The organism is Bifidobacterium tsurumiense (assembly GCF_000741765.1).
Taxonomy (GTDB): Bacteria; Actinomycetota; Actinomycetes; order Actinomycetales; family Bifidobacteriaceae; genus Bifidobacterium; species Bifidobacterium tsurumiense.
Genome location: NZ_JGZU01000003.1, coordinates 57672 through 173014, shown reverse-complemented (window position 1 = coordinate 173014; position 115343 = coordinate 57672). Strand labels below are relative to the sequence as shown.

Annotated in this window: 83 protein-coding genes, 2 tRNA genes, 3 pseudogenes and 1 CRISPR repeat array (2 of these 89 cut by a window edge); of the genes and pseudogenes, 60 read left to right on the top strand and 28 right to left on the bottom strand. The window is 52.7% G+C overall.

Annotated features, from left to right (window positions below; genetic code table 11):
• From BITS_RS01545 to BITS_RS01515, 7 genes are all read left to right on the top strand, one after another.
• Positions 1-210 carry the 3' end of a gluconokinase gene (locus tag BITS_RS01545; protein WP_081693607.1) on the top strand. 366 nt of this gene lie to the left of the window's left edge, so 210 of the gene's 576 nt are visible here — the last part of the coding sequence; its start codon lies beyond the left edge, outside the window; its stop codon occupies positions 208-210.
• Positions 211-354: 144 nt separating this feature from the next.
• Complete coding sequence (gene gnd / locus BITS_RS01540) at positions 355-1233, top strand: phosphogluconate dehydrogenase (NAD(+)-dependent, decarboxylating) (protein WP_026642884.1); 879 nt, start codon at positions 355-357, stop codon at positions 1231-1233.
• A gap of 165 nt (positions 1234-1398) precedes the next feature.
• Entirely contained in the window at positions 1399-2304 is a 906-nt protein-coding gene (gene dapA, locus BITS_RS01535; protein ID WP_034534450.1) for a 4-hydroxy-tetrahydrodipicolinate synthase, read from the top strand.
• A 57-nt stretch (positions 2305-2361) separates the two neighbouring features.
• Positions 2362-4263, top strand: coding sequence for a ribonuclease J (locus BITS_RS01530; RefSeq protein WP_026642887.1), 1902 nt, complete (start codon positions 2362-2364; stop codon positions 4261-4263).
• Positions 4264-4462: 199 nt separating this feature from the next.
• Positions 4463-7069, top strand: a complete 2607-nt coding sequence (gene pepN, locus BITS_RS01525) for an aminopeptidase N (RefSeq protein ID WP_026642888.1) — start codon at positions 4463-4465, stop codon at positions 7067-7069.
• Between the two features lie 336 nt (positions 7070-7405).
• Positions 7406-8791 (top strand): phosphoglucosamine mutase, encoded by a 1386-nt coding sequence (gene glmM, locus BITS_RS01520; protein WP_238556516.1) that lies wholly within the window; start codon positions 7406-7408, stop codon positions 8789-8791.
• A 184-nt stretch (positions 8792-8975) separates the two neighbouring features.
• Positions 8976-9626, top strand: a complete 651-nt coding sequence (locus BITS_RS01515; RefSeq protein ID WP_026642890.1) for a peptide deformylase — start codon at positions 8976-8978, stop codon at positions 9624-9626.
• A 15-nt stretch (positions 9627-9641) separates the two neighbouring features.
• On the opposite strand, the gene BITS_RS01510 is transcribed toward BITS_RS01515, so the two are convergent.
• A complete protein-coding gene (locus BITS_RS01510; RefSeq protein ID WP_238556515.1) occupies positions 9642-11171 on the bottom strand; it encodes a hypothetical protein in 1530 nt (509 codons plus the stop codon).
• Between the two features lie 60 nt (positions 11172-11231).
• Between BITS_RS01510 and BITS_RS01505 the strand changes: the two genes are divergently transcribed.
• On the top strand, positions 11232-12236 hold the full coding sequence (locus BITS_RS01505) for a CPBP family intramembrane glutamic endopeptidase (RefSeq protein WP_160249593.1): 1005 nt from the start codon (positions 11232-11234) through the stop codon (positions 12234-12236).
• Between the two features lie 257 nt (positions 12237-12493).
• Here the strand turns inward: BITS_RS01505 and BITS_RS01495 are convergent, their stop codons facing one another.
• Positions 12494-13540, bottom strand: coding sequence for a Gfo/Idh/MocA family protein (locus BITS_RS01495; RefSeq protein ID WP_026642894.1), 1047 nt, complete (start codon positions 13538-13540; stop codon positions 12494-12496).
• 200 nt (positions 13541-13740) lie between these two features.
• On the opposite strand from BITS_RS01495, the gene BITS_RS01490 reads away from it, so the two are divergent.
• Positions 13741-14271 (top strand): very short patch repair endonuclease, encoded by a 531-nt coding sequence (locus BITS_RS01490; protein WP_044259243.1) that lies wholly within the window; start codon positions 13741-13743, stop codon positions 14269-14271.
• Positions 14272-14564: 293 nt separating this feature from the next.
• Positions 14565-15506, top strand: a complete 942-nt coding sequence (locus BITS_RS01485; protein WP_026642895.1) for an AEC family transporter — start codon at positions 14565-14567, stop codon at positions 15504-15506.
• A gap of 632 nt (positions 15507-16138) precedes the next feature.
• On the opposite strand, the gene BITS_RS01475 is transcribed toward BITS_RS01485, so the two are convergent.
• The 3 genes from BITS_RS01475 to BITS_RS01465 form a co-directional block, all read right to left on the bottom strand.
• Positions 16139-16339 (bottom strand): type II toxin-antitoxin system antitoxin, encoded by a 201-nt coding sequence (locus BITS_RS01475; protein ID WP_026642897.1) that lies wholly within the window; start codon positions 16337-16339, stop codon positions 16139-16141.
• A gap of 262 nt (positions 16340-16601) precedes the next feature.
• Complete coding sequence (locus BITS_RS01470) at positions 16602-17630, bottom strand: SPFH domain-containing protein (protein ID WP_026642898.1); 1029 nt, start codon at positions 17628-17630, stop codon at positions 16602-16604.
• A gap of 483 nt (positions 17631-18113) precedes the next feature.
• Positions 18114-18186 (bottom strand) — tRNA-Arg (locus BITS_RS01465).
• Between the two features lie 181 nt (positions 18187-18367).
• Between BITS_RS01465 and BITS_RS01460 the strand changes: the two genes are divergently transcribed.
• Positions 18368-19417, top strand: a complete 1050-nt coding sequence (locus BITS_RS01460; protein ID WP_081693608.1) for an endonuclease/exonuclease/phosphatase family protein — start codon at positions 18368-18370, stop codon at positions 19415-19417.
• A 101-nt stretch (positions 19418-19518) separates the two neighbouring features.
• Here the strand turns inward: BITS_RS01460 and BITS_RS01455 are convergent, their stop codons facing one another.
• Complete coding sequence (locus tag BITS_RS01455) at positions 19519-19821, bottom strand: exodeoxyribonuclease VII small subunit (protein ID WP_026642900.1); 303 nt, start codon at positions 19819-19821, stop codon at positions 19519-19521.
• 120 nt (positions 19822-19941) lie between these two features.
• Complete coding sequence (xseA, locus tag BITS_RS01450; protein WP_044259242.1) at positions 19942-21225, bottom strand: exodeoxyribonuclease VII large subunit; 1284 nt, start codon at positions 21223-21225, stop codon at positions 19942-19944.
• Between the two features lie 456 nt (positions 21226-21681).
• Between xseA and nrdD the strand changes: the two genes are divergently transcribed.
• From nrdD to BITS_RS01390, 11 genes are all read left to right on the top strand, one after another.
• On the top strand, positions 21682-24072 hold the full coding sequence (gene nrdD, locus BITS_RS01445; RefSeq protein WP_026642901.1) for an anaerobic ribonucleoside-triphosphate reductase: 2391 nt from the start codon (positions 21682-21684) through the stop codon (positions 24070-24072).
• Between the two features lie 133 nt (positions 24073-24205).
• Entirely contained in the window at positions 24206-24904 is a 699-nt protein-coding gene (gene nrdG / locus BITS_RS01440) for an anaerobic ribonucleoside-triphosphate reductase activating protein (RefSeq protein ID WP_081693609.1), read from the top strand.
• Between the two features lie 424 nt (positions 24905-25328).
• Positions 25329-30164, top strand: a complete 4836-nt coding sequence (locus tag BITS_RS01430) for an acyl-CoA dehydratase activase-related protein (protein WP_044259215.1) — start codon at positions 25329-25331, stop codon at positions 30162-30164.
• A gap of 348 nt (positions 30165-30512) precedes the next feature.
• Positions 30513-31529 (top strand): aldo/keto reductase, encoded by a 1017-nt coding sequence (locus BITS_RS01425; protein WP_193345809.1) that lies wholly within the window; start codon positions 30513-30515, stop codon positions 31527-31529.
• Positions 31530-31669: 140 nt separating this feature from the next.
• On the top strand, positions 31670-32941 hold the full coding sequence (locus tag BITS_RS01420) for a glutamate-cysteine ligase family protein (protein WP_044259214.1): 1272 nt from the start codon (positions 31670-31672) through the stop codon (positions 32939-32941).
• Positions 32942-32998: 57 nt separating this feature from the next.
• A complete protein-coding gene (locus BITS_RS01415) occupies positions 32999-33634 on the top strand; it encodes a TetR/AcrR family transcriptional regulator (RefSeq protein ID WP_026642907.1) in 636 nt (211 codons plus the stop codon).
• 386 nt (positions 33635-34020) lie between these two features.
• On the top strand, positions 34021-35349 hold the full coding sequence (locus tag BITS_RS01410) for an MFS transporter (RefSeq protein WP_026642908.1): 1329 nt from the start codon (positions 34021-34023) through the stop codon (positions 35347-35349).
• A 49-nt stretch (positions 35350-35398) separates the two neighbouring features.
• The gene (locus BITS_RS01405) at positions 35399-36745 is read left to right on the top strand and encodes a glycoside hydrolase family 30 protein (RefSeq protein ID WP_026642909.1); all 1347 of its coding nucleotides are present in this window, start codon (positions 35399-35401) and stop codon (positions 36743-36745) included.
• A gap of 83 nt (positions 36746-36828) precedes the next feature.
• Entirely contained in the window at positions 36829-38967 is a 2139-nt protein-coding gene (locus BITS_RS01400; protein ID WP_044259212.1) for a beta-galactosidase, read from the top strand.
• Between the two features lie 95 nt (positions 38968-39062).
• A complete protein-coding gene (locus BITS_RS01395) occupies positions 39063-39698 on the top strand; it encodes a TetR/AcrR family transcriptional regulator (RefSeq protein ID WP_026642911.1) in 636 nt (211 codons plus the stop codon).
• A gap of 130 nt (positions 39699-39828) precedes the next feature.
• A complete protein-coding gene (locus BITS_RS01390) occupies positions 39829-42165 on the top strand; it encodes a glycoside hydrolase family 3 N-terminal domain-containing protein (RefSeq protein WP_026642912.1) in 2337 nt (778 codons plus the stop codon).
• Positions 42166-42394: 229 nt separating this feature from the next.
• Here BITS_RS01390 and BITS_RS01385 read toward each other — a convergent pair whose 3' ends face one another.
• Entirely contained in the window at positions 42395-43012 is a 618-nt protein-coding gene (locus BITS_RS01385; protein ID WP_044259211.1) for a TetR/AcrR family transcriptional regulator, read from the bottom strand.
• A gap of 250 nt (positions 43013-43262) precedes the next feature.
• Between BITS_RS01385 and BITS_RS01380 the strand changes: the two genes are divergently transcribed.
• The 6 genes and pseudogenes from BITS_RS01380 (at position 43263) to BITS_RS01355 (ending at position 54656) form a co-directional block, all read left to right on the top strand.
• Positions 43263-45530 (top strand): exo-alpha-(1->6)-L-arabinopyranosidase, encoded by a 2268-nt coding sequence (locus tag BITS_RS01380; protein WP_026642914.1) that lies wholly within the window; start codon positions 43263-43265, stop codon positions 45528-45530.
• 345 nt (positions 45531-45875) lie between these two features.
• Positions 45876-46385 (top strand): MarR family winged helix-turn-helix transcriptional regulator, encoded by a 510-nt coding sequence (locus BITS_RS01375; protein ID WP_034534516.1) that lies wholly within the window; start codon positions 45876-45878, stop codon positions 46383-46385.
• A complete protein-coding gene (locus BITS_RS01370) occupies positions 46385-48259 on the top strand; it encodes an ABC transporter ATP-binding protein (protein ID WP_044259209.1) in 1875 nt (624 codons plus the stop codon). Before BITS_RS01375 ends, BITS_RS01370 begins: the two co-directional genes overlap by 1 nt.
• Positions 48252-50269 (top strand): annotated as a pseudogene (locus BITS_RS01365) (ABC transporter ATP-binding protein). Before BITS_RS01370 ends, BITS_RS01365 begins: the two are co-directional and overlap by 8 nt.
• Positions 50270-50667: 398 nt before the next feature.
• The gene (gene ileS, locus BITS_RS01360; RefSeq protein ID WP_238556513.1) at positions 50668-53976 is read left to right on the top strand and encodes an isoleucine--tRNA ligase; all 3309 of its coding nucleotides are present in this window, start codon (positions 50668-50670) and stop codon (positions 53974-53976) included.
• A 458-nt stretch (positions 53977-54434) separates the two neighbouring features.
• Positions 54435-54656, top strand: a complete 222-nt coding sequence (locus tag BITS_RS01355) for a hypothetical protein (RefSeq protein ID WP_026642916.1) — start codon at positions 54435-54437, stop codon at positions 54654-54656.
• Here BITS_RS01355 and BITS_RS09660 read toward each other — a convergent pair.
• From BITS_RS09660 to BITS_RS09280, 7 genes and pseudogenes are all read right to left on the bottom strand, one after another.
• Positions 54555-54863, bottom strand: coding sequence for an Ig-like domain-containing protein (locus BITS_RS09660; RefSeq protein WP_407712208.1), 309 nt, complete (start codon positions 54861-54863; stop codon positions 54555-54557). The two genes, BITS_RS01355 and BITS_RS09660, sit on opposite strands and share 102 nt — an antisense overlap.
• The gene (locus BITS_RS09630) at positions 54863-55039 is read right to left on the bottom strand and encodes a beta galactosidase jelly roll domain-containing protein (protein ID WP_338010648.1); all 177 of its coding nucleotides are present in this window, start codon (positions 55037-55039) and stop codon (positions 54863-54865) included. The genes BITS_RS09660 and BITS_RS09630 overlap by 1 nt, the downstream gene beginning before the upstream one ends.
• 15 nt (positions 55040-55054) lie before the next feature.
• A complete protein-coding gene (locus tag BITS_RS09335; RefSeq protein ID WP_162141996.1) occupies positions 55055-56680 on the bottom strand; it encodes a beta galactosidase jelly roll domain-containing protein in 1626 nt (541 codons plus the stop codon).
• A gap of 72 nt (positions 56681-56752) precedes the next feature.
• Positions 56753-56923 (bottom strand): hypothetical protein, encoded by a 171-nt coding sequence (locus BITS_RS08850; protein ID WP_154568625.1) that lies wholly within the window; start codon positions 56921-56923, stop codon positions 56753-56755.
• Positions 56895-57371: a hypothetical protein gene (locus BITS_RS09405; RefSeq protein ID WP_238556512.1), complete on the bottom strand. Its 477-nt coding sequence runs from the start codon at positions 57369-57371 to the stop codon at positions 56895-56897. Before BITS_RS09405 ends, BITS_RS08850 begins: the two co-directional genes overlap by 29 nt.
• Before the next feature lie 323 nt (positions 57372-57694).
• Positions 57695-58051, bottom strand: a pseudogene (locus tag BITS_RS09655) (beta-galactosidase); the annotation flags it as partial.
• A gap of 147 nt (positions 58052-58198) precedes the next feature.
• Complete coding sequence (locus BITS_RS09280) at positions 58199-58897, bottom strand: beta-galactosidase (RefSeq protein ID WP_081693611.1); 699 nt, start codon at positions 58895-58897, stop codon at positions 58199-58201.
• Positions 58898-59402: 505 nt separating this feature from the next.
• Between BITS_RS09280 and BITS_RS01340 the strand changes: the two genes are divergently transcribed.
• The 5 genes from BITS_RS01340 (at position 59403) to BITS_RS01320 (ending at position 68001) form a co-directional block, all read left to right on the top strand.
• A complete protein-coding gene (locus BITS_RS01340; RefSeq protein ID WP_052366666.1) occupies positions 59403-62816 on the top strand; it encodes an HNH endonuclease in 3414 nt (1137 codons plus the stop codon).
• 11 nt (positions 62817-62827) lie between these two features.
• Positions 62828-63730, top strand: a complete 903-nt coding sequence (cas1, locus tag BITS_RS01335; protein WP_026642919.1) for a type II CRISPR-associated endonuclease Cas1 — start codon at positions 62828-62830, stop codon at positions 63728-63730.
• Between the two features lie 2 nt (positions 63731-63732).
• A complete protein-coding gene (cas2, locus tag BITS_RS01330; protein ID WP_026642920.1) occupies positions 63733-64065 on the top strand; it encodes a CRISPR-associated endonuclease Cas2 in 333 nt (110 codons plus the stop codon).
• Positions 64066-64115: 50 nt separating this feature from the next.
• Positions 64116-64919: a CRISPR direct-repeat array (repeat unit 36 nt; unit sequence CAATCTTATCAAGAGGGTAGAAAGCTAATTCACAGC).
• Between the two features lie 264 nt (positions 64920-65183).
• Positions 65184-65693, top strand: coding sequence for a hypothetical protein (locus BITS_RS01325; protein ID WP_152571148.1), 510 nt, complete (start codon positions 65184-65186; stop codon positions 65691-65693).
• Between the two features lie 271 nt (positions 65694-65964).
• Complete coding sequence (locus BITS_RS01320; protein WP_026642922.1) at positions 65965-68001, top strand: GTP-binding protein; 2037 nt, start codon at positions 65965-65967, stop codon at positions 67999-68001.
• On the opposite strand, the gene BITS_RS01315 is transcribed toward BITS_RS01320, so the two are convergent.
• From BITS_RS01315 to BITS_RS01305, 3 genes are all read right to left on the bottom strand, one after another.
• Positions 67998-69350, bottom strand: a complete 1353-nt coding sequence (locus BITS_RS01315; RefSeq protein ID WP_044259208.1) for an MFS transporter — start codon at positions 69348-69350, stop codon at positions 67998-68000. The genes BITS_RS01320 and BITS_RS01315 overlap by 4 nt on opposite strands.
• A gap of 319 nt (positions 69351-69669) precedes the next feature.
• Positions 69670-70674, bottom strand: coding sequence for an aldo/keto reductase (locus BITS_RS01310; RefSeq protein ID WP_026642923.1), 1005 nt, complete (start codon positions 70672-70674; stop codon positions 69670-69672).
• Positions 70675-70820: 146 nt separating this feature from the next.
• The gene (locus BITS_RS01305; RefSeq protein ID WP_026642925.1) at positions 70821-72191 is read right to left on the bottom strand and encodes an FAD-dependent oxidoreductase; all 1371 of its coding nucleotides are present in this window, start codon (positions 72189-72191) and stop codon (positions 70821-70823) included.
• 383 nt (positions 72192-72574) lie between these two features.
• Between BITS_RS01305 and BITS_RS01300 the strand changes: the two genes are divergently transcribed.
• Complete coding sequence (locus tag BITS_RS01300; RefSeq protein WP_229774901.1) at positions 72575-73483, top strand: SPFH domain-containing protein; 909 nt, start codon at positions 72575-72577, stop codon at positions 73481-73483.
• A 183-nt stretch (positions 73484-73666) separates the two neighbouring features.
• On the opposite strand, the gene murI is transcribed toward BITS_RS01300, so the two are convergent.
• Positions 73667-74446: a glutamate racemase gene (gene murI, locus BITS_RS01295; protein WP_026642927.1), complete on the bottom strand. Its 780-nt coding sequence runs from the start codon at positions 74444-74446 to the stop codon at positions 73667-73669.
• A 357-nt stretch (positions 74447-74803) separates the two neighbouring features.
• On the opposite strand from murI, the gene dapF reads away from it, so the two are divergent.
• Positions 74804-75703: a diaminopimelate epimerase gene (dapF, locus tag BITS_RS01290; protein WP_026642928.1), complete on the top strand. Its 900-nt coding sequence runs from the start codon at positions 74804-74806 to the stop codon at positions 75701-75703.
• A gap of 132 nt (positions 75704-75835) precedes the next feature.
• On the opposite strand, the gene BITS_RS01285 is transcribed toward dapF, so the two are convergent.
• Positions 75836-76546: a vitamin K epoxide reductase family protein gene (locus tag BITS_RS01285; RefSeq protein WP_081693612.1), complete on the bottom strand. Its 711-nt coding sequence runs from the start codon at positions 76544-76546 to the stop codon at positions 75836-75838.
• A 147-nt stretch (positions 76547-76693) separates the two neighbouring features.
• On the opposite strand from BITS_RS01285, the gene BITS_RS01280 reads away from it, so the two are divergent.
• Positions 76694-77599 (top strand): PHP domain-containing protein, encoded by a 906-nt coding sequence (locus tag BITS_RS01280; RefSeq protein WP_026642930.1) that lies wholly within the window; start codon positions 76694-76696, stop codon positions 77597-77599.
• Positions 77600-77787: 188 nt separating this feature from the next.
• Here the strand turns inward: BITS_RS01280 and BITS_RS01275 are convergent, their stop codons facing one another.
• Together BITS_RS01275 and BITS_RS01270 are read right to left on the bottom strand one after the other, a co-directional pair.
• Positions 77788-78012, bottom strand: coding sequence for a DUF3107 domain-containing protein (locus BITS_RS01275; RefSeq protein ID WP_026642931.1), 225 nt, complete (start codon positions 78010-78012; stop codon positions 77788-77790).
• 129 nt (positions 78013-78141) lie between these two features.
• Positions 78142-79686 carry a phosphotransferase gene (locus BITS_RS01270; protein ID WP_238556524.1) on the bottom strand — a complete coding sequence of 515 codons (1545 nt, stop codon included), beginning with the start codon at positions 79684-79686 and terminating at the stop codon, positions 78142-78144.
• 155 nt (positions 79687-79841) lie between these two features.
• Here BITS_RS01270 and BITS_RS01265 point away from each other — a divergent pair, with 155 nt between their 5' ends.
• Positions 79842-81341, top strand: coding sequence for an ATP-dependent helicase (locus BITS_RS01265; RefSeq protein ID WP_152571158.1), 1500 nt, complete (start codon positions 79842-79844; stop codon positions 81339-81341).
• A 440-nt stretch (positions 81342-81781) separates the two neighbouring features.
• On the opposite strand, the gene BITS_RS01260 is transcribed toward BITS_RS01265, so the two are convergent.
• Positions 81782-83416, bottom strand: coding sequence for a zinc-dependent metalloprotease (locus tag BITS_RS01260; protein ID WP_026642933.1), 1635 nt, complete (start codon positions 83414-83416; stop codon positions 81782-81784).
• 162 nt (positions 83417-83578) lie between these two features.
• Here BITS_RS01260 and BITS_RS01255 point away from each other — a divergent pair, with 162 nt between their 5' ends.
• Positions 83579-84538 carry a YlbL family protein gene (locus tag BITS_RS01255; RefSeq protein WP_238556511.1) on the top strand — a complete coding sequence of 320 codons (960 nt, stop codon included), beginning with the start codon at positions 83579-83581 and terminating at the stop codon, positions 84536-84538.
• 96 nt (positions 84539-84634) lie between these two features.
• Positions 84635-85060: a DUF3052 domain-containing protein gene (locus BITS_RS01250; protein ID WP_154568622.1), complete on the top strand. Its 426-nt coding sequence runs from the start codon at positions 84635-84637 to the stop codon at positions 85058-85060.
• A gap of 432 nt (positions 85061-85492) precedes the next feature.
• Here the strand turns inward: BITS_RS01250 and BITS_RS01245 are convergent.
• Positions 85493-85566, bottom strand: a tRNA-Val gene (locus tag BITS_RS01245).
• 165 nt (positions 85567-85731) lie between these two features.
• Here BITS_RS01245 and BITS_RS01240 point away from each other — a divergent pair.
• The 5 genes from BITS_RS01240 (at position 85732) to BITS_RS01220 (ending at position 91208) form a co-directional block, all read left to right on the top strand.
• Positions 85732-87069, top strand: coding sequence for a DivIVA domain-containing protein (locus BITS_RS01240; protein WP_026642936.1), 1338 nt, complete (start codon positions 85732-85734; stop codon positions 87067-87069).
• Positions 87066-88253 carry a 1-deoxy-D-xylulose-5-phosphate reductoisomerase gene (gene dxr / locus BITS_RS01235; protein ID WP_026642937.1) on the top strand — a complete coding sequence of 396 codons (1188 nt, stop codon included), beginning with the start codon at positions 87066-87068 and terminating at the stop codon, positions 88251-88253. Before BITS_RS01240 ends, dxr begins: the two co-directional genes overlap by 4 nt.
• Positions 88254-88385: 132 nt before the next feature.
• The gene (ispG, locus tag BITS_RS01230) at positions 88386-89639 is read left to right on the top strand and encodes a flavodoxin-dependent (E)-4-hydroxy-3-methylbut-2-enyl-diphosphate synthase (protein ID WP_044259206.1); all 1254 of its coding nucleotides are present in this window, start codon (positions 88386-88388) and stop codon (positions 89637-89639) included.
• A 52-nt stretch (positions 89640-89691) separates the two neighbouring features.
• Positions 89692-90414 (top strand): DNA repair protein RecO, encoded by a 723-nt coding sequence (gene recO, locus BITS_RS01225; RefSeq protein ID WP_026642939.1) that lies wholly within the window; start codon positions 89692-89694, stop codon positions 90412-90414.
• 2 nt (positions 90415-90416) lie between these two features.
• A complete protein-coding gene (locus tag BITS_RS01220) occupies positions 90417-91208 on the top strand; it encodes an isoprenyl transferase (RefSeq protein ID WP_026642940.1) in 792 nt (263 codons plus the stop codon).
• A gap of 91 nt (positions 91209-91299) precedes the next feature.
• Here BITS_RS01220 and BITS_RS01215 read toward each other — a convergent pair whose 3' ends face one another.
• The 4 genes from BITS_RS01215 to BITS_RS01200 all read right to left on the bottom strand — a co-directional run bounded on the left by BITS_RS01215 (position 91300) and on the right by BITS_RS01200 (position 96324).
• Positions 91300-92889 carry a glycoside hydrolase family 32 protein gene (locus BITS_RS01215; RefSeq protein WP_081693613.1) on the bottom strand — a complete coding sequence of 530 codons (1590 nt, stop codon included), beginning with the start codon at positions 92887-92889 and terminating at the stop codon, positions 91300-91302.
• Positions 92890-93281: 392 nt separating this feature from the next.
• Positions 93282-94571, bottom strand: coding sequence for an oligosaccharide MFS transporter (locus BITS_RS01210; protein WP_044259204.1), 1290 nt, complete (start codon positions 94569-94571; stop codon positions 93282-93284).
• A 297-nt stretch (positions 94572-94868) separates the two neighbouring features.
• Positions 94869-95918: a LacI family DNA-binding transcriptional regulator gene (locus BITS_RS01205; RefSeq protein ID WP_026642943.1), complete on the bottom strand. Its 1050-nt coding sequence runs from the start codon at positions 95916-95918 to the stop codon at positions 94869-94871.
• Positions 95919-95937: 19 nt separating this feature from the next.
• Positions 95938-96324: a thiamine-binding protein gene (locus BITS_RS01200; protein WP_044259203.1), complete on the bottom strand. Its 387-nt coding sequence runs from the start codon at positions 96322-96324 to the stop codon at positions 95938-95940.
• Between the two features lie 253 nt (positions 96325-96577).
• Between BITS_RS01200 and BITS_RS01195 the strand changes: the two genes are divergently transcribed.
• The 16 genes and pseudogenes from BITS_RS01195 to BITS_RS01115 form a co-directional block, all read left to right on the top strand.
• A complete protein-coding gene (locus BITS_RS01195) occupies positions 96578-98053 on the top strand; it encodes a glycine--tRNA ligase (RefSeq protein WP_026642946.1) in 1476 nt (491 codons plus the stop codon).
• A gap of 212 nt (positions 98054-98265) precedes the next feature.
• Positions 98266-99522 (top strand): tRNA dihydrouridine synthase DusB, encoded by a 1257-nt coding sequence (gene dusB, locus BITS_RS01190; RefSeq protein ID WP_081693614.1) that lies wholly within the window; start codon positions 98266-98268, stop codon positions 99520-99522.
• A gap of 247 nt (positions 99523-99769) precedes the next feature.
• Positions 99770-101005, top strand: coding sequence for a cell division protein FtsZ (ftsZ, locus tag BITS_RS01180; protein WP_026642949.1), 1236 nt, complete (start codon positions 99770-99772; stop codon positions 101003-101005).
• 26 nt (positions 101006-101031) lie between these two features.
• Positions 101032-101502 (top strand): cell division protein SepF, encoded by a 471-nt coding sequence (locus BITS_RS01175; protein ID WP_026642950.1) that lies wholly within the window; start codon positions 101032-101034, stop codon positions 101500-101502.
• An 81-nt stretch (positions 101503-101583) separates the two neighbouring features.
• On the top strand, positions 101584-101865 hold the full coding sequence (locus tag BITS_RS01170; RefSeq protein ID WP_026642951.1) for a YggT family protein: 282 nt from the start codon (positions 101584-101586) through the stop codon (positions 101863-101865).
• Between the two features lie 96 nt (positions 101866-101961).
• Positions 101962-103302, top strand: coding sequence for a DivIVA domain-containing protein (locus BITS_RS01165; RefSeq protein ID WP_026642952.1), 1341 nt, complete (start codon positions 101962-101964; stop codon positions 103300-103302).
• Positions 103303-103308: 6 nt separating this feature from the next.
• Positions 103309-103833: pseudogene (gene lspA / locus BITS_RS01160) on the top strand (signal peptidase II); the annotation flags it as partial.
• 149 nt (positions 103834-103982) lie between these two features.
• Positions 103983-104900 (top strand): RluA family pseudouridine synthase, encoded by a 918-nt coding sequence (locus BITS_RS01155; protein ID WP_026642953.1) that lies wholly within the window; start codon positions 103983-103985, stop codon positions 104898-104900.
• Between the two features lie 151 nt (positions 104901-105051).
• Positions 105052-108612 carry a DNA polymerase III subunit alpha gene (gene dnaE / locus BITS_RS01150; RefSeq protein ID WP_026642954.1) on the top strand — a complete coding sequence of 1187 codons (3561 nt, stop codon included), beginning with the start codon at positions 105052-105054 and terminating at the stop codon, positions 108610-108612.
• A gap of 163 nt (positions 108613-108775) precedes the next feature.
• Complete coding sequence (gene hisD / locus BITS_RS01145) at positions 108776-110173, top strand: histidinol dehydrogenase (protein ID WP_026642955.1); 1398 nt, start codon at positions 108776-108778, stop codon at positions 110171-110173.
• Positions 110170-111345: a histidinol-phosphate transaminase gene (locus tag BITS_RS01140; RefSeq protein ID WP_026642956.1), complete on the top strand. Its 1176-nt coding sequence runs from the start codon at positions 110170-110172 to the stop codon at positions 111343-111345. Before hisD ends, BITS_RS01140 begins: the two co-directional genes overlap by 4 nt.
• A gap of 42 nt (positions 111346-111387) precedes the next feature.
• On the top strand, positions 111388-111987 hold the full coding sequence (gene hisB / locus BITS_RS01135; RefSeq protein WP_026642957.1) for an imidazoleglycerol-phosphate dehydratase HisB: 600 nt from the start codon (positions 111388-111390) through the stop codon (positions 111985-111987).
• Positions 111988-112668: a hypothetical protein gene (locus BITS_RS01130; protein ID WP_034534458.1), complete on the top strand. Its 681-nt coding sequence runs from the start codon at positions 111988-111990 to the stop codon at positions 112666-112668. It begins immediately after the preceding gene.
• Positions 112669-112725: 57 nt separating this feature from the next.
• The gene (hisH, locus tag BITS_RS01125; RefSeq protein ID WP_026642959.1) at positions 112726-113379 is read left to right on the top strand and encodes an imidazole glycerol phosphate synthase subunit HisH; all 654 of its coding nucleotides are present in this window, start codon (positions 112726-112728) and stop codon (positions 113377-113379) included.
• A gap of 110 nt (positions 113380-113489) precedes the next feature.
• Positions 113490-114221 carry a bifunctional 1-(5-phosphoribosyl)-5-((5-phosphoribosylamino)methylideneamino)imidazole-4-carboxamide isomerase/phosphoribosylanthranilate isomerase PriA gene (gene priA, locus BITS_RS01120; RefSeq protein WP_026642960.1) on the top strand — a complete coding sequence of 244 codons (732 nt, stop codon included), beginning with the start codon at positions 113490-113492 and terminating at the stop codon, positions 114219-114221.
• Between the two features lie 365 nt (positions 114222-114586).
• Positions 114587-115343: the 5' portion of a glutamine synthetase family protein gene (locus BITS_RS01115; RefSeq protein ID WP_026642961.1), read on the top strand. It continues 581 nt past the right edge of the window; the window shows 757 of its 1338 coding nt (coding positions 1-757); the start codon lies at positions 114587-114589; its stop codon lies beyond the right edge, outside the window.

Here is a 115343-nt window from a genome sequence, read left to right as displayed (position 1 = left end):
GTATATATGGACGGCGATTACGACACCGTGCAGAAGCGTTTGTCAGCACGTCAAGGCCATTTCATGAAAGCGGATATGTTGGATTCACAGTTCGCAATTCTGGAACCGCCGTCTGAAGACGAAGTGCATTTGGACGTGGATCTCAATGAAGGCGGCACGCCTGAACAAGAGGCCGATGCCATAATCGCGGCACTTGGTTTGCACGACTGAAGTGTCAATTCAAAGCATGATTGAGGCAAATGGCAAGACTGCACAGATGCATGTTGCTGGCAAGCCTGAGCCGTGCTGATTCGATGAAGTAAAAACTGCACTGCATACAAAACATTGCAAAGATAGGAATTCGGAGGAACGAAAATGCAATTGGGCATGATCGGATTGGGAAAAATGGGCGCCAATATGGTGGCTCGACTGCGTGAAGGCGGCCACACGGTAATAGGTTTTGATCTTTCGCCACAGTCGGGTCGCGATGTGGAATCCTTGGAGGCGTTGATTGAAGCTCTTGAAGCCCCACGTGTTATTTGGTTGATGGTTCCGGCAGGAAAACCGACTGACGATACCGTCGAACGCCTTGCGCAGTTGTTGGACGAGGGCGATCTTGTTGTCGATGGTGGCAATACGAAATTCACCGATGATCAGCGCCATGCCAAGTTGCTTGCGGAACATCAGATCGGTTTTATGGATGTCGGCACTTCCGGTGGCGTATGGGGTCGTGAAAATGGCTATGCCTTGATGGTTGGAGGGACGCAACAGGATTATGAGCGACTGCTCCCGGCGCTCCAGACCTTGAAGCCGCAGGGGGATAGCGGGCTCGTGCACGCAGGTCCTGTCGGCGCCGGCCATTTCACCAAAATGGTGCATAACGGCATCGAATATGGCATGATGCAGGCTTTGGGCGAAGGGTATTCCATGTTGGAATCCTCCGAATTAGTGGACAACCCCCATGATGTTTTCGATTCATGGAGAGAGGGCAGTGTCATCCGCTCATGGCTGCTTGATCTTTTGGTGCGTGCTTTGGAAGATGACGAGGGTCTGTGCCATATCGCCGGCAATGCCCAGGAATCCGGCGAGGCTAAGTGGATGGTGGAAACAGCATTGCATATGGGCATCCCGCTTCCAGTGACAGCTGCTTCTCTATTTGCTCGTCAATCTTCGCAGATAGGCGATCCGAACACGATGAAGGTTGTGGCGGCATTGCGCAATCAGTTCGGCGGTCATGCCGTCACGCATGAATAGTTACAACAGCATTGGATGACTTACTCTTGCCCAGAGGCTCGCATTCTTCAAATCTTGCGAATGCGAGCCTCTTGTCATGCACATTTGCGCTTGAGCTCAGGATGGCAGGGCTGAAATGTGGAATAGCGCAATTCCGCGTCCCACCCCGCAAGTACGGTTATTGCTATGAGTGACAATGCTATGCATCTTCTTGATCCTGCACCTTTTGGGCGAATTTTGCCTGCAATGATCACACCGATGCATGCAGACGGTTCTGTCGATTATGACAGTGCGCAACGCATCGCCAAGCAGTTGGTGAGCGATGGAGCCGACGGCATTGTGGTCAATGGAACCACCGGAGAATCACCAGTAACCCATATGGATGAAAAGGTCGAACTGGTGCGCGCAGTCAAGGACGTGGTGGACGTTCCCGTTATCTCCGGCGCGGGTTCCAATGACACAGCGCATACCGTGCGCATGGTCGAGCAGACCCAAGAGGCGGGAGCCGATGCGGTGCTCGTGGTGGCACCCTATTATTCGCGGCCATCGCAGGAGGGTGTGTTCCGTCACTATCAGGCAGTGAATTCCTCAGCGGACAAGCCGATTATTATCTATGATGTTCCCGGACGCACAGGTCTGCATATTCAGCTTGAGACCTATCGCCGCATGGCAGAACTGGAACATGTGACTGCAGTGAAGGATGCCACCGGTGATATCGCGGGCGCTGTGCGTAAGCGTATGGAAACCGGATTGACTTGGTATTCAGGAGATGACGGCCTATTCTTGCCATTCCTTTCCGTAGGTGCGGCAGGTATAATCTCAGTCATCGCGCACGTCGCAGCCGGCCCTATGCAACATCTGGCGCAGTCATTTGACGCTGGTGATATTCATTCCGCACAGCGTGAAGCAGTTCGTCTGGCTCCGCTTGTGGAAGCGATGAACGGCAACGGTTTCCAGGCTGTTATGGCCAAGGCGTCATTGCATGTGCGCGGTTTGTTGGACGACACCACCATGAGGCTTCCCAATGTGGGCCCCGGGACGGATGAATTCGATCGCGTTCGCCAGGGCATGGCAGATTCCGGTCTACTCTAAACGAATTCCTCGCCCGTGCATAGGTACGGGCACTTAGTAATAGAAACCCAACCAAGAATGGCAACTGAACAAGAACATAAAACAACTCGCAAGCGCGGTAGCCGCGCCACTTCAACGCGCAATCGCGAATCCACTGCAAGAAGAGGATCCGCGCGCTCCGAGGCGGAAGCTTCAAAATCCCCGTCAAACAAGTCGACGGCGAAGCGTCGTTCTCGTTCGCAGAAGCAAGACAATGTCGCCACTCAGGTCAATGGCTTGATTGCGCCTCCTAAATACCGCAAGGGATCGATGCGTATCGTTCCTTTGGGTGGTTTGGGCGAAATCGGACGCAATATGAATGTGATCGAATACAACGGACACATTCTGCTCATTGACTGCGGTGTGCTGTTCCCTGAAGAGGAGCAGCCGGGCGTCGATTTGATTCTGCCTGATTTCCACTACATCAAGGACCGTCTTGACAAGGTTGAGGCATTGGTGCTCACCCACGGTCATGAGGACCATATCGGCGGCGTTCCGTATCTGCTGAAGCTGCGTCCTGACATCCCATTGATCGGGTCCAAGCTCACCTTGGCATTTGTTGATGCCAAGTGCAAGGAACACCATATCAATCCGACCAAGGTCGAGGTCCGTGGTCGCGAAAAGCTCAAGGCTGGTCCGTTCAATCTTGAGTTCATCAATGTCACTCACTCGATTCCGGATGCCTTGGCAGTGTGTGTGAAGACACCAGCTGGCACCATCATCGATACCGGCGATATCAAGCTTGACCAGCTCCCACTGGATCACCGCATCACCGATTTGGTCGAGTTCGGCAAATTGGGAGAGCAGGGCATCGATCTGTTGATGGCTGATTCCACCAATGCCGAGGTTCCTGGCTTCGTAAAGCCTGAAACCACCATCGGTCCGGCTTTGGATCGTGCTTTTGCCGAAGCCAATCGCAAGATCATCGTGGCCAGCTTCTCAAGCCATGTGCATCGCGTGCAGCAGGTGGTTGACGCAGCACATAAATATGGCAGAAAAGTCGTATTCGTCGGTCGTTCCATGGTGCGCAATATGTCCATTGCCGCCGATATGGGATATTTGCATATTCCTGAGGGCACCGTGGTGGATTTGAAGCAGTCCCACGATATTCAGGATGACAAGATCGTCTACATGTGCACGGGTTCTCAGGGTGAGCCCATGGCTGCTTTGGGACGAATCGCCGATGGCAACCATCGCGATATCAGCATCAACGAATTCGATACCGTGATTTTGGCCAGTTCGTTGATCCCCGGAAATGAGCACGGCGTGTACAAGATCATCAACAAGTTGGTGCAGTTGGGTGCCCGCGTTATCAACAAAGACAATGCGGCGATCCATGTTTCCGGACACTGCAACGAAGGCGAATTGCTCTACTTGTACAACATCGTCAAGCCGAAGTGCGCCATGCCAATCCACGGTGAGAACCGCCATTTGGTGGCCAATGGCCTGATTGCAGTCAAGACCGGAGTCGAGCCGGGCAATGTGGTGCTTGCCGAGGATGGCGATGTCGTGGATCTCTACCACGGCAAGGCGGCCGTTGTCGGTTCCGTACCCTGCGGCTATGTGTATGTCGATGGCGATTCGGTTGGCGAGTTGACAGAAGACGAGCTGGAAAAGCGTCGTATTCTCGGCACCGAGGGCTTCGTATCCAGCTTCGTCGTGGTGGATACCGACCATGCCGATGTGATCTCCGGACCGAAGATCTATCTCAATGCAGTGGCTGAGGACGAAAGCGAATTTGAAAAGGTTCGCCACCAAATCGTCGAGCAGTTGCAGGATGCCATGATGCAAGGCACCCGAGATACCTACAAGTTGCAGCAGCTGATGCGCCGCACTTTGGGTAGCTGGGTGGCTCGACAGCTGCATCGCAAGCCCATGATCGTTCCCGTTGTGGCGGATATCGCAACAGACAGCGATGCTGCCTCTGCACACTTGGACTAGGCTCGAACGCATTCGGTCTATTCGGTGCGCGAAAGCGAAAGAATAACCTGAGGTAAGCTGGATCTCAAGGATTGCAGCGATATGAAGAGCGGCGTGGCCGGCAATTGCCGATCACGCCGCTCATATTGACACAAGGGTGTCAACGTCGGAGAAATACCAAGACGGATGACGCCCAAAACAAGAAGAACAAAGGAGTCTCATGCCAGGAGCAAATCTCACTCGGTTTGAAGCGCAGGAACGTGCCGGTGTGGTGAGTGGACCCATCCACTACACGGTGGCACTTGACCTCACCACGGGTGGAAAGACCTTCCTTTCCGATACCACCATCACTTTTTCTGCTGAAGAAGGCTCGAAGAGCTTCCTTGACTTGATAGCCGATGAAGTCAGTGAAGTGACGCTGAATGGCGAGAAGCTTGATCCGGCCGAAGTATTCGCAGATAGCCGTATCGAGCTGAACAATCTTGCATCCACCAATGAAGTGAGAGTCAAGGCGGTATGCCGTTATTCCAATACCGGTGAGGGTTTGCATCGCAGCGTTGATCCATCGGATGGCAATGTGTATATGTACACCCAATTCGAAGTTCCTGATGCGCGCCGCGTATACGCAGTATTCGATCAGCCTGACTTAAAGGCCGTATTCGATTTCTCCGTAATCGCACCGCAGAGCTGGATCGTCACTTCCAATATGCCCGTGGATTCCGAGGAAGCACTCGACCGACAGACTGCCGAAGGCGCTCTGGAAAGAGGAGCCGTTGAATCCTCCAAGCGTTGGGTCTTCGAATCGACGCCTGTTATGAGCTCGTATCTCACTGCTATCTGCGCAGGACCGTATGCCGAGTGGACGAGCGAATACGCCAATGAGGATGGTCGCACCATCCCTATGGCAATGTATTGCCGTCAATCCTTGAAGGACGCGTTTGACAAGGATGTGGAATACCTCTTCGATATCACGAAGAAGGGATTCGCGTTCTATGCCGCCACGTGGGGTGTGCCATATCCCTATGCCAAGTATGACCAGATCTATGTTCCGGAATACAATGCCGGCGCCATGGAAAACATTGGCATGGTGACCTTCCGTGATTCCTATGTCTTTGATTCCAAGGTGACCGACGCGATGGCGGAACGCCGTGTGGTCACTGTGCTTCACGAGTTGGCGCACATGTGGTTCGGCGATTACGTCACCATGAAGTGGTGGAACGATCTGTGGCTGAACGAGTCCTTCGCCGAATTCACTTCAACTCTGGCGACCGCCGAAGCCACCGATTGGCATGATGCCTGGGCGACCTTCTCTGCAGGGGAGAAGAGCTGGGCGCTGAACCAGGATCAGCTGTCAACCACGCACCCCATTGTGGCGCCTATCAACGATCTGAACGATACGTATGTGAACTTCGATGGCATCACCTACGCCAAGGGTGCTTCGGTGCTCAAGCAATTGGTTGCGTATGTGGGCCGCGAGCGCTTCTTCGAAGGCATTCACCAATATCTTGAGAAGCATGCATACGGCAATGCCACATTGGCCGATCTTCTGGTTGAGCTCGAAGCCACCTCCGGACGCGATCTGAAGACATGGAGCGCCAAGTGGCTGGAACAGGCCGGCATCAACACCATCGCTGCCGAAGTTGAAGAGAATGAAGACGGCACCATCGCTGCATTGACACTCAAGCAGAGTGCGCCGGCAGACCATGCGGTGTTGCGTCCTCACCGTCTTGCCATCGGATTCTATGATCTTGATGAGAGCCGCGGCCAAATCGTGCGCACCGATCGATTTGAATTGGATGTGGAAGGCGAGACCACCACGGTCGAACAAGTGGTTGGCAAGCGTCGTCCTGCATTCATCCTGGTCAATGATGACGATCTGACATACACCAAGCTGCGTTTCGACAGCAACTCGCTGGAATTCGCAGCTGAGAATCTGTATCGCTTCTCCGACGCACTGGCTCGCTCGGTGGTGTGGCTGTCCTTCTGGGATATGACCCGCGATGGAGAATTCCCGGCAGAGCGTTTCATTGAGCTGAGCCTGAAGGCTTTGTCCACTGAGCATGAGTCCACCACATTCCGCTATGCATTGAATCAAATTCGCACCACGGCATGGCATTATGTTGCTGCCGATCGTGTGGATGCCGTGGTTCGTCATGTGGCAGAGCAGTTGTGGGAATTGGCAAATGCCGCAGCCCCCGGTTCGGACGAACAGTTCCAGCTCGTCAGCGCATACCTTGGCTATGGCGAAGAAGGCGATGAGCAGTTTGCCGCCAATGCCCAAGGACTGCTTGATGGAAGCGTCAAGCTCGATGGATTGGATATCGACAACAATCTGCGCTGGACGGTTATCAAGGCGTTGGCAAGCGTCAATGCCATGGACGAGCAGTCGATCGACGAGGAGCTGGCTCGTCGTGACACCACGCAAAACCGTGAGTTTGCACTGGGCGCTCGCGCTTCACGCGCCACGGTCGAAGCCAAGGAGTGGGCATTTGATCAGGCCATTCACAATGATGAATTGACCAATATGCAGATGGAGGCAGTGTCCCTGGGATTCGCTTCGACTCCACGTAGCGATTTGGCAGCTCCGTTCGCGGCGCGCTATTACGATGCGGTGGATTGGATTTGGGAGCACAAGACCTTCCATATGGCAGAATCCTTGCTCGAAGGCCTGTACCCTGTGCATGCCGATGCAGCGACCTTGGTCGAACTCGGCCAGCAGTGGTTGAACAGCCATGAGCAGGCGGATAATGCATTGCGCCGTATCGTTGCCGGCAATGTCGAAACATCGCAGCGTATGGTTATGGTCCGCAAGGCCAATACCAAGTAATTTGCGCAAGGCACAGCATATGATCGGGTGATCACCGATTCGTATGGTGGCTTGTGTGTGGGCCGCACTCCAATGGGTGCGGCCCACACACGTTTGTGAGTCAATTCATTGCGGCAGGATTCGCTGATCAGTCTCATGAGACTTCATGTGTACATCAATCATGCAGGAATGCTGACGTCTTTGCCTGTCGTTGAACATTGCGCAATCCTATGCATTGAGGATTCTCAGATGTGAAATGCGATGAAAACGGGCATGAATACTGGGCAGTAGTGACGGGCGGGTGCCCCACGGGTACGATGGGTGGCAGATCTGTTGACAGAACAAGGATGGAATAGCATGCCGAGAATGTTCGGAACTGATGGTGTTCGTGGATTGGCCAACCGTGATTTGACGGCTCGCCTGGCTCTTGATTTGGGCGATGCAGCAGTGCGCGTTTTAGGAGATTCTGGCACACAAGATGATCGTCCTGAGGGACGTCGGCGTGCTCTGGTCGGCCGTGATACGCGTGTCTCCGGTGATTTTCTGTCATCTGCCCTGTCTGCGGGAATGAGTGCCGGAGGGTTTGATGTCATCGATGCGGGCATTATTCCGACACCGGGTGTTGCCTATCTGACTTCTGTGTTGAATGTGGAAATGGGCGCGGTGATTTCCGCTTCGCATAATCCCATGCCCGATAATGGCATCAAATTCTTTGCACGCGGAGGTTTCAAGCTTCCTGATACCAAAGAAGATGAAATCGAAGCGGTTCTAGGGCAGGATTGGGAACGTCCCACAGGCGCCGGGGTCGGTCGTGTCAGCCATGACACGGTGACAGCAACGAATTTGTATATTGACCACTTGGTATCCACAATCGCTCCTGTGGGTGCTGACAAGGTGCAGCCGAAGCCGTTGTCCGGCTTGAAGGTTGTTGCTGATTGCGCCAATGGTGCCACTTCGGTGGTCGCTCCTGAGGCTTTGCGTCGAGCAGGTGCTGAAGTCGTGGTCATCAACGCTTCTCCGGATGGCTACAACATCAATAAGAACGCTGGATCCACCCATCCTGAACAGTTGCAGGCAATGGTGAGGGCGACGGATGCGGCTCTGGGCGTGGCATTCGACGGCGATGCCGATCGTTGCCTCGCCGTGGACGAAGACGGCAATATGGTCAACGGCGACCAGATCATGGGCATACTCGCCCGTGCCAAGAAGCAAGCGGGAAAGCTCAACCACGATACCTTGGTGGTGACGGTTATGAGCAATCTTGGTCTCAAGCTCGCTTTGAAGGATATGGCATTGCCACGGTTCAGACCAATGTCGGTGATCGCTATGTGCTTGAAGAAATGCTGCGAGGCGACTACTCATTGGGTGGCGAGCAGTCAGGCCATGTCATCAACCGTGAGTTTGCGACAAGCAGGAGACGGCACATTGACGGCTCTGACCCTGTGCAATGAGATCGTGCGCTCGGGCAAGAGCCTGAAGGAATTGGCCGCTGATTTCCCGCAACTTCCACAGCAGTTGGTGAATGTTTCCAATGTGGACAAGAATGCGGTTTCCAGCAATGCCAAGGTGCAGGCCGCCGTTGAGCGTGAAACCGCTCTGCTTGGCGATACTGGCCGCGTATTGCTGCGTCCTAGCGGCACTGAACCATTGGTCCGAGTCATGGCTGAGGCGGAAACGCAGCAGCAGGCCAATGAAGTGTGCGAGCGTCTGGCCGCTGTGGTTTTGGAAGAGTTGGCCCTATAAGACAGGTTGGCCCACCAAGGCGCTGGTTCTTTCAAGATGCTAGCTTTTCAAGACGCTAGCTCTTTCAAGGTGCTGGCTCTCTAAGACATAAAGTATTGTTCGGCAGTATTGATGTATTCGGCTTTGATGGGTTGGCATGCCTAGGCCCGCCCATCACAGCCGAAAACCGGTGAAAGGAATTGCGATGTTCAACCTCAATGGCAAAGTCGATATTGCGTTGAATCGAGACGTGGAAATGCTCCTCAAATCCGGCGAAGACGGTGTTTTGCCGATTGTACAGGCCGGTGAGCCAGTTTTGCGCGTCAAATGCGAAGCGTATCGCGGTCAACTGCGTAAGCAGACCCTGCATAAGTTGATCGAGTCTATGCGCACGACGATGCTCGAGGCACCGGGCGTGGGATTGGCGGCTCCCCAAATCGGATTAGGCTTGGCCATAGCCGTGGTTGAGGATCATGTTCGCGATGATGATGGCGACCCCAGGGAGATTGCAGAATTCCCGTTCCATACCATTATCAATCCTGTATACGAGCCGGTGGGAACACAGACACGCAGTTTTTTTGAAGGCTGCCTGAGCTTCGACGGATATCAGGCGGTACGCAAGCGTTGGCTGGATATTACCGCACGCTGGCAGGATGAGAACGGCACCAAGCATGAAGAGAGACTTCACGGTTGGCCGGCACGTATTTTCCAGCATGAAACCGATCATTTGAGCGGTGAATTGTATATCGACCAGGCTGAGATTCGCTCACTGAGCACCAATGAAAATCTCGAAGATTTTTGGTGCGATGATCCGGTGCCAAGCCTTGCTGCGAAGGAATTGGGATTCGAACTCTGATTCGAATCAGGAATATCACTGCAGCACAGGGGAGAGGTCTTCGCGGGCATCTGGGAAGTTCTCGCAATATCGCACAGCGGCATCATGCAGTTCTTCGCTGATCATCAAGTGTTCGTATGGCATATTGCGGGCATACCGTCCCTCGCCATCGGCGTATTCCAGCACGATGGCTCGCAACTGTTCCTGCCAATGGGTGCCACTGAGACTCTTCAATCGGGAAGCTGCCACAATATCCTCGGGATCATAGGCTTCAACGACCCGTTCACGATACATGGCCATAAGAGCATCATGATCACCCATAGAGAGCAATGCCAATTCCCTGAGACTGTCCCATTCATACGGCACGAGTTCCTGTGGGAACATCATGGTGGTTTGATTGGGGTGCTCTGCTTCGATGAGGTCGATGAACGACAGCAGATCTTCCCATTTGGTCGCTTCTATGCAACGGACCGCATATGCGTCGGCCAGAGGTTCGATATCGCGATGGTCGAAGAGCAGTTTATCCGCTTCGGCCATGTCGCCGCTTATGCGTAGCAGATCATGGCGCAGGAAGAGCACCGCTTGTTCGAATTGGCGATGGGCCAACTGGGCCATATCACGTTCGCTCATCAAAGCGCTGATATTGTCATCGGTCATGGATGCGAATGCGTCGAGCACGCCCATGTCGATGAGGTCCTCATCGCTCAGCTCTGTGTTTATTTCCTGATGTGACGCTTGTGGTTCCGGTGCCATTCCAGCCGACTGTGTCGTAGTGGTATCGGATTCCTTGCGGGCAAGTTCATCCATAACAGCAATGGCGCTATTGAGAGCGTCATAAGCCAGCACCCTGCTGTCATCCCATCTGGCGAACGAAAGGCCGGAAGCTAGTAGTTCCACCATTTGAATGGGATTGAGCTGGAAATCCTCATTACAAGCCACTTGGGTTATGGTTCGTAAGGCATGTTCCGCAGTTGCGGGATCGGCATGACGGGCGACGGCATCCATATACATGCGAACATCGTCGATGAGATCCTTGATGAAATCAAAGCCCTCATTGTCTCGGTCTGCGACGCTTCCGAGAAAATGAGCAGTGAGAGACAAGGCCTTGGCGAGATTTTGTGTCGAATCATCCCAACGTGTGCTGCTCAGGGCGTTGCCCACCACGGCCTCGACGCCAGAAAGAGCACGCGAATCCAAATGGAATGTGGGCATGTCGTTACGCGGGATTTCCGTGGCTCCGTCCATACTCTGCGCAGTGGGAATCGTCGACGCCAAGGATTGCACATACCATTGCATGGGAAGGGTCATCACCGTTTCCGCTTCGGATGGCATGGCGACCGGCGCGTCATTGCGCACCTCATCAGCATGCACCGAGGCCTCGGCGAGAGTGTGGGACCAGAGCAGTGTCGGGCCGTTGAATTCCTCGCTGTGTAGCCAGCTTTCGTTGGCGAAAGTCAATAAATCACTCAAATCCTGCCAAGGATCAAGGCCATCCGAAGACATGCTCTGCGCATGTGTGTCGAAGGACTCATCGTCGTGTTGAGCACGTTGCCCGGCAAAATCCACGCTGTACCTTCCTTAATCGTGACGCTTGCACGCAGTCGTATTCACTATGGCATTGTATCCATGAAACAGCGCAGCTCTTTGCTTTGGGTTGAATACGCTCAGACGGCTGTGCACAAAGCACTCAGCTGTGTGCAAGGCGTTCTGCTGTGCACAAAGCGCTCAACGGTCTTTGCCGCACTGCTATCCGACGCCCCAAGGCGTTCACCGGCGAACTTCTTTTTTACAGTGGATATGAGCGAGAATCATATGAGAGAGACTGATGACTCGCGATTATCCCTTCGTAGTGGTGCCATCGACGGCATAGGAGGAAGAGTGATGAAACGGTTATATCAGCGCAGTGAATTGACATTCGCCATCGTATGCATCGTCGTATATGTGGTTGTGCAATCTGCGGCTCTTTCATTGGATGAGCTCATTGGTGTTCCCTATTTGGCAAGTGCAGTAGCCTGTGCCATCCAAGCGGGATTGCTGTGGTGCTTTGTGCACAAGAATGGTCTGAGCGAGCGTTACGGGCTTCAGGCTCCCCGTGTTTCGGCACGACAATTCCTCTATTATGTGCCGCTCGTGATTCTGATGACCAGGAATTTTTGGAATGGCGTGACCATATCTTTGCCTTGGGCTGGGATGGTGTGCACGATGGTCGGAATGCTCTTCGTGGGATTCGTCGAAGAGCTGATATTCCGAGGGTTCCTTTTCAAGGCAATGGCACGCAGCAATGTGAATCCCGCGATTATCGTCTCCAGCCTGACCTTTGGCTTAGGTCATATCGTGAATATGTTCAACGGCAATGGGGCTGGACTGGTTGAAAACCTCTCCCAGATAGTCGGCGCAATCGCCATAGGATTCCTCTTCGTGATGATGTTCTATCGGGGAGGGAGCTTGTGGCCATGCATTATCGCTCATGCCGTGATCAATGCCACCAGCGTTTTCTCTGCCGAGAGTCAAGCCTTCAGTATTGGCGGCATCATGGCAAGTGTGGTCATGATCGGCATTGCGCTCGCATATGCCATTGTGCTCATGCATACTCTGCCGAAGGCGGAGGCTGAAGATTCATCGCATGAGTGATGGTGAATGCAAACGGATTATTGCATCGATGAACCGATCCGAGGCAGGCGCCATAAGTGATTCATTTCGCGAATGATGCGAGGAGTCACCGCGGGCGAGCGATGCATATTGATGGTTCATCGCATAGGCGAATCGAGGATATGAGATAGGCAAAGCGGTATGCGCAACCCGATGTGTTGGATTGCGCATACCGCTCATATTCAGAAGTGATCGACAGTAGTGGCCTATTTCGCCGCTATGCTGTCGATCGCATGATTTTAGGCTTCGAAGGGATATTGCAGACCCCATTCGGCACGCAGGGAATCCATAAGTTCCATAATGCGGAGAGTGTCGGAATGCGGCATCTCGGAGCATTCTTGCTTGCCGTCCAAGATGGCATTCGCAGCAGAGGCGACTTCGTATTCATATCCAGTGATCTGCTGGGGGATGTCGACATGGCGCTTGATCTGATGGTCATTGCCATAGATGTCAATCGACTCAATATTGTTGATGTTTTGGCATTTGATATATCCTTCAGTGCCCCAGACAACGCCGTCGCGGTCGGATGTATTGAGCATAGAAGAAGTTGATACGGCCATTACACCATCACCGTAATACAATGTGGTTGAGTTCTGAGCATCCACTCCGGTCTCATAAGGCTGCATCGAGGTGACGATGCGGTCCGGACGACGACCCTGCAGCACCATATCGATGAAGTTCAGAGGGTATACACCGACATCGAGCAAAGCGCCGCCAGCCAAGGCCGGATCGGTAAGGCGCTCTTTGCGGGTAATCGGGTAGCACAGATTCGCTGATACCGAGTGAACTTCGCCGATCTCTCCGGAAGCCACGATGTCATCGAGCATTGTGCGTGAAGGCATGTATCGGGTCCAAATGGCTTCGGTGCACAGCAATCCAGACGATTGGGCAACATCAAGCAGTTGTCGTGCCTGTTCGGCATTCGCCGTGAACGACTTTTCAACAAGGACGTTCTTGCCTGCTTTCAGGCATGCGATCGATTGTTCTGCATGGAAGCTGTGCGGCGTGGCGATGTATACCAGATCGACTTGTGGGTCGGCAAGCAGTTCTTCGTATGATCCATAGGCAACCGGAAAATCGTATTGCTTGGCAAATTCGGTGGCGCGGTCAAGATCGCGTGCCGCCACAGCATATGGTGCGACAAGCGCGGAATATTTGGGATCCTTTGCCATTCCAACCAAGGTTTTCGACATGGCATGAGCGATTCCGCCTGCGCCGAGAATGGCGACATTCACCTTCAAACCCTGGGACTCGGCTTCGCTGCGTTTTCCATTGAGACGACTCATATGTTCCTCCTTGAACGGGCTTTACATGCAATGCCCGAACGCATCTTGTCTGTCCCAACCATGCTATCGCTGTGTGACGATGTGCTTGTCGCAAGGCTGATCGTTGGGAATATGACGTATGATGAACGTCTGTTCGTTGGAAAGGGGAGGGCATGTCCCGCAATGTGGTTGATGGCAAGCCGTTGTTGCCTGAACATGGCATGGGCGCCACAGCAAACGGGGATGGGACGGCTCGTAGATCCAAGGCAGAGAAGGACGGCACTGCGGATTCGCGGTATCGGCGCGGCACGCGAAGCTATATCATGTCGAAAATACGCGGCAAGGACACTTCAATCGAGGTCATGGTTCGGCGATATCTCTTTGCCCGGGGCTTGCGTTTCCGCAAGAACGACAGGCGATATCCGGGGCATCCCGATATCGTGCTGCCGCGCTGGCGAACCGTGGTATTCGTCAACGGATGTTTTTGGCATATGCACGAGGGATGCAAGGGATGCACCATCCCCAAATCCAATGTGGAGTTCTGGACGGCGAAACTGAACAGGAATAAGGACAGGGATGCACGTCAGCATGCAGAGCTGGAAGCCATGGGATGGCATGTCATCGTGGTTTGGGAGTGCGAGTTGCGCAAAGCCGAACGTGAAGCACGATTGGACCGATTGTATTCGCAAATCGTGGGGGAGTGGGCTGAGAATTCCGAAGATGGATCTCCTACTCTAGAGCAGTATCCCTAATTGGTGTACGAACAGTGTCTGGCCATTAGGAAGAAAATATTGACAAAGCAACAAAGTCGTTGATATTTGCCGAGTTCGCCCTCTGAATCTCAAAGCTTAAATGTTCTTAATATCACATATACAGTCAGCGATAATTGGGTTCTCGCCTCGATTTCTTTTATAACATATACGTGTTCTTCATCTCTTGGTGATGAAGCAAAGCCGGCCGTGCCGTTTGGACTGGGGTTAGAACGCATGGCTGAACGGGGCGAATAATAATTCGAATACACATTTGGTTTGGGTAGGAGGTTCTAATGATTTTCCTCACTTCACTCGAAAATATCCTTCCAATCATTCTGATTATTGCGTTGGGATATTTTCTCCAAGTGCGGGGCTGGTTTTCTGACCAGTTCAGCGGCAATATTTCCAAATTGATTATGAATGTGGGCCTGCCGGCATCAATTTTTGTTTCGGTACTCAAGTATCTCAACAGAAGCATGTTGGTTGGCCTTTCCAGTGGCCTGCTCTATGTCTTCGGGGCATTTGTCATAAGCTACGTCTTTGCATTCATTATGATCGCCATTTTGAGAGTGCCTGCAGGCAGGCGCGGCGTCTTCGTCAATATGGTGGTCAATGCCAATACTATTTTCATCGGTCTGCCATTGAATATTGCGTTATTCGGCAATGAAGCGCTGCCGTACTTCCTGATCTACTACATCGCCAACACAGTGTCTACGTGGACGGTCGGTGTCTATTTGATCACCGCGGATTCCAAAGAAGGCAAGAAGGCCGGCGCGAAATTCGATTGGAAGAAGCTGCTTCCGCCGCCTCTCGTTGGATTCCTGATTGCTTTGATGTTCCTGTTTCTTGATATTCCAGTGCCGACATTTGCCATCAATACATTGACCTATATCGGTAACATCGTGACGCCTATGTCGCTGCTGTATATCGGTATTGTGCTGGCCCGTGCAGGGTTCAAGAGCATTCGTGTGGACAAGGATACGATTGGCGCATTGGCTGGACGATATATTGTGGCGCCATTGGTTATGCTTGCCATTTTGAGCATCGCTGGCGGCAATTTGCCTGCGAACGAGTTCAAGACCTTCATTGTCCAGTCGGCGGCACCCGCCTTGGCAGTGCTTCCTATTCTTGCCGATCAAGGCGATGGAGATCGCGAATATGCCACCAACCTGGTCACCATCAGTACGGTGCTATTCGTTGTGGTGATTCCTGTGGTGCTCACTTTGCTGGGCTGAGTGCTGAGGTATCGCGTGTCGAGTATTTGATAGCCGTGTGCCGGAGTGACGAAAAGAGTCGCTCCGGCACATGTTGTTTATCCACGGTTAAGTGGTAAGGACGCGACCGGCAATGATGAGTCGGCGCTGAATTACATTATGTTCTACGCTGCCGCGTTATTCCGCGCCGGGTTATGAGCTATGAATGCATCATTCGGTTGCCTGAGGTCTTGTAACGAAAGAGCACTGCGCAAAGATCGTAGGCAAAGTCCGTTATGCGAAGTTGTTGGGCAAAATCCGTGCTGCAAAGGTTGTTAGGCAAATATCGTCATGGCCAAGGTGCTGATCACCATAAGCGCCAAGCCACACGAAGAGGCGCAGTGTGAGCTTTTCCCTGAATGCCACATGGGAAAAAGCGATCGAGACCAGGATGCTGAGCTTGTCAACGGGGGACCACGACATTGACATTGCCTTGTGAAAGCGCCTTGAAATAGCAGATCCATGAAGTGCCTGTTGCAAGGCCGGAGAGCACAAGGAACAGCAACGATTGCGGTTGAAAGGCTAGGGACAATTCGTGTGGTCAGTGTGTGGGATCGATGGGTGTGGGTTCGATGCGTGGGTAGGTGACAGCAAGACCCGATCTGCAATCTGGCTCACTCTTGTGAAGGTGTGCGGCGAGCATTGGTTTTGCCGGGTTTGGCATTTTTGGGCAGGCGGCCGGCACGTCGCAATGCGTCTTGGATAATGTATTCCATCTGGCCGTTGACGCTGCGCAGCTCGTCGTTGGCCCATCGTTCAACCGCCGCCCATATTTCAGGATTGACCCTGAGCGGGTATTGTTTTTTCCCTGCCACGGGGACCTCCTTTACGGTGTGATAAGTGTAGTCGATGTCCGCATATCGCGTGTGGATGCTCTGAGGATGTGCAAATCCATTGACGCAGGGTGACTTTCATCGCATTCAAGGGATATTGCTGCGTTACCGTAGCAGCAATTCAGCTGAGCTGGCACGCATGAATCGAAATGCCTTGGGGTATTCGTGTTGTCGTGTGAAAGAGGACACGAATACCCCAAGTGCTGCGTAACCGATGAGTGCCGACCTCGTTGGATACGTCGGATCAGTTGTACAGAGTGCCGGTGTTGATAACAGGCTGGGCATCATTATCGCCGCACAACACCACCATGAGATTGGAAACCATGGCGGCTTTGCGCTCTTCGTCCAGTGTTATGGTGCCTTCTCGGTCAAGTTCGGTTATGGCCTCATTGACCATTGACACTGCACCCTGAACGATTTTGGTGCGAGCTGCGATAATGGCTTCGGCCTGCTGGCGCCGCAACATTACTTGGGCGATTTCAGGGGCATAGGCCAAGTGTGTCAGTCTGGCGTCATCCACAGTGACTCCGGCCTGTGCCAGACGTTCAGAAAGTTCTGTTTTCAGAGCTTGAGAGACTTCGGTGATATTTGAACGCAGCGTGATTTGGCCTTGTGCCTTGTCGTCAGTGTCTTCGTAGTGGTCATAGGCGTATTGGCTGGCGACGTGGCGCAGTGCGGTTTCTGACTGCATCGCGACGAATTCTTCATAGTGATCGACATCGAAGGCGGCTCGAGCGGTATCGCTGACATGCCATACGATGACATTTGCGATCTGAATCGGATTGCCGTTTTTGTCATTCACTTTGAGTTTGGGGCCGGTGAGGGTGCGAGCCCTAAGTGAAATCTTGGATTTGATGGGCTTTTCGGCCGTTTTGGATTTGCCGTCTTCGTCGTCGTCATTCAATGCTGCGGATGACGTGGAAAGCGTTTTTGAGAAAAATGGATTGGCCCAATAAAAACCGGTTCCACGAATCGTGCCTTTGTATTCTCCGAAGAGCACCAGCAATTTCGCCTCATTGGGCTGCAGTGTGAAGAATCCGATGGCAACAATCCACATGACGATGAACAGCAGGATGGAGATGGTCATCAATGCAAAAGCGAGCGGATCCTCGGAGATGTTCGCCATAATAATCGATGCGACGAATAGTGCTATGGACGCGACGAATCCAAGGAGATCCCAGAACAATACGGGCCAGCCGGAGCCAGCCTTTCCCTGGCGTTCAGCGGTGGGGGAGGTGTCGGTTGCGGGGGTGGTGGTGTTGGCGCTCATCATTAAGGTCCTTTCCTTCGATGCCATTCGGCATCATCTTTGATGATATTAGAATGATATGAAAATGATATCACTTTTGCAACTCGATGCCTCACGCTAGTGGCTCAGTTGCTTCATACATGGTTCAGCCGCATGAAGCAAGACATAGAGGGAATGCCGCAATATAAGGGAATTTTGAAATGCAAAAGGTGCGTTCAAAGTAAACAAGCTCCCACAAAGGCGAGGCTTTCCTCGGGCAATACATGCCAAGGGGACCGCTCTCATCGCCTCGCTCCCGGAAAGAAGGAAAATGACACGGAAATATCGTAATCATATTTGCTTGGGATTTTTGAATGATCGTATTCATTATGAATATGACAAAGATTGTATTGCAGAGCTTCGTTTTTGGTGATGTCGATCCGATGACAAATTGGATTGGCGATTGTGCATGGCCGGATGACGTGAAACCCCGCAGGATGATGCACGGGTCTGTTGTGCAAGAAATCGTGCCCGGAACGCGATTCGAACGCGCGACACCCGCTTTAGGAGAGCGGTGCTCTATCCACTGAGCTACCCGGGCAACATGTTGCATTGTACAGCAAGGGCAGACGGCCTTTCAATCTTCGGTGTCGATATTGGGTTCTGCCGCGATGCCTGACTTAAGCGCAACTCGTGATGATATGGCATATGGTTCTTCAGGATGATGGCGTCTTGCAGATTGCTGCTGTACCGTCTGTGCATGAACGAAAGGAATCGACCGAATGGCACGAACTGCACCCAAGCCTGTATCTGCACCGGCACCTCTGCGCTTTCCTCGCTTCATTTTGGGAGTGCTGGCGGCGTTGCTCTCACTTGTCGCCGTGGCAGGCTGCATTGCGCGCATATTGCCGGAACAACTCCAAGCCTTGCCATATGTGCCCAATATCGTGGCATTGACACCATGGTTTGCCGTTATCGCAGCGATTTCCTTGCTGTGTGCGCTCGGGTCGCGGCGATGGGGAGTGGCGTTGCTTGCGCTCGCTTGCATAGGCGTTCAGGTGTGGTGGCAGCAGCCGTTCTTCAATGCTTCCAATCGACTCTCCCAGGCGGCCATTGCTGCGGTTTCCTCTGCCAACCCCAATACCGATGATGCGTATCTGCGAGTGATGACGCTGAATGTGTACAAAGGCAACGCCGATGCGCAGCAAATCGTCGAGGCTGTGCGCGATGAGCGGATAGAGGTTTTGGCCTTGCAAGAGACCACTGACTCTTTCGTGCAATCCTTGGAGGATGCCGGCATCCATTCCTATCTGCCGTATTCACAGGTCTCATCCTCGGATGGTGTGTATGGCAATGGTTTGTGGTCGGCGACTGCTCTGGGTTCGCCTTCGGACGACGATGTGGATTCAAGTGCATCATTCATGCCGGGAGGCACGGTGACATTGAATGGAGGAAACAGCAAATTACGCTTTGTCTCTGTGCATACCACATCACCTGTTCAGGGTTATTGGTCACAATGGCGCAAATCCTTGGATGAATTGGCCCAACTTCGTTCAAATACGCAGTATCGATATGTGTTCATGGGCGATTTCAACGCCACCATGGATCACACGCCGTTTAGGAACTTCTTGGGGAACAGATTCTCGGATGCGGCCTATCAGGCTGGTACAGGATTCACCTTCACATGGCCTGCGAATCATTCCGGTATTCCAGCATTCACAGCCATTGATCATGTGGTGATGGATACAGGCATCGTTGCCGGGCAAGTGAGCACCAGAAGCATATCCGGATCTGACCACAAGGCATTGCTTGCAACATTGGAAGTGCAATAGCTCGCTTATGCCATATGCCATAAGGAGTGGGGGTTCTGGATGACCGGCATCCAGAACCCCCACTCCTTATTCAGTGCGAACTTGCAAAGAGATGAACGCTATCAGTCCAGATTGGCCTGCGTGCCAGCCGTGTCTGCAGTGGCTTCCTGCTCGGCTTGTGCCGCGTCCAATTTGGCGCGAACCTCGTTCAGAAGAGTCTGTGCACGCTTGGCTAAAGCCTCCCCCAACTCCCACTGGCGCATGGACTGATCAAGGTTCAAGCCGCCTGCTTCCAAGGCTTGCACGGCTTGAATGAGCTTGTCTCGTGCCTCCTCATATGGCATTGTGGCGATGGCCTCGCGCTCACTGTCGCTCAGAGTTGAAGCGGTGGTTGCTGGGGTGGTTGAGGATTGTTCCTTGCTCATTATTGACTCCTTCTTGTGTTGATGGTTTGACTGTGTGCTGAATGAATTGCTTGTGCGGAAGGAGGGAGGCAGTTGGTTGATTGCCTCCAGCTGCCGTCAATGCCTTGGTTGCGGTATTGCTCAGGCTTGGGAAGTAGTATCCACGGTTTGTCCATCCGCATCCGCTGTGGCGACAACGCTGCCCTTTCTGAGTGTCAAGGTGAGTTTGTCTCCGGCATGCACGGTTGCGGCATCATCCAACACATGCCCATCTGCAGACTGGATGACGGCATAACCTCGATTCAATGTGGATTGTGGGCTGAGCGCAGTCAATGTGGCCAACCGCTTTTCAACGGTGAACGAGGCATCGTCAACGATTCTCGTCAATCCCTGACGAATACGCCGCACGCTATCTTCCAGGAACCTTTCATGCGGCTCGAGCATGGTGTGCGGTTTGGTCAGGCTCGGCCTGCTGGCATATCCCTCGACCAATCGCAGTTCATTATTGATATTGGCGGAAATGCGCATGCGCATTTGCTGTTGGGCGCCGACGATTAACTGCCATTGCTCGCGAACGTCAGGTACGACTTTCTTGGCGGCGTCAGTAGGAGTGGATGCGCGCAAATCGGCGGCCAGATCGATAAGCGTCCAATCATCTTCATGGCCGATGGCCGAAATAATCGGAGTCTGGCAGACCGCTGTCGCACGGATCACCCCTTCGTCTGAAAAGCCGATAAGATCTTCGAAGCTGCCGCCGCCTCTTGCGACGATAATCACGTCGACAGAAGGATCGGCATCCAGTTGTCGGATAGCTTTGATGACATCAGGAGGGCATTGAGGTCCCTGCACATGGGCGTGGACCACGTTGAACCGTACCGCAGGCCAACGCAGATTGACATTGGTGATGACATCGCCTTCTGCTCGTGCCTGCGGGGCGCAGACCAGCCCGATGCATGAAGGGAATTCGGGTATCGGCACCTTACGATCTGCGTCAAAAAGACCCTCGCCTTTAAGCTTCTTGCGAAGCTCGTCGATCTGTGCTTTCAGATCTCCGGCACCCACGCGCCGAATGTCGTCGGCGACAAAGCTCAGTCGCGTGGCCTTGATCCAGATATCCGGTCGACCATGAACGACCACTCGATCGCCCTGGCGGAAATCGCGTGCCATGGCGACTAAGTTGCGAAAACCCATGACATTGATCGAGACGTCTTCGAAATTATCGCGCAGTGTGATGTATACCGAAGATTCGCGTCGCATATTAATCTCGACGATCTGCCCTTCGATCCATGCGCCGGGCCATTTGGTCACGGCGTCATGGAATTTCTGGCTGAGCACACTGACTGGCCAAGGGGATCGGGCGGTGGTGTCGCGAGCCAATCGAGGGAGGCGATCCGGCGTCGGTGCTTGCTTGGCATCCATCCCCATGCCTAGCGATGAAGTCGCGTCATAACCGGTAAAACTCATGCATTCAGATTCTCTCATTCAAGGGACATTCCGCCGGGGCACTCGCAGTGCATGCTCTGTGCCGAACGTCCTGCGTTGCCGGTGTGTTCGGTGATGTGCGTGGGGAAATTCACTGATTGGCAAGATCTTCGAGTTCACTCTTCTGCCACGGCGCGTATGGTTGTTGCGGCCTTGCCGGAGCCGATCCAATCCGAAGGTCCGCGACTTGTTCCGGCGACACGCGGATGGGTGGAATTCCCTAGGAATTCACAATTCGTGGGAGTGGCGGCTTCAAGCCAATCGACCACTATATCTGGGTGATTGGCAGTGTTGATGTACTAGATGTCGTGTTTGGAATGGGGTACAGTATGACAAGGCCCACAAATTACATGAATGTGATTTGGGCGAAGCATGTCGGGATTAGGAAAGGATGAAACGATGGAGACGCAAATGTTGCATACGCTTACTGCCACACAAACAAAGGAAACGGTGTTGGTGGAAAAGCGCGACGGTCGCATCGTGGAATTCGATTCCATCAATATCATCAGTGCTGTGAAATCGGCTTTCAAGGATCTGGGCAAAGAAGTCGGTCCTGAAGAGGAAAGCATGATCCGCGAATTGGCCGACCAAATAGAGGGCGAAATCAAGGAACGATACAACGGTCCGGCCAAAATCGAGGATATCCAGAATTTGGTGGAACATGGTTTGATTGAGAACCACTTGTATGAAGTGGCGCGAACCTATACCAATTATCGCTTGAACAAGGATATCGACCGGGCGAAGGCCACCGATATCAACGAAGCGGTGAGCCGTTTGGTCAATCATGACGAGTCGCTGGTGCGTGAGAATGCAAACAAGGACTCCAATGTCTATGCCACCCAGCGTGATTTGCTGGCGGGTGCGGTGTCCAAGGCATCGGCGTTCTCGATGCTTCCTGACGTGGTGTCGAACGCACATATGAAGGGCGATATTCATTTCCATGACGCTGATTATTCGCCGTTTACCGCAATGACCAACTGTTCTTTGCCTGATTTCGGCGATATGTTGGCCCATGGCTTCGCATTGGGCAATGCCATGATGGATTCACCAAAGTCCATCGGTACCGCAGCTACGCAGATCACGCAGATTATCAAGGATATTGCGGGCGCCCAATACGGCGGTCAGACCGTCAACCGTGCCGATGAAATGTTGGAACCATATGCACGACGCGACTATGACAAGAATCTGAAAATGGCTCGTGCCATGATTCCTGATTCCACGCCGATCGAAGTGATTCGTAATATGGTGGACGGCATGAAGGCCCAGGAGCCCGATAGCCTGCACTTTGAGAACCGTGCTCCATTGCCAGCGGATACTCCTTTCAATGAAGATGCTTCGCCAATCGAGCAGCTGCGCGAGATCTATGCCAAGATCATGACTCGCAAGGCAATTTATGACGCCATGCAGACCATGGAATATCAGATCAATTCCAACCGTGTGTCCAACGGTCAGACTCCTTTCGTCACTGTGGGCTTCGGTCTGGGAACCTCATGGTTCGCCCGTGAGATTCAGCGTGCAATCTTGCTCAACCGTATCCGCGGTCTGGGCAAGGACCGCCACACTGCGATCTTCCCCAAGTTGGTCTTCACGGTGAAGCATGGTGTGAATGCTGACAAGAATGACCCGAATTATGATCTGAAGCAGCTTGCTTTGGAATGCTCCACCAAGCGCATGTATCCGGATGTGGTGTTCTACGAGAACATCATCAAGATCACCGGTTCATTCAAGGCCCCTATGGGTTGCCGTTCCTTCCTGCAAGGTTGGAAGGATCCCGAAACCGGTGAAAACGTCGAAGACGGCCGTATGAATTTGGGTGTGGTGACGGTCAATATTCCGCGTATCGCGCTCGAATCCCATGGAGATCGCGATCGTTTCTGGAAGACCTTTGAAGAGCGCATGGAAGTGGCTCACCAGGCCCTGCAATTCCGCATCATGCGTTGCAAGCAGGCTTCTCCTGTGAATGCCCCAACGCTCTTCCGTCACGGTGCATTCGGACGTTTGGGCGCCAATGACAATGTGGATCAGCTCTTCCGCAATGAGCGTGCAACCGTTTCTTTGGGATATATCGGCCTCTACGAGGCGACCGCTGTGTTCTATGGCAAAGACTGGATGCGCGATCATGGCTGGGATGAGGAAGGCAAGGAGTTTGCGCTTTCTCTGGTACGCCGCATGAATGAGCTGTGCAAGCAGTGGAGTGCCGCCGAAGGCTACCATTACTCGGTGTATTCCACTCCCGCCGAGTCACTGACCGACCGCTTCAACCGTATGGATCGTGAGAAGTTCGGCAAGATCGAAGGCGTAACGGATCACGACTTCTACACGAACTCCTTCCACTATCCGGTCTGGCTGCAGCCGACTCCTATGGAGAAGCTCGATTATGAGAAGGACTTCCCGTATCTTGCATCGGGTGGTTTCATCAACTATTGCGAGTTCCCTTGCTTGCAAGACAATCCGAAGGCATTGGAAGCGGTCTGGGATTACGCCTACAACATCGGCATCGGCTATTTGGGTACGAATACTCCAATCGACCACTGCTTCGTATGCGGTTTCCAGGGTGATTTTGAGCCGACCGAAGAAGGCTTCAAGTGCCCGGAGTGCGGCAATAACGATCCAGACAAGTGCAATGTCACCAAGCGCACATGCGGTTACTTGGGCAATCCGGTTCAGCGTCCTATGGTTCATGGACGTCATGAGGAGATCGCACATCGTGTAAAGCATATGGCCGGAGAAACTGGCCATGTCACGCTTAAGGATGGCACTGATCGCGAATGGTTCCAAGACACTAAGTGATGTGAAGTTACTGGGGTGCATCGTTGGTGACTCGCTGCGATGCACCCCATTTGTATGCAGTGACGCAGGCTCTGCGAGGAGTGTTGCGCCGCATACGGCGTTTGTATTGGAATGTGTGAATGAGGGATATGTCATGGCTGAGATGAAATTGCATGATTTCGCTGCGAATGAGACCGATCGCGGACCTTTTATTCCGACGAAGCTTGCCAATAATCCACGTGCAGGGCAGTGGACCAGCGAGCGGTTAAGTCAGGATATGGTGGCCGATTACAAACGATTCCTCATGACCGATGGCGAAGGGATCCGCTGTTCGCTGTACGTTTCCGGATGTCCATTCCATTGCAAGGATTGCTTCAACTCTTCCATATGGGATTTCAAGGCAGGGCATGAATACACCCAGGCATTGGAAGATCATATTATTGAGGATCTGGCGCAGCCATTCGTTCAGGGAATAACCTATTTGGGCGGAGAACCGCTTTTGAATACCCGTGTCCTGCTCAGGCTGTCAAAGCGCATTCGCAGTGAATTCGGCCATGACAAGGATATCTGGTGCTGGACCGGATACACATGGGAAGAACTTATGCGCCCCGGCGAAAGCCAGGACAAAATGGAGTTGCTGAGCTATGTCGATATTCTGGTTGACGGCCGATATATCGCAACTCTTCATGATTCGCTATTGCAATTCCGCGGTTCCCGAAATCAGCGGATCCTGGATGTGCCGCAATCATTGGCACAAGGGGCTCCTGTGCAGTGGAGCAAACTGCATGATCAGGAACGCTTCATCCCCGAGATCTACGGTCAGGAAAGAGCCGAGGGCGAAGGAAAAGCCTGAGATTCGTCGGTTTCGGTTGATTTGGCGCATTCACCTTGGGTTGCATTGCGCTTAAAGAATTGCGCTTAAAGAATTGCGCCTAAATAATTGCGCCCGAAGGATTGTGCTCGAAGGCTTATATCCGAATAACTGCGGGTGATGTTCTTTTGCTGTTTACTGCGCGTATGCCTGGTATGTGTAATGCCATTTTTCGTGAGACGGCCTAGCTTCGTGGATATGGCATCGATGCCCGCATTGACAACAATTGCGGTGATAGACAACACGCGAGCGCAATGCCTACACGAAATTCACGTTTCCCTTGTCGTTCTTGGGTTTTGGATGCTCGTAAGCTTCTATATGCATATTCATATGCTGACGTGTCGTCGGGTTACCATATTCCGAGAAACGTTGGAAAGCAACGGTTTACCGTATGGCAATTCAATGAATGAGGGTGGGAATGCACACGAAATCTGATTCAGCAACTCTGCGTGTCGGGCTCGATATTGGTTCGACCACCGTAAAGGCCGTGGTGTTGGAAGACGGAGACAGTCTGGAACAAGTATTGTTTGCAGATTACCGTCGTCACCACGCCAATGTGCGCGCAACAGTGGCTGAACTGCTTCAGGATGTGCAGTCCGAATTGCGCAAGCAGGGCAGAGAGGATCAGCAGCTGGCGCTCACCATAACCGGATCGGGCGGTCTGGGACTGGCGGATAGCCTGCATGTGCCTTTTGTGCAGGAGGTCATTGCAGAAACAAGAGCCATTGATCAGGAATATCCTCAAGCCGATGTGATTATCGAACTCGGTGGCGAAGACGCCAAAATAACCTATCTGAAACCAACTCCTGAGCAGCGCATGAACGGCTCCTGTGCAGGAGGAACCGGCGCTTTTATCGATCAGATGGCCACTCTGCTCGATACTGATGCCTCGGGTTTGGATGCTTATGCCAAGCAATACACGACGCTCTATCCCATTGCCTCGCGTTGCGGAGTATTTGCCAAATCTGATTTGCAGCCACTGATCAATGACGGTGCCGAGAAGCCTGATCTGGCCGCTTCTATTTTTACCGCTGTCGCAACGCAAACCATTGCAGGTTTGGCATCGGGCAGACCCATCCATGGCACGGTTATTTTCCTTGGAGGCCCGCTGTTCTTCCTTTCGCAGTTGCGCGAGGCCTTCCACCGCGCTCTGGAAGGCAAAGTCGATGAGTTTGTGGTGCCTAAGAGCGCCCATTTGTATGTGGCCTTCGGTGCGGCATTGATGGCAGGGGAGCCTGAAAGCCTCGACACGCCTCTTCGTGCAGAATCATGCCAGGCGCTTATCGACGAAGTGAAATCGCTGCAGAATGTGATTGGCAATACGCCTACTATGCCCACTTTATTTGCCTCAGACGAGAAGCGTCATGCATTCGAGGCAAGGCATAACAAGTCACACGTCCAGATAGGGAATCTCGATGGCGCCAGCGGCCCGCATTTCCTCGGGATCGATGCCGGTTCGACGACCATCAAAGCAACACTGGTCAATGATGACCGCGATATTTTGTGGTCCTCATATGCCACGAATGACGGCAACCCTTTGACTGCTGCTGTGGATATCGTCAAACGTGTTCAGTCGAGCCTTCCTCAAGGTGCATATATTGCGCGCAGTTGCGCCACAGGCTATGGCGAAGGGCTGATTTCGACGGGTTTGCATCTTGATGAGGGAGTGGTGGAAACCATGGCCCATTATCGCGGTGCGGAACTGGTCAGTCCAGGAGTCACCGCGGTTATCGACATAGGCGGTCAGGATATGAAATATCTGGCCATAACCGATGGCGTTATCGATTCGATAGCCGTCAATGAGGCCTGTTCGGCGGGCTGCGGTTCATTCCTGCAGACCTTCGCCCGTTCCATGGGACTGAGCATTGAGGAATTCACGCAGGCCGCTCTGCGCTCTGAGCATCCGGTGGATTTGGGCTCCCGTTGCACGGTATTTATGAATTCATCGGTGAAGCAGGCCCAAAAAGAGGGTGCCTCAATCGAAGATATCGCCGCTGGATTGTGCTATTCGGTGGTGCGTAATGCCCTGTACAAGGTAATCAAGCTTCGTGATGCCGGAGAGCTGGGAGACACCGTCGTGGTTCAAGGCGGCACATTCTTGAATGATGCGGTGCTGCGTGCATTCGAATTGCTTACCGGCAGGGAAGTCACACGTCCTAATATCGCCGGATTGATGGGCGCATATGGCGCAGCGCTGACCGCCCGCATGCATTATGTGGATGAGTTCGAACAAGGCGATTTCGCTGCTACTGATGGTCACGATGCCAACGATCCTGCACAGCACACTCAGTCGAGCATTCTGAGCGGTGAGGAACTGGATGAACTGTCCATGACCACTGAGCGTGATGTGTGCAAGCTATGCCAAAACCATTGCAAACTAACCATTACCACATTCCATGATGGTTCGCGATATGTCAGCGGGAATCGATGCGAGCGCGGCGGCGATGCCACCAAGCAGCGTTCTGACAGACCCAATCTCTACGACTACAAATACAAGCGTTGCTTCGCATACCGCCGACTTACCGACAAGAAGGCCACGCGAAGGGAGATCGGCATTCCGCGCGTGCTCAACATGTATGAGAATTACCCCTTCTGGTTCACCCTGCTGACGTCTCTGGGATTCAAAGTGGTCATCTCCGGCAGATCCAATCATGAGCTGTTTGAGAAAGGCATAGAGTCCATAGCCTCGGAGAATATCTGCTATCCTGCGAAGCTTGTGCACGGGCATATCACATGGCTTTTGGACAAGGGCATCAAGACGATTTTCTATCCTTGCGTATCCTATGAGGAACAGTTCGTGGATGATGCGGATAACCATTACAACTGCCCGATCGTCGCCAATTACCCTGTGGTTATCGAAGCGAATATGCCGCAGTTGAGGCAGCCTGGCATTCGATTTATGAAGCCGTATTTCAATATGGCCGATCATGAACTGATGGTGGATCGCATAGTGGAGGAATTCGCGTGGGCCAATGTCAGTCGTGAAGAGGCACAAGTCGCAGTCAAGGCGGCATACGCGGAAAGTGTGGTATTCCGCGATGATGTCCGCAAAGAAGGCGTGCGTGCCTTGGCTTATATGAAGGAACACCATTGCCGTGGAATTGTGCTGGCAGGACGGCCGTATCATATCGATCCCGAGGTCAATCACGGCATTCCTGAAACCATTTGCTCTCTGGGCATGGTGGTGCTTTCTGAGGATTCAATAAGCAATCTGAATCCTGAAGATACCTTGCAGATCAGTGAATATCTCGACAGGGATGAACTCAATCCGCGTGCCAAAGATAAGGCGGGCTTCCGGCATGTCGAAGACCGCAAGGTGACGAAGATGCCGCTGCGCGTCACCAATCAGTGGGCGTATCATTCACGATTGTATGCGGCGGCGCAATTTGTCGCTTCGTATCCAGGCTTGGAACTGGTTCAGCTCAATTCCTTCGGCTGCGGTTTGGACGCCATCACCACAGATCAGGTCAGTGAGATCCTTGCGGACAAGGCAGATGTCTACACGCTGCTGAAAATCGACGAGGTCAGCAATCTGGGAGCTGCAAAGATCAGGTTGCGCTCCTTGAAGGCTGCTGTTGAGGAACGTGAAGCCAATCAGAGACGTATTGCACATGTTCAGCACGAAGCTAGCGTCAATGGTCAATCCGAAAACGACGCGGCTTTGAAAGCGGCTCGGCAGCAGGTCGAACAGGCACGTCAGGCGTTGGCCAAAGCTGAAGAGCGCCTCAAAGTTGCGGAACAGACGCAGGACACGGGTCTTGATCATGACGTGCCAACATCCCATTTCCGGGCAACGGGCAAACCTGCGCCGACTCCGGGGCGTCAAGCCATGCTTGATGCGGTATTGCAATCCAGCAAACATCTCAACGGCAAAGGCAAGACTGTGCATCCAACGAAACGAGAGGGGCAGTCTCACCAATCGCAGACTTCCCCTGCGCATGCGGCCACGCTCTCGCGATATGCGCATAAGGTTGCCTTCACCAAGCGGATGCGCAAGGATTACACCATTGTCGCCCCGCAGATGAGCCCTATTCATATGTCACTTATCGAATCGGTCATTCGTTCCGGCGGATACAAATTCGACATTTTGAAACAAGCCGACCGTGATGATGTGGAAATAGGCCTGAAATATGTGAATAACGATGCGTGTTATCCGGCGATTATGGTGGTAGGTCAATTGGTTGACGCCATCGTCCAAGGCAAATATGACCCCGATCACGTGGCATTGGCCATCACGCAAACCGGTGGCATGTGCAGGGCGACCAACTACTTCGGCCTGATTCGCAAGGCCCTTATCGATGCCGGCTACCCGCAAGTGCCTGTATTGGCGCTCACTACGCAGGGAATTGCGGATAATCCCGGTTTTTCAGTGACTCCGGCGCTGCTGCATAGGGCTGTGAAGGCCTTGGTCATCGGCGATCTGCTGCTCAAATGCCTCAGACGCGTAAGGCCGTACGAACAAGAGGCGGGCAGTGCTGACGCATTGTATGGCATGTGGGATGCCATAGTGCGAGAGACTTTGGAACATCACGGGTTCTCGGATACTGCGGCACGCAATATTGGCAAGCGATATTTGCCATATGGGGTTCTGGTCAAGGAGATAGTGCGTAGCTTCGACGCCTTGCCCTTGCGTGATATCCCACGCAAGCCGCGGGTTGGTGTGGTCGGCGAGATCCTGGTGAAATACCATCCCGATGCCAATAACCATTTGGTTGATGTCATCGAATCACAGGATTGCGAGGCCGTGGTGCCAGGAATCATGGAGTTCATGACCACCAGGCCATACACAGCTGATTGGAATGAACACAATCTGGGCATGAAGGGTAATCCCGTGGTCTATGCCATCATGAGGTGGGGCGTCGATCGATATCTCAGCCCGGTCCGCAAGGCCATAGCTGCATCCCACGGCAAATTCAGTCAGGATCTGCCGATGCCCGAATTGGTGGAAAAGGCGGCAGAAGTAACCTCTGTCGGCGTTCAGGCAGGGGAAGGATGGCTGCTCACTGCCGAAATCGTGGAGCTCATTGAGTCGGGTTGTCCTAATATCGTGTGCGCACAGCCCTTCGCATGTCTGCCCAACCACGTGACGGGGCGAGGCATGTTCGGCAAGATACGGCGCTTGCATCCTCAGGCCAATATCGTAAGCATCGATTACGATCCGGGCGCATCCGAGGCCAATCAGCTCAATCGCATCAAGCTGATGATCGCCGCGGCAAAAAAGGCGGCTACGCCAGTCTTCTGAGCAATAAACGCAATAGCTCCCGTCACGTTGCCGCCCAAACCATGAATATCGCCAGCCGTCCTTTCGGTTGGCGATATTTGGCCCATAACCCTGATATTTGGTTGTCGTGTTTTTTCAATGATTATTGGTTTTGCTTGCGCTGATGTGCTCTATGCATGCGCTTTAATTGAGCTCAGATTCCTAAGCTTCCAATTCTCGCTCGTATGCGGCCTGAGCCGAGGGATCATTTCGTATAGATATCTTCTCTTGACTTCAAGTGGGCTTGAAGTTTTAGGATGAAGAAGACACTGCGTAGTGCAATGTGACTTCTTGTCATCGAAGTGGCATCATATATGAAGGATGGTCATCATGAAGTACACGACATTAGGCAATACCGATATCAAGGTTTCGCAGGTGTGCCTTGGGGGTATGAGTTTTGGTAAGGCCGGTGGAGACTGGCATCAATGGACGCTGGATCCCGAGGGAACTAGGGAAGTGATAGCCCGCGCATTAGAGCGGGGAATCAATTTCATCGACACGGCGAATGTCTATGCGCATGGGACCAGTGAGGAATACATTGGTCAGACCCTACGCAAACTGGGCGTTCGACGCGAAGACGTGGTGCTAGCCAGTAAGGTCTTCTTCAACGAAGGCGGCAGTTCCGCCCCGGCGATTAAGCGCGAGATAGAGGGGAGCCTCAAACGCTTGGGCACGGATTATCTCGATTTGTATATTCTTCATCGTTTCGATTACAACACCCCTATCGAAGAAACCTTGCAAGCGCTTGACGAGCTGGTGAAAGAAGGCAAGGTGCGTGCTTTAGGTGCAAGTGCCATGTATGCCTATCAGTTCCACAATATGATTCATGCCGCTCAGGAGCATGGCTGGGCTGGTTTCTCCACGATGCAATGCCACTATAATCTGCTGTACCGTGAGGATGAGCGAGAGATGCTGCCTGTTTGCAGGCAATATGGCATTTTGCCGACCCCATACTCGCCGTTGGCTTCCGGGCATCTTGCACGTCCGACGTGGGAGAGTGAATCCGTGCGTGGCAAAACGGATTCGGTGGTACGCGGCAAATACGATTCCGCACGTGACAATGACATGCAGATCGTGCAGCGTGTTGACGAATTGGCGAAGCGTCGCGGTGTTTCTATGGCTCAGATCGCACTTGCTTGGCATTGGGTGCACGGTGCATCGGCGCCGATCGTTGGCTGCTCAAAGCCGCAACGTGTGGATGAAGCAGCCGATGCAGTGGATATTTCATTGAGTGAAGAGGAAATAGCGTTTCTTGAGGAGCCATATGTGGCCCATGACCTTGTCGGAGTTCTTGCGCGTCCAGGGGAGAAGGCTCTGGCAGGCACTACGGTACCGAAGAACAGGTAGGTCGCGGGGGAATACCGGGCAGAACCTATTGTGTGAGGCGTGTTGAGGAAGGCGGCCATCCGAGCCTTGGCAAAGCGTTATCGATTATTCGTATACCTCATGGCTCGTGTGGCTGCAGAGCCTCGATTACCATACCGACTATGAATACTGCACAGATCAGTTATGCTCATATGAACGCGACGGTGAATCCCAAGCATGTTGACAGCTTGCTGAGGTTCTTTGAACAGGGATGCACCGATGCAAGCCATGAGGGCTACGGCGTGGAAATCGAGCATCTGCCGGTGAGCAACGCTGATGATGCTGCGGTGGGATATTACGGGGATGCGGGTATTGAAGTCCTCCTGCATAGGCTCCGCCCGTTCTATGATAAATCTGAAGAATATTGGGATAACGGCCGATTGGTCGGTTTGGGGCGTGAAGGTGTCTCGGTTTCTTTGGAGCCCGGTGCGCAGTTGGAATGCTCATTGGGCGTGATTCACCGTATCGATGAGCTGCGCAGTTTGTATCGCGCATTCCGTTCCGAAGTTGATCCGATTGCCGACGAACTGGGCTTTCGTTTGGTGAATTACGGTTATCAGCCGCAATCAAGTTGGCGAGATGTGCGAGTGAATCCGAAGAGTCGTTATGATGCCATGACCGATTATTTGGGTCGTGTGGGTCAGTACGGTCTGTGCATGATGCGGTGTTCGGCCGCGACTCAGATAAGCATCGATTATTGTGATGAACGTGACGCCTTGGCAAAGCTGCGAATCGGCACGGCAATAGGGCCGATTACGGCATGGTTCTTCAGGAACAGTCCATATTTTGAAGGACGTGACAATCCGTATCCATTGCTTCGTCAACGGATGTGGGATGCTATCGACCCGCAAAGAACCGGCATAATCCCCGGTTTGTATGATGAACGCTTCGGCTGGGAGGATTATGCAGTGGATGTGCTATCCACACCGATGATGTTCGCCGATCTGACACATACGCCGGAGGCTGCCGACCTGCCTGTGGCTCAGCAGCATCGCGCCGCATTCAGGGACAATGCCGCAGAAGTCTATCCTGATCGCGAATTCAATGCATATGAGATCAACCATGTGCTGTCCACGCATTTCAATGACGTTCGCCTCAAGAATTTCGTCGAGCTGCGACATTGGGATTCCTTGCCTCTGCCAGGGGTGGGACGATTGATGGAAATGGTCTCTTCACTGTTCTATCGCGATGAGCAATTCTCGAGACTCACCTCGTATTTTGATGGCGTGAACGAGTTGGATGTGCTTGCGGCCAAGGCTGATTTGCAGGCCCATGGCCAAGACAGCAAGCCATATGGACAGCCTTTGGAATTCTGGAAGGAGTTCCTTGGGTTGGAAGGCTTGCTTTCCGATGTGCCGGGGGATGATGCCCATCCTGAGGTTTTCCAGGCTTAAGACGATCGCAGTCGATGTGACACGCCGTGGTCGGTTTCGACGGTTTACACTAGCGATATGGCTCAAGGGACAAAGAAGCGTATCCGCAAGGATCCTGAAGAACGCAAGCGCGAAATCGTAGAGGTCACCGCTCGTCTGGTGACTGAGCGTGGGGGATTCAACGGATTGTCCCTGAAGGATATTGCACAGGAAGTGGGGATTTCTCAACCGGGATTGCTGCATTATGTGGGCAATCGCGAAGGCTTGCTTTCCCTCTTGGTCACCGATATTTACGATACTTCAGGCACACCTGCTGATTTTATGGCATCGGGTCTGCCCGGCAGCGATCCGGATGGGCCGTTCTTCCCCGCATACCTGCGTTTTTTGGTGCGCCATAATGCTCAACGCCGGTCTTTGGTTCGGTTGTATATGGTTTTGGAAACCGAGGCGTTTAATCCGGAGCATCCGCTCTATGATTATTTCCTGCATCGCCCGGACTCGGTATGGGAGAAATACAGCGAAATCCCATGGAGAATTCCTCCGCATATGGGGTCTTGGGATGCGAATATGAGGCCGATTGTGCGTCGAAGCCTGGAAGCCATGGATGGCATTCAGCTCAGATGGCTGCGTGAGCCACCCATCGATCTGGTGGATGAGTGGGTGACATTCGAGCGAATGATTTTCCCCTCGCCTCTGTGGGATTTATATCGCTGACACAATGTCTTGGCATGAACGCTCGTAGCAGGGATACTATGGCGCTGTTTTGGTATGGGGAGATGCCGCATTTTGATACTTAATAAATATTCAATATATTTGCGAATTATTGCGATATATTTCATATATGGAACCATGGTCGGCGAATATGGAGACTTGCGTTTACGAGGTCTTTGACTGCCATAGTCTATTAGGATTATCAATCAACTAGCTTGTTTTGCAGCCTTTGTTGCTATTATTCCATCTTGTATTCATATTGCGGGATTGACATCCATGGCAAAGAAGCATATGCTCATTTTATATCTAATAATTATTAGATAAATTGGATAAGCAACGATGCATCGTCAAAGATGACCATTGAATATCAATATTGGAAAGGCCTCGTCATGGAAGATAGGATGCCCATGGATATGGGATTGCGGTGGGCTCTTCATCGCAATGCGGTTATGGCTGCAGAAGCAGATCCAACGCTTTCTCCGGAAACCGGCAAACCGATGCCGTCCCAGACCAGAATCCGTTTTGGAATCGGTTTCCTGGTGTTCGGCATACTGTGGATGTCGGGATTGGGCATGGTCTCTGCAGTCCTACTCCCGGAACATTACAAAAGCGTCGAGGGCGTATCTCCGGACGTTTTGGTGGGTGTGGTGAATGCATTCACGGCTTTCGCATCCCTTATCGCCAACCTCCTGTTCGGCAACTTCTCCGACCGTTCCCGTTCGCGGAGGGGAAGGCGAACGCCGTTTATCCTTGCGGGAGCGGTTCTGGGTGGTGTGACGCTATTTCTCACCGGCATGACGTTTAACCCTGTTCTGCTTACTGTGGTGTATTGCCTGTGCATGTTCGGATTGAACTGCATGCTGGCGCCCATGGTCGCCATGATTTCCGACAGAATTCCCTCAGGAATGCGCGGCACCATGTCGGCGTTCTTCGGAGCAGGACAGACGGTTGGCGCACCTATAGGCACATTGTTGGGTGCATACTTCATCACCAATCGTGCGCCGGGATTCGCGCTCGCGGGCGTATTGATGTTCCTTGGCGGCATCGTTGCCGTGATCATATTGCCCAAAGAAGGGCCGGCTGACTATCTGCCCACGGATAAGGAAACCTTCCTTGATGTGCTCAAAAGCTTTACTCCGCCGCGTTTTTCCGTCGCTCATGATTTTTACAAGGCGTTTGCAGGGCGTTTGTGCATGCTGCTGAGCTATCAGATGATATCCATCTATCAATTGTTCATTCTGGAAAACTACGTGGGACTCAGCGTAACCGATGCAGGCGTCGCCATTGCCACAATGTCTGTAATCACCATGGTGGTCTCATTGTTGGGCTCGCTTCTGGCAGGTCCGATTTCTGATCTTATTGGTCGCAGGAAGATCCCAGTGGTGGTGGCGTCGGTGCTGTTTGCAATTGGTATCGTCTTGCCGTGGGTTCTGCATTCGACCTTGGGCATGTATCTGTTCGCGGGCATCGGCGGTCTGGGGTATGGGGTGTATTCCTCGGTCGATCAGGCGCTCAATGTGGATGTGCTGCCCAATAAGGAAGAAGCCGGCAAGGATCTGGGAGTGCTGAATCTGGCCACAACAATTGGCCAGATGCTGGGTCCTGTGGTCATGTCGACCTTGGTGGTCAGCGTGGGGTATTCCGTCGCGTTCCCCGTGGCCATCGTATTCGCACTGCTTGGCTGCATTTTCATAATGTCTATCAAGTCTGTGGATTAATGATTTCCGCCGCAATATCGCATCGATCTTCTCAAGAAAGGACGTCGTCATGTCAATATGGATCGCATCCACGCCCGAACATCGCCTAGTGGAAACGACTCTGGAACGGCTCTCTGCCTCAAGCGCTCAGGGGCTGCAACTCAACGGTGAAGAATTCCAGAAGCTACGCGGCTTCGGGGGATGCTTCAATGAGCTCGGATACCAAGCGCTTACCAAATACGTCAGTGCCGAAGACCGAGAAACCGTGTTCCGCGAGCTGTTCAGTCCGGAAGAATTGAATTTCACCTTCAATCGCACGCCTGTGGGAGCCAATGATTTCGCGGAACAGTGGTATAGCTACGACGAAGAGGATGGCGATTACGATCTCAAGCATTTCAGTGTGGAGCACGATGATTCCACATTGGTGCCGTATATTCGCAAGGCGCAGCAATATCAGCCCGATCTGCAACTCTTTGCAAGTCCTTGGAGTCCGCCCACTTGGATGAAGTTCCCCAAGGTATACAATTTCGGTCGCATCGTGATGACGCCTGAAAACCTGACCGCATATGCCCATTATTTCGTCAAATACATCAAGACGTATGCGGAGCGAGGCATTCACATCAATCAGCTCCATGTGCAGAATGAGGTTTTCGCTGACCAGAAATTCCCCAGCTGTCTGTGGTCGAGCGAGGATATGAGAGTGTTCGTGCGTGATTATCTGGGGCCGATTTTCGCACAGGAAGGCATTGATACCGCCATTTTCCTAGGTACGCTGAATGGTCCTGAGGATATGTCCTGGACAGGTGGCGGCTATGGCATGAAATTGGATAATTACAGTCGCTATGTCGACAATATCCTCTTTGATGATGAAGCCAGGAAATACATCGCAGGGGTGGGCTACCAGTGGGCAGGGCAGCATGCCATCGCGCGCACGCACCAGTCATGGCCCGAGCTTGAGCTGCTCATGACCGAGTCGGAATGCGGCATGGGCGATAATTCCTGGGAATATGCGGAATACATTTTCCACCTCATCAATCATTATCTGCGCAATGGCGCGACAGCATATACCTATTGGAATATGGTGCTGACCGAGATCGTGAGCACCTGGGGATGGCAGCAAAATTCGCTCTACAGCGTGGATAGCAAGACGGGCGAGATCACACGCAATCCGGAGTGGTATGTTATGCGGCACTTCTCGAAGTATGTGCGCCCTGGCGCAGTGGTGCTGGGCGCAACAGGTCACTTCAATGCCATGGGCATCGCCTTGCGCAATCCCGATGGCTCAGTGGTCATTGTGGTGCAGAATGCCTTGGAACGTGAATTGCCATTCGATTTTGCCGATCCGCGCAACCCGTCCTTGGCGGTATCGGTGAAGCTGGCACCACGGTCCTTCAATACATTCGTACTCGAGAAATAGCCAAAGAAGAACTGATACTCGAATTGGCGCGGGAACGGCACAGTCGCCAATCGAGTTGATCAAGCGGAATCTAAGGAGATCCCATGGCCAAAACAGCAGTAGATCGCATATTGTTCGGTGCTGCATACTATGACGAATACATTCCGCGCGATATCGATCGCATTGATACTGATATGCAGATGATGCGCGATGCGGGAATCAATGTGATCCGTATCGCCGAATCCACCTGGAGCACATGTGAACCGCAGCCGGGGGAGTTTGATTTCACCCATATTGACAGGGCCCTGGATGCGGCACGGCGATATGGCATTCAGGTAATCGTTGGAACGCCGACCTATGCCGTTCCGGCGTGGCTGGTGCGAATGCATCCTGATGTTCTGGCCCAAACCCCCGCCGGCCAAGGCAAATACGGTCCTCGCCAGATTATGGATATCGTCAACCCCGCATATCGATATTACGGAGAGCGGGTGATACGCGCACTGATCTCTCATGTCGCCTATCATCCCTCGGTTATCGGGTATCAAATCGACAATGAAACCAAGTATTACGATTCGGTCAGTCCTGATATGCAGATGCTGTTCGTCAAGCATCTGCGCAAGCGCTTCCATGATGACCTGGATGCCATGAATGCCGCATTCGGCTTGGATTATTGGTCGAATCGCATTGATGCGTGGGAGGACTTCCCGGATGTTTCCAACTCCATCAACGCTTCGCTCAGTGGCGCATTTGACGCTTTCCGTAGGTCCCAGGTCGCCAAATTCCTCCAATGGCAGGGCGATATCGTGCGCGAGGTTGCGCGAGATGACCAGTTCATAACGCATAACTTCGATTACGACTGGCGTGGATATTCCTTCGGCATTCAACCTGCGGTAGATCATTTCAAAGCCGCCGAAGCCGTGGATATCGCCGGCGTGGATATCTATCATCCCTCAGAAGACGGCTTGACTGGCAAGGAAATTGCCTTCGGCGGTGATGTCTCGCGCAGTGTCAAGGGAGGACGCAATTACATCGTCCTGGAAACCGAAGCGCAGGGGCAGCATGGATGGCTGCCGTACCCCGGGCAATTGAGGCTGCAGGCCTACAGCCATCTGGCGTCAGGTGCCGATGGTGTGATGTATTGGCATTGGCATTCCATTCATAACTCCTTCGAAACCTATTGGCGTGGACTGCTGAGCCATGATTTGGAACCCAATCCCACATATCGCGAAGCAGGCGTATTCGGTCGCGAAATTGCGCAGGATCCATTGGCTTCGCAGCTGATTCATATGCGCAAACATAATGCGGTGGCGATTATGGTGTCCAATGAATCGTTGAATGCTATGCAGCGCTTCTATCCGTATGGTGCGGGCAGTGGGAGTCGGCTCGGCTCCGGGGAGGAACAGACTGGATATAACGAAGTGGTGCGGCGAGTGTATGACGCATTATTCGATTTGAATGTTGAGTGCGATTTCATTCCGACGGATGCCTCGAACGACACGCTTTCGCGCTATGGCATGGTTATTACTCCGGCATTGTATTGCGCTTCGCAAAACACGATAGACGCTCTGCGAGATTACGTTCGTCAAGGAGGGCATTTGGTCTCGACCATGCGATCTTTTGTCTCGAACGAGGATGTCACTGTTTGGCATGACAAGGCGCCGCATGACCTGCATGATGTGTTCGGCATGAGTTACAACCAGTTCACTCGTCCGCAATCGGTTGCTGTGGAATTCAACGGCCCATTGGATGATTTGGACGGAGCCGAGGCGCGAGACATCATCGAGTTGCTCAAACCGGACACTGACTGCGAAGTGTTGGCGCGCTACCGACACTATGCGTGGGGCGCTTACGCCGCGATAACCAGACATTCCTTCGGTGATGGAGATGCTGAATGGATCGCTACCGATCTTCAAGAGGATGTGCTGCGCAATGTAATGCGTGAAGCTGTGGAACATGCGGGAGTTGCGGGAGTCGGCTTGGCGCTCGCGGGGGTATTGAGCGTGCGGCAAGGCGAAAATGCTCAAGGTCGCACGCTGACCTACATGTTGAATTATTCGGATGCTGAGGTTTCGGCGCCAAGTCCTGTCTCCGGCACGGTGGTAGTTGCGCCGCGCATCATCTCATTCGATGGCACAGTGGATGAGGAGGCCACCCGAAACCAGGCTCTTCAGCAAGGCCATCAGGTCTCTCAAGGTGAGGATCTGGTCGTGCCTGCATGGAATCTGGTCGTAGTCATGAGTTGAATCGAGGATTACTGTTCGATATGTCTGATTGTCCTTGCGCCCAGCTGTGATGACCGTGTCGTTATGGCTGGGCAAGAGGCATTACACTCATGAATATGGCAATCAAGTCGACGGCGAAACGTGTTCGCAAATCTCCGGAGGAACGGCGTGCGGAAGTCCTCGATGCAGCGGTGCGGCTGATCAGTGAGCGAGGATTCAACGGAATATCGATTCAGGATGTCGCGGATCGTGTCGGAATCTCCAAGCAGGGAGTGCTCCGATATGTGGGCAACAAAGACAATCTGCTGTCCATGGTGTATCGGGAATATTACAACCGCATGGGAAGCCCTGAGGATTTCATGGCATCCGGACTGCCCGGTAGTGCCCGGGATCGGCTGTTGTTCCCCGCATATCTGCGATATCTTGTCCAATACAATGCCCAACGACGCATGCTTGTGCAGATGTTTACGATGTTGCAAACGGAGTCGTTCAATCCCAGTCACCCATTGCATGACGAATTCGCGCAACGCTATGAGGGGATATGGCAGGGCTACAGTCTTCTGCCCTGGCTTATTCCGGAGCCATTGCGTCCATGGCAGGCGCATATGAAACCGGTGGTTCGACGTGCCATGGAAGTCATGGATGGTGTGCAGTTGCAATGGTTGAGCAATACGGAAGTGGATTTGGTCGAGGAGTGGATGAGCCTTGAACCCATGCTGTTCCCCTCTCCGCAGTGGGATGGTTATCGTTGAGTGTGGCATGGGTGAGTGAGCCATAAGACACGCTGCGGAACCTCGGTAAATCAAGCAATTGACAAGCATAAAGCTTATTGTTACTATTTATAACTACCAACTGGTAACTAACTTCAATGTGGAGGTTCTGATGACAGGCGAAACCCAATTGTCATATATGAACCCTGATCTTCCAACACAAGAGCGCATAGCCGATTTGCTCGGGCGTATGACGCTGGAGGAGAAGGTCGGGCAGATGCTGCAGCTTGACGCCCGTGGCGGCGAGTTGGAAGAACTCATCGTCAACAAACATGTCGGTTCGATTCTGCATACTTCGCCGAAAGACCTTCCTCGCGCAGTGGATATGGTGAATACTCAGACACGTCTGCATATCCCTTTGGTCATAGGCGATGACTGCATCCATGGATATTCTTTCTGGCCCGGGGCGACCATATTTCCTGAGCAGTTGGGAATGGCCGTGAGTTGGGATCCTGAAAAAGTCGAGGCTTTGGGTCGCGTTACCGCAAAGGAAGTGTCTGCCACTGGCGTACATTGGACATTCTCTCCGGTTCTGTGCATAGGACGCGATACTCGTTGGGGTCGTGTGGGGGAGACCTTCGGCGAGGATCCGATGCTCATCGGTGAGCTTGCCTCCGCAATGGTGAGGGGATACCAAGGCGGCGCCAAAGCAGGTGAGGAACTTCCTAAGGATGCCATTTTGGCTTGTGCCAAGCATTTTGCGGGGTATTCCGAGACTCAGGGAGGCCGTGATGCTTCTGAAGCAGATCTGTCTCATCGCAAGCTGGAATCTTGGTTCCTGCCTCCTTTTGAGCGCGTGGCCAAAGAGGGGTGCGCAACTTTCATGCTTGGATATGAGGCGATCGACGGCGTTCCGGTAACTTTCAACTCCTGGTTGCTGTCTGACAAGCTGCGTGGCGAGTGGGATTATCGTGGCACGCTGATAACCGATTGGGATAATGTCGGACGTGCCGTGTGGGAGCAGCATATCAAACCGGATTATGTGCATGCTGCAGCTGATGCCGTGAAAGCCGGCAACGATTTGGTCATGACCACGCCGCAATTCTATGAGGGTGCAATCGAGGCGGTGCATCGTGGACTGCTTGATGAAGGGTTGATCGATGCCGCCGTGGAACGTATTTTGGCACTGAAATTCCGTTTGGGTCTCTTCGAAGATCCACGGCTTCCCGATGCGCAACGCATACAACAAGAAATAGGAACAGCTGAACACCAGGAAGTGAATCTCCAGGTGGCAAGGGAATCAGTGACATTGTTGAAGAATGATGGCGCCTTGCCGTTCCAACGCAAGGATGCAAAGCGCATTGCAGTGGTCGGCCCATTGGCTGACGATGCGCAAGGTCAGCTGGGTGACTGGGCGGGCAACTCAGGTCAGGTGAATTGGATGCCGGATGGTCATCCTCGTCATATGATCACGACGGTGCTCGACGCTTTCAGGTCCTTGGTGGATGAAAGCACTGAAGTGGTGTATTCGCGCGGCGCCAATATCGTCGATTTGGTTCCCGATCCGGAAGGGGAGACCTTCCCCGACGGGCAGCCTCGTCCCAAGATCGGCGTGTCAGCGCAGGTCGACCAGAAGCTCATTGACAAGGCCGTGGATAATGCGAAGCGAAGCGATCTGGTGGTTGCGGTTGTAGGCGATGTGGTGCAAACCATCGGTGAGACCTGTTCCACGGCTACTTTGGAACTTCTGGGTGGCCAGAATGCACTGCTTGAGGCACTTGCTCATGTCGCAGAAACAACGGGGAGGCCGTTGGTCGTGGTGTTGATGAGTTCCAAGCCCATGGTGTTGCCCGCATGTGTTATCGGTGCCAATGGAGTGATAGTCGATGAATCGAAAGCCAATGGCACGAGCGCTCTGCTGTGGGCTCCCAGCCCTGGCATGAAGGGCGGTCAGGCCATAGCCGAAATCATCCTCGGTATAACAAACCCAAGTGGCCGACTGCCCATAACCTTCCCGCGTCATGCAGGACAACTGCCGGTGTATTACAACCAGATTCGCGGACAGCATGGCAATCGTTACGCTGATCTGACTCAGGATCCGGCATTTGCCTTCGGTGAGGGACTGAGCTATTCGAAATTCTCCTATTCTGAGCCTCTCATAACCAATGAGGGAACGGGAGAGCAGGGCAATTTCCGAGAAGGCGATGTGGTCCATGCGGAAATCACCCTGAGCAATGAGAGTGATATCGCAGGAACGGAAGTGGTGCAGCTCTATATCGGGGATATGGTCACGTCCTACAGTTGGACCGACCGTGAACTCAAAGCCTTCAAGCGCGTAAGCCTTGAGCCTGGTGAGAGCAAGACCGTGGAATTCGATATTCCGGTCGCGCAATGCACGATTGTGAACGCCCGGGCGGAACGCATTGTCGAACCGGGAGAATTCGAATTGCTGATCGGCCATTCGAGTCGACGTGATGACCTGCATCGCACAACCTTCATGGTGGTGTGATCTACAGAATCACCATTCATTGCCGTTCGTCTGTGAAATATGGTGTGTACAGGCGAACGGCAATGGTGTTTTCGGCGGTGTGAAGAGGTTTTCGTGAGATCCTGCCGGCGTATGAAATGCCATTATTCCCTTGCGATTGCCTGTGCGATGTCATGCGGCGGTTGTGTATGGCATCGTGCCGCACTGTGGAAGAGGGCAGTGCCCAACAGGCGGCAATATTGTCGATTGATTACCGGTAGTGCTCCCAAACCGGCAGTGGGAATAATGTATTTTCGCAATCGGCCCACATGGCATTGAGGTCTTGGCCGGGGGAGCGCAGCCAACGCAATTGGATGCCGTCCATGGCACTCCATGCCGTAATGATGGTCGTTTTCAGATCGATTCCATCGGGGACAAGCCATGCAATATTCATCATGGCATCAACGCCTTCGCGCTCGCGGTTACGGAAGTATTCATGCGCTGGGTGCTCTGGAGAGAGTGCTTCGGCGCTCAAAGTTGAGAACATGTGCACGAGTTGAGGGCGTTGGGCGTTCACTGCGACTATGGCTCTCATAACCGAGGGGATGCGCAAGGGGCCGGCTTTGGATTGATCAGAGACGATACGGTCGGTTTCCATATCATACATTTCGGTGAGCACCATATTCAGCAGGCCTTCTTTGCTGCCGATGTAATGGAGCAGACCGGGTTTGGTCAAGCCAACTTGGTTGGCGATGCGTTGCAAGGATGTGCCGTAATAGCCCAGATTGCCGAAGCATTCCACGGCGGACCGCATGATCTGCGCCTTGCGATCCAATTCCCCGTGGGGATCATCTTGAAAAGTGCCGGCGTATGCTCTGCCCGTTGCCATCCGTGTCCGTCCTTGCTGGAATCAGTAGAGAATGCCTCTACCATACCTGTTTCCTGACATATCGCCTGCGGAAGCGAATTGCGCTTCGTCGCGAGTGGTGTGTCGAATACATTCATGATACACTGTACCTACCGACCGGTAGGTACAGATTTGGATAGGCCGTTATGGGCATATTGCAACGGGTTCCAGCCGATCAACCGCACAGCGTGCGCTCAACGCCGAGATTGATACCGCAACGAGGAGTTAGCTTATGAGTGAGCAGACATCATCTTCCACATATCCAAGTGTCAACGATCTGAGCTTGGAAGAGAAGGCTTCTTTGACATCCGGTGGTGATGCATGGCATTTGCAGCCCATTGAGGAGCGAGGCATTCCGGGATATATGATTACCGATGGTCCTCATGGCCTACGCAAAACCGCAGGCGACACAGGCGCCATTGATCTGGAGCATACCGTGCCGGCGACATGCTTCCCTCCTGCGGCTGGGATGTCAAGCACATGGAATCCCGAACTCGTCGAAGAGGTCGGTCAGGCCATGGCCGAAGAGTGCATTCAGGAAAAGGTTGCGGTGATTCTGGGGCCTGGAGTCAATATCAAACGCAATCCTTTGGGCGGGCGCTGCTTCGAGTATTGGTCAGAGGATCCGTATTTGGCTGGTCACGAAGCCGTGGGCATTGTCAAAGGCGTGCAGTCCAAGGGTGTCGGCACTTCGCTCAAGCATTTTGCCGTCAATAACCAGGAAACGGATCGTCTGCGCATCGATGCTCGCGTTTCTCAACGCGCTTTGCGTGAGATTTACCTGCCCGCTTTCGAGCATATTGTCAAAACCGCACAGCCATGGACGGTTATGTGCGCATACAATCGCATCAATGGAGTGTATGCAGCACAGAACCGCTGGCTGCTCACTGATGTGCTGCGCAAGGAGTGGGGATTCAAGGGCATCGTCATGAGTGACTGGGGTGCCGATCATGATCGAGTGGCCTCGTTGAATGCCGGTCTGAATCTGGAAATGCCTCCAAGCTTCACCGATGATCAGATTGTGTCTGCGGCCCGAGATGGTCGAATCAGTCCAAAGCAGCTTGATGACATGGCTCAGGGCATGATCGGTCTGGTGAATAAGACGCGTCAGGCTATGAGCGTTGAGGACTATCGCTTTGATGCGCAGGTTCATGACGATATCGCGCGCCGTGCCGCGGCCGAGTCCATGGTGCTTTTGAAGAATGATGAACATATATTGCCATTGTCCAAGAATGCCCGTGTGGCGGTAATCGGTGAGTTTGCGCGTACGCCGCGTTATCAGGGTGGTGGTTCCTCGCATATCACGCCTACGCAGTTGACGAGTCTGCTCGATGCTCTGCAGCAGCGTGGCATCGAATATGATTTTGCTCCGGGATTCACTTTGGAAGATGGTGAGCAGGAGCAGTCGCTTGTCGATGAAGCGGTGAATATTGCATCGAAAGCAGATGCGGTAGTGATGTGCCTTGGTCTGCCTGAATATGCGGAATCCGAAGGATTCGACCGCACGTCATTGGATATTCCTGCAAAGCAACTGGAATTGTTGTCCAAGGTGCGGGAATCCAATGCCAATGTGGTCGTATTGCTTTCCAATGGTTCCGTTGTTTCGCTTACGCCATGGCAAGATCAGGCCAAGGCCGTTGTGGAAACCTGGTTGCTGGGACAGTCCGGTGGCGGTGCGATCGCCGATATGCTCTTTGGTGATGTCAATCCTTCTGGAAAGCTCTCCCAAACCATCCCGCTGAACATCCTCGACGATCCGAGCATGCTCAATTGGCCTGGCGAAGAGGGTCATGTCGATTATGGCGAGGGAGTGTTCGTAGGCTATCGGTACTACGACACCTATGCCAAGGAAGTTGCATATCCCTTCGGATTTGGGTTGAGCTACTCCGATTTCTCCATTGACAATGTGTCTGTGGAGCGCACAGGAGCCAATACGGCATGTGTGCGTGCGACGGTGACCAATGTCTCTCAGACTGCCGGAGCTCAGACGGTGCAAATATATGTGGCTCCGGGCCGATCAGAAGTGGCTCGCCCTGTGCATGAGCTCAAGGGCTTCGCCAAGGTGTTCCTGGAAGCCGGGGAATCCAAGGAAATCAGCATCGATTTGGATGAGCGGGCCTTCGCATATTGGTCCGAACGTTTCAATGATTGGCATATCGAAGCCGGAACGTATGGCATCGAGGTGGCGACCTCGAGTCGCGATATCGTCGAACGCTTGGATATTGAGCTGGAAGGTGACGGCAAGAGCCTTCCTTTGAATGAGTGGTCCAATATGTCCGAGTGGCGCAAGGATCCGGTTGGCGGTCCCATCGTCAAGCGCATGTTCGAAGAAGGCCGGGACGGCCGCATCCCCGCTCTGCCGGAGAACAATCTAGGCGCTGAGCTGTTCCTGGACGCCATGCCCATCAATTCCATGTCGGTTTTGCTGGGCAAGGATGGCAAGGTGTTGACCCAATTCCTATTGGATGAATATGCAAAGGAAACCGACGGTCTTCACTGAATACGATTCTGGATGTGCAAGATGGCAACGATGCATGAGATAGGTGAAACAGGTTTGTCGTCGATCTAAAGCATCGCGAAAAGCAAGTCAAGGTCAAGATGCTCCCTGCAGGACGGACTGAATATCTGTCTATCCTGCGGGGAGCATTTGTGTTGTCTCTCAATTCATGCATGCCAGATTCCTTGATATTTGGCAGTTCCAACCGATGGTGACTGCACATTGCCTGAGTTGATATGTTCAATATATGAAGCATATACAACAGTTGTATATGCTATGCATTATGATGAAACCGATCGCTTAAATAACAGGTATATTCCTGATGTATCAATCGAGGTTGTAATCAATATGGATGCTCCACCATTGAGTATTGAGTTGCAGAATCTTGTTAAGGCCATTAAACGATATCTGTCGTTGACCATGCCGGAAAAGGCGCATAATGCCACCAATGGCAATGCTCGCATCATCATGTTCCTTGCGCGTGATCGTGATCGGGAGATCTTTCAAATGGATATCGAGGAACATTTCGGCATAACAAGATCCACGGCATCCCGAGTGCTTTCGCTTATGGAGAAGAAAGGGCTGATAGAACGCATAAGCGTTCCGCAGGACGCTAGGCTCAAACGCATCGTTTTGACTGATGATGCCAATGCAATCGTCGAGGACCTCAGGGGTAACGCGCACCGTATGGAAGAGCTGCTACTCGAGGGAATCACCGAGGGGGAACTGCGCCAAACCAAAGACACCATACGTCAGATGCGTGCAAATATCGATGAGGCATTGCTTGAAGTGCTTGAAGACGATACCAAGCAGGAACGCGAACGGCGCTCCGAACAAGAGGATAAGGAGGAACGATAATGGCAGAAGTTGCAACCCAGACAGAAGAGCTGGCACAGATGAGCCAGCAACAACGACCCAAACACGTGATTCATACACTGCTGAACAGCCTGCGAGAATATCGAAAAGCCACATTGCTGACACCGGCTTTTGTGGTGGTTGAAGGCATTCTGGAGATTTTGATTCCGACGATTATGGCGGCTTTGATTGATCAAGGCATCAGTGGCGGATCGATGCCGATGGTATGGCGCTTCGGTCTGATATTGGTGTGTATGTCGGCGGTTTCTTTGCTCTGTGGATTTATGGCGGGACGATTCTCCGCAATCGCTTCTGCGGGATTCGCCAAGAATCTGCGCCATGATTTGTTCCAGCAAGTGCAGAATTTCAGCTTTACCAATATTGACAAGTTTTCTACAGGTTCAATAATCACCAGGCTGACCACTGATGTCACCAATTTGCAGAATTCATATCAGATGATTCTGCGATTGGGAGTCAGAGCCCCGATTATGGTGATTATTTCCTGGCTGTTCGCCTACCGTATTTCACCGTCGATCTCCATGGTCTTCCTCGGTGCGATCCCTGTGCTCGGAGTGGGCTTGATCGGTCTGGTCGTTTTGGTGCATCCGGTATTCGAACGAGTATTCCACACCTATGATCGCCTGAACTCCGTGGTTGATGAGAATCTTCAGGGAATGCGCGTGGTGAAGTCCTATAACCGCGAATCCTATGAGGTCTCCAAATTCTCCAAGATTTCCGAGCGCATCTTCAAGGATTTCGTCAAGGCGGAAAAGATTCTGAGCTTCAATATGCCACTGCTGCAGTTCTGCATGTATGTAAGCATGATTTTGATCGCTTGGCTCGGCGCCCAGCAGATCGTCGCTTCGGGCAACAACGGGGCTCTGGGATTGACCACAGGCGATCTGACCGCTTTGGTGACCTATGCCATGCAGATTCTGATGTCGATGATGATGCTTTCCGTAGTCTTCGTCATGTTCATCATTTCGCAGGCTTCTGCGGAGCGTATCGTCAGCGTATTGCAAGAGCAGAGCACGGTGACCACTCCTGACAACCCCATCATGGAGGTGAAGGACGGCAGCATCGACTTCGACCATGTGACCTTCAAATACGCCAAGCAGGCGCAAAAACCGGTTTTGAACGACATCAACCTGCATATCAAGTCCGGACAGACCTTGGGTATTGTGGGCGGCACTGGTTCCTCCAAGTCCAGCTTGGTGCAGTTGATTGCAAGATTGTATGACGTCACCGATGGCTCGCTGAAAGTGGGCGGTCACGATGTGCGTGACTATGATCTGACGGTGCTGCGAGACAATGTGGCCATGGTTTTGCAAAAGAATGTGCTCTTCAGCGGAACCATTGCGGAGAACCTTCGCTGGGGCAATCCGAATGCCACTGATGAAGAGATTCGTCATGCCTGCCGACTTGCTCAGGCGGATGGATTCATTCAGGAGTTCCCTGACAAATACGACACATATATCGAACAGGGAGGAACCAATGTTTCTGGCGGTCAGCGTCAGCGACTGTGCATTGCCAGGGCATTGCTCAAGAATCCAAAGATTTTGATTTTGGATGATTCCACAAGCGCTGTTGATACCAAAACCGATCAGTCCATTCGTGAGGCATTCCATCACGAAATTCCCCATACCACCAAGATCATTATCGCTCAGCGCGTGGCTTCTGTGCAGGAATCCGATGTGATCGTTGTGATGAACGATGGTCAGATCATGGATATGGGTACGCATGACGAATTGCTGCGCAGTTGCGAGGAATATCGGTCCATCTACGAATCCCAGGTGCGTAATTCGGCATCTCCGGAACAGATTGAGGGCACACAGTCAAATCAAGGAACGGAAGAAAAGGGGGAAGTCAATGAGTGAGTCACGCGAACGAGACAATAGCAAGCGCGGCATGGACAAGGCGGCTCCAGGCACAACCAGGCGTATTTTCGGCTACATTTTCCAATACAAGTGGCGCGTGGCCATTATTGTGCTGTGCATAGTGATTGGTGCAATAGCCCAGGCTGGCGCAGCTCTGTTCCTCCAATCCCTGATCGACACGTATATCCTGCCCTTGGTTGGATCCAGCCAGCCTGACTGGTGGCCGTTGATTCAGGCGCTTACCCTTATGGGAATCCTTTATGCCCTGGGTACCTTCAGCACCTGGCTGTGGGGCTGGCTCGTCGTCACTGTCGAACAAGGCACGTTGAAAGCCATCCGTGACGAAATGTTCGCTCATCAGCAGCATCTGCCGATTGTGTATTTCGATACGCATGAGCATGGCGACACCATGAGCCGGTACACGAACGATACCGATACTTTGCGTCAGGCGATCTCGCAGTCTTTCCCTCAGATGTTCTCTTCGGCCATAAGCGCCTTGGCCGCCATGATTGCCATGTTGTGGCTTTCCATTCCTTTTGCCCTGTTCACTTTGGTATTCACCGCGTTGCTTATCGTGATTGTGCGAGTGTTGGTGACCAGAAGCGGCATGTATTTCATCAAGCAGCAGGTTTCGCTGGGTGATGTGAATGCCTTCGTCGAGGAATCGGTGAACGGTCAGAAGGTCATCAAGGTGTTCAACCATGAAAACGCCACGGCAGAGACCTTCGACAAAAAGAACGAGGAGCTTTTTGAAGCCTCGGCTCTGGCGAATACCTATGGCAACAACATCATGCCTGTTGTGGGCAATATGGGATATATGCTCTACGTGCTGCTCGCAATCGTTGGCGGCGTCGTCAGTCTTGCCGGCATCGGCAACTTCGGATTGTCGGGCGCGGGAACGATGACACTGGGCACCCTGATTTCACTGTTGACCCTGAGTCGTGCATTCATCAACCCAATCGGTCAGGTCTCCATGCAATTCAATATGGTGATGATGGCTTTGGCCGGTGCTTCGCGCATCTTCTCCTTGATGGATGAGCCGTTGGAAAAGGATGGCGGCAGCGTCGAGTTGGTAAATATCGAAGTCGGTGATGATGGCCGCACGATGACCGAGGTTGACCATGAAACCGGACACTGGGCTTGGAAGCGTGCCGCGGATGACGATGGCACGCGCTCGCTGGCCGCAGCGGCCAAGCTGGAAGGGCAGGCTCGTGAGGTCGCTCTGAAGGCCAAGAGCAAAGTGCGGTGACCTCAGCTGATGGCCGCTACACCATGCTGCGCGGCGATGTGCGATTCACCAACGTCACCTTCGGATACAATCCTGACAAGCCTGTGCTGCACGATATCACTTGGTTCGCCAAGCCCGGCCAGAAGATTGCTTTGGTGGGTGCCACCGGTGCAGGAAAAACCACGGTGACCAACCTGATCAACCGTTTCTACGATATTCAGGAAGGGCAGATTCTTTACGACGGCATTGACGTGAAGAATATCCGCAAGGCTGATCTGCGCAGTTCCTTGGGAATAGTGCTGCAAGACGTGAACCTCTTCACGGGAACGGTTATGGATAATATCCGTTACGGTCGTTTGGACGCCACTGATGAGGAGTGCATCGAAGCTGCTAAGCTCACGAATGCGGACGGATTCATTCGCATGCTTCCTGATGGTTACCAGACCGTGCTGAAAGGCGACGGATCCGGTTTGTCCCAAGGCCAGCGTCAGTTGATCTCCATTGCTCGCGCAGCCGTTGCCGATCCTCCGGCGATGATTCTGGACGAAGCGACCAGCTCAATCGATACTCGTACCGAAGAAGTGGTGCAAGCGGGTATGGATGCTCTGATGGAAGGGCGCACGGTTTTCGTCATCGCGCATCGTCTGTCCACTGTTCGCAATTCCGATGTGATTATGGTTCTGGACCACGGCCGCATTATCGAGCGTGGATCGCATGATGAGCTCATCGCATTGGGCGGCGAATATTACCAGCTCTACACGGGTGCGGTTGAGTTGGAATAGCCTGAGGTGTTTTGTCCGTCAATAGTGGTGAGTTTCCACTGATTTCAACGGGTCCGGCAGTTTGTTGCCGGGCCCGTTGTGCGTTGGTCGTGATTTGACTGTTGCATGGTCTGTTGAATGATCTGTGCAGTCACCAGTGTTCACCGTGGACGAAGCGCTTGCCTGTCCACGACGAAGTGTTATTATGGCCGCACATCAAGCAGTGATCCGTTATCAGCGGGGAGCTTTCGGAAGAAAGGGCAAGTGCCTGAGTAGAACCGACGGGATCGGCCCGTCACAGCCGGACACAAGAGGTCGTAGTTTCGTTGGAATCTGCGGCAATCGAGGTGGTACCGCGGTGGTATGGCAATCATCGTCCTCGTGCAGGTAAGTAATCACGCCGAGCGAGGAGCATAGCTGTGGCATATCCCAAGGTAACCACTGGGTCGGGCGTCACCCCGAGCCCGAATTTCCCCCAGCTTGAGGAATCCATCCTCTCGTACTGGGATGCAGATGATTCTTTCCAAAAGTCCATCGATCAACGTCCTTCGGGCGACAAAAGCAACAATGAATTCGTATTCTTCGATGGCCCTCCTTTTGCCAATGGTCTGCCTCATTACGGCCATCTGCTCACCGGCTATGCCAAGGATGTGATCCCTCGCTTCCAGACCATGAAAGGCCGCAAGGTTCATCGTGTATTTGGCTGGGATACGCATGGCCTGCCTGCTGAGTTGGAAGCACAGAAAGAACTCGGTATCGAGTCAGTGGACCAGATCGAGGCCATGGGCATCGAAAAGTTCAACGATGCTTGCCGTGTCAGTGTGCTCAAATACACGAATGAATGGCGAGACTATGTGCATCGCCAGGCGCGTTGGGTGGATTTCGATCACGGTTACAAGACGCTGGATATCCCCTTCATGGAATCCGTTATGTGGGCATTCAAGCAGCTCTACGATAAGGGCCTGGCCTATCAGGGATATCGTGTGCTGCCTTACTGCCCGAATGACCGCACTCCTTTGAGCGCACACGAACTTCGCATGGATGCCGATGTCTATCAGGATCGTCAGGATACCTCGGTTTCGGTGGCCGTGAAGCTGCGCGACGAAGAAGATGCCTATGCGGTCTTCTGGACGACAACGCCGTGGACAGTGCCTTCCAATTTCGCAATCGTGGTCGGTGCGGATATCGATTATGTCGAAATCCGTCCATCAGAAGGCAAGTTTGCTGGGAAGAAGTTCTACTTCGCCAAGGCATTGGTGTCCTCATATGCCAAGGAATTGGGCGAGAACTACGAAGTCGTTCGTGAGCTCAAGGGCAAGGAAATGGCCGGCTGGCATTATTGGCCGGTCTTCCCGTATTTTGCAAGCGAAACCGCGCAAAGCGAAGGCAATGTGCCCGGACCGAATGCGTATCAGATCTTCACCGCGGATTATGTCGATACCACCGAAGGTTCCGGTTTGGTGCATCAGGCTCCCTACGGTGAAGACGATATGAATACGCTGAATGCGCATGACATCAAGAGCATTGATGTCTTGGACGAGAGCTGCAAGTTCACCGCGGCATGCCCTGATTACGAAGGTACGTATGTCTTCGACGCCAATCTGCCCATTTTGCGTAATCTGCGTGCAGGAGACGGTCCTTTGGCCCAGATCGAAGAGGGGCGCCGCGCGCTGCTCTTCCAAGAGAAGAGCTATGTGCACAGCTATCCGCACTGCTGGCGTTGCGGAACCCCGCTGATCTACAAGCCGGTTTCCAGCTGGTTCGTTTCGGTGACCAAGATCAAGAAGCGCATGCTAGAGCTGAACCAAGAGATCAACTGGATCCCCGGCAATGTCAAGGATGGCCAGTTCGGCAAGTGGCTTTCCAACGCTCGCGATTGGTCCATAAGCCGTAACCGTTTCTGGGGTTCTCCTATCCCGGTGTGGGTGAGCGATGATCCAAAGTATCCGCGCGTGGATGTGTATGGTTCTCTGGATCAGCTCAAGGAGGACTTCGGCGATTATCCGCGCGATGACAAGGGCGAAATCAATATGCACCGCCCTTATATCGATCAGTTGACCCGCGTCAACCCTGATGATCCGACCGGCAAATCCCATATGCACCGTATCTCCGACGTGCTTGACTGCTGGTTCGAGTCGGGGTCGATGTCCTTTGCGCAGTTCCATTACCCATTCGAGAACCGTGAGTATTTCGAGCAGCATTTCCCCGCGGATTATGTCGTGGAATACATCGGTCAGACTCGTGGATGGTTCTACCTGCTGCATGTGATGTCGACAGCGCTTTTCGATCGTCCCGCATTCAAGAATGTGATCTGCCACGGCATCGTGCTCGGATCAGACGGTCAGAAGATGAGCAAGCATCTGCGTAATTATCCGGATGTGAACGGCGTTTTCAATAAGTATGGTTCCGATGCAATGCGCTGGTTCCTCATGAGCTCGCCGATTCTGCGCGGCGGCAATCTCATCGTCACTGATGAAGGCATCAGGGATACTGTGCGACAAGTCATGTTGCCGGTGTGGAGCTCATATTACTTCTTCACGTTGTATACCAACGCAGTGGGAAAGGGCAAAGGATATGAAGCCCGTGCATTGCGTGAGGATGAGATCGCAGGATTGCATCGCATGGACCAGTATTTGCTGGCACGCACCCGTCGCCTTGTCGAACAGGTGCAGCAATCCCTGGATCAATTCCTGATCGCCGATGCCTGCGCTGCAGTGAGCGAGTTCATCGACGTGCTCACCAATTGGTACATCCGCAACACCCGAGATCGTTTCTGGAATGAGGACGAGACGGCGTTCAACACGTTGTACACCGTTTTGGAGGTCTTCATGCGCGTACTGGCTCCTTTGGCTCCAATGGAAGCCGAAGAGGTGTGGCGTGGTTTGACCGGAGGTGAATCTGTCCACCTTGCCGACTGGCCATTCCTGACAGATGAGAAGACCGGCGAGGCGACTGAACTTGGCAAGGTCTTGGTGGATAACGAAGAACTCGTTTCTTCGATGGACAAGGTGCGCGAGATCGTATCCGGCGCGCTGTCGCTGCGCAAGGCCGCCCAGATTCGTGTACGCCAGCCTTTGGCTGATATGACCGTGGTCGCTGATCGACCTGCTGCGCTCGCGCAATATGCAGATGTTTTGGAAGGCGAACTCAATGTCAAGAAGGTCATCTTCTCGACATTGGAAGATGCCGCTGAACACGGATTGCGTATTGTGAACGAGTTGCGGGTCAACGCTCGTGCAGCCGGACCGCGTCTGGGCAAGCAAGTGCAGTTCGCCATCAAGGCTTCCAAGACCGGTGCTTGGCATGTTGATGCGGCGAGCGGTGCGCCTGTTGTGGAAACGCCGAACGGCGAGGTTTCCTTGGTCGAAGGCGAGTATGAGCTTATCCACCGCATAGAAGAGCAGAATGGTGACGGCAATGCCGATACTGTTTCCTCTTCATTGTCTACAGGAGGATTCGTCATCCTTGATACCAAGTTGAGCGATGACCTCATCGCCGAAGGCTATGCCCGTGACGTGGTGCGTTCGGTCCAGGATGCCCGCAAGGAAACCGGACTAGAAATATCTGATCGCATCGCCTTGCACTTGCGCGTGCCAGAGGCTGACGCGGCCAAGACCGAGCAATTCCGTGATTTGATCATGGAAGAAACCTTGGCCACTTCGCTGGAAGTCATTCCGGACGCAAACGCGGCCGAGTGCTCGGTAAGCGTGGAAAAGCTGGAGGACTAAAAGCGTCGTAATGGCACTTTGATGCCTGTATACGGCACAAGCCTGTGTAACAGCATAAGCCTGGGTAGGTTGGCAGTATCCACCTACCCAGGCTTTATCATGTGACTTGGGCTTAAGCAGTGCATACGGCAGAGCTGCTGGAATGCGACGGTGGCAGGATCCCTGATAGTGCATGGCTCATTTCTTATATTGCCTTCTGGGCATGGTCGGTTATGCGGTTCGGGCATTGGTATTCGAGAATTCGCTCAGGGTAATATAGCCGCTGCAATTTTATTGAACGGTAATATGTACGCGTGATATTCGGTATTCCTATGCATCCCTCAACGTGTGCCGACTGAGCTCGGAACGTATTCAGGAAGTGCATAGTACACAACGTGTTTATCAGATTGCATCAGTAGTACCCGCTTATAGATGTTTGTTTGGGATAGGAAGTTATTACGGAACGAGAACAAGGAGAAGTGCGCCAAGTCGCGTCTCAAGATCACAAGAGCAACAGCATTGACATGTTGAACGGTCCTATTTGGAACCGTGTATTGAGATTTGCTCTGCCAGTGGCCGCAACAGGTGTGCTGGAACAATTATTCAATGCCACAGGTGTGGCCATAGTCGGCAACTTTTCTGGATCTCACGATACGCAGGCTGTTGCAGCAGTGACCGTGACTGTAGCCTTGACCTGGTAGACCTGTGGGTCGGCGCCTTCTGCCGTTGGCACGGTCACGGTGCCGTTGACCTCCGAAGGTTCCTGCCTGTGCATACTGGTCGGCTTGCATTTCATCCCATGTTATGGTCTCGTCTGTCTGGCTGTCGTCGCTCCACGACACCTTTGTGCTCTCGGGCAGCACGGGTGCCGTTCCTGCCACAGTGGATACATTAAAGGAATCAGTTATTACACCTGTCGGAATAACTGCCTCTGCTTCCGTAGGAGCTGTTGTGTTGTGAATGGTACGTCTGGTCCGGAACCCGCTTCCTTGGCAGCCACAGCCAAGGCAATCGAATTCTCTCCATTGAGGTTGAGGAATCCTTGCGGGATGGTGAATGAGGTCTGCGGACCCATATCGCCAATATAGACACCGGTGTTCTAGCCGTTCACGAAAATCGCGACCTGCGAGTGATCTTGCAAGGTCTTGAACTTTTCGGACTGGAGATCTAGTCTGAAGGCCACATCCTGATCCTTGGGAACATTCAGCGTCACCTTGGAACGGTACCATGCGATGCCAGTCTTATCTGCATGGAGATCTGCCGCCTCAGTCCGATTGGAATCATCGACATTCTCGGCATACCATCCTGCACGTTCACCTCCTAGTCCACCATTGTTGTAGATGGTGCCGGAGGGGTTGTTCCCATCCTTGGCGGAGTCGGTGCCGGCACCCATGATGCGCCATTCGACAGCTCCTTGGGCGTTGAGTTCGGCATCGTAGAGTCTTCGGTTTTCCTTGGACTGTGACTTAGTGCCCCATGCTCCGTTATTCCAATCAAGCGAGAGTCCTAAAGTATGCACCATTACGGCGAGTACCGCAGGTTCTCCGGCTTTGACCGAACCAGTGGGGGCTGAGACGCTTACCCATTTTCCTGCATCAGTCGCTGGAACGGAACCTGCGTATTGTCCATTCACCCAAACTTGAGCGAATCCGGGGTTCTTGCCTTGTCCTGGTGCTCCAGCTGATGCAGTCGTCTTGAGACGGATTGTTGGATCGTCAGATGATGCGGTGTAATGCGCGCGATACCACACAGAACCGGTGTGGAAACCATAGTGATTGGCGTCAAGTACGACGCCCCGGGTTCCATGCCCTTGTTGGTTCCCATCGCGATTGTTGTATCGCACTATGCCATCGTAATCCTCACTTTGATGAGAAGTGGTGTCGTCGGCCACAGTCCACTGCGAATCATCGTAATCCACTGTTGATTCGCCGTCATCGCGGGCGGTGACGAAAGTGAATGTCTGCGGGGTAATTTCCTGAGGGTCTGCAGTTTCACCATTGGCCACAGAATCAGTGATGCTGCCTAGTGTTGCACCGTTCCATGTGACAGTGGTTACTCCTGCTAGAGCGATGACCGTTGCCGAGGATGCCTGAGACACAGAGCCGGTCAATGCCAGATTGCTTCCATCCAAGGTTGCAGTACGAGCGAGTTCCACGCCTTCGACAGCAGCCGGTGTCGTTGTGCCATCGGATTTTGCTGCGTCCAGGATCCAGGTGGTTTTCGCCTTCGTGCGGTCACTCAGACGCAAAGTAAGCGGCGCTTCATTGTCATCAGCAGCTGGCGTGATGGTGATGGACTGCGGATTCTCCTTGTACCGGTAATTCAATCTCAGTTGTCCTGTGGCAGCATCCCATACTTTCTCTACGCCCTCGGGTGCCTCGACGGTGGGTTCCGCCGAGTAGTGCAATACGGTTTCTCCGTCATCGCCGTTCACGCCAACGGCATATTGCAACGTGGCGTTATCCGTGACCATAGACGCACCGAACAGTTGTGAGGTGGTGTAATACGGCTGGTGTCCTCCAATGACGGTGTCTGCAGTCAACAGTAAGGCGTCGCGACCGTGAAGGGTGAGCGCAGTGCCTTCTTTTTGAGGGATCGTCCAGCTTACAGGGCTTCGCGGCTGAGTTGAAGGATACGCAGGCAATGATGCTGCGGTAAGGTACTGGCGCACTGCATCCAAAGAGACGAAAGTGTCGGAAGAGCCGACGAAACTTTGACCATCCACAGTGACTGACACTGTGTGTTCTGATGGTGTGCACGTGTCTGCCGCTCGCCAGCTGAACATAGTTTTCTGCAGTTATGCGCTGCTGGTGACTTCCTCGTGGGTCTGGCCCACGACTTCATCGTCAACGCGAACCGTTGCAGAACCATGGTTTGTGGAATATGCAGATACCAGATCGAAACCCACTCCTGTGAAGGTGAAGGAATACGTGGAGCCGTCAGTCTTGGAAAAAATGTTCGTCGCCATTGATGTCACCGGAAGTCCATTTCTTTCCAGATGCATAATCCCAGTTGGGTGAGAAAGTTATTGACGCATCATCGTTATTGACTACCTTTGGCGAGGTTGATGAGGTGACTTCAAATGCATCCAAGGAGATCACGTCACCGGTATCGCCGCCGAGATTGGTGATGACGATCTTGTGGACGCCTTCTGAGAGATCGGATACCGAGAAGACTTCCAGTTGTGCGGGCTTATTCTGCTCCGTATCGACGGTAGCCTTGGTGATTTCGACCGGGTCCCCGTCATCGATGCTAACGGAGAATTTTCCATGATCGACGCCTGTGCCGACCAAAAGTCGCATCCCTGTGCCCACGAAGCTGAATGTTGCTGAGTCTCCAAGAGTGGAGGAACGGGTAATGGTGCCTTCGGATGCCGTTGCATCGTCCACTTGTGACCACGAACCTGTGTATTCCACCTGAGAGGAGTTGTGTCGTCCACAAGAGTCGTCGAGGATGCGGGACCGCTTCCGGCTTGTGGATCCAAACTCAGTGGCAAATGGAATCGGGTCTCAGTTTCAGAATTGGAGTTCTTCAGACGTGCGGCAATAATCTGGGAACCGTTGCCGGTCGCCGAAAGTGTGGCATCGCTGGCATACTGGTCTCTTCTGTAATAGGTTGACACTTCGTCGCCATCGACATCGGTGGCAGCGGCGGTGTTTTGCGGTGCCATGGCAGCGACTTGCGGCACCGCACGCATATAGTAGCCCCTTTCTTTCTGGACAGAGGACTTCAGCGTCATCGAACGATCTTCGGTTGTTCCTGCACCGTAGTCATATGAAGTGAAACCGGATGCGGGAGTTCCGGTCCATCCCCAGTTTGTTCCGCCATAGGCCATATAGAAGTTGAAAGCCGTTACTCCATTGCCGATATTGTTCACGCCCCATTGACGTGTAAAAGCTTCATCAGTGTAGTTGTAGCAATCCGAGGTGTTGAAGCTTGCACCCCAAGGGATGAAGGAGCCGCCCTGGGATTCAGTGATGAAGTTGGAGCTGGTCGAAGTGATACGGCGGAAATTGGCTTCCGAATCATCGATTTTGTTGCGGCCAGCGCTGCAATTAAATCCGACGGGATATTTGTTGTAGGCGTAGAAATCCAACCCTGTTGCGGTGGTATTTGCTCAAGCGGCCGCCCATGCCCCAGTCGTTGTGGAACAAGAGGACTGTGATGCCTGTTGCCTTGACGTGCCTGCCCAGTTCGGTTAGGAATTCCTGATCCTTTGCATTGCCTTCAGTCAGCTCATTCTCTACTTGGTAGAGAGTAGGACGGATCCGCCGCCATCGGTGACCTGATGCTTGGAAATGATTGCGTTTGCTACTGTCAGCCATGATTCCGAGGCGGCCAGAGCCTTGGAATCCATCGAACGCAATCCGCCGCCGTAATTGGACATGTAGGCAGGAAGACCGCCCATGGAAATCTCGGCGTTGACGTATGGGCCAGGGCGTGCAATGACATACAACCCCTCTTCTTCGGCCAGGCTCAGCAACAGATCGAGGTCTTTGACGGTGCCGGGGGAGAAGTCAAACGGACCATTTTCCTCGCTCTGGTGCAATCCCCAGAACAGGTAGAGGGAGACCGCATTGTAGCCATGGGCTCGCATCTTTTGGAAGATATCACACCAGCCATTTACATCAAGAAGACGCCAATAATGAAATTCGCCGGACCATATGTTGATGCGCTCGCCGTCGATTTTGAAGGAACGGACATCAAAACTGACTTCATGAGGTTGCCTGTCATTTCCTGGGAAAGTAATGCGGGAGGGGGTGTATTTGGTTACTGAGTCCATGACTGAACTTTGAGTGTCGGCTGCGATGGTCGCGGGCACGTTCAACAGCCCTGTTGCAGTGAGCGCCATACCGCAGATTGCTGCTATTGCTCTGCCTAACAGTCGGTTACGCCTCGGCTGTGCGCGTGCAGAGTGGGGTGAGTAGAAATATCCCGTCATTGCCACACCTTTGCAGTACTGGAAGGGATTCAGAAAGAGTGTTGGGAGGAAGATATCGTCACTGATATCCATAAACCAAAACACGTTCTGAAATAAAGTTATTACCACGTTGCAAAGACTATTTGTTACCTATAAATACTTGTGATAAACGTAATGTTCACACGAGAATTTGTTAGATATTTCAGTCTAATGTAGTAGAGGTTTACTGGATTCTCATCAAGAAGCCGTGTGCCGGAAATCAGACCGTTTTGGAGGCATGGTAGAAATACTCAATTTATCCGCGACATGCCGAGTAGCGGGACGTATTGAATATTTGAAATATTAGCCGGTCGGTTGCGTTGTTGAGGAATAGTGATACCATGAAACTGCTAATTCACAGTAAGAGCGGACTAGTTAGCCGCTTTGAATGCTAAGCAGAATTCTGCAGGGGAGGCAATGCCTCCCCGTTTTTTTATATCATGACATGCAAAATGATGTTCGCCTGTTCGGGTGATATGATTGTCGAATGGGTATTATGTATCGCGTCGGAGTAGACGTCGGATTAAATTCAACGGGATTGGCTGCTATTGAGGTCGATTCGGAAGGTAAACCAATCAGAATCCTCAATATGCAAAGCGTCATTCATGACGGGGGTGTTGATCCCAATTCCAATAAAACAGGAGATACTAGAAAGCTAATTTCTGGCATTGCCAGACGAACTAGAAGGATGCGTCGACGCAGGCGGGCAAGACTGGCTAAGCTCGATCATTTTTTGTCTGAACTGGGTCTGCCTATAGAAGAGTATGGAGACGAATCATTTGAGCCTTGGGTGGTTCGTGCAAAGCTGGCTGATGCGTATATTGAGGACGAGGAAACTCGTAAGAGGTTTCTTTCGATAGCCTTCCGCCATATTGCACGGCATCGTGGTTGGAGGAACCCATATAAATCCGTTCAGTCACTATACGATCTGAATGTTGATGATCTGTCCAAGCAATACGAGTCTCTGTGCAGTTCGGGTGGTTGTGACAAGGAAGACGGTCTCACCCCTGCGCAAATCGCTGTGGAATATGTCAGAGCTAATGCCGGTAATCCAGCTCCGAGATTCAGAAAGAGCACGAATCAGAAGTATTCGAACAACCAAACGCTTTTTCCTCAGCGCCTCATGCAAGAGGATAACGCATATGAGGTTTCGTATATTTGCCAGCAACAAGGGATAGACGAGGATACGGAACATTCGATAATAAGCAAGATATTTGACTCTAAATCACCTCGTGGTTCGGCCAAGGATCGAGTGGGCAAGGATGTGTTAACCGGCGAACCACGTGCATTGAAAGCTTCGCTGGCGTTCCAGAGGTTCAGAATAATTGCCGCACTCTCGAATATCAGTATAAAAGTTGATGGGGTCGTAAGACCGCTGAACATTAGCGAAAAGCAAAGAGCATTCAACGTGTTGGCCGATATGGATGTCAAAGATCGACCTACATGGTCAGATGTTGCGCAGAGTCTAGGAGTGACCCGCCGAGAAATCAGGGGAATCGGTGGCATTCAGGACGGTGAAGATAGGGTTTCGAATAGGGCTCCTGTCGTGGAATCTTATTTTGCGCTTCGTGATGCTGAAGGTGCTCTGAAAAAACTGGTCGTGAAGGTCATTCTCCCATGGTGGAATGAAGCCAGTGACCAGGAACGGGAACATCTTATTGAATTGTTGAGCAATACCATCGATATCGATTCTGTACGAGATGATTTGGACTATGCCTCCGCTTTTGATCTCATTGATTCATTTGACGATGAGGCTTTGGCACAACTCGATAATCTCAAACTGCCAAGCGGACGAGCGCATATTCAGTGCGGGCCTGCCTTGACATGGCGGATCGTATACTCAACACATCCGATAACCTGCATGAGGCGCGCAAATACTTGTATGGGGGTCACCGATAATTGGCGACCGCCACAAGAGCCCATTGGTAAGCCCGTGGGTAACCCTTCGGTTGATCGAGTCCTGAAAATCGTGAATCGATATCTCATGAATGTGACGAATCGATGGGGCCGTCCTGTCAGTGTTAATATCGAACACGTTCGTGACGGATTTAGCTCGTTGAAAGTTGCTCGCATGTATCAGCGTGATACAGAGCAAAGAGCGAAGTACAGGGATTCGATATTCCAGGAGATGAAGCGCGAGGATCCGAAGATTGATAGATATCAAGATTCGCAGATAAAGCGCTGGGAAGCGGTCCAACGGCAGGGGAGTAAGTGCCTGTATTGTGGATCACTCATTGACTTCTCAAGCTGCGAACTAGACCATATTGTGCCTCGAAAGGGAGTTGGAGCCACCAATACCAAGACAAATTTGGCTGCGGTGTGCGCAAATTGCAATAGGAATAAGTCGAATACTTTGTTTTCGAGGTGGTGCCATAGTGATTATGCAAGCGAACACGGAATAACCCTCAAGGCTGCACTTGAGCGCGTCGATAGCTTCCTCTTTCCTGCCGGTATGTATAACAGAAGGGAAAGCCTGAACTTTATGCGTGCGGTCAAGGCGAGGTTGCAACAGAAGACTGAGGACGAGGCCCCTGATAATCGCTCAATAGAATCAGTGGCTTGGATGGCGGATGAACTTCACAAACGCATTGACTGGTATTACAACTCTGAACGATATCTTTCTCGAGATACCGAGAATTTGCCGGATCGGCAAGTTGAAGTATTCGTGTATGCAGGCAAGGTAACGGCAATGGCCCGGCGCTTTTCGGGGATTGAAAAGCAGATTCATTTTGCTGGTCCGCATGGAAAGACAAGGCTTGATCGAAGGCACCATGCTGTCGATGCAGCGGTTATCGCGTTGATGCATCATGGCATGGCAATGATTCTCAATGAGAAAAATGAATTGAGAATGGCGCAGTTCTACACAAATCAACTTAATCAGAATGAGATGGATTGGAAAGAATATCCTGCTGGGACCAGCAAAGGCCCTCGTTATTTTGAGTGGGTTGACGACATGCACTCATTGCTTGAACTCATTAACAATGCTCTGGATGCTGATCGAGTAAAGGTCCTTCGAAACATTAGGTTGGAACTCGGCAATTCCCGTGCCCATAAGGACACGATCCACAAATTAGTCAAAGTGCGACTGGGCGATGCTCTGGATGCGAAGCAAATCAATAAGGCGTCCACGCCGGCACTGTATGCTGCCCTCACTCGTCTTCCAGAATACAATCCAAAAAACGGGTTGCCTGAAAATAGCGACCGGGAAATCACTGTGAATGGCAAACATTATGCGGCAGATGATGATGTACTGTTCTTTGCAACCGACGCGGCACAGCTTATGGTCAATGGCGGCTCAGTCGAAATTGGCGATGGATTCCATCATGCTCGTGTTTATAAGTGTGCAAAATTCAATAAAGCAGGGAAGCAAACTGGATTCTTCTACGGAATGATTCGAGTCTTTGCTGCGGACTTAGTGCATGCCGCTCATGAAGACTTACTCTCCGCAGAGCTCCCGCCACAATCGCTCAGCATGCGATATGGTGAGAAAAGAACAGTGGATGCCATTTTGAGTGGCCACGCTGAGTTTGTAGGGCACTTGTTTATAGGTGACGAGATTCGATTAAATCTCGGGAAAGTCAACTACACGGGTCAAGTGAAAGAGTACGAAGAGGTATTGAGGGATTCGAGTAGCCCGCATATCTATTCAAGCTGGGTGATTGACGGATATTACAGTCCTTCAAGGCTAAGACTGCGGCCTTTGTTCCTCTCAAGTGAGGGCATTGATAAGATGCCGATAGAGCAGCAAGGCGTGTTAGGCAAGATGTTTAAGCCCGGTTGGTTACCAGCCGTAGACGTATTGTCAAGCTTTGAACCTGAAGTTCTACGCAGAAATGGCCTAGGTGAACCTCGATGGTCATCTAATTCTGGATTGCCTGTCTCGTATCGATGGCGTGAGTAAAGAAGGCAGAGATGCAAAGTGCATGGCGCATCGTGGATTGTTGTGATTTACATGGTTCATTGAAGTATGAGCGTGGCAGATTGCTGGTTTATGACTCGGTCAAAGACACATCCACGGATGCGCCACTATCTGATATTGCTGTTTTGCTTATTGGACTGCATTGCAATTGTTCCGCCGGTTTATTGCATCAATGCTCTGTGTATGGCGTTTCCGTGATGACTTGCGACTGGCGAGGTATCCCCATTTCGGCTATGCATCCATGGTCAAATATCAATACGCGTATTAACGTGCGGTATAGGGCACAGATTGAACAGACGATACCTCGGCAGAAGAATCTCTGGGGACGAATCATTCAGTCGAAGATCCGAGGACAAGCAGCGGTACTGGATGTTTTAGGCATTGACGGTGGCGGTCATCTTAGAGGACTCGCTGCCGGAGTCCGTTCAGGGGATTTAACAAATGTGGAAGGAAGAGCTGCACGAGATTACTGGTCGGCACTGTTTGCAAGAGACTCCGATTTTCATAGAATCCCCGGTAGCGGTGATCCTAGGAACGGGCAACTAGATTACGCATATACCATACTGAGAGGCTTCACGATCAAAGCCGTTATCGCAGCTGGTTTATGCCCATGTTTGGGAATACATCATCATAATGGTGGTAATTATTTCTGTCTGGCAGATGACTTGATAGAGGTCTTCAGGCCTACAGTAGACGTAAAGGTTTCACAGCTATCCGAAAATGATTCGTTAATTGACAAGGAAGTCAAGCGATATCTGATCTCCAACATTAATAGACAATTCAATGGCGAAGGATTAACGATTCCGAGCAAAATCAATGATTTCAGCCAGCAGTATGCACTGTATGTGGAGCGAAAGCTAGACAAAATTGAAATTCCACAATATGTCAAGGATTAACCATGAAAATCGACGAGGATAGTGGTGGAATGTGGTGTCTTGTTATGTTCGATCTTCCTGTTTTGACCAAGCGAGAACGTCATGATGCTGCTGTGTTCAGGCATTTGCTCCAGGATATGGGATATTGCATGATTCAGTTTTCCGTGTATGCCCGTTACTCACCAACGGCAGATGGGAACCGTACGACTGTTTTGAAAGTCAAAGAAAATCTTCCACCTAATGGAAAAGTGAGGATTTTGCACATAACCGATAAGCAATGGTCAAAATCTCTCCGATTTGCAAATTTAAGGCCTCAACTAGAAGATGAAACACCTGACACTTTGCTGCTTTTTTAAACGCAAAACAACCTGAAAACGTTGAAATCTACCCTCTTGGCGAGATTGATCAATCTTATCAAGAGGGTAGAAAGCTAATTCACAGCCACGTGGCTTCGTCGTGCGTGGAAGTCTCAATCTTATCAAGAGGGTAGAAAGCTAATTCACAGCGCTTTGGAATCCGTGAAATCACAAAATCCAATCTTATCAAGAGGGTAGAAAGCTAATTCACAGCAATCATCCTCGCATGTGTCATCCTCGTTCAATCTTATCAAGAGGGTAGAAAGCTAATTCACAGCGGCTTCGACGGGCTGGATGCCGTTGATGCAATCTTATCAAGAGGGTAGAAAGCTAATTCACAGCGCTGGGAGAGCTGTCCAAGGAGGAAATGCAATCTTATCAAGAGGGTAGAAAGCTAATTCACAGCTTTTTTCTGCTGTCTCTTGCAGCACTTTCAATCTTATCAAGAGGGTAGAAAGCTAATTCACAGCCCGGTAGAGCATGTCGAAGATGTCTCTGCAATCTTATCAAGAGGGTAGAAAGCTAATTCACAGCCCTCGGTCACCGCATATCCTTTGTCGCACAATCTTATCAAGAGGGTAGAAAGCTAATTCACAGCGGCATCCGGCCAAGCTCTGATTAGTGCTCAATCTTATCAAGAGGGTAGAAAGCTAATTCACAGCCGTGCCCGTCGAGGAATTCCTGTTCGTTCAATCTTATCAAGAGGGTAGAAAGCTAATTCACAGCCCTGACGGCGTTCATCAGTGTTTCCAAGCAATCTTATCAAGAGGGTAGAAAGCTAATTCACAGCAGGTTCTCGAACATCAAGAATGGTGACACAATCTTATCAAGAGGGTAGAAAGCTAATTCACAGCCTGTTCGGGTGGCTTGCATTGTAGCTATCTTAACAATTACGCCGAATACATGATAGGTGCTACTTCTTGTTAGCTGATGATGTGCGCTTTACATCACTCCAGGAAACGAGAATCAGCTAAAACGTGGAATCAGAACGATGGTGTCGTATTTACTCCTATTTGAAATGGATCAATATTCGAGACTTATCTACAGATATTATGAGAAATGGTTCGATGGCACTAGCCTTAAGAGCATGTGACTATATAAAGGCAGGGAGGGAAGCCATGTCACAGAATATAAATCAAGCATCGCAAAATCAAGGGAACCCACAGTATCAGAAAATGCAAACTCAACCACCGATGCTTAGGAATGTGGATTCAAGGTATGGCTTTGGGTATATTGCGACAGCAAAAGTATTGGCGTGGGTCGGCGTAATACTGACAATTATCGTGGTACTTGTTGGAATTTCGGAAATGTCTGACTCCGATTCGAGTGATTACGTATTCGTGATCATCGTTGGTATCCTGCTTGGGGTCATTATTTTGCTTCCATATCTGCTTCTTATCAAACTATTCGAGAATGTTGCACGCATTGCACGTGTTGCAGAGATGACTGCAGAGAGAAATGGATATTTCTTGCAGCCTGTTATGACACAACAACAGGGTCAGCCCATGACACCTCAATCAATGTCGACTCAACCAATTCCAGCACAATCAACCATGATGGCTCAGCCAGTTCAAACAAGTCGGTCTCAACAGCCAATTCAGACGGCAGTTCGGAAATCCCAGCAATGATTTAGTAGAAGTTGAATTTACCAGACTGCACTTCAATATCGAAAATCTTGCGGTTTAATATTGAGGTGCAGTTTTAGTATTTGCAGGGTTTGTTAGCTCTAATAATGAACGGTTTAGCCTGAAACATTCCGTGAATCTGGTGTATCAGGAGGATGCTCGAATTCTTAGACGGTTGGGTTTAAGTATCTGAAATGTTCGGCGGGCGAGTCACAGCGTACAATAGGAACCCGTTCCAATTTAGTGGTATCTAGTATCAGTTTTAGGAGCCAAGTTGACCCGTATTGTTGCAGGGATTCTCGCGCACGTCGATGCGGGTAAAACCACGCTTGTGGAAGGGCTCATGCATGAATCCGGTCAGCTGCGAACACTGGGCCGTGTGGACCACGGCGATGCATTCCTTGATACGGATGCGATGGAAAAACAGCGCGGTATCACCATTTTTTCCAAGCAGGCTCAGCTGAATTATCATGACCTGCAGCTCACACTATTGGATACGCCGGGCCATATTGACTTTTCGGCAGAGATGGAACGAACGCTTTCGGTTCTCGACTATGCCATCCTGGTGATCAGTGCCTCAGGCGGTGTTGAGGGGCAAGCAGAGCGGCTGTGGCGTTTGCTGAGTAATCGCAACATACCAACTTTCATCTTCATCAATAAGATGGATGCGGATGGCGCAGATAAACAGGCAATCCTAGACGAGCTTCGCCAAAGGCTTTCAGAGAACTGCATCGACTGCTCAGGTGTGAGCAGATTGACGACAGATAAAGTCGTCCAAGAGATTACACATGGATCTGAAATAGATGAATTAGGCAATCCAAATGCTTTGTCATCCAGCGTCAATGACAGCGAATCGGCCACGCTCCCGGAATTTCAAGAAGATGTTGCCATGTTGGGCGATGGGGCAACGCAAGAGTTCCTCGATAACGGTGCCATTTCGACCTCAACCATTCGTTCTTTGATCACTCAGCGCGCGATGATACCGGTTTTCTTCGGTTCTGCTTTGAAGCTGCAAGGAATCGATACGCTGCTCAATGGTCTGCGACGATATGCAGAAGAACCTGTGTATGCTCAAGAGTTTGGGGCGCAGGTTTTCAATATTTCCCATGATCCGCGCGGCGAGCGACTGACCTGGATAAAAGTTACAGGCGGCACACTCCAAGTGAAGTCTCCTCTGGATCCTGCAAACAATCCGACAGAGAAGAGCAACCAACTCAGAGTGTATTCGGGTGCCAAATTCGAATTGGCAAATGAACTTCCTGCCGGCTCGATATGCGCAGCAACCGGCCTGACCAGCACGCGGGCAGGAGATGGGTATGGTACTCAGACGAATGCTCCTGCCCCGACTATGGAACCGGTTTTGGAATATACCCTTTTGCCTGGCGAAGTGGATGTGCACAAGGCATTGCAAGCTCTGCGAATCCTCGAAGATGAAGATCCGCTGCTGCATATTCGCTGGGATGAGCATGTCGGTGAGGTCCGAGTCAGACTTATGGGCGAAGTTCATCTCGAAGTGATCAGACAGATGATGCTGGATCGGTTCGGATATGCGGTGGATTTCGGTCCCGGAAGCATTTTATACAAGGAAACCATTGAACAGCCTGTTATCGGTGTGGGCCATTTTGAGCCGTTGCGACATTATGCAGAGGTTCATATTTTGATGGAACCAACGGGAGAAGGAAGTGGACTCAGCTTTGCTGCGGATTGCGACGACAATATTCTAGCGCCGAATTGGCAACGCTTGGTGCTGACCCATCTGAAAGAGCGCGAACATCTCGGCGTGCTTACGGGATCCCCGATAACGGATATCCGATTGACGGTGATTTCAGGTCGGTCACACCCTCGACATACTGAAGGTGGCGACTTCCGAGAGGCAACATATCGGGCTGTTCGACAAGGATTGATGAAAGCGCAAAGCGTATTGCTTGAGCCATGGTATGAATTCCATGCGGAAGTGCCGCAGGAATTCATTGGCCGTGTGATGGCTGATGTGCAGCGCATGTCGGGGCAATGCGAGGCGCCTTCTGTGGATGGCGAGTTTGCAATGGTATCTGGCACTGCACCTGTGGAACAGATGCGAGATTATGCCATAACAGTGCATGCTTTCACACATGGACGAGGCCGATTTGATTGCCGTGTTGCGGGTTATAAACCATGCCATAATGCTGAAGAAATAATCGAGCAAGCGCATTACGATCCAGAAGGCGATGCAAACCACACGCCGGACTCAGTATTCTGCGCGCATGGCGCTGGTTACGCCGTGGCGTGGAACCGAGTTGAAGATTTCATGCATGTGCAGGATGAACGCTAATTCGCTTCCTCATCAATGCCAGTAGGCCACATGGTCCATATGCCGGCCACAACGGTGATGATTCCAGAAACGATGAATATCCACTCAATCGGAACGAAATCGGCAAGAGGCCCGGCAAACAACATTCCGAAAGGCATGGAGAAGGAGATAGACGCATTCACCAGTCCGAATACTCGACCCTGCATAGTGGGAGGGACGTATTCTTGGATGTAGGTGAAGGTCGGCGCATTCATCAATGGAATCAAAAGGCCAAACAGCACGAAGGAAATCACATAAACCCACATCGAATTCATCAGGGTATTCGCCGAGAGTCCCATGATGATATTGGCAATACCTGTTCCTGCAATACCGATGCCTAGGGATGCCAACCGACGTTTGAATCCACCCCAAGCAGTCATGATCATACCGCCTACGACCATGCCGATACCGAAGGTCAGTTCGAAGAATCCGAGTTTGTCGGTTATGGAGGTCAACTGAACAATCCCAAGGTCAAAAGGTGTTTCGGCAAAATTGCGATTGACGAAAATCGAGGAAAGCATGGTCGGGGACGCGCAGATCAGGCATGCCAACGTAAAACCTATGAGCATGCGTCGCAGCGTCGGGTGCTGGAAGCTATACAGAATGCCATCTCGGATATCCGCCCAAGCAGATTGGTGCTCTTGATCGGAGCCATCAATAGTTACTGTGCTGTATTCTGTCTCTTCGGGTGACAGCGTTGCCGTCGAATGTGAAGTGGCTTGGCCTTCTTGTGGGGACTCTACTCGGATCAGCAGAATGCACCCGATGCCGATAATCGCAGTGAACACATCGACGAAGAGCACCGATTGTAGGGCGAATCGTCCGATAAGCACGGCGCTGATAGCCGGCGCCACAATATTGAGCAAGGATTGCAGCGTGCCGTTCAAGGAATTCACTCGCATCAGATGTTGCGACGGAGTGATCTCCGGAATAAACGCGCCGACTGCGGGCGATTGAATACCTGCCCCGACCGACCGGACGAAGAGCACCACGAAAACGAACCAGGTTTGCGCATTGCCAGTGGCATATGCAATGGCCAAGCACAAGGTGATACCCGCAATAACCGCATCTGGTGAGACAATAAGCAGTCGTCTCGAGAAGCGATCTGCCCATGCCCCTCCGAATATGGAAATGAAGGCTTGGGGCAACATACCGAATATGGTGGCCCACATAATGGTGACGCCTGAATTGGAGCGGATTGCCAAATCCCACCAGATCGCATATTGCACCAAGCTGGATCCAAACAAAGAAATGAATTGGCCGCCTATGAGCAAAATAACGTTACGCAACCATGCTGTTTGAGGCGTGGTTGAAGATAGGTTCTGTGACATTGCATCGCTCTCTTCTATTTGCGGTGGTCAGTGCCTTGGGAGGAACCCCCATCTATCGCAGATCAGGGCATCAATCACACTAGCATGTGGCGCCGGAGTAGCGTCGTCCTTCCCTAGGCTGAGGGCTGAAAGCGGTGCATATGACGAAAGTGCGGCTTGGCAAGGTGGTGGGACTGTGCGAATAGCTGCTGCTGGGAATCAGGTTGCATAACAATGAATGACTATCGGCACGTATGAGTTGGGCCCACGCTCAGCGAGACGTGGGCCCAACTCAACTTAAGCCGTTTCGGTGATATATGCAGCCGAAACAGCACAGGGACTACTTTGCGATTTCGTCGATTGCCTTGAGCTCCTTATCGCTGAAGGTGGTGTTCTTCAATGCGGCGATATTGTCAAGAATCTGCTGTGGCTTGGATGCACCGACAAGCACGCTGGTCACCTTGCCATCATGCATAAGCCACGCCAATGCCATCTCGGCTAGGGTCTGACCGCGCTGCTGAGCAATCTCATTGAGCTTGACGATCTTGTCATGGACACGATTGACGGCCTCCTCATTGAGGAAACGCCCGTCATGTGCCACGCGGGAATCGGCAGGAATGCCATCCAAATATCTGTCGCTCAATAGCCCTTGATTCAGTGGGGAGTAAGTGATTAATCCTTTGCCCAGCCGATTTGCGGTTTCTTTGAGGCCGTTATTTTCGACAGTGCGGTCAAAGATGTTGTATCGGTTCTGAGCAATCACAAAGGGCACATGCAGTTCATCCAAAATAGCCTTGGCCTGTTCGAGGCGCTCGCCGTCGTAGTTGGACAAACCAACATACAACGCTTTACCGCTGGAAACTGCCTGAGCCAAGGCTCCCATGGTCTCTTCAAGTGGCGTTTCCGGGTCAGGGCGATGATGGTAGAAGATATCCACATATTCCAGTCCAAGACGCTCAAGGCTCTGGTCAAGGCTTGCCAACAAATACTTGCGGCTTCCCCAATCGCCATAAGGGCCGCTCCACATCTCGAAGCCCGCCTTGGTGCTGATAATGAGCTCGTCACGATGATGCGAGAAATACTCATGCAGAATACGGCCCGCGTTCTTCTCGGCGCTGCCTGGTTCGGGGCCATAGTTATTGGCAAGGTCGAAGTGGGTTATGCCGTTATCAAATGCCGTGAAACACAGCTGCTTCATTTGCTCATACGGGGTGATATCGCCGAAATTGTGCCACAGACCGAGGGAAACGGCGGGCAACATCAACCCGCTTTTGCCGCTGCGGTTATATGTCATTGAGTCATATCGTGACGGATTCGGTGTGTACACGCTGGTAGGTTCAAACATGTCTTAGTCCTTCATTGGAAATTCATGGTGTGCAGTCGTCATACTAGCAGGACTCCGCTATGAGTTCTCAGTGTATTGAAAACAGCTTCGCCGTGCTCGGTATCAATTGCTTGAGCAACTTATACTAAGCACGGCGAAGAGGATAACTACTGCTGGGTTGCGGCTATTGCCACAGCGCCGATGAAATTGATCGGCTGGCTGAAGTTCGGCTGGAAGAGCAGATCTGCGCCGGCCAAATCAGCGATCGTGAACTTGCCTTGGATGGCAACGGAGACCACATTAGCGGCCAGGGACACATCATGCTTCGAAAGGAACTGGGCACCGAGAATGCGGCCATTGCTCTTATCCCACACCAATGTCGCGGTCACTGGAGTGGTGGTCAGCATGAAATCAGGACGATAATCCTGGGTAATGGTTACCGTACCGGCATCGAATCCGCGCTTGACGGCTGAGGCATGGGTCAGGCCGGTTGCGCACATCGTCAGATCGAAGAGCTGCACTGCGCTGGTCGCCTGAGTGCCGAGATATTCGTGGGTCGGTTCGACAATATTTTCGCCGATCAGCAGACCTTGACGCACGGCATTGGTGGCCAGCGGGATGTAATCGGCTACGTCGGTAGGGTTGTAATGCACTGTTGCGCTATCGCCGGCAGCCAGCACATCACTCAGCACGGTGCCGTCTGGGGCAGAGGCGCGCATGTACTTGTCGATGACGATGGCTCCGTTGTCAATGGTCTGCAACTGATCACGGAAGAGATCGGTGCGCGGGCGGAATCCAGCTCCCATGATTGCCAGATCGGCAGTGTATTCACCTTTTTCAGTGACAACGGTGATTCCCTTGCCGTCCTCCGCAGGACGGAATGCGGTGACCTTCTGGCCCAAAGCCAGAGTGACGCCGTTATCGGTATATGCTTTTTCGACGGCTTCGCTAACGGCAAGGTCGAAATTATTCTCCAAAACATGGGGGAGTGCGTCAATAAGAGTGGTCTTTACCTCAATGCTGTCGAGTTGCTCAGCCAGTTCGGCACCGATATAGCCAGCGCCGATCACTACGGCGGTCTTTGCATCCTTGACCTTTTCCTTGATCGTCAGCGCGTTGTCCCAGTTCTTGCACAGGAGCACTGATCCTGCTTCGACTGCTTCGTGCAACCCCTCGATAGGAGGCAGAACCGGTGCGGAACCTGTGGTGACCACCAGCTTGTCGAATGTGTATTCAGTGACCTCGCCGGTCTTCATATCCTTGGCATGCAGAGTCTTTCCCTGAACGTCAACGTCAAGCACATCATGCTGCATATGCATTGTGGCGCCAGCCTCGGTAAGCGCTTCAGGAGAGGAATAGAACATACGATTCGGATCGCTCACATGATTGCCAACCCACAGTGCAATGCCGCAAGAGAGGAACGATAAGGAGTCGTTACGCTCGAAGACATGCACAGTCCAATCAGGATGGTTATTCAGAATAGAAGTGGCGGCGAATGTACCTGCGTGGGTGCAGCCGACAATGGCGACAGTAGTCATGTGAGCTCCTTTGCTGCTCGTATATGGCATCATGCGGGGCGGCGAAGCCATATTCGGAACGTTTCCGAACCTTGGCATCGTTACCTGCGTGCTCAAGTGTAATAGATGTACCTTGTTCGCGGAACGGAAAGTTAAACATATTTTCATAAAGTTGTTGGTATTGGCGATATTTCGGCAAAAATATGTGGTATTGGCACGAAGGTGTTTCAGAATGTAACCAATTTTTTGGAATATTCGGCGTTTTGCCAACTGGAAATCAGCCGTGGAATCGCATCGGTGAGTATCGCAAACATGAATAATCGCGCAATGCTAGACTGAAAACTGAATCTAAGCCATGGACGGCTCGGATCACAGTCCTAAGGGGGCCAGAGATGGGAGCCACAATGGTATCTATCATCATCCTGATTGCTATTCTTATTGCATTCCTCGCTGCATCGGTGTTCATCGTCCCGCAGCAACAGGCATATATCGTTGAACGCTTCGGAAAATTCCAGTCGGTGATGTTCGCAGGAATACATATGCGCATTCCATTCGTGGATCGCATTGCCATGAAGACGAATATGCGAGTTTCTCAGCTCAATGTGAAGTTGGAAACCAAGACATTGGACAACGTATTCGTCACTGTCGTGGCATCCACGCAGTTTCGCGTCAATCCGGAAAACGTTGCAACGGCATACTACGAACTGCGCGATCCTGCGGGACAGCTGCGTTCATACATGGAAGATGCATTGCGCTCCGCTATCCCGGCTCTGACTTTGGACGATGCCTTCGCGCGCAAGGATGATGTTGCGGCCGATGTGCAGAAAACCGTGGGCAACGAGATGTCTCGCTTCGGTTTCACGGTGGTGAAAACGTTGATCACCGCGATTGACCCCAGCCCGCAGGTCAAGCACGCCATGGATTCCATCAATGCAGCTCAACGCGAAAAGGAGGCGACTCGCCAGAGGGCAGAGGCACAGCGCATTCAGATAGAAACACAGGCTGCCGCTGAAGCCGAGAAGACGAGGCTGCAGGGTGAGGGACAGGCGAATTACCGTCGCGAAATCGCCAACGGCATTGTCGACCAGATCAAAAGCTTGCAAGCGGTCGGTATGAATATCGGTGATGTCAACAATGTCGTGCTCTTCAACCAGTACTTGGATGTGATGCGCTCGCTTGCGGAATCCGATAATGCGAAGACTGTTGTGTTGCCCGCTTCGACGCCTGGTGGCTATCAGGAACTCTATGAGCAGACGACCAAGGCCATGCTTACTGCCAATGAGGTTCAGCATGGTGACGGCCGCAATAGGTAGTCAATACGCTTAACTTCTCGCGTATCCATGTGCGCAGTGCCTCGGATTGGGCACTGCGCACATTGTGTTTCAAGATAAGGGAGTTGAAAGCCTAACCTTGTGAACGATATTCGCCTCGTTGAACACTTTGGAGAGGAGGCTGGCCGGCATATGGCCGGCATATGGCAAAGCGTTTAGTGCACATCAATCCCGATTGAGTAGGTCGATCGATAAGGTGTGAATGCGTTCACTAGAATCTGAGTTCGAAATGGCGACCGAACCGATCTGATCTTTGGGAGCCAAGGCATCTCGGGATTCAAGCACTTCACGAAGATGGCGTATCGTTCCGGCATTGCCGTCGATAATCGCTGCTGTTTCGGGCAGAAGCTTCCTGAAATAGTCACGGTAAAACACAAAATGGGTGCATCCAAGCACTACAGAATCAGTCTTTTCCATATCATATTGGTCAAAAAATCGATGCAAAGTACTCATGACTCGTTCATCATCGTCGAGTTGGCCATGTTCGACAATGCTCACCAAATCGGGGCATGGCTGGGGATGGATATCATGTCCTGCCTGGAAGCGTTCCATCAAAGCAGAGAATTTATGTTCGCGCAATGTGAGGGGTGTAGCCGCAACAATTACCCGCTGTGGCTTGCCCTGACCGCGATCGCAAGCAAGCTTGAGTGCCGGTTCCATGCCGATAATCGGGATGTCATAAGCCTTGCGTAAATCATCGACCGCTGCTGAAGTGGCGGTATTGCAAGCGATAACAATGGCCTTGACACCTTGGCTCATGAACTGGTCGACTATGGAGAAGGATAGTTCGCGCACTCGTTCAGGAGTTTTCGTGCCATATGGTGCGTGTGCGGAATCGCCGAAATACACCACATGCTCATTGGGGAGGGTTTGTCGCAATTCGCGGACTACTGATATGCCTCCCAATCCTGAATCGAATACTCCGATTGGCGCTGTGGATGTCATATAGCCTCCTCAATTTCATGGTTCAGCGTACTCGGGGGCAGTTACGTGTGGGAATTATCCACGGCTTGCTTCGTTCTCAATCGCGCTTTCTTCGAGATTGTTCGTCTGAGATTGGTCTGCTGGCGACAGTCCTCGTGTACTTATTGTGTGCGCCATATATTGCAAATATGGTATCGGAACTCAGAGGTATGACCTTCGGCTTCCGCTGTCGGCAATGCAGCCAATGCGGCATGTACTCATGGCACGCTCCTGCTTCCAGACGATCCCTGTGCGAGCGCACAATGATCTGCGATGCTCATATTTCACTGAGAGAACGCTGCATATCATGAATCGCGCAATACTAGTATTCTTAAGAGAATGAGCATTCCAACAACTGTGTATAAAACGCACGCAACAGGCAATGATTTCATTGTGTACGCGGATCCGGAGGGGAAGTACGATCCCACAGACGTTGAGGTCCGTGTTCTGTGCAACCGACATTTTGGGGTAGGCGCTGACGGTCTGATTCGTTTGGCTGCTGTCAAGGACGTGCCTGATCTTGATGAGCAAACGCTGCAGCTGTTTGCCGAGGAGCAGGTCGAGTGGTTCATGGATTACCGCAATGCTGACGGCTCTCTCGCAGAGATGTGCGGTAACGGAACTCGAGCGGTCACGTTATTCGCACAACATCAGGGCTTGATCAGTTTGAGCGAGGGTGAATCGGTCAAACTGGGCACCCGAGCAGGCGTCAAGACCCTGACCTACTTGGGTGATGTGGAACCCTGCGGCAAGAACACTTTCCGTGTGGACATGGGTGGATGGGGACGAGGCGAACTCGATGCCTACGCCGTAACCATTCCAGGATCTGAAGGAGCCGCGCGAGGCACTTTCGTTGATATGGGCAATCCCCACGTCGTGGCTGTGATCAGCGAAGAATCCTCGACTCTGCCGGCTATGGATATGCTGAATCTCCGTGTGAAGCCTTTGGTCTCTCCGACCATCGAGACCGATCAGAATGTGGAGTTCGTCAGCATCGATGAAATTGACGGAGCAAACAACCGCGGTATTGCGACCATGCGCGTCAATGAGCGCGGTGTTGGAGAGACCCTGTCCTGCGGCACGGGATTATGCGCAACGGGTATTGTGTTGCAAGCGAAGACCGGAATCGATCACTGGACGATCGTGATGCGAGGCGGCACTTTGCTGGTCGATGTCAGCGATGATGACGTGACGCTTACCGGATCGGCCATGATGGTGAGCAAGGTGGAACTGTTGTAGTTTTCAATGCCGGTGTCACTGGGTGAATGACGAGTGACACCATATACAAATGCCGGTGTTGGTTGCAATGACAAATCGCATTGCGACCGACACCGGCATTCGTGTATCAGGTTGTATGAGCCTTATGCAAGATCAACCGATGAGGGCTGGGCCATATTTGACGGCAATCAGAGCGATCAGTGCCACAATCCACACTGCATCGACCATAAGATCGTAGTTCAGGCGATAATATGTGCGCAGCCACCCGGCTTTAGATGCGAGGTTGCGATCGCTTATTGAAGCATGTGAAAATGCCATGAACTGGACTGTGGTAGAGAACATCAATAACAGGCACCACGGGCACAAAGCATTGATGACGAACATGGATTGTGTGAACAGCCAGTACGAGTAGAACAGGGCTGCCAGAGAGCCGAACCATGTGCATATGGAGAACCAGCGGGGAAGTCTTGCATGTGTCAATCCGATAACGGCTATGGTGACAAAAACGCTTTCGGCAGCGATGCCAAAGAAAGCATTGGGGAAACTCAATCCCGCAAAGTGGATGAATTCCGACTGCCAAGACTGCGCTACCGTCGAGCAGGACAATACGCTATTGACATCGCATCCCAGGCTTTGATTTGGATGGCGAGCGAGTTGCAATGTCTCTGCCGACAAGATGAATGAGACGAATAAGGCTACGGCAGACGCAATCAGTGCTACTGCATACACCCAAGTCGCACCATGTCTCCACCCCTTGAGCTGAGCTGCACCGGGTTGCGAAGCGTCGGTTGGGTTGGAATGAGGTGAAGAAGATTGCGCCACTGTGCCGTCATTGTTCTGGCTCTGTGTGTTCTGTGTGGTCATAGTTGTGTTGGAGCGACGATGCGACTCCACTCCTTGTCATCTGTTCGGACGATCCTCAACAGATATTGTAATGTCCGCGCTGACTCGTGGAACCGCCCAACACCCATTACGTAGGAAAATAGAACGCGAGCGAATACGATAGGGATTATGGTTGAAACCGACTTTTCTGTGCTGCCGCCGAAGTCTGGCTGGGACTTGCATTGCCATACCGTGTTTTCGGATGGCACGCAAAGCGTCGAGTTCATGGTGCATGAGGCGTGGCGCAGGATGCTGCATGGCGTGGCCATTACTGACCACGACACTACTGCGGGATGGACCGCGGCTCAGGAGGCGGCGGAACGTCTGGGCGAACCCGTGGTTCGAGGCACGGAGATCACAGCGGTTGATGACGGTGTATCCGTCCATATGCTTGCATTCCAATACAATCCACGCAGCCAACATATCTCCAGGCTCTTTGCGGATACGCGCAAAGCTCGACTGGAACGAACCAAGAAAATGGTGGCGCTGATTTCGCAGGATTACCCCATTGATTGGGATGATGTGCTGGCTCAGGTGAAAGAGGGAGAACGCACTACCATAGGAAGGCCTCATATTGCCGATGCTTTGGTGGCGGCTGGGGTGTATCCGAATCGTTCCGCAGCTTTTGCCGGTATTGTCAGCACTCGGAACAGATACTATGTTCCGACTCCTTCTCCGACCACACACGAGGTGGTCCGTGCTGTTGGGGAAGCCGGAGGTGTTTGCGTTATCGCCCATGCAGGCGATCCCATGCGCAATCGGAGACTACTCAGCGACGCACAGATAGAAACGCTCATTGATGAAGGGCTCGATGGGCTGGAAGTGTGGCACCGCGGGCATGATGAGTTCCAGCGACGCCGATTGCTTGGTATTGCCAAGCGTCATGATCTATTGGTCACGGGTGGATCTGATTGGCACGGGGCCGGCAAACCCAATGTGCTGGGCGAGTGCTTGACCGATGACGATACCGTCAAGGAAATCGTGGCACGCGGTGCTATTTCCTTGGCAGGTGTTGACGCGGCCAATCTTGGGTAGCATCATTCGTGATAATGGTTATCTGAAGAAATGCTGCATTCTGCATTACGAATAAGCAATGAAGCAACACGAACTTGAATGCATCAAAATATGAAGAAGGCTGTGGTGTGCAGTTGCGCTCACCACAGCCTTCCCAGAGAGCCGGAGCAAGTCATAAGAAACGGCCTGTGCTCCGGCAGCAACAAGCATTACAGGGCGCCGAAGCCTACTGCATGCTTGGTTTCAGAGCCAATGATTGCGTATCCCAGTGCATGTGCAGGCACTACGATATGGCGTCCCTTGGTGTCGGTGAGGTTGATGATGCCGTTATTCGCCACTGCATCGGCAATGGCTGCGCTTACTTGGTCGGCGTTGTCATCGGTGGAGAAATTCACCGGGCGGGCGACATTGACGATACCCAATTCGATATCCATTCGTACTCCTATTCGTGAGTTGTGCTGTCTTGATTGGCACTTCATTCCGAAAGTCACAGGACAATCAGAATCATGCGCAAACTTGTTTACGTGCCATTGTGGCCGGTGCCGAGGCAGAGACGCGAACGGTTACGCTTTCGGCGTGGATTCGCCGGTGTCATCCGGATCCAGCCGCTCGTTGTCATTCGTATCATCATTGACGGTTTCATCCTCCTGCTGCTCGTTGTTAGGGGAGACCATGCCTTCGGTTTCCAGTCCGGCCTTTGCATCCCGCATTGCACGCTCTTCGCGTTCTAGCAACGGGATGGCGATTGTTGCGGTATTGTCCTCAAACGTTCGGGAAGATTGCTCGATGCCGGATTCATTCGTGTCATCGAGAATATCGCGATCATGCGAAGAAGCCGAAGCCTCGATATCGCTGATCGCCATCGTGACATCAGATGGATTGCCGGTCTTCTCAGCAGCGCTTGGAGCAGGCGATGCAACTGTTGCGGTGCCTGATTGCACAGGTCTGTCGACAGTGGAATCATCCTGTGACGCAACGCGAATCTGTGCTGAACCAGTGCGGTCGCTTTCGCCGGTTTCGTCACTCACATCCTGAGCACGTTCCTGCTGCGCAGCCTGTGCCGCGGCCTTGCGCCTATCGGAATCCTGCAAGAGCGTTCCCACGGTGATCGTTGATGGGGGATTGCCCGACGTCTTCCCATTCGCATCGGCGGCACGAGAGGGTGCAGAAGACTTCCGTTTTGTTGCCAAGCTCAGCTGGTGGGCGAGGCGTTCAACATGGGCTTTGAATTGCATGATCTTCGCATTGTCAGCGCGGTTCAAGGCCTGAATGAATTCACCGACCTCTTCCATCTGCAGCCACAGATTGGCTCGGAGCATGATGAGGTCATCAAGTCGAGATCCCAGCATGCGACCATACGCCGATAACACCGCGTTGCGGTGCGCGTCATCCAACGAGGAGAAAATCCAAGCCAGATCCCGAGCAGGGTCATTGACCTGCATATTTTGCCAATTGGTGACGGCGGTAATGGCTGATCCGGAAAAGAGGAAATCCCCATCGGCGAATCCGCCGTGCACAGGGCAGGTCGCGAAGGACCACAGGCCATCGGTTTCCATAATGTCCGACCAGTTGCTGGTGATCTCAGAGGGGACATGACCTGCCTGCCGCAGACGCTTGATCCAAGCCGTCAATTGCGCACGAATCTGACCAGTGGAAAATACGGGATATCCCGCTTCCTGCAGGAAGTTGGGCCGTAGCCTATGAATCGCGCCAATGGCAGTGCCAACACTGGCGCAATCCTCCAATGTCAGCAATGACAAGGATCGTGCCTGCCCGTCGTGGTGCACGGCAACCATAACGGAGGTGTCTCCCGTTGCGCAATGCTCTTCATCGCCATCGGTAGCGGCCGCCACTTGGTCAAGGGCAAATCCGAGGCCACCGGGTTCACGTGCCTGTGCCAATGCGCGAGCTGCCCGCACTCGTCCTGCAAGCCGTTTGCGGCCATCTTCCTGCGATGTGGCAAACACATCGAACAGGCGGCCTGTGGCATCTTGCACCACGGCTTGACTGATGCCTTTGACTTCGTCGGTGGCGTTCGCTTGCTCTCCCTCGCGCACTCCGGCTATGGAAATGCCAGGCATGGCCGCAGAGGTAAGCGCTGCCAACATAAGCTTGCTTCGTTGATTCACAGTTCCACACTAATACACAGTGGGGGCTAGAAACGACTTATTCTGTCGATTTGCGTACTAATTCGTGGACTCATGGTGTTCGTGCAACGCGATATCAGGCATTGAAGTTGGGGATGGCTGACACAATGGACGCTATGAATGCATCCGCTGAATCGATTCTCGAAGGGCTGGACGAGGCTCAACGTCTTGCTGCAACTACTGTGCAGGGGCCGGTGCGTATCATTGCGGGCGCAGGAGCGGGCAAGACACGCACTGTCACAAGGCGTATTGCATATGCATGTGCCAGTGGTCGATGGGATGAGCGGAAAGTATTGGCGGTCACCTTCTCTGTCAAGGCTGCGGCGGAAATGCGTTCCAGATTGGCGGCATTGTCTGTCGGCGAGGGTGTCAAGGCGGCAACATTCCACTCCGCCGCTCTCCACCAGCTACGTCGCGTGTGGAGCGATATCAGTGATTCATATTTCCCGACGGTTATTCGTGATCCGCAGGCATGTTTGGACCGTGCCTTGAAGCGTGTCATAGCGGGCGACAATCCGTTTCATCCAGTGCAGATGAGGGATTTGCTGCATGAGGTGGATTGGTGCAAGGTCTCGCTCATCGCACCCGAGGACTATCCCCGTGTGTGCTCCGCATTGCATAGGCAGCCTCCTGCGGGGATCGACTCCCAACGGTTCGCAGATATTGCCATAGCCTACGAACAGGAAAAAACCAACAGAGGGGAGATCGATTTCAACGATATCCTGCTCATTGCCTGCCATGTTATGGATGATTTTCCTGAGGCAGCGCGAACCATCCGCTCTTCAATAGGCTGGCTCACAGTCGATGAGTATCAGGATGTCTCCCCCTTGCAACACCGACTCATGAAGTTATGGCTCAATGGCAATACCAATGTGTGCGTCGTAGGGGATCCTGCGCAAACCATATATTCATTCGCGGGTGCGAGCAGCTATGATCTCTTGCATTTCTCTGAGGAGTTCGCGCCACTTGCCGCGGACGTTAATCTTGCAACCGATTACCGCTCAACGCCTGAAGTGGTGAATTGTGCCAATACCGTGTTGCAGGCAGCTCCGAACCGGGAAGATTATCTTATACTGAACGCCGTGAGACCCAAGGGCGCTCGCGTATTGAAAATTGCATATGACCATGACGTTCAAGAGGCTATGGATATTGCACAACGCATAGCTCAGTGGAAGCGTCAAGGCGTATCTCTTGACGATTGCGCCATTTTGACGCGCATTAACAACCAGCAGTCGGTTATTGCGAGGGCTCTGTATCAGGAAGGCTTGAAGTATCGAGTGCGCAGGGATTCTGGATGGCAGCAGTCTGCGCTGGACGTTGATGGCTCTGATAAGGAAATTGCTCTGGCTGCTCATGGTATTGCAAGAGAGGAAGCTGTCACCATATCCACTATTCATGCGTCCAAGGGCTTGGAATTCAAGCATGTGTTCATTGTGGGATGTTCAGAAGGACTCATGCCTTATGGTTCTCCTGATCCGGGTGATGACTTGGAAGAGGAACGGCGATTGATGTATGTGGGCATAACGCGAGCCCAAGATTCATTGCAACTATCGTTTGCGCGGAGCAAGGAGCAGGGAGGGGCTGCGTCAAGACAGGGGAGCCGTTTCCTCGCGTGAGCAGTTTCTTCTTGTGGTTATTTCCTCGTGTGGTCGTTTGGGACGGCCTCAAGGTTTGGTGTTCCTTGAAGGTTTTGGGTTCCTTACAGGTTGGGGGCTCTTGTAACAGTTGAGGACTCCCTGAATGTTTGGACTTCGTTAATGTTTGATGCTCCTTCAATGGTTTGGGACTCCCTATAATCCAAGTATTCTTTCAAACGCGGGCGGCTTACCGGAATGACTTATGGCAGAGATGTTGCGTTTGAGATGAATTCTTCAGCAACCGAGCTCGGGCTCCGGAATGAATACGGGTGAGGATAATGCTCAATATCTGATCTGACGCGCACAACGCATAGTGAAAGGCTTCCGGTTAATGTTCAAGCCGGAAGCCTTTCATTCGCAGATGGAGTGTTTAGGACTGCTGGATGGTCCGTTTCTCATTTCAATCAAGAGCGGCTGAGCTATTGTTCCTGTGTTTCGGCGCCGTTATCTCCGGTTTCGCCTTCATCGCGAGAATCGGTGTCATGGTCTGCATCCTCGTCTGATCCGGTTTCGTCCAGATTGCCGTCTTGTTCACGGTTTTCGGGATTGGTTTGCCCTTGGTCGCTGTTTTCCTCGCTATCTGCAGACTGGTTGTCCTCAAGCAATTTGCTCAATTCTGCATCCCAATCAATGGAGTCAGGAGTCTTTGCGTTTGCAGACAGGTTGGCATCACTCGATATTGCATTCTGGGTGCCGTTGTCTGTGGTCTCAGCTTCGGTTGTTGCTGGTGTCTGAGTCGCTTCGCTTGGCAGACCCGGCAACATATCAGGATGCACCCATTTGCCGTCGCGTGCGGCGTCTCCTTCCTCTGCTCCGATGCGATCCCACAGCGCTGCCGCCTCACGTATACGCTTGGGGCGCAGATTGAGGCCGAGCAAGGATTCGAATGTGCGTTGAGCAGGTCCGCCGACAGCGCGCTCGCGACGCAGCATCTCACGCAATTGCTCGATATGCGGAATATGAGCCATGCCGGCGCGCCAAGTGACGCTATCGACCCAGCCTTCCACAATGGCCAGCAGATTCTCCAAGCTGGCCAATGCCTCCTTTTGCTCAGGAGTGTCGGGAATGGCGACCTTAGTCAGGTTGACCGCATCCGAAATGGATTCAGGATCCATTGCGCCGGCATCGCGAAGCTGGGACTCCATGGCATCCAGATCGATGTCGATGCCGCGGGCATACTTGCCGATCAAGGCTTCGAAGCGTGGCATCAACCACGGCACGGATGCGAAAAGTCGAGCATGGGCGGCTTCCTGAAGTGCGAGGAATGCCAGTACTTCATGCTCGTCAATGCCCAGGGACTTGGCATATTCGAGTGCATTCTGCACGATCAAGGCGCCTGCAGGATTCTTCAGCAAAGCGATGCCCTGGTCGTAGCTGCCGCGAACTTCCTGAGATAAATCCCCGGCGGCATGCCCCAACTGCATGGCAAAGGACGTATTGCCCAGCAACTTCATGAGTTGTGCCGGATTATTCATCCCCTCTGGCAGCGGTATGGGAACGGGGCCAGCGAACATTCCTGCCACTTCGCCGTTAAACGAGTCACCGAAACGCTCAGACATTACCGACGACAGAGCGTTATTCATGGACTGAGCCACAGGCGCGGCGAACTGTGCCCAAGCGTCCAGTGTCTGCTCGACCCAACCGGCACGGGTGAGCACCTGCATCTCGCCAGGAGCCGGGTTGAATTCGCATGCTGTGTCAAGCCACAGATTGGCTTCGCTGATTGCCTTGCGAGCGCTTTCACCATCCTCTGCATTCACAGTGGATTGGCCGCCTTCATTCGCTTTCTGCAAAGCGATCGAAGTGGCGAGTTTGACATTGATCGGGCCTTGCTCGACGGTTTGCTGCATCTCGCTCGGTGTATTCAATCCACCGGAGGCGAAAGCCTGCATAAGCGCCTGGACCTCTTCGGGTTTAGGCAGCTTGTCAACACCCTGGCTCATGAGTTGGTCGCGAACCTCAGGGGGTAGTTGGGAGAGCTGATTCCATGCCATCTCACCTTGTATGGGACCGAAACAATCGATCAACCATTGGTGAATAGCGTTTTCGTCCATAATCCAGCCACCTTGTGTATCTGCTGATGCCGTTTTCTACAGTGTGTCATTAATCGACGCATATAGGTGCGGCCATATCGTTGTCTCCATAGTATTGCCTCACTATCCCAGTGTTTCGCTGAAGGAAACATCCGAGTCCGCCGAAAGGTACGCGGTTTGTTTATGATGAGCGATATGCCGATATTGCATCATGCCAATAAGGATCAATCCACTCGGTCCAAGAATGCACGCCGTTACGAACTGCTTGACGATGATGGCAAGGACGTCGAGAGCTTGCAGGACAGGGGGGTGTTGGCTCGTCTCGACAGGTCGGTGACGCGCTGGCAAGAATATTTGCAGGCGCATTCGATGCGATATCTCATAAGCATTTTCGGAGTGATTCTTGCCGGTGCAATGCTATTCATGCCGAGCCCTTATGTGGTTGAGATCCCAGGTCCCACACGCAATGTTTTGGGTGAATCCGGAGGGTCTCAGATCATCAGTATTTCAGGGGCAACAACCTATGCCGATACAGGACAGCTGCTGATGCTCACCGTCAATGCATCGGGTTTACCGGGGTATCCCGTGCCGAATGTGTATGCGCTGTGGGGCTGGGCGAGTCCTCATATGGAGGTGCTTCCTCAGGAAGCGATATTCCCGAAGGGACAGACCGCAGAGGAATATCAAGAAGAGACGGACGCAGAGATGAGCGAGTCACAGTCCGCAGCACAGACCGCTGCGCTGGCATATGCCAAAAAACTCGGAGTTGATGTTTCCAATGTCAAAGTGTCTATGCATATCGATGATATCGGCGGTCCTTCGGCAGGCATGATGTACACCTTGGGCGTTATCGACAAGCTGACCGAGCAGGATGAATCCGGCGGTAAGACGATTGCCGGTACCGGAACAATTGACAAGGATGGCAATGTCGGTGCTATCGGCGGTATTCGATTGAAAATGATCGGCGCCAAGCGTGACGGCGCAACTTGGTTCCTGGCTCCGGCTTCGAATTGCGATGAGGTGGTAGGGCATGTGCCTCCAGGTTTGACCGATGTCAAGGTTTCCAATATTGACGAGGCATATCAGGCACTGGTGGCCATCGGTTCGGGGAATACTCAAGGGTTGGAACATTGCACTGCATGAATGCAGCTTATTGAGTGGGAATCTGCACGAAAAGCGTCCGAAATCGTTGCCGTTCTTTGACACAGGCGGCGCGGTGTTCCGGACGCTTTGCTATATTTGTGCATCGTGAATCAAACGGCATCGCAAAACGCTGAAGAATTCGGTTTTCACGCTGGCGACATCGTGCAGCAGTGGCTGTGGGATGACGACGTGGATGACTCGATCTGCACTAAAATCGAGGATCTGACTGGGGAGGATCTGGTAGACGAGGACTATGGCACCGCCGTCGATGGTGTTGTCATTTGGTGGAGAGATGGGGATGACGAGGATACTCTCGCCGATACCATCGTTGACGCCACAACCATGCTGGAAGACAATGGCCCGGTCTGGGTGCTGGCTCCAAAGCCTGGCCGCCCTGGTGCTGCAAGTTCCAGCACTGTGCAGTCTGCCGCAAAAACGGCAGGCATGAATGCCGCCACTCCTCTCACCGTGAGCAAGGACTGGAACGGAATCCGTTTAAGGGCCTTCGGCAAAGGACGCTGAGGCAGATCAATGGCCGCACACGAGTAGGTGTGCGGCCTTTGTTATAAGTGGTATGGGACTGATCTAGAATTCTCGTTGATCATTACCCGATGAACGCAGCCGGACTCTACCGATGTGTGACCAAGCCTTTTGGACACCATTCATCAATGGTTTCGGGCACTCAGTCGCATGAGCTGCCGATGATGTCGCTGGCTATAGGCCTGTTGGTATTCCAGGCGCTCATGATTTCGGGAAACCTGCCGCATGTACAGCCAATGGGACATTGTTCTCAGGAATGAAAGGCTCAAGAGCGCTCCTGTTGTGATACCGCGACGCTCCAATGACTTGTCTGATACCAAGATGTTCCACAGTCGTGATGAAGCAATGCGGCAATGAAAAGCTCTCGTTCATGATAGAGGAGCGCGCTGAATAACAAATATAGAAGAAAATATGTGGGCGATGAGGGGCTCGAACCCCCGACATCCACCGTGTAAAGGTGGCGCTCTAGCCAACTGAGCTAATCGCCCGCGACGTTTAACTGTACAGCAAGGTATGCCGAGCGTAGTTTTTCGGCGTGTTTGTCAGTGGGATTCGCCACTATTTGGCGTGATATAGCGCCTCGCATTGTACAGCGTCCCAATAGTCACGTAAAGTTAACCTGATAGCACTTCTTCATAGGAGGTAGATAGCCGATGGCTCAGGAAGCTGAAAGCGAGCGTAACACGCCTGGCATAGCGCGTGTGGGCAAGCGTAAATGGGGCTACGACACCGACCAAGTGGATGAGTTTCTCGAGCGCGCACATTCGCTGTATGAGAGCGAGAGTGTTCAGCTGTCGCAAGAGGATATCCAAGATGTGTCCTTTGACTTGCGCAAAGGTGGCTATGCAATAGCACAAGTGGATGCCGCACTGGCACGCCTTGAACGTGCAGTGGTTGATCAGCGAACCAATTGGGAAATCACCGAGCATGGCCGAGTGGCTTGGAAGGCACAAACAGAAGAACTGTATCGCGCAATAGCAAAGCGCACAGAGCGAGCAGAACGTGAACGATTCCGCGATGGAACGGCGAAGCAGCCGTCATATGATCGCAAGCAGGTTGATCGTCTCGTTGACAAAGTCGTAGACAAGGCAGCGGCTGGGCTAGGCATTGAAGGCTCAGATGCCAATGATGACAGTCTGGTCGATTTCCACGCCAATACCGTTGCCAATGTGATTTTTACGCAGCGCAAGGGCAAGAAGGGCTATGACGAGCGTCAGGTAGATTACTTCCTGAATGCCTGCGTGCGTCTCCTGTCGCGTCTTGAATCATTTGCTCGGGTTGCGGATTACGTGACTAACGCAGACAAGGAACCTGAGGAGACGGCGCCTGCGCCGGTTCGTCCTGCAGCAGCGGTCTCGCCGCTCTTCACCCCTGCCGCTCAGAGCACAACGGATCAGCCGGTTTCCTTCGCGCCCTCGGGTTATGAGGCGGCTACGGAATCCTTCGACGCACTGCATAAAGCAGAAGAGGCGATTTTCAACAATCCGCAGTCTGAAGCCAATGTGCTGAGCCCAGCTCAAGAGTCACAAGGCGCAAATACCTTCGCAACGCAGACCTTTGCTCCAAGCACGCCCACTTCGGCTACTGCTGCTCCTGCTGAATCTGAGTCGGCAGCGGCTTCTGGCGAAAGTTCCTCTTTGGCGGCACTCGCAAGTGCAAGCCGCTCAACAACGCCTACTGAAGGAGGCGCCCCTACTTCGGCGATGGATTTGCCATCATTTGATGAAGCGGCAGACGAATCGTCGCAAACGCACGTTGAGTCATCTCAGGACGGCACAGCCGATTCTGTTGCAGAAGAACGCAAGCCGGTGTTCCCGCCCGTTCATGAAGAACCATCGTTTGCACAAACACTGCCTGAGGTACCGGCATTGCCGACAGAAACCAGCCTCAGCTTCGATATTCCTGATCTGTCGTTCCCGACTTTCACTCCGCAAACCCTTGCCTCGCCTGCAGAGCGTGCGGAAGACAGCGAGACTAAGGATGCTCAGTGAGTGATCGTACGACAGTAGTAATACTGGGATCCACTGGATCAATTGGTACGCAGGGATTGGATGTTATTTCCAGGCATGCCGATCGCTTCCAAGTCACGGGGCTTGCTGCGGCAGGAACTCATATTCCTTTGTTGGCGCAACAAGCTGCCGCGTTCAACGTATCCAATGTGGCCGTGTCTGACGACACTGTCGTATCGCAATTGCGCGAGGCGTTGGATGCGGCCGGTGCGAACAACGTTCATATCACTGCGGGCCCTCAGGCCATATGCGATATGGCTGGCAGCGGAGCGGATGTGGTGCTCAACGGCATTACGGGATCCATTGGGTTGGAGCCTTCGATTGCAGCCTTGCAGGCTGGGTCTCAGTTGGCCTTGGCCAATAAGGAATCCGTGGTCGCCGGCGGCCATTTGCTGTTTGACGCTCAGATCAGGGCTCAGCAAATCAATCCTGTGGATTCCGAGCACTCGGCGATATGGCAGTCATTGCGTTCCGGCACCCATGCCGAGGTGAGCAAGCTTATTGTCACTGCTTCCGGCGGTCCTTTTAGAGGACGTCATCGCGAAGAGCTTACTGATATCACCCCCGATCAGGCTTTGAACCATCCGACATGGAATATGGGCCCGGTCGTGACCATCAATTCTTCGACTTTGATGAATAAGGGATTGGAAGTCATTGAGGCAAGCCGTCTGTTCGATATTCCTCCAGAGCGCATTGAAGTGACCGTTCATCCGCAATCTATCGTGCATTCCATGGTTGAATTCCGCGATGGGGCAACCATCGCCCAAGCATCGCCGCCTGATATGAGGCTTCCCATTGCTTTGGGCCTTTCCGCACCGGAACGCTTGGATAACGTATCCCTTGCTTGCGATTGGACCAAAGCCGCTCAATGGACTTTTGAACCTTTGGATGATGAAGCGTTTCCAGCGGTGAGCCTTGCCAGGGAATGCCTGCAGTCTTCGGAAAAGCATACCGCCGTACTGAATGCAGCCAATGAACAGGCGGTACACGCATTTTTGAATGGTCGCTTGCCATATCTGGGAATTGTGGACACTGTAAAAGATGTGCTGGATCAGATGGATGCAGAACTTCGCGGAGCGCCATTGTTTACGTCCGTGGAGGAAATGGGACAGATTGAGCTTGAAGCTCGTGCACGCGCCGATAGTCTGATAAACATACAACGATAGGTGTTGCAGGCTGGCAACTCGAAAGCTCTGTGCAGCGTTTCGTCTTCCGGCCTGGCATCGTGTTGACGTTACGACAATCGGTGGGCGTGTGTGTCTTTGGTCGCCTTACCGTGTGTCGCTTGAATGGAAAGCATGAGTAAGGTGAACGTAGATTTTTTCACGCCGACTGGTGAGCAACAGGGGATTGCAAGCGAAAAGCCGTTTAGAAAAACCGGACAGGCGGCCATAAGCGAAACGCCTCTTCATCCGCGCCGCAAGTCACGCCGGATCAATGTCGGACCGGTTCCGGTCGGCGGAGGTGCGCCCATATCGGTGCAGTCAATGACCAATACCGCCACAACCGATATCAATGGCACATTGCAGCAGATTGCTGAATTGGCAGCAGCGGGTTGCGATATCGTCCGAGTTGCCGTACCCAGCCAAGACGATGCGGATGTGTTGCCGATTATTGTGAAGAAGTCCCCGATTCCGGTGATCGCGGATATTCATTTCCAAAGCAAATACGTATTTCAAGCCATCGATGCAGGTTGCGCCGCGGTCCGTGTCAATCCAGGCAATATTCGCAAATTCTCAGAAGTCGGGCCAAGTATTTGCAAGGCGGCAACCGATGCCGGCATTTCGTTGCGAATTGGTGTGAACGCAGGTTCGCTGGACAAGGAACTCTACGAACAGTATGGCGGTCCGACTCCCGAAGCCTTGGTCGCTTCGGCTTTGAAAGAGGCTCATATGTTCGAAGACGTGGGCTTCAGGGACTTCAAGATCTCAGTGAAGCATCATGATCCCGTGACCATGGTGCAGACATATCGTCTGCTGGCTTCCAAGGGTGATTGGCCTCTGCATTTGGGTGTTACCGAAGCAGGTCCGGCTTGGCAAGGCACCATCAAATCCTGTCTTGCTTTCGGATCCCTTTTGGCGGAGGGCATAGGGGATACCATCCGAGTGTCCCTGTCGGCGCCTCCTGTCGAAGAGGTCAAGGTTGGCTGCAAGATACTGGAATATCTGGGCTTGCGTGAGCGTCATTTCGATATTATTTCCTGCCCGAGCTGCGGCCGTGCGCAGGTTGACGTAATTCAGTTGGCTTCAGCAGTAACCGAAGGGTTGAAGGATATTACGGCGCCTATTCGCGTGGCGGTTATGGGGTGCATTGTCAACGGTCCTGGCGAGGCTCGTGAGGCCGATTTGGGCGTGGCTTCCGGCAATGGAAAGGGACAGATTTTCATCAAGGGCAAGGTTATCGAGACTGTTCCCGAAGATCAGATCGTGCCTACTCTGCTTGAGCATGCTCATGAGATCGCATCTCAGATGCAGGAGAATGGCGAAATCCCAACAACTGCAACCGGGCCTGTGGTTGTTCCTATCCAAGGCGGCGTGCATAGCGCTGAATAACCCAACGACACTGGACTATTGGAACGCGTCAGCAGGAGGTCTTCTCTAGAGCATGGCACTCTATCGTGATGAGGGTGTGGTGTTGCGCACGGTCAAACTGGGAGAGGCCGACCGCATCATCACGTTGATGACTCGCGAACACGGCAAAGTGCGTGCCGTCGCGAAAGGCGTGCGCCGAACCAAGTCTCGGTTTGGTGGCCGCCTCGAGCCGTTTATGCGCGTTGATGTGCTGCTTGCCGAAGGCCGGTCTTTAGACACGGTATCCCAAGCAGAGTCGATTGCCGCATATTCCGGTCGGGTGAGTGCGGATTATGCCTCATATGCTGCGGCAAATGTCATCGCAGAGACGGCGGATCGCATTGTCAGCACCGAACATGAACCCTCTGCCGATCAGTACCGGCTTGTGATAGCCGCCTTAGGAGCACTGTCAAGACGCAAACATGCTCCCGATGCCATAGCCCGTTCCTATGTGATGAGAGCGCTTTCTTTGGCAGGATGGACGCCTCGTATGGATTCTTGCGTGGTGTGCGGAAGCCGCGACCATCTGGATTATATTTCCGTGCGCTCAGGAGGCGTGATGTGCGCCAACGATCACACCCCGGATGCCAGGGCCGTGGACTTGCTCTGCCGTGAGCAGTTTGACGCCTTGGTGGAGGGGGACTGGCATGTGTTGGATGAGGCAGGTGCCGCATCAAAGGTCTGTCAACTTGTTGAAGAATGGGGAGAATATTATTTGGAACGCCCCATACGTTCACTGCGCTTGTTAGATTCGTGATTATGGCTTTTGAACATGTCGATTACAAGTCGCTGGATATTCCTGCGGCGCCATTTTCCGATAAGTCGATTATTCCCCAATTCCCCAAGGGGAAAGTGCCTCGGCATGTTGGTGTGATCATGGACGGGAACGGCCGTTGGGCGCAGCAGCGTGGATTGGTGCGCACTGAAGGGCATCAGGCCGCAGAACCGGTGGTGTTCGACACCATAGCAGGCGCCATTGAAGCAGGCGTCCGTTATCTGAGCCTGTATACGTTCTCGACAGAAAACTGGAAGCGCTCCCCGCAGGAAGTGCGATTCCTCATGGGTTTCTCTCGCGATATCATCCGCCGCAGAGTGGCGCAAATGGATGAGTGGGGAGTGCGTGTGCGTTGGGCAGGTCGACGTCCGCGGCTTTGGAAATCCGTTATCGATGAACTCGAGTCGGCCATGGAAAGAACCAAGCATAATTCGGTTATTGATGTGGTGTTCTGCATCAATTACGGAGGCCGCGCCGAGATTGCCGATGCCTGCGCCGCCATAGCACGGTCAGTGCGCGATGGTCGCATACGCGGTGACCGGGTTACCGAGTCCATGGTCGCCGATCATCTGTATAACCCTGACATCCCCGATTGTGATTTGGTGTTGCGCACATCGGGGGAGCAGCGCACGAGCAATTTCCTCCCTTGGCAGGCCGCCTACGCGGAATTGGATTTTGTGCCAGAACTCTTCCCCGATTGCGGGCGAGAGGTGCTGTGGCGTTCAATCGACCGCTATGTTCACCGTGATCGTCGTTTCGGCGGAGTGACGAAATAACCTTCTCATAAAAGAACTGTGCTGCGGTCACATGTCGCAGCACAGTTCTTTCATCACCGACGGCAAAGCGATCGATTCAGCAATCAGGTCGCTACTCGTCCAAGCCAATGCTTCTCAAGGTGTGTACCTTGCACGAAGCAATCGATACCGAACCGGATTCCGAGCAGAGCTTAACCGCACGTGCTCCTTGCGAAGGGTAGCTATACGAGCTCAGGACCTGCGAACCGTCGTTGACATACACTTCCACGCAGCCGCGGTCAATGAATATGCGCAGTCGAATATGCTGTGCCTCCAGTTCGGCATTGCTGAGAGGCGCTGCACGATATCCTCGATCACCATTGGAGCAGGCGCCACGGTCCAGGATCACGCGACCCATCTGCGCATCATATGCTACGTATGTATATGCGCCATCTTCGGTGCAATGCAGCTTGACGCCGGCGCGCTCAGCGGTGGTTTGTGACAGATCGATATCAAGCTCAAGCTCCACGGCTTCGGCATTGTCGAGGATCGTCCGCTCTTCGCCACTAGCCAGCTGCATAGCATCCCAAGTTGTGGTGTCCGAGCGTAATCCCAGAAGCTCGTGTGCCGGTACTGTGTGAACGTCACCGTCCTCGCCGAGGTACACCTCGCGCGGCAGCGTGAGATTGCCGCACCAGCCGTCATCCTGCATGGGGATCGGCTGAACCATGGGGCTCATCCATCCATACATCATGCGGCGTCCGTCTTCGGATTCGAAGGACTGCGGCGCGTAATAGTTGTGTCCCCAATCCCACAGCCTGAACTCTGATTCAGGAGTGAAGGCCTTGCCGGGTTGCCAAGAACCGATCATATAACCCGCATTGTTCACATTTCGGTTCATGAATCCGCTCGGCTTGGAGCCCATGGCAGAGAAGCAGATGATCCATCGTTGCTTTCCGTCCGGCGCGGCAAGAGGGAAGAAATCAGGGCATTCCAACATGAACACATTCGGATCAGGATGCTCAAATAGGATTTGATCGTAATTCCAGGTTTCCATATCCGTTGAGGTGAAGAGCAGGATTTGTCCCCTATGTTCTTTGGATTGTGCGCCGACAATCATGAACCAGACATCATCTTGTTTCCACACCTTGGGGTCGCGGAAATCATTGAACACCAAATCCTCGGGGAAGTCGACGACAAGGCCATGTTTACGGAGATGATGCACCTCAGGACCGTCGGCCTTCGCCAGCATCTGCACCTCACGGGTGCCGTTTTCTGCATCTTTTCCATTGAGCATGACATGGCCGGTGTAATAGAAGCGCAAATCACCGGAATCGTCCACAACCGCAGAGCCTGAAAAGACACCATCGCGTTCTTCTGGCAATGTGGGCGCCATGGCTATGGGCTCGCGTTGCCAGGTGAGCATGTCAGCGCTGGACACATGTCCCCAATGCATGGGACCCCATTGTGTTCCGTAAGGGTGGAGTTGGTAAAACACGTGCCAGCGGCCGTGATATTGGCACAACCCGTTGGGGTCATTGATCCATCCGCCATTCGAAGCGATATGGAAGGCGGGATACCAACGATTGTTGCGTTGTGAAGCAAGATGTGATACCGCTTTTTCGGCTTGTTCGAGCGCTTGCCGTTCAACGACTGGGGTGGTTATGCCTTTTGCTGCGAATGGTGAAGATTCAGATGCACTTGTATCGGCGTGCGTGGTCATATGAGGCCTTTCTCATGAGTTATATGCTTGCGGTGCGACTATGCGACTGCTCGTTGATGTATAAGTTCCTGTAGAGATGATACCCGTTGAAATACATAACGTCAAACGATTGACGTTCGTGTTGTCAAGGACTCCAATATAGGAGATATGAGGTGGTTACGGTTCATGCCCGGCTATATATCAGATCGGCAGCGAGCGGATCAGTATCCGAAGGAAATAAAGGAATGAAGAAGAACTGCACGCCCGAGGAGTCACACATAAGAGGGGTAGCTCTGAGGATCACACCAATAGAAGAACGTATTGTGCATGTGCCTGAATAGCGAATCGGATGCTCCGCAGCCTTGTGGTCACTTGAACCGATGAATTTCACAAGTTGATAGATAACGGCAGACTTAGCCCTGTACCGTTATCAACGGTTCTCCGTCAACCTGCTGGTCATCTCGTTTGATAACGAAGAATCCGTAGGCTATGGCTGCCACGATGACCCCGGCGATAATGAAGAACGTCGCTCGGTCGCCAATCACATCATGGGCGATGCCCAGAGGCGTGGCTGCAATGACTTGGCCAATTTGTGCGGAAATCTGGAATCCCACCATATACAGCGTAGCCGAGATACGAGGATTGAAGTGGAGCGTGAAATAGCGGAAAATGGAAAGCGCAAGCAGAGGATAGTCGATCGCATACAGCATTCGTGCAGCGGAAACGATCACAGGATCGGTGAAAAGCGCGCATAAGGTAATGCGGAAGCACAACACGCATGCACCCAAAAGCATTGCCTTGCGCACACCGATGCGCCTCATCAACACGGGAACGGTGCCCATCATGATGGACTCGGCAAACACATGTGCGGAATTCAGGATGCCATAGGCAGTGTTACCCACTGATTCTTGAGGGAATAATGAGGTGTAGAACGAAGGGAAGAATTGCTGATCGAAAACCGTGTAGAAGGTGCACGTCAGCATCACGAATATGATCATGCTCCACAACGAAGGCATGAGCAGAACACGTGCCATTTCACGCAGTGACGGTGCTTTGGGAAGTGAATCGGAGAGTGATTCCTGTGATCGTTCGGCGCGTTGCTCCGGTGTGTACCACACTGCATACACCAATAGCATGGCTACGCCAAAGAGCGAAGCGATCCAGAAATTGATGAATGGATTGATATTAAAAGTAATGCCGGCCAATAGAACCGCTATGGCGTAGCCCAAAGAACCCCAAGCCCGGGATTGGCCATACTCAAAGCCGAAATGGCGGCTGTACCGCTCGGTGACCGCCTCGACAAGAGATATTGCGGATATATACCCGGCGCATAACACCAGTGAACCGATAACAGTGCCGAGTATGAGATTATGCGTGATCAGTGGGGCATAGATGAATTGCACAAAGGGGCCGATCAAGGCGGCGATGGTCGACACAACGAGTATCAAGGTTCGTTTCATGCCGAGCTTGTCTTGGATCACGCCATAGGCGAGCACCATTATGAGGGCGATCAATGAGTTCAGAGAATATACAGTGCCGATTTGCATGCCGCTGAGACCCAAGGAAGTGAGCCAGCGTTGGAAGAACGGCCACCATATTCCCAATGCGCAGAAGAAGAACAGCACGCCGAATGACGATTGAAAATACGAGGAGGAGCGCATAGAAGCATTGCGGCTTGGAGAAGTCGCAGGAGAACCGGTCATGAATTACCTCATCGGTTAATGCAAAATGGGATTGAAAGTGGCAGGATACTTTCAATGCCGATGTGCGGGCACAACGTGTTCAGAGTACGCTAATCGATTGACGTGATGCATGCCATGATTATCCGAGGTAGATAAGGCCTTGTGCTGCGGCGAAAATAAGGCGAAAGTGCGGCGAAGGAAACAAACTGTGCGAAGGTGTTCTGCCAAAACTGTCAAGATTCTCTGTCTTGTCGTGGAAGCCTGGAAAGTCGCATGGTTTTGCAGTTGTCCTTCGAATGCTCGTATGCTCGTTCGCGCCTAAGCCTGTCGAGCCACGGATTCTTTGTTGATCAATGTGCAATGGATGGATGCGGGCGCGGGTGCGTCCAGAGCGGGCATTTGCGCGGTCGTTGCAGGCATGATGAATGAACTGGGTGGGCGGTCTTCGATTTCGCTCACCAATCGGCACACGGCCCAGTAACCCATCTCATAATGGGGCAATTCGACGGTGGTCAGTCGGGGATGCAGCGTCTCTGCAAAAACTCGGTGGTTGTCTACGCCAACGACACTGATATCCTGGCCGATTGTCAGGCCACAGCGAGCGGCGCACTCATAGACATACCAGGCACGCGCATCGTTAAAGCAGAAGAATCCATCCGGGCCTTCATTATCGAAAAGCTTGGAGACTGCTGACAGGGCAGGGCCATTGCCTCCTATCGCTACCGTTCTGCGTTCATCGAAACGCAATCCGGCATTCTCTAGTGCTTGGCGATAACCCTGCAAACGCCCAATCTGGGCGGGCATGTCATCATCGCAACCGATATAGGCGATTTTTGTGCAACCTGCTTCGATAAGACGTTTGGTCGCATCATATCCAATGCGGAATTCATCGGGTTGGATGCTGGGGAAACGATGCCCTTCACTGGTGGCATCGACCAAGACGACCGGATAATCGGTTATGCTCTGGGGAATCTGGGCCAATCTATTGGACATTTTGGCGTAGAGGAATCCGTCCACGCCATAGCGCTGAAGGGCTGCGATCTCATCATCCTCATTGGAAACGCCATCTGTATTGACGGTAATCATCATATATCCCAAGGTGCTGGCTGCATCTTGGGCGCCAAGAATAATTCCGCCGGCGAATGGGGTTGTGGCGATCTCCTCGCTGATGAAGCCGAGAATTTTTGTGCGGCTCGTGCGTAGGGATCGTGCCAGAGGATTGGGGGCGTATCCCAATCGCTCAGCAGTCTGCCTGACCTGTTGTGCGATATGAGGCTTCACCCGTCCTTCGTCGCGGTTATTCAAAACCAACGAAACCGTGGAGACGGATACGCCGGTTTGTCGGGCGATTTCTTTCATTGTGGCCATGATGGCGTCCTCGATACGTCTATTCAGCGGAGTCTGATCGGGTTTGATGCCCTTGTAAAATGCGATCCACGAGCTGCTGCTTTGCATGGATCTGGCCGGTAAAGCCTGGACGAATATCCAATTTCAGTGTCACTCCTGTGCGGTAGCCATCCTTAGCCAGTACCAATGCAGCATCACGAACCACACGCAGCACGTCGTCAAGATCGCCTTCGATATTGGTGAACATGGCATTGGTTTCGTTGGGCAGACCCGAATTGCGGATGACATCAACGACTTGTGCGACATATTCGCTCAGTTCGTCTCCCACACCGCTGGGAGCCACAGCCAAGGCTGCAACTGTGTTGAGATATTGATGTGATTCGTTGTGGGTTTCCTCGATTGATTCTTGTGCGGAATCGGCGGCCATTGCATAACTCCTTTACTGATGCTCTCGAATACCATTATGGCCTTGAGTGTTGATGAGCGCACAGCTTCCCGCATTGGGGAGCATCGCGGAATATGCATTGGTGGGTGCACTCACCGTCATGCTGTTGTAACGCAATGCATGAAGTTGGACTGATACAAGAGGATTTGCCTGTCAGTCGGGGACTGTCACCGTGTGCCATTAGACTTGGGCGCGCAAACGAAGTCCCCAAAACCGTCAAACCAGAAGGTGCATTGTGGCTGTATCAAAACTCGATGAAGTAGTATCCCTCGCGAAGCGTCGCGGATTTGTTTTTCCTGCCGGTGAGATTTACGGCGGCACGCGATCGGCTTGGGATTACGGCCCGCTTGGCGTGGCTTTGAAGGATAATATCAAGCGTCAATGGTGGCGTTCCATGGTGATCACCCGCGGCGATGTGGTCGGGGTGGACACTTCCATTATTCTGCCTCCTGAGGTCTGGGTTGCTTCCGGTCACGTTTCCGTCTTCAACGACCCATTGATCGAATGCCTGAACTGCCATAAGCGTCAGCGTGCCGATAAGCTCGAAGAATCGTATGCAGAGAAGCACAATGATCAGATGCCTCCGAATGGCTTGAAGGATATCGTCTGCCCTGAATGCGGCACTCGCGGCCAGTGGACGGAACCTCGCGATTTCAATATGATGCTGCGCACTCATCTGGGACCCGTTGAGGATGACAACAGCCTGCATTATCTTCGTCCTGAAACCGCTCAGGGCATTTTTGTGGACTTCAAGAATGTGATGACTTCTTCAAGGTCCAAGCCGCCATTCGGCATCGCCAATATGGGCAAGTCATTCCGCAATGAGATCACGCCGGGCAACTTCATCTTCCGTACCCGTGAGTTTGAACAAATGGAGATGGAATTCTTCGTCGAACCCGGCACGGATGAAGAGTGGCATCAGTATTGGATCGATGCCCGCACCCGTTGGTACACGGATTTGGGCGTCAAGCCTGAGAATCTGCGTCATTATGAGCATCCAAAGGAAAAGCTCTCGCATTATTCCAAGCGCACTGTGGATATCGAATACAAATTCGGTTTCCAAGGTTCGGATTGGGGAGAGCTTGAGGGCATCGCAAACCGTACCGATTTCGATCTGTCAGCACATAGCAAGCATTCCGGCGAGGATCTGAGCTATTTCAACCAGGCTACCGGTGAGAAATACGTGCCATACGTCATCGAGCCTGCTGCCGGTCTGACTCGTTCGTTGATGGCCTTCCTGGTGGATGCCTACGACGTAGACGAGGCCCCGAATACCAAGGGCGGCGTGGATAAGCGCACGGTTCTGCGTTTGGATCCGCGTCTGGCTCCGGTGAAGGCAGCCGTGCTCCCATTGAGCAAGAAGCCTGAACTGCAATCCATTGCGCATGATCTCGCTTCCGATCTGCGCCAGAACGACTGGATGATCGATTATGACGAATCCGGTGCCATCGGTCGCCGATATCGTCGTGAAGACGAAATCGGCACGCCATTGTGTATTACCGTTGATTTCGATACTGTGGACGATCATGCGGTAACGATTCGTGAGCGCGATACCATGCAGCAGGAACGAGTGGCCTTGGAGAAGGTCGCCGACTATGTTGCTGAGCGCATAGGGGAGAAGCGCGAACGTATCCCGCAAAAGCCAGTCGCTTTCGGCGGCGAAGCATGGGATGATTCCGTCAGCATCGCGCAAGCGGGCGGACTGTATTAATCACTGACGCATGTCTTCAGGCATGCACTTGTGATGGCTGTTTTGGATGATGCGGTTTGCATCGTCCAACGGTATGAACAACATGGAGCCGTAGCGATTGCGCGGCTCCGTTTGCTTTGCTCGGCGCGATTGGGCAGGGCTGCAATGCAAGAGTGCTGCGGTGACTTCCTGTGCAGCTGTGTGTAGGAACGCCATAAACGACAAGGACAACAATGATAACTGAGCAGATCTTGCCGTCTCGGGATAGGGCTGGAGAGCAGGATGACCGACGTGGCGATACATCGTATGCCGATCATCCTGTTTCCCATGTTGCCGATGCACCGCATATCGCTCCGGTTGATTTGGGCAATGTGCATGTGCAAACGCCTGTCGTACTCTCGCCAATGGCTGGAGTGACCAATTGGCCTTTCCGCGTGCTGTGCGAGGAGTATGGCCCTGACGGACTGTATGTTGCGGAAATGATTACTGCACGCGCTTTGGTTGCGCGCAATCCCAAGGCATTGCGACTTTGCCGCTTCGCGCCCTCGGAATCCATTCGATCCTTGCAGTTGTACGGAGTCAATCCTTCAATCGTGGAACAGGCGGCCAAAATCGTCGTGGACGAAGACATGGCCGACCATGTGGATTTGAATTTCGGTTGTCCGGTTCCTAAAGTGACTCGTCGCGGAGGCGGTTCGGCTCTTCCCTGGAAGACCGATATCTTCCAGGAACTGATTCATCGAGTGGTGAAGGTATGCGATGGCGCAGGAATACCGGTTACTGCAAAGATCCGTGTCGGTATCGATCATGAGCACGAGACGTTTATGGAGGCGGGGCATATTGCGCAGGAGGAGGGTTGCGCAGCTGTAACGTTGCATGCACGAACCACTTCTGAATATTATGGCGGCCATTCCGATTGGGATAGGATTACCCAGCTCGTAGATGCGCTTGATATTCCTGTTTTCGGCAATGGTGATATCTGGGGCGCCGACGATGCTTTGGCCATGGTGTCTCGAACCGGCTGCGCTGGTGTTGCCATTGGTCGCGGTTGCCAAGGACGCCCATGGCTATTTGCCGATATTGACCATGCCTTCCGTGGCGAGACAGAGCGTGTCAATCCGTCCCTTGGCGAGGTTGGACGTATTATTTTGCGGCATGCTCAGCTCTTGACGGAATTCTTTGATGGCGATGAGCGTATGGCCGTGCACGATCTGCGCAAACATGTCGCTTGGTATCTCAAGGGATATCCTGTGGGTGGCTCCACGCGCAAGGCGTTTATGGAATGCGAGAGTCTGGCTGACGTGGAGAGGGAAATCGACCGACTCGATCCCACATTGCAACTTCCGGCCCAGGTATTGAATAAGCCACGTGGCCGTGTTCGCTTTGCGAAGAAGGTACACTTGCCATACGGATGGCTTGATTCCAGAGAAACTACGCATGATATGCGTGAAGCGCTCTTTGGGGATGATCCCATGGATGCGAGCTACTAGTCCTCGTGGATTGCATGACGGAGAGGATGCAATCGACTCAAGGGATGGGCAGCATAGGGAGATCGGCCAAGTTGGAGAGTTGGGAGACTTGCATTGCTTTGCCGTTGCGGGGTTTTGCAGTGCGAAGGGTGAGAGAAGCGGAAAATCGATACGATATCGTGAAAAACTTCGATACACGCCGCGTAATTAGCGGTAATATCGTGGGCATTGCGATAGAGTTGTGCGTAAACGTGAGTGACAGGAGACAATGGTGAGCGAGATTGCCCAGACTGACAATTTCAACGACAAGACCAGCATCAAGGTTGTCGGTGTTGGTGGTGGCGGCGGCAATGCGGTGAACCGCATGATCGCCGAGGGTTTGCAGAACGTTGAATTTGTGGCAATCAACACCGATGCGAAGGATCTGCTTCGTTCCGATGCTGACGTGAAGATTTCTTTGAGTGATAACACCAGCCGAGGCCTTGGCGCAGGAGCCGATCCCGAGGCTGGAGCGAAGGCCGCACAGGATCACCAGTCCGATATCGAAGAGGCGCTGAAGGGCGCCGATATGGTATTCGTGACCTGCGGCGAGGGTGGTGGCACAGGAACCGGTGCCAGCCCGATCGTAGCCCGTGCCGCACGTCAGCAAGGTGCGCTGACCATTGCCGTGGTGACCCGTCCGTTCAGCTTTGAGGGGCCACGTCGTGGTGCATCGGCAAAATTAGGCATCGAAAATCTGCGCGATGAAGTGGATGCACTCATTGTCATCCCCAATGACCGTCTTCTTGAGCTTTCCGATCGCACGATCGGCATTATGGATGCGTTCAAAACCGCCGATACCGCACTGCTCGCAGGCGTTCAGGGCATCACCGATCTGATCACCATGAATTCTTATATTCACGTCGACTTCAACGATGTGAAGGCCATCCTCCGTGGTGCAGGCACGGCTTTGTTCGGCATCGGTTCGGCTCGTGGCGAGGATAGAGCGACGCAGGCGGCCGAGATCGCCATCAGCTCGCCTTTGCTTGAGGAAAGCATAGAAGGCGCTCACGGTGCTTTGGTCAATATTGCAGGTCCAACGGATCTTGGCCTTCAGGAGGCTGCTGGTGCAGTTCAGCTGGTCAGCGAAGCCATTCATCCTGAAGCACAGGTTATCTGGGGTCTGGCTTTGGATGATTCCTATGGCGACGAAGTGCGCGTCACGGTTATCGCGGCTGGTTTCGAAGCAAGCCAAAAGTCAGCAACCGATGAAACCAATGACCAGAAGTCAGTGGATGATTTGCTGACTTCTCGCCAGTCCGCGGATTCTTCGTCACAGTCTCAGCCTGCAGCCGCAGCCGAACCACTGGTGCAGCCCCAGCCTGCACAAACCGCTCCGGCGGTGCAACAGCCGGCTCCTTCGGTTCATCAGCCTGAACCCGTGCGTCAACCTGAAATGCCGACTCATGATGTGATTTCGGCAAACGATCCAGGCGATCTCGACATCCCGGATTTCCTCCGTTAAGCGTGAATCGTCAGTAAGGAGAAGCCATGGCAGGATTTGTGAAGAATGCGATGTCGTATTTGGGCATGACCGACGTCGTGGACGAGGACGAGGATTTCGAGACCAGCGGTGAATCCGAGTCTTCATTCGACTCTGACCGCACCGTTACGCCGATCGCACAGTCTGCGTCAACCACCACCCAGTCTGCCAATCGCGACAAGAGCCCATTCCAGGGTCGTGTGAGCCGTATCACCACGATTCATCCCAAGAGTTACGAGGATGCACAATTGGTGGGACGGGCGATTCGCGATGGCGTTCCTGTGGTACTGAACCTCACTGGCGTTTCCGAAGCGGTTGCGTATCGTATCGTCGATTTCTCCGCAGGCGTGGTATTCGGAGTTCGTGGATCAATCGAGCGAGTTACCCCAAGGGTGTTCCTGCTCAGTCCTGCGCAGGTCAATATCAAAGTGGAGGAGCCTCAGGCCAATAATCCAAGTCACGATTTGTTCTCCAACTGAAGTCTGAAGATCGAATAGTCACTTACAGTTTTCTGTCAGCATGTTCCCAGAGTATTGATATGCAACTTGATACTCTGGAACATGCTTTTGTATTTGGTGGCAAGTATTATCCCTTGGCTGATTGAAGCGTATATCACCGTATTATTCATTCGTATGATCCTGGATTGGGTGCGTATTCTGGCTCCACGGTGGACTCCGCGTGGCATCGTGTGGTCCCTTATCGACATTGTGTATCAGCTCACCGAACCGCCTCTGCGATGGCTTCGGCGCTATATTCCGCCGATTCGTATGGGCGCGATAGCCTTCGATACGAGTTTCATTGTGCTGTATTTCATACTGATTCTTGCGAGAATCCTTATATAAAGCGCCGTGTTCCGCGAAAAAACGCTGTGGACGTGCTAGCATCGGTAGGTGATATAACACAGCGAGGCATCGTACTCGAAGCGAGGTGTAGAAGTTATGGCACTGTTGACGCCAAGTGAAATCAGGGAACATACGTTCACCACCGTACGGTTCAAAGAGGGGTATGACGTCGATGAAGTCGACGATTTCTTGGATCAGGTGACCGAAACTGTTGAGGCTTTGGGGCGCCAAGCCGTGCAGAGCGGCCAGTCCACTCAGTCCCTCGGTCCCGATGTCACGGGGTTGAATAACAAGATTGCTGAGCTCACTGCACAGGTGCAGTCTTTGCAGAATGAAAACGAAGGTTTGAAGTCGGCAGCCAATGAGCAGGGCGAGCAGGCCGCTCAGGTTGCCGCTTCCAAGCTCACCGAGGCCGAGGAAAGCAATAGGGCGCTTTCCAGCCAGAATGAGCAGCTCACTTCGCAGAATGAGCAACTCAAGGGGCAAATCGATCGACTCAGCTCCCAAGTGGATCAGCTCACCGCGCAAGCAGCAGAGGCTTCTGGAAACAAGGCTTTGGGTGAGGAACTCAATGCAGTCAAGCGTGAGCGTGACGATTTCCGCGCAAATAACGAGAACCTGAGCCGTGAATTGACCACCGTGAAGCAGCAGTTGGCAATCAACCAGCAGCAGGTCAACCAGGTGCAGGAGCTTTCGCGTCAGCTCGAAGAATCCAAGCAGCGCGAAGAACAATTGCGTGCACAGGTTTCCAAGATGGAACCGAGCACCGAGACCGGCAGCCTGCAGAAGATCGCAGGTGCCGCGGCTATGGCGTCCAGTGAGCCGGAGCGTGCGACCGCAATGCTGACGCTGGCCATGCAGCTGCACGATCAGTACGTGGACAAGGGCAAGGCAAAGGCCAAGGAGATTACCGAAGCCAGCCAGGCCAAGTACGAGGACTTGGTCTCCAAGGCCAATGATTACTCAACTCGCACCCGCAATGAGGCAGACGAATACAGCAAGCAGACCCGCGACGATGCCGATGGCTATTCGGACAACACCCGTAAGGATGCCGACGCATACTCTGCAAAGACCCATCAGGATGCGGATATGTATTCCGCCCGTACTCGTCAGGATGCAGATGCCTATTCGGCCAACACCCATGATGATGCCGATGAGTACTCGAAGAACCGTCATGCTGAGATCGACCGTTATGAGGAAGAGGTGCAGCGTCGCGCAGCCGATTACGACAGCAAGACGCGCACTGCCGCCGACAACTACGCTATGCAGGTTCGCGATAACCTCGAGGCGCAGTCCAAGGTCATCGAAGGCAATATCCAGGGCCTCAAGCAGTTCGAGACCGAATACCGTGCTCGTCTGACCGAGTTCCTGGGTCAGTTGGTTTCTCAGGTATCTGATTCCAACAACTACGACAAGGTTGAGCAGGCCAATAACTAATACGGTATGAGCAAAGAAACAACTGTGTCCCGAGGGCGGTCGCACATACGTGCGGCCGTCTTCGGCTGTATTGCGACCACTGCGCTGGTTCTGGATCAGGTCAGCAAATACTGGGCTCTGAACACCCTTTCGCATGGCCGCACGATTCCCGTTCTCAAGGGACTGCTTTCGTTGACTTTGGTGCGCAACCCCGGAGCGACGCTGGGTTTGGGATCCTCTATGACCTGGCTGATTACGGTTCTGGCCATGGTCGCTTGCGTGGCGATTTTGGTGCTTGCCTATAAGACGATTTCCATGCGTTGGACTTCTGCCCTCGCATTGGCATTTGCAGGTGCCCTAGGTAATCTCATCGATCGCATTGTGTATGCCGATGGTGTGCTGAACGGCAAAGTCGTTGATTTCCTGGATTATGGCTGGTCTGTCGGCAATGTCGCTGATGTGTTTTTGATGATTGCGGGCGTCGCCATAGTCATCCTCATCATCAGTGCCGAGCCCTTCAGCAAAGCTGAATTGGAACGGCAAACTACGCAGGATGCACATGAACCCGCTGAAGATGAAAGGGCGTTCCACCTCAGCGAGGATTCCAATGGTGTGCTCTACAACGAAGACAGCATCAAGCTGGTAAAAAGCGCAGGCGAGGAGCATGACGGTTCATCGAATTCGTCACAGGCAGGGGCACGATGAGTCGTCTTTTGCCCACGCCCGATGCCTTGGTAGGCAAACGCTTCGATGTGGCACTATCCAAGATGATGGGCATTTCCAGGATGAAGGCCGCTGGTTTGGTCGAGTCGCAGCAGGCCACTGTTTTGGGGCGGGAAGTTTCCAAATCCGGCATTTTGCAAGCCGGTGACACCATTGAATTGGATATTGTCGAAGAGCGGCCAGAGCCGGAACCTCTGTCCCAGGATCTCGGCGTGGCATATGAGGATGATGACATCATCGTGGTGGATAAGCCGGTGGGCGTCGCAGCGCACTCTTCAGTCGGCTGGACCGGTCCCACAGTTTTGGGAAGTCTTTTGGCAAGAGGTGTTCATATCACTTCTTATGGCGCTCCGGGCCGGCAGGGGATCGTCAGTCGGTTGGATGTGGGCACCAGTGGTTTGATGCTCGTATGCAAATCAGAACTGGCATATAAGGAAATGCGTCGCCAATTCGCCCAACACGAAGTGGTCAAAACCTATCATGCTTTGGTGCAGGGCAATCTCAAACAGGATAAGGCCACGATCGAAGCGCCAATAGGGCGTGCCAAGGTTTCGGATTTCCGATTTTCGGTAACCCCAGCGGGCAAGGAAGCCATTACCCATTGGGATGTGCTTGAACGGTTCGGCGAGGCGACGCTGGTATCGGTGAATCTCGAAACAGGCCGCACCCACCAAATCCGCGTGCATTTTTCTTCGATTGGTCATCCTCTTGTCGGAGATCCCATGTATGGGGCCAATCCTGAATTATCTGCCGAGTTAGGGCTGGAACGCCAGTGGTTGCATGCCATGCAGCTTGAATTCAGGCATCCTCGAACCCATATATGGACCACGGTGAAATCTGAGTATCCAAAGGATCTGCGTGAGGCTTTGGAAATGATGAGAAGCCGTCACAAATAATCCCTGTCTGGTGATTGCATGCTTGAGCACGGCGCAGCGTCCATGACATGCGGCCTGAATCCGGCGTGTTGATTGCAGGCTTGCGGTGCGGGTTGCATAATCGAGTTTCTATACGAGCATAAGGTCAGATTCAACGGTTAGATTGTTAGGCATGGCAACAGGGAGCGGTTCAACAGGCAATTTTGTTCAATTGCACAATCACACACACTATTCGTTGTTGGATGGTGCTTCGAAGATACCGGATTTGGTGGCACGTGCAAAAGAACTGGAGATGCCTGCAATCGCTATAACCGATCATGGCAATATGCATGGTGCCTATGAACTGTGGAGCACCGCCGTGCAGGCCGGAATCAAACCCATAATCGGCATAGAGGCCTATGTGACGCCTGAAACGGCCCGTCAAGACAAGTCAAGGGTTCATTGGGGCACAGAAGATCAGCGATCTGACGACGTGTCCGGTGGCGGTTTGATCACCCATATGACCATGTGGGCTGAAAACGATGAAGGTCTCGTCAATCTGATGAAGGCTTCTTCCGTGGCCAATCTCGAAGGCCGCGTCATGAGGTATCCCCGTATGGATAAGGACGTATTGTCCACATATTCCAAGGGCGTTATCGCATCCTCCGGTTGTCCGTCGGGAATTATCCAAACGCGCCTGCGCCTCGGGCAGTTCGACGAGGCCCTGAGAGCTGCCGGAGAAATGCAGGATATCTTCGGCAGAGATAACTTCTATATCGAATTGATGGATCATGGCTTGGCCATCGAGCAGCGAGTCACCTCACAATTATTGGAGATTGCCAAGAAACTCGACGCACCGCTTCTGGCTACCAATGATTCCCATTATGTGCATGAGGCGGATCGCGGAGCGCAGGATGCCATGCTGTGCATCAATTCGGGCTCCCGCCTGGATGACCCGAACCGCTTTAAATTTGATGGCTCAGGCTATTACATCAAATCGGCACAGGAAATGCGCGAGCTCTTCAAGGAGTTTCCCGAGGCCTGCGACAATACCTTGGAGATAGCCGATCGTTGCAATGTCATCTTCGACGATCATGAGGATGGCGCCTTCATGCCACGCTTTGACTGCCCTGAAGGCTGGGACGAGACCTCACTTTTCCTGCGCAAGGTAGAGGAAGGCTTGGAAGAGCGATACAACGGCAATGTGCCCATCGAGGTGTTGAAACAGGCCGACTATGAGTGCGGCGTTATCTGTCAGATGCAGTTCTGCGGATACTTCCTGGTGGTGGCTGATTACATCAATTGGGCAAAGAATCACGGAGTCATGGTTGGCCCGGGCCGTGGTTCCGCGGCAGGTGCGATGGTTGCGTATGCCATGGGCATCACCGAACTCGATCCTTTGAAGCATGGTCTGATCTTCGAACGCTTCTTGAATCCTGAGCGAGTCTCGTTGCCTGATATCGATGTGGATTTCGATCCTGACGGACGAGCCAAGGTATTGGATTATGTCGGCGACAAATACGGTCGTGACAAGGTCGCGCAATGCGTGATCTATGGAACCATCAAAACCAAGCAGGCTTTGAAGGATTCCGCGCGCATTATGAGTTTCGACTACTCGACGGGCGAACGCATAACTAAGGCTCTGCCTCCTAGCAAAAACGGCAAGGACGTCAGTCTCAAGGATATTTTCGACGAATCCTCGAAGCGATACGCGGAGGCACGCGAATTCCGCGAATTGTATGACGAAGATAACGATGTCAAGCGCATAACCGAACAGGCAATGGGCATCGAAGGCCTGATTCGCCAAACAGGTGTGCATGCCTGCGCAACCATCATGGGCTCGGCTCCTATCACCGATACCTCGCCTTTGCTGGAACGCACCGACGGCACCGTCACCACCACTTTCGAGTACCACACCTGTGAAACGCTCGGCTTGGTGAAAATGGACTTCCTCGGGCTTTCCAATTTGACGGTTATTCGAGACACGTTGCGCAACGTCAAGAACAATGGCAAAGACCCCATTGATTACACGCAGATTCCGCTTGATGACAAGGAAACGTATCAACTGCTGTCAAGAGGCGACACCTTGGGTGTGTTCCAGTTGGATTCCGACGGCATGCGTTCATTGCTGCGCACTTTGAAGCCGGATAACTTCAATGATATCTCCGCTTTGATCGCGCTGTATCGTCCAGGTCCTATGGATATGGATTCGCATACCAACTATGCCAAGCGCAAAAACGGTTTACAGGAGATCATACCGATTCATCCCGAGGTCGCCGAGCCTTTGAAAGAGGTGCTTGACGAAACATACGGCCTGATTGTCTATCAGGAGCAGGTGCAGTCTGCGGCACGAATTTTGGCTGGATATTCCTTGGGCAAGGCAGATGTGCTGCGTCGAGCCATGGGTAAGAAGAAGCCGGAGGTGCTGGCCAAGGAACAGGTTCCGTTCTTCGCGGGAATGAAGGAGCATGGATATTCCGAAGAGGCTGCCCAGGCCGTTTGGGATGTGCTGGTGCCGTTCTCCGGATACGCTTTTAACAAGGCGCACTCTGCTGCATATGGATTGATTTCATACTGGACCGCGTATCTGAAAACGCATTACCCGGTCGAATTCATGGCGGCATTGCTGCAGAACGAACGCACGAATAAGGATAAAACCGCCCTGTATTTGGGTGAGGCTCGTCGTATGGGCATTCGGGTCTTGCCACCGGATGTCAATGAATCAGTTTTGGAGTATTCAGCAGTCGGAGATGTTGTCCGATTCGGACTCGGCGCCATCCGCAATGTCGGCGATAAAGCGGTGGCGGGCATTATCGAGGAACGAGAGCAGTCTCGCGGACGCTATGTCAGTTTTATGGACTTTATCCGCCGAGTGCCTTTGACAGCTTTGAACAGGAGACTGGTGGAATCCCTGATCAAGGCCGGTGCATTCGATTCCATTGATCCGAATCGCAGGGCTTTGTTCCAGATTCATGAAGCCGCAATCGAATCGGTGGTCGGCCTCAAGCGCAAGCAGGCGGAAGGCCAGTTTGATCTCTTCGCCGATGTGGACGATGGTGTCGAAGCCATGGGAGATGCCCAGGTGAATATCCCCGATATTGAAGAGTGGGATAAGAAGACCAAGCTGAATTTCGAGCGAGAAATGCTGGGTCTGTATGTTTCCGATCATCCATTGAGCGGTATGAGTGCGGTTCTTGCCGGCTTGCGTGAAATGTCGATTGCACACCTGGTTGATCGTGCCAAGACGATGGGCGATGGGCAGCAGGTAACCCTTGCCGGTCTGGTGACCAGCGTGGATCGCCGTGTTTCCAGAAAAGGCAATCCATGGGCCATCGTCACGATAGAAGATATGGAAAGCTCAATCCAATGTATGTTCTTTGGCAAGGTGTATGAAGCGGCTTCCCAGGATCTTGCCATCGACCAGGTGGTGCGCATCAGAGGCCAGGTGGAAGTGCGAGATGAGACCGTGAGCCTGCGAGCCACTGAAATGGAAGTGCCGACTCTTGAGGCAGCCGATGAGCGTCCGCTGGTCATTACACTGCCTCTGATCGCCTTGAGCTGTGATCGCATGATGCAATTGGGAAGGGTCATTAGCAGCCATCCGGGATATTGCGAAGTCAGGCTTGCTGTGCTCGATCAAAAGGGCAATGCCAAGGTCATGACCTTCGGTGACAGGTTCAGGGTGAAGCGAGATACCAGTTTGTTTGCGGAAATTAAAACCCTATTCGGCCCAAGTTGTCTGCCTGCGGCATAGCGCTGTGACCTGATGAGGGCCTGAGATTGCAGATGATTGTGCCTCCATCCGTAAAAACAACGGGTGGAGGCACTGTGTATCTGGAATGCCTCAGTCTCAGCATATGGTTGATTTGCTTGGTATCCGCAGGTTTCGTGACAGGTGGTTGTTACGATGGTGAGGTATGAGTGAGAACACCATGCGAATCATAGACCTACGTGGAAAGCGGCTTACTCGGGCAGAGATGCTTGACGCCATGCCACGTGCCGAAATGGGAACCAATGAGGCCTCCGATCTGGTGCGCCCGATTCTCGAAGATGTCAAGTCCCGCGGAGCTGCGGCTTTGCGCGATTTCGGCGAGAAATTCGATCATGTGCGCGTGGAGCATCTCAGAGTTCCTGCCGAAGCGATGCAGAAGGCTTTGGATGAGTTGGACGCAGATGTGCGCGCTTCTATTGAGGAATCCGTAAGGCGTTCTCGTGCAGTGTGCGCATCCCAGGTTCCGGAGGACTTCCACACGGATCTGGCTCCGGGCGCTCGCGTTTCTGAGCGTTGGATTCCTGTGCAACGAGTCGGCCTATATGTCCCCGGCGGCAAGGCAGTGTATCCGAGCTCGGTGATTATGAATGTTGTTCCGGCTCAGGCAGCTGGAGTCGAATCGCTGGCAGTGGCAACCCCTCCAAGCCGTGCGAATGCCGATGGCTTGCCAGACAAGACCATTCTTGCGACATGCGCAATATTGGGTGTTGACGAAGTGTATGCAGTCGGTGGTGCGCAAGCGGTGGCCATGTTTGCATATGGCGCTCGCGGCAGCGAGCCACAGGACGGCGAAATTCTGTGCGAACCGGTTGACAAGATTACCGGCCCGGGAAATATCTTCGTTGCAACCGCCAAGAGCCTGGTCTCCTCGATTGTGGGCATCGATTCGGTTGCCGGACCTACTGAAATCGCCATTATTGCCGATGCTCAGGCCAATCCTGAATGGGTTGCGGCCGATCTTATCGGTCAAGCCGAGCACGACGAGCTTGCAGGATCGGTGCTGATTACCGACAGTGAAGAGTTGGCCCGCAAGGTTCAGGAAAGCCTTGACCGCCGCGTGCCGCGCACTGAGCATGCCCAGCGTGTGCACACTTCGCTTACCGGTCGTCAATCCGGCATAATTCTTACCGATGGATTGGATCAATCCATCGATGCCGCCAATGCATATGCAGCCGAGCATTTGGAAATCCAGACTGAGGATCCTGACGCTATTGTGCCGCGCATCCACAATGCCGGAGCGATTTTCCGCGGTCCATATTCTCCAGTGCCATTGGGCGATTACATGTCCGGATCGAACCATGTGCTGCCTACCTCTGGTACCGCACGGTTCTCGGCTGGCCTCGGTGTGCACACATTCATGAAGCCCGTTGAGGTCATCGAGTATGACGAGCAGGGTCTGAAGGCTCTTGCCTCACGCATCAACACTTTTGCAGTGTCAGAGGATTTGCCGGCCCATGGCGAAAGCGTATTGTCTCGTTTCGTCAAGGATCCCTACGACAAGGCGACACTTCGCAGTCAAGAAGAGGAAGCAGGTCTGCGATGAGTGATTCCTCATCCAATGCCATTCCGCAATATCTGCCCTTGCGCAATGATTTGGCAGGGGAGGAACCATATGGTGCACCTCAGCTTGACGTGCCCGTATGCCTCAATGTCAATGAGAATCCTTATGAACCGGCCCCTGAAGTGGTGGAAGCCATAGCGCGTCGCGTGCGCGAAATAGCAACAGGCCTGAACCGCTATCCTGACCGTGAACATATCGAATTGCGCAAGGCATTTGCAGCGTATCTCGAGCGGGAAGCCGGCGTGCATTTCGAGGTTGAGCAGCTCTGGGGAGCCAATGGTTCCAATGAGATTATGCTGCAGCTCTTCCAGGCCTTCGGTGGACCCGGCCGGAGTGCACTGAGCTGTGATCCGTCATATTCCATGTATCCGGAATATGCGCGTGACACCTTTACGCAATGGCATACCATTCCTCGTGATGACGATTTCACCGTGAATGTCGAGCGAACGGCTCAGGCCATACGGGAAGTGAAGCCTTCTATGGTTGTGCTGACCAGTCCGAACAATCCCACAGGTACCCCACTGCCTTTGGAAGATATCGAAGCATTGCTCGAAGTGTGCAATGAGGTTGATGTCGAAGGTGCTTTGACTGGTGTGCATCCTGTGATGATTGTGGATGAGGCATATGCCGAATTCCGCGATCCTGGCACTCCGAGCGCTTTGAGTTTGATCGAGCGCCATCCCAATTTGGCGGTGAGCCGTACCATGAGCAAGGCCTTCGCTTTCGCTGGTGCCCGCGTTGGATATCTTGCGGCAAGCAAAGGCATAATCGATGCTGTGCGTATCGTTCGGTTGCCGTACCATCTGTCCGCGTTGACCCAGGCGGCTGCTTTGGCTGCATTCGAGCATACCGATGAGCAATTGAGCCAAGTGGATCATTTGCGGGATCTGCGTGAACACAGTGCCCGTTGGCTTGCAAAACAAACCTATAAGGGCAAGCCTTTGCAGGTGGCTCCATCGCAGTCGAATTTCATCTTATTCGGTGGCCATTTCGACAAGCGCGAACGCATATTCGATGAGCTTCTCAAGCGAGGCGTACTCATTCGCGTCGTCGGTCCACAAGGATGGCTTCGCGTATGCGTAGGCACCGATGCGGAAATGGAACAATTCCATAAGGCCTTGACCGAAGTCTTGCGTATAGTCGAAGCGGAATAATATCAGCATCCGGCATGAGAAGCTGCCGGAAGAGGGAGCGTTATGGCACGCACTGCGAGCATAGTTCGTGAAACCAGCGAATCCAGAGTTGAACTGAGTTTGAACTTGGATGGTACTGGTCAGACTCATATTGACACTTCCGTCCCCTTCTACAACCATATGATGACCGCTTTGGGCAAGCATTCTCTTATCGATTTGGATATCAAGGCGAGTGGAGACACTGATATCGATGTGCATCACACCGTCGAAGACACGGCTATCGTGTTCGGTGAAGCCTTGCGTCAGGCATTGGGAGACAAGCGCGGCATCAGACGATTTGCAGATGCCACGGTCCCATTAGATGAGGCTCTGGCAACCGCAGTGGTCGATATTTCAGGGCGGCCATATGCAGTGTGCACAGGAGAACCGGAAGGGTTTGAATTTGCCTTGATAGGAGGCCATTTCACCGGCTCGTTGGTACGGCACGTCTTGGAATCCATAGCATTCCATGCGGGTATTTGCCTGCATATGCGTGTTTTGGCAGGCCGTGATCCGCACCATATTGCAGAGGCAGAGTTCAAGGCTTTGGCGCGTGCACTTCGTGTCGCAATCGAACCTGATCCGCGTGTCCACGGCATTCCCAGCACCAAGGGAGCCCTGTAAATGAGCTCTGATAACGGTATTTCCGGAACTCAACACAATGATGATATGGATCCTGAGGAGTCGCATTTCAGTGACGAGGATCTGGAGCGTGCTCTGGCGGGATTCGAACAGGAATTTGCACAGCAAGAATCCGATGGAGACAACACATCAGCAGCCGGGGACGAGGATGCACAAGATCCGATAAGCGGTTTTGACGACGAACTCGAGGGACTGCTTGGCAATAAGGCCAAAGCCGCGGTTATGGTGACCAGACTGGCTTCGGATGAACTTTTGGCGGCATTCTGTCAGCTTTCTGATATTTCTGCGGACTGCCTCGCCTCTGAGCAAGGTGCTGTGGCGGTTTTGCACAATCTGGATGGTGACGGTCCCGAAGCTGCCATCAAGGATCTGACCACAGTGGTTTCAGGATTATCGGCTGTGCTTGTGGTGAATCGAGCAGACAAACTGGAAACGACCTTGTATGTGCAAGGTCAGTCCGGCGACTCATTGTCCCCGCCCATCGTGTTTGCCTCGGCGCCCAATTTCGTCGAGGATGTGATGCTTGGATTGGCCTCGGTTGATATGTTGAAGCAACAAGGCATTCATTCGAGCAATTCGGCGGATTTGACCAGGGATGACGCCATGGCGGTTATCGCACGACATATGAGGTTTGGCCGAGAGGGGAAAACTCCCCGCGATTAGGACTGAGCATTCCCAAGTTCGCGTGCTCGCTCATAGTCACGATGCAAGGAGCAAATAATGACTTCGGTAGTGGTTTTTGATTACGGCTTCGGCAATGTGCGTTCCATGGTGCGCGCTTTGGCGAATATCGGAGCCGATGTGAGCTTGACATCGGATTACCGCCAAGCTGTTGAGGCAGATGGTTTGGTGGTCCCGGGAGTCGGAGCGTTTCGCGCATGCATGGAAGGCCTCAAGCAGGTCGGTGGCGATCGGGTCGTCATCGATAGATTGAGAGAACGAAAGCCGGTGCTCGGTGTATGCGTTGGCCAGCAGATCATGTTTTCCAGTGGGGATGAGCATGGGATCGCAACACAAGGACTGGGCGTGATCAAAGGCGATGTCCGTATGCTCGATGCCGATGTGGTGCCGCATATGGGTTGGAATACCGTCGAGGCGCCTGCGGATTCTAGGTTGTTTGACGGAGTACAGCATGAAAGGATGTATTTCGTTCATTCATATGCAGCCATGCAGGCGTCTGCTCCGGATTTGACGGAATACGGCATCGATACTTCGCAGGATGACGAGCGCATAACATGGTGCACCTATGGGAATAGCGCATTCGTCGCAGCCTATGAGCGAGGCTCGTTATTCGCGACACAATTCCATCCCGAAAAGTCTGCAGAGGCCGGCTCAAGACTGTTGAGCAATTGGTTGGATGTCTGCAAGCAATAATGCCGATGAAGCAATACCGTTGATACGGTTCAGACTTCATCGAAAACCACGACACAATACCGCCGAATATACAGGACGCAATAACCACCCGCCACACAGAAAGGCATGACATGTCCCTTACTTTGCTACCCGCCGTCGATGTGCGCGACGGCAAGGCTGTTCGACTTCGCCAAGGGGAATCCGGTTCGGAAACAGATTACGGCAGCCCTTTGGAAGCAGCCCGTACTTGGGTGCAAGCAGGAGCTGAATGGATTCATCTGGTGGATCTGGATGCAGCATTCGGAACCGGCAATAATCGTGCCCAGCTTCGCGATATCGTCAGTGAATTGGGAGACCAGGTTCATATTGAAATGAGCGGCGGAGTCCGTGATGATGACAGTTTGTCATCAGCTTTGGAAGCCGGAGCGGCACGTGTGAATATCGGCACTGCGGCTTTGGAAAATCCCGAATGGACTGCCAAGGTGATCGAACGGTACGGGGATCGTGTCGCTGTCGGATTGGATGTTCGTGGCCATACGCTTGCCGCCCGTGGATGGGTCAAAGAAGGCGGCGATCTATTCGAGACCATGGCCATGCTGGATGAGGCAGGATGCTCACGGTATGTGGTCACCGATGTTTCGCGAGACGGCATGATGAGCGGTCCGAATATCGAACTGCTTCGCGAAGTGGCGGAGCGTACTCAGGCCAAGGTCACGGCTTCGGGCGGCATCAGCTCACTTGACGATTTGCGTGCCATCAAAGAGTTGTCTGAAGTTGGCGTGGATTCCGCAATTTTGGGCAAGTCGTTGTATGCCCGAGCCTTCACTTTGGAGGAGGCTTTGCAGGTGGCTCAGGAAGATTAGTCGCATATTCGGGGCAGTTGCTTCCTGCCCCCGATTTTCGCCGATCTTCGTTGTCGAGTACTTCGCATGGTTCACAGTGGCCTGTGACTCGATGGGATATAAGAGGTTAGAACTGCCGTAGGCGATACCTATGATGATCGCTTACGGCACGAGCTGCACTGATTGTATGTCTTGTATGTTTCTCACATGCCCCGACGATCCACCTTCATGCCGCTCGCAGGGAATCCCTCGGAGTGTGCGGCCTCGATCCAAGGGGACATAAGCATTATGGGCTGAAATCCCTGCTTCAACTCGGCATCCATATGCCATGACACAGAGCGTTTACTGTTAACAGTCCGTAATATTTGCGTGCAACCATGGTCGACATGGATAAACAACAGGAGTTCGCGCTTCGCACAGTCGAGGAACGCGATGTTCGATTCATTCGTTTATGGTTTGCAGACGTTTTGGGGACGTTGAAATCCGTGGCCATCGCACCGGCTGAATTGGAATCCGCATTTGACGAAGGCATTGGATTCGATGGTTCAGCCATAGAGGGCATGACCCGTGTTTCCGAAGACGATATGATCGTCAAGCCGGATCCGTCCACATTCCTGCTCTTGCCGACGCAAGGGAATTCCCAGGGTACAGCACGCATGTTCTGCGATATTTTGACCCCTGAAGGACAGCCATCTTTGGCTGACCCTCGTCATGTGTTGAAGAATACGTTGGCCAAGGCCAAGGAAAAGGGCTTCACATTCTACGTTCATCCGGAAATCGAGTTCTATCTGTTCGAGCAGCAGGATGATTGGTCGAGACCGCCTGTCCCCATAGATGAGGGTGGATATTTCGATCATGTGCCACGCAGTTCGGCCATGGATTTCCGTAGGGCTTCGGTCAATATGCTCGAACAAATGGGCATTTCCGTCGAGTATTCCCACCATGAGGGAGGCCCAGGGCAGAATGAAATCGATTTGCGCTATGCAGATGCACTGACCACCGCTGACAATATCATGACCTTCCGCACGGTTTTGAAAGAAATCTCGCTTGAACGCGGCGTGTATGCCAGCTTCATGCCCAAGCCTTTGGCTGACCAACCCGGTTCGGGCATGCACACTCATTTGAGTCTGTTCGAAGGCGATG

Excerpts from the sequence above, each read along its gene's own strand:
- priA (WP_026642960.1), top strand. The coding sequence starts at position 113,490 with ATGTCCCTTACTTTGCTACCCGCCGTCGATGTGCGCGACGGCAAGGCT.
- BITS_RS01305 (WP_026642925.1), bottom strand. The coding sequence starts at position 72,191 with ATGACTACTGTCGCCATTGTCGGCTGCACCCACGCAGGTACATTCGCC.
- BITS_RS01260 (WP_026642933.1), bottom strand. The coding sequence starts at position 83,416 with ATGGACGAAAACGCTATTCACCAATGGTTGATCGATTGTTTCGGTCCC.
- BITS_RS01220 (WP_026642940.1), top strand. The coding sequence starts at position 90,417 with ATGGCTTTTGAACATGTCGATTACAAGTCGCTGGATATTCCTGCGGCG.
- hisH (WP_026642959.1), top strand. The coding sequence starts at position 112,726 with ATGACTTCGGTAGTGGTTTTTGATTACGGCTTCGGCAATGTGCGTTCC.
- BITS_RS01310 (WP_026642923.1), bottom strand. The coding sequence starts at position 70,674 with ATGTTTGAACCTACCAGCGTGTACACACCGAATCCGTCACGATATGAC.
- pepN (WP_026642888.1), top strand. The coding sequence starts at position 4,463 with ATGCCAGGAGCAAATCTCACTCGGTTTGAAGCGCAGGAACGTGCCGGT.
- BITS_RS01490 (WP_044259243.1), top strand. The coding sequence starts at position 13,741 with ATGGGCGCCACAGCAAACGGGGATGGGACGGCTCGTAGATCCAAGGCA.
- BITS_RS01390 (WP_026642912.1), top strand. The coding sequence starts at position 39,829 with ATGACAGGCGAAACCCAATTGTCATATATGAACCCTGATCTTCCAACA.
- BITS_RS01400 (WP_044259212.1), top strand. The coding sequence starts at position 36,829 with ATGGCCAAAACAGCAGTAGATCGCATATTGTTCGGTGCTGCATACTAT.
- ftsZ (WP_026642949.1), top strand. The coding sequence starts at position 99,770 with ATGGTGAGCGAGATTGCCCAGACTGACAATTTCAACGACAAGACCAGC.
- ispG (WP_044259206.1), top strand. The coding sequence starts at position 88,386 with ATGAGTAAGGTGAACGTAGATTTTTTCACGCCGACTGGTGAGCAACAG.
- nrdD (WP_026642901.1), top strand. The coding sequence starts at position 21,682 with ATGGAGACGCAAATGTTGCATACGCTTACTGCCACACAAACAAAGGAA.
- BITS_RS01210 (WP_044259204.1), bottom strand. The coding sequence starts at position 94,571 with ATGACCGGTTCTCCTGCGACTTCTCCAAGCCGCAATGCTTCTATGCGC.
- BITS_RS01325 (WP_152571148.1), top strand. The coding sequence starts at position 65,184 with ATGTCACAGAATATAAATCAAGCATCGCAAAATCAAGGGAACCCACAG.
- hisD (WP_026642955.1), top strand. The coding sequence starts at position 108,776 with ATGAGTGAGAACACCATGCGAATCATAGACCTACGTGGAAAGCGGCTT.
- BITS_RS01285 (WP_081693612.1), bottom strand. The coding sequence starts at position 76,546 with ATGACCACACAGAACACACAGAGCCAGAACAATGACGGCACAGTGGCG.
- BITS_RS01215 (WP_081693613.1), bottom strand. The coding sequence starts at position 92,889 with ATGACCACGCACGCCGATACAAGTGCATCTGAATCTTCACCATTCGCA.
- BITS_RS01280 (WP_026642930.1), top strand. The coding sequence starts at position 76,694 with ATGGTTGAAACCGACTTTTCTGTGCTGCCGCCGAAGTCTGGCTGGGAC.
- BITS_RS01155 (WP_026642953.1), top strand. The coding sequence starts at position 103,983 with ATGAGTCGTCTTTTGCCCACGCCCGATGCCTTGGTAGGCAAACGCTTC.
- BITS_RS01530 (WP_026642887.1), top strand. The coding sequence starts at position 2,362 with ATGGCAACTGAACAAGAACATAAAACAACTCGCAAGCGCGGTAGCCGC.
- BITS_RS01265 (WP_152571158.1), top strand. The coding sequence starts at position 79,842 with ATGAATGCATCCGCTGAATCGATTCTCGAAGGGCTGGACGAGGCTCAA.
- BITS_RS01240 (WP_026642936.1), top strand. The coding sequence starts at position 85,732 with ATGGCTCAGGAAGCTGAAAGCGAGCGTAACACGCCTGGCATAGCGCGT.
- dapA (WP_034534450.1), top strand. The coding sequence starts at position 1,399 with ATGAGTGACAATGCTATGCATCTTCTTGATCCTGCACCTTTTGGGCGA.
- BITS_RS01140 (WP_026642956.1), top strand. The coding sequence starts at position 110,170 with ATGAGTGATTCCTCATCCAATGCCATTCCGCAATATCTGCCCTTGCGC.
- xseA (WP_044259242.1), bottom strand. The coding sequence starts at position 21,225 with ATGGGGATGGATGCCAAGCAAGCACCGACGCCGGATCGCCTCCCTCGA.
- BITS_RS09280 (WP_081693611.1), bottom strand. The coding sequence starts at position 58,897 with ATGACGGGATATTTCTACTCACCCCACTCTGCACGCGCACAGCCGAGG.
- BITS_RS01130 (WP_034534458.1), top strand. The coding sequence starts at position 111,988 with ATGAGCTCTGATAACGGTATTTCCGGAACTCAACACAATGATGATATG.
- BITS_RS01455 (WP_026642900.1), bottom strand. The coding sequence starts at position 19,821 with ATGAGCAAGGAACAATCCTCAACCACCCCAGCAACCACCGCTTCAACT.
- BITS_RS01430 (WP_044259215.1), top strand. The coding sequence starts at position 25,329 with ATGAGGGTGGGAATGCACACGAAATCTGATTCAGCAACTCTGCGTGTC.
- recO (WP_026642939.1), top strand. The coding sequence starts at position 89,692 with ATGGCACTCTATCGTGATGAGGGTGTGGTGTTGCGCACGGTCAAACTG.
- cas2 (WP_026642920.1), top strand. The coding sequence starts at position 63,733 with ATGAAAATCGACGAGGATAGTGGTGGAATGTGGTGTCTTGTTATGTTC.
- BITS_RS01375 (WP_034534516.1), top strand. The coding sequence starts at position 45,876 with ATGGATGCTCCACCATTGAGTATTGAGTTGCAGAATCTTGTTAAGGCC.
- BITS_RS01405 (WP_026642909.1), top strand. The coding sequence starts at position 35,399 with ATGTCAATATGGATCGCATCCACGCCCGAACATCGCCTAGTGGAAACG.
- dapF (WP_026642928.1), top strand. The coding sequence starts at position 74,804 with ATGAGCATTCCAACAACTGTGTATAAAACGCACGCAACAGGCAATGAT.
- BITS_RS01380 (WP_026642914.1), top strand. The coding sequence starts at position 43,263 with ATGAGTGAGCAGACATCATCTTCCACATATCCAAGTGTCAACGATCTG.
- BITS_RS01495 (WP_026642894.1), bottom strand. The coding sequence starts at position 13,540 with ATGAGTCGTCTCAATGGAAAACGCAGCGAAGCCGAGTCCCAGGGTTTG.
- BITS_RS01505 (WP_160249593.1), top strand. The coding sequence starts at position 11,232 with ATGAAACAGCGCAGCTCTTTGCTTTGGGTTGAATACGCTCAGACGGCT.
- nrdG (WP_081693609.1), top strand. The coding sequence starts at position 24,206 with ATGGCTGAGATGAAATTGCATGATTTCGCTGCGAATGAGACCGATCGC.
- BITS_RS01460 (WP_081693608.1), top strand. The coding sequence starts at position 18,368 with ATGGCACGAACTGCACCCAAGCCTGTATCTGCACCGGCACCTCTGCGC.
- BITS_RS08850 (WP_154568625.1), bottom strand. The coding sequence starts at position 56,923 with ATGGCGACGAACATTTTTTCCAAGACTGACGGCTCCACGTATTCCTTC.
- BITS_RS01300 (WP_229774901.1), top strand. The coding sequence starts at position 72,575 with ATGGTATCTATCATCATCCTGATTGCTATTCTTATTGCATTCCTCGCT.
- BITS_RS01200 (WP_044259203.1), bottom strand. The coding sequence starts at position 96,324 with ATGGCCGCCGATTCCGCACAAGAATCAATCGAGGAAACCCACAACGAA.
- BITS_RS01275 (WP_026642931.1), bottom strand. The coding sequence starts at position 78,012 with ATGGATATCGAATTGGGTATCGTCAATGTCGCCCGCCCGGTGAATTTC.
- BITS_RS01255 (WP_238556511.1), top strand. The coding sequence starts at position 83,579 with ATGATGAGCGATATGCCGATATTGCATCATGCCAATAAGGATCAATCC.
- BITS_RS01420 (WP_044259214.1), top strand. The coding sequence starts at position 31,670 with ATGAATACTGCACAGATCAGTTATGCTCATATGAACGCGACGGTGAAT.
- BITS_RS01470 (WP_026642898.1), bottom strand. The coding sequence starts at position 17,630 with ATGATGAGCGCCAACACCACCACCCCCGCAACCGACACCTCCCCCACC.
- BITS_RS01410 (WP_026642908.1), top strand. The coding sequence starts at position 34,021 with ATGGAAGATAGGATGCCCATGGATATGGGATTGCGGTGGGCTCTTCAT.
- BITS_RS01270 (WP_238556524.1), bottom strand. The coding sequence starts at position 79,686 with ATGTTGGCAGCGCTTACCTCTGCGGCCATGCCTGGCATTTCCATAGCC.
- BITS_RS01340 (WP_052366666.1), top strand. The coding sequence starts at position 59,403 with ATGGGTATTATGTATCGCGTCGGAGTAGACGTCGGATTAAATTCAACG.
- gnd (WP_026642884.1), top strand. The coding sequence starts at position 355 with ATGCAATTGGGCATGATCGGATTGGGAAAAATGGGCGCCAATATGGTG.
- BITS_RS01485 (WP_026642895.1), top strand. The coding sequence starts at position 14,565 with ATGATTTTCCTCACTTCACTCGAAAATATCCTTCCAATCATTCTGATT.
- BITS_RS01315 (WP_044259208.1), bottom strand. The coding sequence starts at position 69,350 with ATGTCACAGAACCTATCTTCAACCACGCCTCAAACAGCATGGTTGCGT.
- BITS_RS01205 (WP_026642943.1), bottom strand. The coding sequence starts at position 95,918 with ATGGCCACAATGAAAGAAATCGCCCGACAAACCGGCGTATCCGTCTCC.
- dusB (WP_081693614.1), top strand. The coding sequence starts at position 98,266 with ATGATAACTGAGCAGATCTTGCCGTCTCGGGATAGGGCTGGAGAGCAG.
- cas1 (WP_026642919.1), top strand. The coding sequence starts at position 62,828 with ATGCAAAGTGCATGGCGCATCGTGGATTGTTGTGATTTACATGGTTCA.
- BITS_RS01385 (WP_044259211.1), bottom strand. The coding sequence starts at position 43,012 with ATGGCAACGGGCAGAGCATACGCCGGCACTTTTCAAGATGATCCCCAC.
- BITS_RS01515 (WP_026642890.1), top strand. The coding sequence starts at position 8,976 with ATGTTCAACCTCAATGGCAAAGTCGATATTGCGTTGAATCGAGACGTG.
- hisB (WP_026642957.1), top strand. The coding sequence starts at position 111,388 with ATGGCACGCACTGCGAGCATAGTTCGTGAAACCAGCGAATCCAGAGTT.
- BITS_RS01370 (WP_044259209.1), top strand. The coding sequence starts at position 46,385 with ATGGCAGAAGTTGCAACCCAGACAGAAGAGCTGGCACAGATGAGCCAG.
- dnaE (WP_026642954.1), top strand. The coding sequence starts at position 105,052 with ATGGCAACAGGGAGCGGTTCAACAGGCAATTTTGTTCAATTGCACAAT.
- BITS_RS01165 (WP_026642952.1), top strand. The coding sequence starts at position 101,962 with ATGGCACTGTTGACGCCAAGTGAAATCAGGGAACATACGTTCACCACC.
- BITS_RS01395 (WP_026642911.1), top strand. The coding sequence starts at position 39,063 with ATGGCAATCAAGTCGACGGCGAAACGTGTTCGCAAATCTCCGGAGGAA.
- BITS_RS01415 (WP_026642907.1), top strand. The coding sequence starts at position 32,999 with ATGGCTCAAGGGACAAAGAAGCGTATCCGCAAGGATCCTGAAGAACGC.
- BITS_RS01425 (WP_193345809.1), top strand. The coding sequence starts at position 30,513 with ATGAAGTACACGACATTAGGCAATACCGATATCAAGGTTTCGCAGGTG.
- BITS_RS01170 (WP_026642951.1), top strand. The coding sequence starts at position 101,584 with ATGCTTTTGTATTTGGTGGCAAGTATTATCCCTTGGCTGATTGAAGCG.
- murI (WP_026642927.1), bottom strand. The coding sequence starts at position 74,446 with ATGACATCCACAGCGCCAATCGGAGTATTCGATTCAGGATTGGGAGGC.
- BITS_RS01175 (WP_026642950.1), top strand. The coding sequence starts at position 101,032 with ATGGCAGGATTTGTGAAGAATGCGATGTCGTATTTGGGCATGACCGAC.
- glmM (WP_238556516.1), top strand. The coding sequence starts at position 7,406 with ATGCCGAGAATGTTCGGAACTGATGGTGTTCGTGGATTGGCCAACCGT.